101 protein-coding genes and 4 pseudogenes (2 of these 105 only partly in view) are annotated in these 115,343 nt (G+C 59.1%); 42 read left to right on the top strand and 63 right to left on the bottom strand.

The features are described from left to right. From AAE027_RS10295 to AAE027_RS10285, 3 genes are all read left to right on the top strand, one after another. On the top strand, positions 1-1,938 hold the 3' portion of the coding sequence (locus tag AAE027_RS10295) for a PqqD family peptide modification chaperone (protein ID WP_370987666.1). It extends 216 nt beyond the left edge of the window; the window shows 1,938 of its 2,154 coding nt (coding positions 217-2,154); its start codon lies beyond the left edge, outside the window; it ends in the stop codon at positions 1,936-1,938. 10 nt (positions 1,939-1,948) lie between these two features. Further along, the gene (locus AAE027_RS10290) at positions 1,949-3,967 is read left to right on the top strand and encodes a preprotein translocase subunit SecA (protein WP_370987665.1); all 2,019 of its coding nucleotides are present in this window, start codon (positions 1,949-1,951) and stop codon (positions 3,965-3,967) included. Positions 3,968-4,169: 202 nt separating this feature from the next. Next, on the top strand, positions 4,170-9,863 hold the full coding sequence (locus AAE027_RS10285) for a LamG-like jellyroll fold domain-containing protein (protein ID WP_370987664.1): 5,694 nt from the start codon (positions 4,170-4,172) through the stop codon (positions 9,861-9,863). Between the two features lie 280 nt (positions 9,864-10,143). Here AAE027_RS10285 and AAE027_RS10280 read toward each other — a convergent pair whose 3' ends face one another. The 11 genes from AAE027_RS10280 to AAE027_RS10230 form a co-directional block, all read right to left on the bottom strand. Next, positions 10,144-10,383, bottom strand: coding sequence for a hypothetical protein (locus tag AAE027_RS10280; protein ID WP_370987663.1), 240 nt, complete (start codon positions 10,381-10,383; stop codon positions 10,144-10,146). A 173-nt stretch (positions 10,384-10,556) separates the two neighbouring features. Then, positions 10,557-11,498 (bottom strand): alpha/beta hydrolase family protein, encoded by a 942-nt coding sequence (locus AAE027_RS10275; protein ID WP_370987662.1) that lies wholly within the window; start codon positions 11,496-11,498, stop codon positions 10,557-10,559. Between the two features lie 78 nt (positions 11,499-11,576). Next, on the bottom strand, positions 11,577-12,821 hold the full coding sequence (locus tag AAE027_RS10270) for an ATP-grasp domain-containing protein (protein WP_370987661.1): 1,245 nt from the start codon (positions 12,819-12,821) through the stop codon (positions 11,577-11,579). Beyond that, positions 12,818-14,059 carry an NAD(P)-binding domain-containing protein gene (locus AAE027_RS10265; RefSeq protein ID WP_370987660.1) on the bottom strand — a complete coding sequence of 414 codons (1,242 nt, stop codon included), beginning with the start codon at positions 14,057-14,059 and terminating at the stop codon, positions 12,818-12,820. The genes AAE027_RS10270 and AAE027_RS10265 overlap by 4 nt, the downstream gene beginning before the upstream one ends. Continuing rightward, positions 14,059-14,598: a hypothetical protein gene (locus AAE027_RS10260; protein ID WP_370987659.1), complete on the bottom strand. Its 540-nt coding sequence runs from the start codon at positions 14,596-14,598 to the stop codon at positions 14,059-14,061. Before AAE027_RS10260 ends, AAE027_RS10265 begins: the two co-directional genes overlap by 1 nt. A gap of 42 nt (positions 14,599-14,640) precedes the next feature. Continuing rightward, positions 14,641-14,877 (bottom strand): hypothetical protein, encoded by a 237-nt coding sequence (locus AAE027_RS10255; protein WP_370987658.1) that lies wholly within the window; start codon positions 14,875-14,877, stop codon positions 14,641-14,643. A gap of 74 nt (positions 14,878-14,951) precedes the next feature. Further along, positions 14,952-15,413: a hypothetical protein gene (locus tag AAE027_RS10250; protein WP_370987657.1), complete on the bottom strand. Its 462-nt coding sequence runs from the start codon at positions 15,411-15,413 to the stop codon at positions 14,952-14,954. Continuing rightward, positions 15,391-16,194, bottom strand: coding sequence for a hypothetical protein (locus tag AAE027_RS10245; protein WP_370987655.1), 804 nt, complete (start codon positions 16,192-16,194; stop codon positions 15,391-15,393). The genes AAE027_RS10250 and AAE027_RS10245 overlap by 23 nt, the downstream gene beginning before the upstream one ends. Positions 16,195-16,651: 457 nt before the next feature. Beyond that, positions 16,652-17,965: an HlyD family type I secretion periplasmic adaptor subunit gene (locus tag AAE027_RS10240; RefSeq protein ID WP_370987654.1), complete on the bottom strand. Its 1,314-nt coding sequence runs from the start codon at positions 17,963-17,965 to the stop codon at positions 16,652-16,654. Further along, positions 17,962-19,896, bottom strand: a complete 1,935-nt coding sequence (locus AAE027_RS10235; protein ID WP_370987653.1) for a type I secretion system permease/ATPase — start codon at positions 19,894-19,896, stop codon at positions 17,962-17,964. The genes AAE027_RS10240 and AAE027_RS10235 overlap by 4 nt, the downstream gene beginning before the upstream one ends. 892 nt (positions 19,897-20,788) lie before the next feature. Then, positions 20,789-23,650, bottom strand: a complete 2,862-nt coding sequence (locus AAE027_RS10230) for an Ig-like domain-containing protein (RefSeq protein WP_370987652.1) — start codon at positions 23,648-23,650, stop codon at positions 20,789-20,791. Between the two features lie 665 nt (positions 23,651-24,315). Here AAE027_RS10230 and AAE027_RS10225 point away from each other — a divergent pair. Further along, complete coding sequence (locus AAE027_RS10225; RefSeq protein WP_370987650.1) at positions 24,316-24,969, top strand: class I SAM-dependent methyltransferase; 654 nt, start codon at positions 24,316-24,318, stop codon at positions 24,967-24,969. A 209-nt stretch (positions 24,970-25,178) separates the two neighbouring features. Here AAE027_RS10225 and AAE027_RS10220 read toward each other — a convergent pair. Both AAE027_RS10220 and AAE027_RS10215 read right to left on the bottom strand, forming a co-directional pair. After that, positions 25,179-25,307 (bottom strand): annotated as a pseudogene (locus AAE027_RS10220) (IS5/IS1182 family transposase); the annotation flags it as partial. Between the two features lie 78 nt (positions 25,308-25,385). After that, a pseudogene (locus AAE027_RS10215) lies at positions 25,386-25,511 on the bottom strand (IS5/IS1182 family transposase); the annotation flags it as partial. 369 nt (positions 25,512-25,880) lie between these two features. Here AAE027_RS10215 and AAE027_RS10210 point away from each other — a divergent pair. The 3 genes from AAE027_RS10210 to asnB are packed head-to-tail and all read left to right on the top strand — an operon-like array spanning position 25,881 to position 29,859. Next, positions 25,881-26,528: an acyltransferase gene (locus AAE027_RS10210; RefSeq protein ID WP_370987649.1), complete on the top strand. Its 648-nt coding sequence runs from the start codon at positions 25,881-25,883 to the stop codon at positions 26,526-26,528. Further along, positions 26,521-27,882: a glycosyltransferase gene (locus AAE027_RS10205; protein WP_370987647.1), complete on the top strand. Its 1,362-nt coding sequence runs from the start codon at positions 26,521-26,523 to the stop codon at positions 27,880-27,882. Before AAE027_RS10210 ends, AAE027_RS10205 begins: the two co-directional genes overlap by 8 nt. A 33-nt stretch (positions 27,883-27,915) precedes the next feature. Further along, entirely contained in the window at positions 27,916-29,859 is a 1,944-nt protein-coding gene (asnB, locus tag AAE027_RS10200) for an asparagine synthase (glutamine-hydrolyzing) (protein ID WP_370987646.1), read from the top strand. 19 nt (positions 29,860-29,878) lie between these two features. Here asnB and AAE027_RS10195 read toward each other — a convergent pair whose 3' ends face one another. Further along, entirely contained in the window at positions 29,879-30,832 is a 954-nt protein-coding gene (locus tag AAE027_RS10195) for a glycosyltransferase family 2 protein (protein ID WP_370987645.1), read from the bottom strand. A gap of 841 nt (positions 30,833-31,673) precedes the next feature. Between AAE027_RS10195 and AAE027_RS10190 the strand changes: the two genes are divergently transcribed. Both AAE027_RS10190 and AAE027_RS10185 read left to right on the top strand, forming a co-directional pair. Further along, positions 31,674-32,987, top strand: a complete 1,314-nt coding sequence (locus AAE027_RS10190) for an O-antigen ligase family protein (RefSeq protein ID WP_370987644.1) — start codon at positions 31,674-31,676, stop codon at positions 32,985-32,987. Between the two features lie 98 nt (positions 32,988-33,085). Then, entirely contained in the window at positions 33,086-34,246 is a 1,161-nt protein-coding gene (locus AAE027_RS10185) for a GNAT family N-acetyltransferase (RefSeq protein WP_370987643.1), read from the top strand. A gap of 101 nt (positions 34,247-34,347) precedes the next feature. On the opposite strand, the gene AAE027_RS10180 is transcribed toward AAE027_RS10185, so the two are convergent. After that, positions 34,348-34,806: a class I SAM-dependent methyltransferase gene (locus AAE027_RS10180; RefSeq protein ID WP_370987642.1), complete on the bottom strand. Its 459-nt coding sequence runs from the start codon at positions 34,804-34,806 to the stop codon at positions 34,348-34,350. A 697-nt stretch (positions 34,807-35,503) separates the two neighbouring features. Between AAE027_RS10180 and AAE027_RS10175 the strand changes: the two genes are divergently transcribed. Next, the gene (locus AAE027_RS10175; protein ID WP_370987641.1) at positions 35,504-36,481 is read left to right on the top strand and encodes a right-handed parallel beta-helix repeat-containing protein; all 978 of its coding nucleotides are present in this window, start codon (positions 35,504-35,506) and stop codon (positions 36,479-36,481) included. Between the two features lie 101 nt (positions 36,482-36,582). Here AAE027_RS10175 and AAE027_RS10170 read toward each other — a convergent pair whose 3' ends face one another. Further along, positions 36,583-37,671: a glycosyltransferase family 2 protein gene (locus AAE027_RS10170; RefSeq protein WP_370987639.1), complete on the bottom strand. Its 1,089-nt coding sequence runs from the start codon at positions 37,669-37,671 to the stop codon at positions 36,583-36,585. Positions 37,672-38,032: 361 nt separating this feature from the next. Between AAE027_RS10170 and AAE027_RS10165 the strand changes: the two genes are divergently transcribed. Further along, a complete protein-coding gene (locus tag AAE027_RS10165; RefSeq protein ID WP_370987638.1) occupies positions 38,033-38,743 on the top strand; it encodes a class I SAM-dependent methyltransferase in 711 nt (236 codons plus the stop codon). A gap of 82 nt (positions 38,744-38,825) precedes the next feature. Here the strand turns inward: AAE027_RS10165 and AAE027_RS10160 are convergent, their stop codons facing one another. Genes AAE027_RS10160 through AAE027_RS10145 form a run of 4 tightly spaced genes read right to left on the bottom strand, consistent with a single transcriptional unit; the run spans position 38,826 to position 42,890 of the window. Beyond that, a complete protein-coding gene (locus tag AAE027_RS10160; RefSeq protein WP_479714214.1) occupies positions 38,826-39,893 on the bottom strand; it encodes a hypothetical protein in 1,068 nt (355 codons plus the stop codon). Positions 39,894-39,902: 9 nt separating this feature from the next. Then, positions 39,903-41,387: a lipopolysaccharide biosynthesis protein gene (locus tag AAE027_RS10155; protein WP_370987636.1), complete on the bottom strand. Its 1,485-nt coding sequence runs from the start codon at positions 41,385-41,387 to the stop codon at positions 39,903-39,905. Between the two features lie 55 nt (positions 41,388-41,442). Beyond that, a complete protein-coding gene (locus AAE027_RS10150) occupies positions 41,443-42,096 on the bottom strand; it encodes a PIG-L deacetylase family protein (protein ID WP_370987635.1) in 654 nt (217 codons plus the stop codon). Further along, the gene (locus AAE027_RS10145) at positions 42,093-42,890 is read right to left on the bottom strand and encodes a sugar phosphate nucleotidyltransferase (protein WP_370987634.1); all 798 of its coding nucleotides are present in this window, start codon (positions 42,888-42,890) and stop codon (positions 42,093-42,095) included. The genes AAE027_RS10150 and AAE027_RS10145 overlap by 4 nt, the downstream gene beginning before the upstream one ends. Before the next feature lie 237 nt (positions 42,891-43,127). Here AAE027_RS10145 and rfbC (AAE027_RS10140) point away from each other — a divergent pair, with 237 nt between their 5' ends. Further along, the gene (gene rfbC / locus AAE027_RS10140) at positions 43,128-43,706 is read left to right on the top strand and encodes a dTDP-4-dehydrorhamnose 3,5-epimerase (protein ID WP_370987633.1); all 579 of its coding nucleotides are present in this window, start codon (positions 43,128-43,130) and stop codon (positions 43,704-43,706) included. 58 nt (positions 43,707-43,764) lie between these two features. Next, a complete protein-coding gene (locus AAE027_RS10135) occupies positions 43,765-45,108 on the top strand; it encodes an NAD(P)H-dependent oxidoreductase (RefSeq protein WP_370987632.1) in 1,344 nt (447 codons plus the stop codon). A gap of 121 nt (positions 45,109-45,229) precedes the next feature. On the opposite strand, the gene AAE027_RS10130 is transcribed toward AAE027_RS10135, so the two are convergent. The 7 genes from AAE027_RS10130 to AAE027_RS10100 all read right to left on the bottom strand — a co-directional run bounded on the left by AAE027_RS10130 (position 45,230) and on the right by AAE027_RS10100 (position 53,446). Then, positions 45,230-46,321 (bottom strand): acyltransferase family protein, encoded by a 1,092-nt coding sequence (locus tag AAE027_RS10130; RefSeq protein ID WP_370987772.1) that lies wholly within the window; start codon positions 46,319-46,321, stop codon positions 45,230-45,232. Between the two features lie 497 nt (positions 46,322-46,818). After that, positions 46,819-47,871 (bottom strand): NAD-dependent epimerase/dehydratase family protein, encoded by a 1,053-nt coding sequence (locus AAE027_RS10125; RefSeq protein ID WP_370987631.1) that lies wholly within the window; start codon positions 47,869-47,871, stop codon positions 46,819-46,821. A 181-nt stretch (positions 47,872-48,052) separates the two neighbouring features. Continuing rightward, entirely contained in the window at positions 48,053-49,051 is a 999-nt protein-coding gene (locus AAE027_RS10120) for an NAD-dependent epimerase/dehydratase family protein (RefSeq protein WP_370987630.1), read from the bottom strand. Between the two features lie 19 nt (positions 49,052-49,070). Continuing rightward, entirely contained in the window at positions 49,071-50,234 is a 1,164-nt protein-coding gene (locus tag AAE027_RS10115) for a DegT/DnrJ/EryC1/StrS family aminotransferase (RefSeq protein ID WP_370987629.1), read from the bottom strand. Positions 50,235-50,268: 34 nt separating this feature from the next. Then, positions 50,269-51,531 carry a UDP-N-acetyl-D-mannosamine dehydrogenase gene (gene wecC / locus AAE027_RS10110; protein ID WP_370987628.1) on the bottom strand — a complete coding sequence of 421 codons (1,263 nt, stop codon included), beginning with the start codon at positions 51,529-51,531 and terminating at the stop codon, positions 50,269-50,271. After that, positions 51,524-52,648, bottom strand: coding sequence for a non-hydrolyzing UDP-N-acetylglucosamine 2-epimerase (wecB, locus tag AAE027_RS10105; protein ID WP_370987627.1), 1,125 nt, complete (start codon positions 52,646-52,648; stop codon positions 51,524-51,526). Before wecB ends, wecC begins: the two co-directional genes overlap by 8 nt. 3 nt (positions 52,649-52,651) lie before the next feature. Continuing rightward, positions 52,652-53,446 carry a WecB/TagA/CpsF family glycosyltransferase gene (locus tag AAE027_RS10100; protein WP_370987626.1) on the bottom strand — a complete coding sequence of 265 codons (795 nt, stop codon included), beginning with the start codon at positions 53,444-53,446 and terminating at the stop codon, positions 52,652-52,654. 189 nt (positions 53,447-53,635) lie between these two features. Between AAE027_RS10100 and AAE027_RS10095 the strand changes: the two genes are divergently transcribed. Then, entirely contained in the window at positions 53,636-54,541 is a 906-nt protein-coding gene (locus tag AAE027_RS10095; protein WP_370987625.1) for a glycosyltransferase family 2 protein, read from the top strand. A 28-nt stretch (positions 54,542-54,569) separates the two neighbouring features. Here the strand turns inward: AAE027_RS10095 and AAE027_RS10090 are convergent, their stop codons facing one another. From AAE027_RS10090 to rfbC (AAE027_RS10070), 5 genes are read right to left on the bottom strand one after another with little or no spacing between them, the layout of a single operon-like run. Continuing rightward, on the bottom strand, positions 54,570-55,739 hold the full coding sequence (locus AAE027_RS10090; RefSeq protein ID WP_370987624.1) for a hypothetical protein: 1,170 nt from the start codon (positions 55,737-55,739) through the stop codon (positions 54,570-54,572). A 54-nt stretch (positions 55,740-55,793) separates the two neighbouring features. Next, on the bottom strand, positions 55,794-56,669 hold the full coding sequence (gene rfbA / locus AAE027_RS10085) for a glucose-1-phosphate thymidylyltransferase RfbA (RefSeq protein ID WP_370987623.1): 876 nt from the start codon (positions 56,667-56,669) through the stop codon (positions 55,794-55,796). Next, positions 56,578-57,564 carry a dTDP-4-dehydrorhamnose reductase gene (gene rfbD / locus AAE027_RS10080; protein ID WP_370987622.1) on the bottom strand — a complete coding sequence of 329 codons (987 nt, stop codon included), beginning with the start codon at positions 57,562-57,564 and terminating at the stop codon, positions 56,578-56,580. Before rfbD ends, rfbA begins: the two co-directional genes overlap by 92 nt. Before the next feature lie 8 nt (positions 57,565-57,572). Next, positions 57,573-58,631, bottom strand: a complete 1,059-nt coding sequence (gene rfbB, locus AAE027_RS10075; RefSeq protein WP_370987621.1) for a dTDP-glucose 4,6-dehydratase — start codon at positions 58,629-58,631, stop codon at positions 57,573-57,575. Positions 58,632-58,645: 14 nt separating this feature from the next. Continuing rightward, complete coding sequence (gene rfbC / locus AAE027_RS10070; RefSeq protein ID WP_370987620.1) at positions 58,646-59,203, bottom strand: dTDP-4-dehydrorhamnose 3,5-epimerase; 558 nt, start codon at positions 59,201-59,203, stop codon at positions 58,646-58,648. A gap of 404 nt (positions 59,204-59,607) precedes the next feature. On the opposite strand from rfbC (AAE027_RS10070), the gene AAE027_RS10065 reads away from it, so the two are divergent. The 3 genes from AAE027_RS10065 to AAE027_RS10055 all read left to right on the top strand — a co-directional run bounded on the left by AAE027_RS10065 (position 59,608) and on the right by AAE027_RS10055 (position 65,656). Beyond that, positions 59,608-61,932 carry a polysaccharide biosynthesis tyrosine autokinase gene (locus AAE027_RS10065; RefSeq protein WP_370987619.1) on the top strand — a complete coding sequence of 775 codons (2,325 nt, stop codon included), beginning with the start codon at positions 59,608-59,610 and terminating at the stop codon, positions 61,930-61,932. Positions 61,933-62,049: 117 nt separating this feature from the next. Next, positions 62,050-64,017 (top strand): hypothetical protein, encoded by a 1,968-nt coding sequence (locus AAE027_RS10060; protein ID WP_370987618.1) that lies wholly within the window; start codon positions 62,050-62,052, stop codon positions 64,015-64,017. 172 nt (positions 64,018-64,189) lie between these two features. Continuing rightward, entirely contained in the window at positions 64,190-65,656 is a 1,467-nt protein-coding gene (locus AAE027_RS10055) for an exopolysaccharide biosynthesis polyprenyl glycosylphosphotransferase (protein WP_370987617.1), read from the top strand. A gap of 75 nt (positions 65,657-65,731) precedes the next feature. On the opposite strand, the gene AAE027_RS10050 is transcribed toward AAE027_RS10055, so the two are convergent. Beyond that, the gene (locus AAE027_RS10050; protein WP_091878358.1) at positions 65,732-66,103 is read right to left on the bottom strand and encodes an H-NS histone family protein; all 372 of its coding nucleotides are present in this window, start codon (positions 66,101-66,103) and stop codon (positions 65,732-65,734) included. Between the two features lie 730 nt (positions 66,104-66,833). Between AAE027_RS10050 and AAE027_RS10045 the strand changes: the two genes are divergently transcribed. Beyond that, positions 66,834-67,223, top strand: coding sequence for an H-NS histone family protein (locus tag AAE027_RS10045; protein ID WP_370987616.1), 390 nt, complete (start codon positions 66,834-66,836; stop codon positions 67,221-67,223). Between the two features lie 164 nt (positions 67,224-67,387). Here the strand turns inward: AAE027_RS10045 and AAE027_RS10040 are convergent, their stop codons facing one another. The 4 genes from AAE027_RS10040 to AAE027_RS10025 all read right to left on the bottom strand — a co-directional run bounded on the left by AAE027_RS10040 (position 67,388) and on the right by AAE027_RS10025 (position 70,667). Then, on the bottom strand, positions 67,388-68,416 hold the full coding sequence (locus AAE027_RS10040) for a nucleotidyltransferase family protein (protein WP_370987614.1): 1,029 nt from the start codon (positions 68,414-68,416) through the stop codon (positions 67,388-67,390). A 37-nt stretch (positions 68,417-68,453) separates the two neighbouring features. Next, positions 68,454-69,569, bottom strand: coding sequence for a serine/threonine protein kinase (locus AAE027_RS10035; RefSeq protein ID WP_370987613.1), 1,116 nt, complete (start codon positions 69,567-69,569; stop codon positions 68,454-68,456). 199 nt (positions 69,570-69,768) lie between these two features. Continuing rightward, positions 69,769-70,011, bottom strand: a complete 243-nt coding sequence (locus AAE027_RS10030; RefSeq protein ID WP_370987612.1) for a hypothetical protein — start codon at positions 70,009-70,011, stop codon at positions 69,769-69,771. A 428-nt stretch (positions 70,012-70,439) separates the two neighbouring features. Then, on the bottom strand, positions 70,440-70,667 hold the full coding sequence (locus AAE027_RS10025) for a hypothetical protein (RefSeq protein WP_370987611.1): 228 nt from the start codon (positions 70,665-70,667) through the stop codon (positions 70,440-70,442). A gap of 52 nt (positions 70,668-70,719) precedes the next feature. Between AAE027_RS10025 and AAE027_RS10020 the strand changes: the two genes are divergently transcribed. The 3 genes from AAE027_RS10020 to AAE027_RS10010 all read left to right on the top strand — a co-directional run bounded on the left by AAE027_RS10020 (position 70,720) and on the right by AAE027_RS10010 (position 73,611). Continuing rightward, complete coding sequence (locus AAE027_RS10020) at positions 70,720-70,941, top strand: hypothetical protein (protein ID WP_370987610.1); 222 nt, start codon at positions 70,720-70,722, stop codon at positions 70,939-70,941. Positions 70,942-71,820: 879 nt separating this feature from the next. Continuing rightward, on the top strand, positions 71,821-72,045 hold the full coding sequence (locus tag AAE027_RS10015) for a hypothetical protein (protein WP_370987609.1): 225 nt from the start codon (positions 71,821-71,823) through the stop codon (positions 72,043-72,045). A 1,407-nt stretch (positions 72,046-73,452) separates the two neighbouring features. Continuing rightward, positions 73,453-73,611: a hypothetical protein gene (locus AAE027_RS10010; RefSeq protein ID WP_370987608.1), complete on the top strand. Its 159-nt coding sequence runs from the start codon at positions 73,453-73,455 to the stop codon at positions 73,609-73,611. A gap of 603 nt (positions 73,612-74,214) precedes the next feature. Here AAE027_RS10010 and AAE027_RS10005 read toward each other — a convergent pair. Then, positions 74,215-75,540, bottom strand: coding sequence for an erythromycin esterase family protein (locus AAE027_RS10005; protein WP_370987607.1), 1,326 nt, complete (start codon positions 75,538-75,540; stop codon positions 74,215-74,217). 125 nt (positions 75,541-75,665) lie between these two features. Here AAE027_RS10005 and AAE027_RS10000 point away from each other — a divergent pair, with 125 nt between their 5' ends. From AAE027_RS10000 to AAE027_RS09970, 7 genes and pseudogenes are all read left to right on the top strand, one after another. Further along, complete coding sequence (locus tag AAE027_RS10000; RefSeq protein ID WP_370987606.1) at positions 75,666-77,183, top strand: S1C family serine protease; 1,518 nt, start codon at positions 75,666-75,668, stop codon at positions 77,181-77,183. Positions 77,184-77,365: 182 nt separating this feature from the next. Then, positions 77,366-78,310: an alpha/beta hydrolase gene (locus tag AAE027_RS09995; protein WP_370987605.1), complete on the top strand. Its 945-nt coding sequence runs from the start codon at positions 77,366-77,368 to the stop codon at positions 78,308-78,310. A 43-nt stretch (positions 78,311-78,353) separates the two neighbouring features. Further along, positions 78,354-78,797, top strand: a complete 444-nt coding sequence (locus AAE027_RS09990) for a CBS domain-containing protein (RefSeq protein ID WP_479714213.1) — start codon at positions 78,354-78,356, stop codon at positions 78,795-78,797. A gap of 17 nt (positions 78,798-78,814) precedes the next feature. Next, positions 78,815-79,294, top strand: coding sequence for a YbhB/YbcL family Raf kinase inhibitor-like protein (locus AAE027_RS09985; RefSeq protein ID WP_370987603.1), 480 nt, complete (start codon positions 78,815-78,817; stop codon positions 79,292-79,294). 432 nt (positions 79,295-79,726) lie between these two features. Beyond that, positions 79,727-80,188: pseudogene (locus AAE027_RS09980) on the top strand (NuoB/complex I 20 kDa subunit family protein); the annotation flags it as partial. A gap of 236 nt (positions 80,189-80,424) precedes the next feature. Continuing rightward, entirely contained in the window at positions 80,425-80,604 is a 180-nt protein-coding gene (locus tag AAE027_RS09975; RefSeq protein ID WP_370987602.1) for a hypothetical protein, read from the top strand. 295 nt (positions 80,605-80,899) lie between these two features. After that, a complete protein-coding gene (locus AAE027_RS09970) occupies positions 80,900-81,343 on the top strand; it encodes a DUF2267 domain-containing protein (RefSeq protein ID WP_370987601.1) in 444 nt (147 codons plus the stop codon). On the opposite strand, the gene AAE027_RS09965 is transcribed toward AAE027_RS09970, so the two are convergent. The 5 genes from AAE027_RS09965 to AAE027_RS09945 form a co-directional block, all read right to left on the bottom strand. Then, complete coding sequence (locus tag AAE027_RS09965) at positions 81,332-81,550, bottom strand: hypothetical protein (protein WP_370987600.1); 219 nt, start codon at positions 81,548-81,550, stop codon at positions 81,332-81,334. The two genes, AAE027_RS09970 and AAE027_RS09965, sit on opposite strands and share 12 nt — an antisense overlap. Before the next feature lie 121 nt (positions 81,551-81,671). Continuing rightward, on the bottom strand, positions 81,672-82,799 hold the full coding sequence (locus AAE027_RS09960) for an MFS transporter (RefSeq protein ID WP_370987771.1): 1,128 nt from the start codon (positions 82,797-82,799) through the stop codon (positions 81,672-81,674). 394 nt (positions 82,800-83,193) lie between these two features. Further along, positions 83,194-83,832, bottom strand: a complete 639-nt coding sequence (locus AAE027_RS09955; protein ID WP_370987599.1) for a TetR/AcrR family transcriptional regulator — start codon at positions 83,830-83,832, stop codon at positions 83,194-83,196. A gap of 15 nt (positions 83,833-83,847) precedes the next feature. Further along, entirely contained in the window at positions 83,848-86,958 is a 3,111-nt protein-coding gene (locus tag AAE027_RS09950) for an efflux RND transporter permease subunit (protein WP_370987597.1), read from the bottom strand. Beyond that, a complete protein-coding gene (locus tag AAE027_RS09945) occupies positions 86,958-88,064 on the bottom strand; it encodes an efflux RND transporter periplasmic adaptor subunit (protein ID WP_370987596.1) in 1,107 nt (368 codons plus the stop codon). The genes AAE027_RS09950 and AAE027_RS09945 overlap by 1 nt, the downstream gene beginning before the upstream one ends. Positions 88,065-88,285: 221 nt before the next feature. Between AAE027_RS09945 and AAE027_RS09940 the strand changes: the two genes are divergently transcribed. The 6 genes from AAE027_RS09940 (at position 88,286) to AAE027_RS09915 (ending at position 91,805) form a co-directional block, all read left to right on the top strand. After that, the gene (locus tag AAE027_RS09940; RefSeq protein WP_370987595.1) at positions 88,286-88,864 is read left to right on the top strand and encodes a TetR/AcrR family transcriptional regulator; all 579 of its coding nucleotides are present in this window, start codon (positions 88,286-88,288) and stop codon (positions 88,862-88,864) included. 32 nt (positions 88,865-88,896) lie between these two features. Continuing rightward, the gene (locus AAE027_RS09935) at positions 88,897-89,586 is read left to right on the top strand and encodes an alpha/beta hydrolase (protein WP_370987594.1); all 690 of its coding nucleotides are present in this window, start codon (positions 88,897-88,899) and stop codon (positions 89,584-89,586) included. Further along, positions 89,583-89,768 (top strand): alpha/beta fold hydrolase, encoded by a 186-nt coding sequence (locus AAE027_RS09930; RefSeq protein ID WP_370987593.1) that lies wholly within the window; start codon positions 89,583-89,585, stop codon positions 89,766-89,768. Before AAE027_RS09935 ends, AAE027_RS09930 begins: the two co-directional genes overlap by 4 nt. Before the next feature lie 263 nt (positions 89,769-90,031). Next, entirely contained in the window at positions 90,032-90,679 is a 648-nt protein-coding gene (locus tag AAE027_RS09925; RefSeq protein ID WP_091878398.1) for a CoA transferase subunit A, read from the top strand. 4 nt (positions 90,680-90,683) lie between these two features. Then, a complete protein-coding gene (locus AAE027_RS09920; protein ID WP_370987592.1) occupies positions 90,684-91,334 on the top strand; it encodes a 3-oxoacid CoA-transferase subunit B in 651 nt (216 codons plus the stop codon). Between the two features lie 12 nt (positions 91,335-91,346). Further along, positions 91,347-91,805: a MaoC family dehydratase gene (locus AAE027_RS09915; RefSeq protein ID WP_370987591.1), complete on the top strand. Its 459-nt coding sequence runs from the start codon at positions 91,347-91,349 to the stop codon at positions 91,803-91,805. Between the two features lie 167 nt (positions 91,806-91,972). On the opposite strand, the gene fabI is transcribed toward AAE027_RS09915, so the two are convergent. From fabI to AAE027_RS09895, 4 genes are read right to left on the bottom strand one after another with little or no spacing between them, the layout of a single operon-like run. Further along, positions 91,973-92,761 carry an enoyl-ACP reductase FabI gene (gene fabI / locus AAE027_RS09910; protein ID WP_130215645.1) on the bottom strand — a complete coding sequence of 263 codons (789 nt, stop codon included), beginning with the start codon at positions 92,759-92,761 and terminating at the stop codon, positions 91,973-91,975. Beyond that, entirely contained in the window at positions 92,758-93,972 is a 1,215-nt protein-coding gene (locus AAE027_RS09905; protein ID WP_370987590.1) for an acetate/propionate family kinase, read from the bottom strand. Before AAE027_RS09905 ends, fabI begins: the two co-directional genes overlap by 4 nt. 5 nt (positions 93,973-93,977) lie before the next feature. Then, positions 93,978-94,955, bottom strand: a complete 978-nt coding sequence (locus AAE027_RS09900; protein WP_370987770.1) for a phosphate acetyltransferase — start codon at positions 94,953-94,955, stop codon at positions 93,978-93,980. A 14-nt stretch (positions 94,956-94,969) separates the two neighbouring features. Then, complete coding sequence (locus AAE027_RS09895; RefSeq protein WP_370987589.1) at positions 94,970-97,198, bottom strand: DUF3141 domain-containing protein; 2,229 nt, start codon at positions 97,196-97,198, stop codon at positions 94,970-94,972. Positions 97,199-97,311: 113 nt separating this feature from the next. On the opposite strand from AAE027_RS09895, the gene AAE027_RS09890 reads away from it, so the two are divergent. Beyond that, positions 97,312-97,896, top strand: coding sequence for a GNAT family N-acetyltransferase (locus AAE027_RS09890; protein ID WP_370987588.1), 585 nt, complete (start codon positions 97,312-97,314; stop codon positions 97,894-97,896). 3 nt (positions 97,897-97,899) lie between these two features. Here the strand turns inward: AAE027_RS09890 and AAE027_RS09885 are convergent, their stop codons facing one another. From AAE027_RS09885 to AAE027_RS09845, 9 genes are all read right to left on the bottom strand, one after another. Next, positions 97,900-98,364 (bottom strand): hypothetical protein, encoded by a 465-nt coding sequence (locus AAE027_RS09885; RefSeq protein ID WP_370987587.1) that lies wholly within the window; start codon positions 98,362-98,364, stop codon positions 97,900-97,902. Next, positions 98,348-99,265, bottom strand: coding sequence for a DUF2950 domain-containing protein (locus AAE027_RS09880; RefSeq protein ID WP_370987586.1), 918 nt, complete (start codon positions 99,263-99,265; stop codon positions 98,348-98,350). The genes AAE027_RS09885 and AAE027_RS09880 overlap by 17 nt, the downstream gene beginning before the upstream one ends. Beyond that, entirely contained in the window at positions 99,262-100,938 is a 1,677-nt protein-coding gene (locus tag AAE027_RS09875; protein WP_370987585.1) for a DUF3300 domain-containing protein, read from the bottom strand. The genes AAE027_RS09880 and AAE027_RS09875 overlap by 4 nt, the downstream gene beginning before the upstream one ends. Positions 100,939-101,126: 188 nt before the next feature. Then, entirely contained in the window at positions 101,127-103,019 is a 1,893-nt protein-coding gene (locus AAE027_RS09870; RefSeq protein WP_370987584.1) for an ATP-binding protein, read from the bottom strand. A gap of 83 nt (positions 103,020-103,102) precedes the next feature. After that, positions 103,103-103,387 carry a hypothetical protein gene (locus tag AAE027_RS09865; protein WP_128956318.1) on the bottom strand — a complete coding sequence of 95 codons (285 nt, stop codon included), beginning with the start codon at positions 103,385-103,387 and terminating at the stop codon, positions 103,103-103,105. Beyond that, positions 103,384-104,169, bottom strand: a complete 786-nt coding sequence (locus tag AAE027_RS09860; RefSeq protein ID WP_370987583.1) for a DUF2092 domain-containing protein — start codon at positions 104,167-104,169, stop codon at positions 103,384-103,386. The genes AAE027_RS09865 and AAE027_RS09860 overlap by 4 nt, the downstream gene beginning before the upstream one ends. An 84-nt stretch (positions 104,170-104,253) precedes the next feature. Continuing rightward, a complete protein-coding gene (locus AAE027_RS09855; RefSeq protein ID WP_370987582.1) occupies positions 104,254-104,652 on the bottom strand; it encodes a hypothetical protein in 399 nt (132 codons plus the stop codon). Between the two features lie 38 nt (positions 104,653-104,690). Further along, positions 104,691-105,923, bottom strand: a complete 1,233-nt coding sequence (locus AAE027_RS09850) for an HlyD family secretion protein (protein WP_091878428.1) — start codon at positions 105,921-105,923, stop codon at positions 104,691-104,693. Next, on the bottom strand, positions 105,916-106,341 hold the full coding sequence (locus tag AAE027_RS09845) for a hypothetical protein (protein WP_370987769.1): 426 nt from the start codon (positions 106,339-106,341) through the stop codon (positions 105,916-105,918). The genes AAE027_RS09850 and AAE027_RS09845 overlap by 8 nt, the downstream gene beginning before the upstream one ends. A 162-nt stretch (positions 106,342-106,503) precedes the next feature. Between AAE027_RS09845 and AAE027_RS09840 the strand changes: the two genes are divergently transcribed. Continuing rightward, a complete protein-coding gene (locus AAE027_RS09840; RefSeq protein ID WP_128932322.1) occupies positions 106,504-106,956 on the top strand; it encodes a hypothetical protein in 453 nt (150 codons plus the stop codon). A 21-nt stretch (positions 106,957-106,977) separates the two neighbouring features. Next, a complete protein-coding gene (ppk2, locus tag AAE027_RS09835; protein WP_370987581.1) occupies positions 106,978-107,778 on the top strand; it encodes a polyphosphate kinase 2 in 801 nt (266 codons plus the stop codon). 43 nt (positions 107,779-107,821) lie between these two features. On the opposite strand, the gene AAE027_RS09830 is transcribed toward ppk2, so the two are convergent. From AAE027_RS09830 to AAE027_RS09820, 3 genes are all read right to left on the bottom strand, one after another. Continuing rightward, complete coding sequence (locus AAE027_RS09830) at positions 107,822-108,256, bottom strand: hypothetical protein (RefSeq protein WP_370987768.1); 435 nt, start codon at positions 108,254-108,256, stop codon at positions 107,822-107,824. Positions 108,257-108,550: 294 nt separating this feature from the next. Beyond that, positions 108,551-110,254: a SulP family inorganic anion transporter gene (locus AAE027_RS09825; RefSeq protein WP_370987580.1), complete on the bottom strand. Its 1,704-nt coding sequence runs from the start codon at positions 110,252-110,254 to the stop codon at positions 108,551-108,553. Then, positions 110,251-110,424, bottom strand: a complete 174-nt coding sequence (locus tag AAE027_RS09820; RefSeq protein ID WP_370987579.1) for a hypothetical protein — start codon at positions 110,422-110,424, stop codon at positions 110,251-110,253. Before AAE027_RS09820 ends, AAE027_RS09825 begins: the two co-directional genes overlap by 4 nt. Before the next feature lie 109 nt (positions 110,425-110,533). Between AAE027_RS09820 and AAE027_RS09815 the strand changes: the two are divergent. The 4 genes and pseudogenes from AAE027_RS09815 to AAE027_RS09800 all read left to right on the top strand — a co-directional run. Further along, positions 110,534-110,765: pseudogene (locus tag AAE027_RS09815) on the top strand (aspartate-alanine antiporter-like transporter); the annotation flags it as partial. A gap of 26 nt (positions 110,766-110,791) precedes the next feature. Further along, on the top strand, positions 110,792-110,938 hold the full coding sequence (locus AAE027_RS09810; protein WP_370987578.1) for a hypothetical protein: 147 nt from the start codon (positions 110,792-110,794) through the stop codon (positions 110,936-110,938). Positions 110,939-110,958: 20 nt separating this feature from the next. Next, positions 110,959-111,834 (top strand): alpha/beta hydrolase family protein, encoded by an 876-nt coding sequence (locus tag AAE027_RS09805; RefSeq protein ID WP_370987767.1) that lies wholly within the window; start codon positions 110,959-110,961, stop codon positions 111,832-111,834. A 23-nt stretch (positions 111,835-111,857) separates the two neighbouring features. Continuing rightward, positions 111,858-112,442, top strand: coding sequence for an invasion associated locus B family protein (locus AAE027_RS09800; protein WP_370987577.1), 585 nt, complete (start codon positions 111,858-111,860; stop codon positions 112,440-112,442). A gap of 11 nt (positions 112,443-112,453) precedes the next feature. On the opposite strand, the gene AAE027_RS09795 is transcribed toward AAE027_RS09800, so the two are convergent. Together AAE027_RS09795 and AAE027_RS09790 are read right to left on the bottom strand one after the other, a co-directional pair. Further along, positions 112,454-112,822 (bottom strand): response regulator transcription factor, encoded by a 369-nt coding sequence (locus tag AAE027_RS09795; protein ID WP_370987576.1) that lies wholly within the window; start codon positions 112,820-112,822, stop codon positions 112,454-112,456. A 182-nt stretch (positions 112,823-113,004) separates the two neighbouring features. Further along, positions 113,005-113,628 carry a response regulator transcription factor gene (locus AAE027_RS09790; protein ID WP_370987575.1) on the bottom strand — a complete coding sequence of 208 codons (624 nt, stop codon included), beginning with the start codon at positions 113,626-113,628 and terminating at the stop codon, positions 113,005-113,007. Positions 113,629-113,934: 306 nt separating this feature from the next. Here AAE027_RS09790 and AAE027_RS09785 point away from each other — a divergent pair, with 306 nt between their 5' ends. Next, positions 113,935-114,618, top strand: a complete 684-nt coding sequence (locus AAE027_RS09785; protein WP_370987574.1) for a helix-turn-helix domain-containing protein — start codon at positions 113,935-113,937, stop codon at positions 114,616-114,618. Positions 114,619-114,651: 33 nt separating this feature from the next. Here the strand turns inward: AAE027_RS09785 and AAE027_RS09780 are convergent, their stop codons facing one another. Both AAE027_RS09780 and AAE027_RS09775 read right to left on the bottom strand, forming a co-directional pair. Continuing rightward, entirely contained in the window at positions 114,652-115,131 is a 480-nt protein-coding gene (locus AAE027_RS09780) for a potassium channel family protein (protein WP_370987573.1), read from the bottom strand. A gap of 108 nt (positions 115,132-115,239) precedes the next feature. Further along, positions 115,240-115,343, bottom strand: the 3' portion of a protein-coding gene (locus AAE027_RS09775) for an AI-2E family transporter (protein ID WP_370987572.1). Its footprint extends 1,021 nt past the window's final position; only the last 104 of its 1,125 coding nucleotides appear in the window; the start codon falls outside the window, past its right edge; the stop codon is at positions 115,240-115,242.

Genomic DNA, 115,343 nt, shown 5'->3' with positions numbered 1-115,343 from the left:
CAAGAGATCGGATCCGTTCTTGCAGAGGAGGCGCCGAGCCAAAGCGACGCCATCCAATTGTTGGCCGAACTCAGCGCTTACGACCTGTTACAAACCGACGTGACTCCGGATGCAAGCGCGCTGGTCGCACGTGCAGCGAAAGCAAAACGATCCAGGTGGCTCGGCAACGTGCTCTACCCGCTGGCCCTGCGGATTCCGCTCTGGCATCCGATCAGGTTTTTCGAGCGTACGCGGCCGCTTGCAGAATGGTTATTCGGTTTGCCGGGTGCCGTGCTGTGGCTACTGGTGGTGTTGCCGGCGCCTCTACTCGCCGCACAACACTGGCAGGAACTAACAGCCGACGCCTCCGACCGAATCTTAGCCACCGACAACCTTCTGTCGCTCGTGCTGGTGTATCTCCTGCTCAAGACGTTGCATGAATTTGGACACGGATTTGCGGTCACGGCGTTCGGGGGAACAGTACCCGAATTCGGAATCATGATCCTGGTGTTCGCCCCGTTGCCCTATGTCGACGCTTCTGCCGCATCGGCATTCCGCAGCAAGTGGAGGCGCGCTCTTGTCGGCGCGGCCGGAATGATTGTCGAAGTATTCTTCGCTGCGCTCGCGCTCTACGTATGGCTTACCGTGGAGGCTGGACTTGTCCGCGCGCTCGCATTCGACGCGCTGGCCGTGGCCGGTGTCTCGACCCTTGTATACAACGGCAATCCACTCCTGCGATATGACGGCTACTACATTCTCGCGGATCTGCTGGAAATCCCGAACCTGGCGCTGCGCGCTACCCGGTACTGGACCTACCTTGTCAATCGCTACGCGTTTCGCGCGGATGGATCGAAGGATTTCGTAGCCACGACTGGCGAACGAATCTGGTTCGTTCTTTACGCACCGGCTGCTTTCCTTTACCGCCAGGTCGTGATGCTCGCGATCGCCGTGTTCGTCGCCTCGCAGTATCTCGCCCTCGGCGTCTCGATCGCGGTCTGGAGCCTCCTGACAGGTGTTGCGCTTCCGATCGGCAAGGCACTGTGGTTCGTGCTCGCGAGCCCGAGCCTTCACCGCAATCGCGCCCGCGTCGTGACGGCGACCTTCGGCACGATCCTGGCCACTGGGTTGATGCTTTTCCTAATTCCGATCCCTTCTTACACCACGACGGAAGGCGTCGTCTGGTTGCCGGAGAATGCAATCGTGCGCGCGAGAACCGACGGCTTCGCGCGCGCACTTCTGGTCCAACCGGGCATGAACGTCACAGCCGGAGAAGCGCTGGTCGAAAGCGAGGAATCAACACTCCAGGCCGAACTCTCAATTCTCCGCGCACGCGTCGCCGAACTCGAGACGAGGCTTGCCACCGAGCGCTTTACCGACCGCGCGAGCGCGGAGATCACCACGATGGAATTGGGGCAGGCACGCGCCGAGCTCGCGACCGCGATCGATCGCGCCGAGCGCCTCATCGTGCACAGCCGCAGCGATGGCACCTTTGCCGTTATGAAACCACAGGATCTGCCTGGACGCTTCCTGCGCGAAGGGCAACAGATCGGCTACGTACTTACTCCCGGTTCACGCATCGTTCGCGCAACAATCCGTCAGGACGACATCGACCTTGTTCGCCATCGGCTGCAGAGCGCCGAAGTTAAACTCGCAGAGCGCCCTGACGAGACGTTGCCCGTTGAGTCCATTCGCGAAATACCGGCAGGCCGTGACGTCCTCCCCAGCAGGGCTTTGGGGGGTGCCGGCGGCGGCGCTTTCTCCGTCGATCCTGGCGATCCCGAAGGCGTAAAGACGCTGCAACGCGTCTTCCAAATCGATCTTGTGCTGCCCGAAAATGCACCGGCAGCCACCGCGTTCGGCGGTCGCGCCTACATCCGCTTCAACTTCGACTGGGAGCCGCCGGGCCGGCAGATCTGGCGCCGTCTACGACAATTATTGCTGTCTCAGCTGCAGGTCTGAGGGCATCCGTATGCTCAAGCGCAAACGAAACTTCGCCAGTTTGACCTCGGTGGCGGTGGACGCACCCTATGCGGAGCAAGCCGCTCGCCGAGAGATTGCACTCGATGCTACCCTGCTCGACGCTTGGGGCCGGGTCTTGCCCTTCCTGCAGCCGGCCCTCGCGCGTGACCGCCTCGGCCGCTTTGTCCGGTTGGTCGGTGATCTGGAACCGCAGTTCGCTGTCCTGACGAACCGACGTTTGCGCGAAACCGCGGAGGAGCTGCGCGCATCATTGCTGTCGACTCCCCCCTACTCGCATCAAATGGCGCGTTCGTTTGCGCTTGTGCGCGAGGCGACGCGTCGTTACGTCGGGATGCGTCTCTTTCCGGTACAATTGCTCGGCGGCGCCGCCATGATGGGAGGCGCGGTCGCCGAAATGGAAACCGGTGAAGGCAAGACTTTGACGGCGCTGCTGCCGGCGATCACCGCCGCACTCATGGGACGTCCGGTTCATATCATCACGGTCAACGATTATCTCGCGCGCCGCGACGCCGAGCAGCTCGCACCTATCTACAATGCGCTCGATCTCACGGTCGGGCTCGTCGAGCACGGGCAGTCGCGGCAAGAGCGGCAAAGAGCCTACGCAAGTGACGTCACCTATTGTACCAACAAGGAGCTTGTGTTCGACTATCTCCGCGATCGGCTCGCGCTCGGCTCGCGCCGTGCCCGTTCTCGGCTTTCTCTCGACACAATATTCAACAGCAGACTTGCTAGCCACCATCAATCACCGCTCTTGCGCGGTCTGCATTTCGCGATCGTGGACGAGGCTGACAGCGTTCTAATCGATGAGGCCCGCGTGCCATTGATCCTCTCCGGAACGCAAGAAGGACCCGAGAACGCCGGGGGCCTGCACGAGACCGCACTAGATCTCGCTCGACGCCTGGTGCCCGGCGACGACTTTCATGTGCGCGCAAACGAGAAGTCGGTGCGGCTGACCACCCGCGGCGAGAGCCGGATCGCTCAGCTCGCTGCAGGACTACCAGGACTATGGGCAATCCGGCGCGCCCGCGAAGAACTCGTGCAGCATGCGCTTGCCGCCCTTCGTCTCTACCGACGCGATGTCCAGTATATCGTCGCTGATGACAAGGTACAGATCGTCGACGAGTATACCGGACGCATCATGCCGGACCGCTCGTGGGAAGGCGGCATTCACCAGCTCATCGAAGCCAAGGAACATTGCACCATCACGGAGCGACGCACGACCCTTGCGCAAATAACCTATCAGCGCTTCTTTCGGCGCTACATGCATCTTTGTGGCATGTCCGGGACTGCGGTCGAGCCGGCAGGGGAACTGTACAGCACCTATGGCCTCCGCGTTGTACGCATCCCAACAAACCGGCCATTGCGACGAACGAATGCCGGCACACGCTTGTTTCCGACGGCCAACCTCAAATGGGACGCCGTGGTCGATTCAGTTCACGACATCGTTCGCAAAGGTCGCGCCGTGCTCGTCGGGACCCGCTCGGTTGAAGCATCTGAACAAATTTCGCAGTTGCTTGGCAGATCGGGACTCGAGGCCGTGGTTCTTAACGCGCGACAGGATCACGCAGAGGCCGAGATCATTGCGGGCGCCGGTCAACCGGGCCGCATTACCGTCGCTACCAACATGGCCGGCCGCGGCACCGACATACAACTTCATCCTGCGGTCCGGAGCCGAGGCGGCTTGCATGTCATCCTGACCGAATATCACGAGTCCCGCCGCATCGACCGCCAACTCTTTGGGCGCGCCGGCCGCCAGGGTGATCCCGGTAGCTACGAAACGATCGTCGCGCTCGATGATGAGCTTTTCAGACGCTTTATGAACCCGAAGCTTCTTCGGTTGCTGGGTAAACGATCGAAACGGACACAGCCAATTCAAGGAACATTAGGACGCGCATTACGCAGCTATGGCCAACACGCGGCCGAGCGCCTTCACGGGCAAGCCAGACGAACCGCCCTCGCCGAAGATCTTCGTGTCAACAGAATTCTCAGCTTCGCCGGGACTGAATAATGGTTCGCTTTATGCGAACTACTTCCCCAGGAAATTCCCGCAATTTCACCCACCCGACGCATACACAAATATATTATTTATATTTTGATTAATAAATCCGTAGCCAGGCCGTCGCGTTGTGCTATTAATCGGCAAATTAATTTACCCATTATCCGGCTCCATTATCCAGCAGCGATTTCGGTTCTGGCATTCGGAGACAACGATGTCGGGTTCCCGGGGCCTTTTCAGCCATCTGGCGCGACGGATTGCTCACGGCAGCGCAAGGAGCGATCGCAAGACGATCGTCGATGGCAAACGCGATGCTAGCCATTCGCCGCTGATCTTCGAGACGCTCGAACCGCGCCTGCTGCTGGCCGCAGACCCGCTGGGCATCACGGCCGGCTACGCCTTCAACGAGGCCTCGGGCACCACGACGGCAGATGCGTCGGGTCACGGTATCGTCGGCACGCTCACGAACGGTCCGACTTTCACAACCGGACGATACGGCAATGCGGTCGCACTCGATGGCGTGAATGACTTCGTCAATCTCGGCAATCCGACTGCGCTGCAATTCACGGGCAGCATGACCGTCGGTGCGTGGGTTTACGTCAGTGCGTTCCCCTCCGATGATGCCGCGGTCGTGTCCAAGCGCACCTCGGGCGAGTCCGGATATCAGCTCGATATCACCGCCGATACCGGTCCCCGCACCATCGGATTCAAGCTCACCAACAGTGCCGGCCAGCCGATGTTCCGCTATGGCGCGACGCCGCTGCAACTCAACACATGGTACCACATCGCCGGCGTCTACGACGCTGCGAACCAGACCATGGACGTGTACCTCAATGGCACGCTCGACAACGGTCAGTTGGTCGGCACCGTCACGAATTCCCAGCAGAATTCGACCGCCAATGTGAACATCGGCCGCCGGGCCGGCGGTACCGGCTTCGAATTCCCCGGCCGCATCGATGACGTGCGCATCGCCGACCACGCGCTTACGCAGGCGCAGATCCAGACCGACATGGCAACGCCTCTCGCCGGAACAGCGGACACGACGCCTCCAACCGTGTCCCTCACGCCTCCGGCCCCGATCGTATCCGGAACGGTGAGTCTTGCAGCGAGCGCGTCGGACAATGTTGGCGTTATCGGCGTCAAGTTCCTGCTGGACGGCAACACCCTGATCGGTACGGAGGATACCACCTCGCCGTACGGTGTCTCATGGACCACGACCACGGCATCGAACGGCTCTCATGTGCTGACCGCGCAGGCACGCGATGCCGCCAACAACGTAACCACTTCGACGGCGGTCAACGTTACGGTCGACAATCAAGCACCGACGGGCACGGTGACGATCAACGGCGGTGCCGCTGCGACCAATAGCACTTCGGTCACACTGACGCTCACCGCGACCGATGCCGTGACCTCCGTCAAGCAAATGCGCTTCTCCAACAATGGGAATTCGTATTCGACGGCGGAAGCTTTCGCCCCGACCAAGGCATGGACATTGTCGAACGCAGCGGGCACCAAAACGGTCTATGTCCAGTTCATGGACGCCGCGGGCAACTGGTCGGCGGTGGCGACCGACACCATCGTGCTCGACACAACCGCACCAACGATCTCCGGGCAGACAGCAACGAACATTACCAGCAGCACCGCACGAGTCACGTGGACGACGAATGAGGCCGCCACTTCGCGGGTCGAGTATGGGCTCACGACCAGTTACGGATCGTCGACGACGCTTGATGCGACCCTGGTGACGGCACACAGCGTTGCGCTAACCGGTCTTGCTCCCAACACCACTTACAATTACCGCGTCCGTTCGATCGACGCCGCCGGGAACGAAAGGATCGGCTCAAACGCCACCTTCACGACGACTGCCACCCAGGACACCACGCCGCCATCGACTCCTACGGGCCTAGTGGCGACCGCGGCTTCGACAACGCAGATCAATCTTTCGTGGAACGCCTCGACCGACAACGTTGCGGTCACCGGCTATCAGGTCTTCCGCAATGGTGCGCAAGTCGGCACCCCGACGACGACCACGTTCAGCGATACCGGCTTGTCGCCGGGCACATCCTACACTTATACCGTGCAGGCGAGGGACGCCGCGGCGAACCTCTCCGGACAATCCGCGCCGGCCAGCGCCACAACGCTGACGCCTGACACGACATTACCCACGGCCACGATCACAGGGCCGACGGGATCAACGACCGTTTCAGGTACGATCACGATCAGTGCCAATGCGTCCGACAATGCCGGGGTGGCGGGCGTGACCTTCCTGGTGGACAATATCGCGGTCGGCGGGGGCGAAGACCTGACATCACCCTACAGCGTCAGCTGGGACACGACGACGGTCGCGAATGGTGTCCACACGATCACGGCGCGCGCACGGGATACCTCCGGGAACACCGGCGATTCGCTGCCCGTCAGCATCACGGTGTCAAACACTCAAACACCGGGTCTGGTCGCTGCCTATTCCTTCGATGAAGGATCCGGAACGACTGCGGGCGATTCCTCAGGACAGTCGAACCTAGCGACACTCAACAACGGCGTTGCCTGGGTGGCCGGCAAGCATGGCCAGGCCGCGAGCTTTGACGGAGTGAATGACTACATTTCTATTCCAAACTCTGCTTCAACCAACATCTCCGGTAGTGCCCTTACATTATCGATGTGGATCAATCCCCAGCCGCTCGCGAGCGGCGATTCCGTCGTTATCGGGAAGTTCTGGAATACGACTATGTCGTCGCCCTACTACCAGTATGGGCTGGAACTGCACGGCGGCAATCAGACCGATTTCTATATTGGAACATCCAGTGGCGCGCTCGTCGCCGCCGGAGGAACCACTTTGCCATTCAACCAGTGGTCCTACCTCGCCATCACTTTTGATGGTGCGCAAGTCAACACCTATATCAACGGAACCCTCGTCAACACGCAAGCGTTGTCAGCAACTATCACGGCGCGCGGAAATCCCATGCGCATCGGCGCGGATGCCTCGACCGCGCAATTCTACAAGGGAGCGCTCGACGATCTGCGGATATACAACCGCGCGCTGACTTCTGCCCAAGTGCAATCGGACATGACGACGCCTGTCGGCAACCCGACCGCTGGATCACCGCAGGTCTTGATAAATTCTCCAATCAATGGAGCGCAAGTTAGCGGCATCGTCAACGTGACTGCAGATGCAACGGACGATACCGGCATCGCCAATGTGCAGTTCTATATCGACAATGTGGCAACCGGCTCTCCCGATACGACCAATCCTTACGCTCTTGCGTGGGATACGCGCACGGCAAGCAATGGCGCGCACACCGTCACTGCGATGGCGACCGACATAGACGGCCATGCGACATTGTCTGCACCGATAACAGTCAACGTGGCGAACAGCAGCTTTTTCCAGAACGACGTCCTGGCGACGGGATTCAATCTGCCAACCGCGATCAAATTCCTGCCCGACGGCCGCATGCTGGTGGTGGAACTTGCGGGCACGATCAAGATATTGCCGCCGCCCTATACCACGCCCGATCCAACGCCTTTCCTGCAGCTCACCAACATCGGCTCGGCGGGCGTACAGCAAGGCATCTATGACATTGCACTCGACCCCAACTTCAACACCAATCATTACTACTACATCTTCTATACGCTGGGCACACCGAACGTGGATCGCTTCTCGCGCTTCACGGCGAACGCAACGCTGACGGGCACCGTCGCCGGCAGCGAGTTCGTCATCTATCAGGATACCGAAATTGCCAATGCCGAGCACCACGGCGGCGCAATCAACTTTAGCAACGACGGCAAGATCCTGCTCACGACTGGGGAGCATTTCCAGGCCGGCGAAGCGCAAGACCTCACGAAGCCGCGCGGCAAGATCCTTCGGTACAATATGGACGGCACCGTTCCCACGGACAATCCGTTCTATGACGGCAACGGACCGAACTACGATGCGGTATGGGCGCTTGGTCTGCGCAATCCCTTCCGCGCCTACTACGACGCGCCCACAGGAAGGTTAATTATTGGCGATGTTGGCGGGAACGTCTACTCAACTGCGATCGAAGAAATCGACATCGGAGCGAAAGGCGCCAATTACGGCTGGCCGAATGTAGAAACTCCGAACGGCGATCCCGCGTACACTGCACCGGCTTACTACTATCCGCACAATGGCCGCGACGCGGCAGTCGTGGCCGGGTTTGTCTATCACGGCACGCAATTCCCAAGCAGCTATCAGGGCAGCTTCTTTTTCGCGGACTACACCCAGAACTGGATCAAACGATTGACGTTCGACGCCAACGGAAACGTCACCGGCGTCTTCAATTTCGAGCCACCCGACGGCTCGGCAGATGGCCCCTACGGCGACATTGTCTATTTGACCGAAGGCCCCGATGGCGCGCTCTACTATGTCGATCTCGGCTATTCCGATATCAGTGCTACATTCGGCGTAAGCAAAATCCGCCGCATCGAGTTCATTCAATCGGATCTGCCCCCGGTAGCGACGGCTTCGGCATCACCAACGAACGGACCCAGCCCGCTCACCGTCAACTTCTCCAGCAACGGTTCATCCGATCCGGAAGGAAAGCCTCTCACCTATTCGTGGAACTTCGGTGACGGCGTGACTTCCACCGCGGCCAACCCGTCACACACATATACGGTCGCGGGCCCGTATCAGGCCCGGCTGACGGTCTCCGACGGAGTCAATTCCACGCTATCGACCCCAATCGCAATCAGCGTCGGCAACAGTCCCGTTGTCAGCCTCCTTGCGCCAACCGATGGCGCGATCTTCAGGGCGGGCGACGTGATCACGTTCAGCGGCACCGCGACCGATGCCGAAGACGGTACACTCCCCGCAAGTGCTTACACCTGGAATATCGACTTCCTCCATGAAGGCCATGTTCATCCCGGGACTCCCATCACCGGCGTGACGAGCGGCACGTTCACGATTCCGACCAGCGGTCACGACTTCAGCGGATTCACGCGGTATCGAATAACGCTGACCGTAACCGATTCCAGCGGGCTGCAATCGAGCCAATCCGTCACCATTTTCCCCGACAAGGTCAATCTAAACTTCGCCACGGCGCCGAGCGGACTCACGTTGTATCTGGACGGCATCGCGCACGCGACACCTTTCACTTACGATACGCTCATCGGCTTCAATCACGAAATCGAAGCCCGCAACACGACGGTCGGAACGACTACCTACAACTTCGCCTCGTGGTCGGATGGCGGCACTCAGGACCACATTATCGTCGTTCCCGTTGGCGGTGCTACCTACACTGCCACGTACAATGCAGTCACGGCGCCGGCACCATTGGCATTCGTCCAGGCGATTTCCGCCACCCCGCAAACCAACCAGACCCAGGTATCTGTCTCCTACACGAACGCGCAGACGACAGGGAATACGAACATCCTCGTGATCGGATGGAATAACACGACATCGAATATCACGTCCGTCACGGACTCGGCCGGCAATGTCTATCAGCTCGCCGTTCCGACAGCGCGAGGCAGCGGCATCAGCCAGGCCATCTACTACGCCCCGAACATCAAGCAAGCCGCCGCCGGCGCCAACACCGTGACAGTGACCTTCAACACTGCGACTCAGTACGTGGACATTCGCGCTCTGGAGTACAGCGGTCTCTCTCTCATCAATCCGTTCGATATCGGGGCCTCGGCGGCCGGCACCAGCAGCTCAGCCAGCACCGGGGCCGTTACGATCTCCACCGCGCATGAGCTCATTTTTGCCGCCGGCACGACGACGGGTGGTTTTACTGCGGCAGGCACCGGGTTTACCACGCGTGTCATTACCACGCCCGATCTGGATATTGCCGAGGACCGGTTCGTAACCGCGACGGGTAGCTACAGTGCGACCGCATCTCTCCAGGGCTCTGCGGCATGGGTGATGCAGGTCGCGACCTTCAAGGCCGCGGGTTAGCCTGGATGCCGCGGTCCCAAGACCTTGTGTGCAGCTAGCCGACGCGCCAACGCTATAGCCCAGTCGGCAGCTCTGGAATTTGCATTCGTTGGGCGTCGGATGAGTGACGAACAATATCGGTCAGCTGGCGATTGCTCGGGAGCTGGCGGCGCCGAGAGATGCATCCGTTCGCGGATCATCCTTGCCGACTGAGCGCACAAGACTGCTTACCGACCAGGCACGTAGATCGCGCCTGCATTGCGCGCCGTCGTACGGCGCTCCCAGTTCGGAATGACTTCGATCATAGGTAGAGACCTAATCGTAAGCCTTTGGCCGCGACCTTCCATCGGCGAAGGATGGAACGGTGAAATTCCTGGGCACCGGCCCACGTCCGTATCCAGATCGGCCGCAGCTTACCGGTGGAGCCGCGCTCGAAAAACCGCCCGCTCAGCACGTCCATTCGTTTTGCACGCAAAGTCATTATGGCGATAACGATAAGCATCGTGACTTCGGCTCCCAGGATGACCGTTAGCTCTGCCATAGCAACCTCGCCCAACATGAGCGCGCGCAGGTCATCATGTCGCCGGTCATCGGCGGTTCCTCTAGTCAGGTGGGTGTCTCAATCTACACTTTATCGACAGATAATTGGCGATCACCCGCTAAGCCGCTCGCTAGCTACTGCGCCACGCGGAGCGCGCGTCGCGAGCGGCTTTGCTAATCAGCACGCCTTGCGACAGGCGGTTCTGCCCGTAAGTCAAGTGGCACAAGAAATTGCTGTATCGTAGATCCCCAAACCGATGTGTTACCGTTGGGAAACAACATGTGCCCTTGTCCCGTCTCTGGAAGCGCGACGAAGAGGATTTCTGCGCGCGAGTTGGTGCTATATGCCGACCACATCTCTCTCGCCAACGGCGGACCAAACGTTTCATCGTCAAGTGCGTACAGCCAGACCTGCGGCAATTTGTTTTCCGCCCCGAGCCGGCTTAAAGCGGCAATGAGCTTGTCACGCCCGTTGCAGAAATGCTCGTGTTTCCACGAGCCGGTACCCCCGGCAAAGTTAATGATACCCACAACTCCATTCGGCGCATCCGACGCAACGCCGAGCGCCCCAAAACCCCCGTGTGAATGTCCAACGATGATGACGCTCCTTGGGTCAATGAAGCTTTGCTGTTGCATGAAAGAAATCACGCTCTCAGCGTCCCGCGCTGCTGCTCTTGCAGTTGCCAAATAGTCCATCGTCTCGCAAGATCCTACCATATCGTTCGCAGTTCCTTGCGAGCGGCCGTAGCCTTGCCTTAACGGGACAGCGACCGCGAAGCCATGATCGACGAACCATTGCGCGGCGGTCTCGAAACCCGGCCTGACAGCCTGAAAGTTCCTGGCCGGCTTGCCGTGATAGATGACCACAAGCGCAAAGGGACCCACTCCGGCCGGCCGATAGACTATTGTCTCGAGCAACCGCAAGGAGGCTTCCCCGCGCGAGTGTGCTGGAATCCACCAAAGCTGTTGGTTATAGATGCCATGCGGCAGCCCAATCGGCCCGGTACGACGCTCGATGGTCGCCGGCGCAATCTTCACGACAGAAATCCACCATAGGCTAAACGCGGCCAGCCCCACTATCGTGGCGATCCCCAGCCGCCATGCATCAATACGCAATCCTGCACCTCCTGCGTTGATATCGATGCGAAGTCGCCATCCAACACTGGTGATGTCGTTTCCACGACGTCCTATCTACTAGTGTCCCAGATCGCCTGCAGGTCGCGGCTTGTGCTCGGGTGCGGTCCAATGAGAGTGGTACGGCGATCTCTCACTGCTACTGTACCCAAAGAACCGAAGTAGCTCCGGCTCCTCAAACGGCACATCGTGAAAGGCTCTTGCGAGCCACTGGCTGCCCGGGTCTCTCTTCCACTCTTGCGGGAATAATGCCACCTCGTCGGGCGACTGCCGAACACTGAAATTCTCCAGAGGTTCGTTGCGGATCGCGCTAGACAAAGCCGCCGGCAAGTCGGGGCCGTCGTAGCCTGGAAAATGATTGATCTGAGTAGCCCGTGGATTGATCTCTATCAGCTTCGCTTCCTGACTGTCCTCATCCAGCACGAAATCCAACCCAAATACGCCCGACAACTCAAGATGCCGCGCAATAGAGCGCGCAGCGGCGATCATCGGTTCTCCCCTCACACGCCGAACGACGCTTGCCACCCCGAACGCGCGACCGCATTGAAGGACCTCGACCGAAGCCCAACCCACAACATTGCCGCGCCAGCACGCGACGGCGCAATTGGCAAGGCACCCCTTAACGTAGGACTGCACGGAAACTTGGGCTGCCGAAAAATTCCTGGCCGTGAAGAACGGTTCAACGTCGCCGTCGTACAGCAGCCATTTCATGCGACGAAGCCAGCTCTTTCGAAGTCTCATCCTAAGAAACCCGGGCACCACTTCGCCCCTGTTCCGGATCAAGAGAACGTCGCTGCCGCCGGAGCTTCCGTCGAGCTTCAGAACTGCCGGAAGCCCGTGCTGACGGACCCAATCCTGTAGGTCACGTAAGCTATCGATTGCTGCCGTTGGAGGTACGTGAACGTGAGGCAATTGCGCGAGGCTGGTCAGGAAGGAACGTTGGCGAACCAGCTCATAAAAGTTGGGCGACCCAAGAGAGGTTTCAATGAGTGACATGATGCCGCGACCTGCGACGCCATCGCAAGCTGAGGCCGCCTCTCTGTAGATGCCATGCAGGTGTGCGACGATGCGATCATCGCAGGGCACTATAAGATCAGGTCCGGACGCGGCGATACTGTCCTTTATCGATTTATACGGCGAAGTTGGTCTATATTCGAATGTACGGTTCGGGGATTGCATCCGATGAATCGGATGTCCCTTCGGCGCAACGGCATCCACCGCAAATCCCGCTCTTCGAAACGCAATCGCAAGCCGGGCGACATTCGGCCAAAACATGCTGTGCGCAAGCAGGACCTGTGGGATCATTTCCCCGCCCATGCGTCGACCCGCAACTTCTTGCCGGTTCGCAATTCGATGCGAGACGGTCGGCGCAACATTGGCGCAAGGCGCCGCGCGGCAAAGCCCGCGCCAAACGCAAAGCGCATCATTGGCCCGAAGCTATTCGCCGAGATCGGTCCGATAAGAAACAACCCCTTTACCGACGACTCAAAACGCATCGAGAGCACCGGAGATTGGTTTACGTGCGCCAGCTGCGCAACCAACGTTCTATCCATGTAATCGAGGCGCCGGATGTCGACGCGATAGCCCGTCGCGGCGATGACGTGGTCCGCATGCACCCAGGCTGTTTCGCCATTCGGCCTTCTCAGCTCGAGACGTACCCCCTGGTCGACGGCTGATGCTCCCACAACTTCGCAACCGCAAAGTGCCGGAACGTGGTTAACGAACATCTGCCTCATTGACCATCCAGCGGCAGGACCGAGATGACGACGCACGACCTCCTCGCGGAACGCATCGGGCATTAAATGAAAGAGCAGCGGCGCGTCGGTGCACAACCGGGATTTCAGCCCCGGTCCGATTCCGGAGCGAGGATGCCTCATGCGTTGCCAGAGCGATCGCTTGCTCGGGGGCGGATTTGCGAACACCAGCTTTTCGCGGCGGCAGATCAACGTAACATCGCATTCCTGCCGTTTCAGCAGCGCCGCCATATCGATGGCCGACGCTCCACCCCCAACCACTGCAACACGCCGCCCCGCGAAGCGGCCGAGATCACGATGATCGTAACTGTGCGAAACGAGCTTGGCCGTAAGCGCGCTGAGCGAAGGCGGTACATAGCGGAAATGTCCGATGCCGGTTGCGGCAACGATGCGACGGGCTCGCACGTTAGTTCCATTCTCGAGGCAAAATGCAAAGCCCTCGGCGTGCCGCCGAAGTGAGTGGATAGTCGTTTCCTCCAGGTTCGGGGAGAAGCGATCCCCAAACGCGCGGCCATAGTCGATGAACGTCTCCAGCCGAACCGGCGTTTGATCATCGCTATATTTGATCGAATACTCTCTGCAAAAACGTGACAGCGGATACTCACCCGCCGGATCGTAGAGGTTGGAAGCGAAGCCATCCGACTTCAGCAGCATACCCTCTGGCATGTGATGACGCCACGTTTCCATCGGGCGGCCGAAAATTCGATGATCAACACCCGCCGCTCTGAGATGAGCTGCCAATGAGAGGCCATACGGACCCGCGCCAATGATTGCGACATCAACTTCCATTACGTATCCAATTCGCTCGAGGCGTTGGAAGCCTCAGTCGCTTTCGGCACTGATCGCCGATCGAAAATATCGGAGGGAAGCAATTCAACCCACTCGCTCGATCCCGCGACAGTCAGTTTTGCGCGCAGAGCCGGAGTGAGCCTTTGCAAAATCGAGTGCCGCTCGGAGCGGATCTCGCGTTCGATTGCGTCCGAATAGAACGGAATCGCGTGAATTGTGTCGCGCGGAATTCTACAAAGCACCTGCCCCACGCCGGTAGACGCGTGGACCAGGAGACCCGCGCCATCCCATTCAACGCCAATGAACTCGATCGACACGACAACCTCGCAAATGTGACGCATCGGCCATTGCAATTTGCGCAATTTGACGATGCCTATTTCAAACAAGCACCGAATTGCCTCGTTTAGTTGTCCCATTCTTCCACCTGAGAGCGGCAGCTTTCTTCCAGGGCCACAGGACACGAAGATGGGGCATGTTCGCTCGTTGATGTGCCATTGATCTGTGCAGGCGAGCCCATCCGCTAAAGCAGCGGCGGTCATTCTCATGCTCAAATACTGAAGGACTCGCTTGCTAGGCTGGGACTATTCCGGCTTGCGCCGGCGGCGCCTGATTACCCGGTAGACGCCGTAAGCTACCGCCGCGAAGGCGATTCCAGCGCCGGCCGCGGGCCCCGGTGCCCCTTGAGCCGTTCCTTGCCCGACGTAGGTGTAGCTTTGATCGGGAGGGAAGAAGAGCGTTGCGGTGAAATATACGCCGGCGGGCACCGCCGCAGCCATTACGAGGAAAATCGCAAGGACCCATCCTGGCAACGTCATCATTCTACTCCTCTTTAAAAACTACCAATATATATATAAATTAAATACCATTCTTTTAAATTGCGGTCAATATGGGTTTAAAGAGTCCCCCACGGAAGTCGCTCTGCAGTGCACGATGAGCTTTGCGCCACATGGAGAATGGGAGAAAGGTGCGTGGCCAACCCGAGTTCGCGCAAAAACCTCGACCAGAGATAGTCCAGGACTGTCCAGAACACCGGTTGTTCGACATAGACCCCACCGCGAAAGACCACAAACGTGCGGTCGGCGCCTGCGGCAACATGGCGGATGAGGTCCCGATTCGACCCGTCCGGCGTCAATCTTGCCACCTGCATCTGGCAGGTCGCCGTGGTCGCTCGAATAACCGGCGTGTAGTTCACGAATTCCTCGCTCACAACGACATTGAAGTGGTTGCGTTCAAGAAACTTAACCAGCTCCTCTCTGAGATAGCTCGGATTATCGGCCGGAATCGCGACCTTCCAGCCAAGGCTGAGCAAGAGCACAATGGCGATGCACCACCTAAATGCGACGCAGGAGGTCACGTCTGACACCCAGCACACAGAATCCGACGATCAAGCTCAGTATCAATGTGCTGATGACGGCTTCGCCCAATGCGCCGTGGAACGTGGCGTAGTGCCACTGGCTCAATCCCATGAAGCTCATGCGGGCAACATTCACGGCTATTACTGAAATGCACGCCATTAGACACCAAAGTGGATCATAAACAGACCTCTTGTGGCAGACCAATTGGCTCACGAGAACCCAGCACAGCAACGCAAGCGATATGTTCGCAAGCGAAGAGCAGGCCGGCAGAATCACCAGAACCCCGGAGCCATCAGCAAACTGAACGATATCACCAGTCCGGGGGGTGCGTAACATCCAGCCTACAAGTGATGCATCTATCTGCAAGATTGCGCTTGCGAAGAACTGAAACAGCATTCTGCTCCAGAGCATTGGCACCGTGGTCGCCAGCAATATTAGAGCGCCGCGTCGTGACGACGGAACGTTCGTACAAATGATCATGTAGAAGCTGAGAAAAGTTACCGCGAGCCAGCTCAACGGGCCTATTGGCAGAACGACCAGAATTAGAAAACATGCCCCGAGCGCGAGCTCACGCGGACGAATTCCAATCGTGCGGTCCCGGAGAACAAGATACACCCCTGCGGCGCACGATATCCAAATGATGACGCTAATCTCGAAAGTACCGAAAAATGCATCGGTCCATCCAAGCCGATTGACCGATTGAAGCATCCGTGATGCGAGGCCATTTGCACAGCCGAGGACGAACAGGCCTGCGAAGAATTCGCCGCGCGGCAGTTCCATTAAGACTCGCGTTGTATAGCTGCAGTTAATTAATTCTTTTGAAAATGCAGTCACGATTTAATGCCTCACGTTGCGTTCAGCTTAACCGCCGGACGCTCGTACGACAACGTAGTAATTTAATGAGGGCAGAATATTGGAACAACTGACTTCCAAATAAACTCAGCGGAAAGGTCAGCTTTTCTGACGCACTGGCAATTTTGAATAGCGGGAGCCTCGGCGACCCGGCCTGGCAGCCGTCGCAATACCTGGCTCAAGCCTGAAACGCCACCTATCCGCCCGCCCGGTTGAACAACGTGTGCTGTTACGCCGGATCGGTGGTGCGCTGAGGACTGCCGTCTCCTGTGCAGCGGGCTTTGAAGCCCGCTGCTTGCGAGTTGCTAAAATGCCGGACAGCCCACGGGGGCGGCAACGGCAACGAGCCGAACAGAGGCATCCAATAAGAGCTGCAATCGATGCCCTACCGCTCTTTGAATGCACGCTCCGCCTGATCGTGCAGCGGCTTGAGCAGGTAGGACAGCGCGGTCCGCCCCGCCGTCTTGATGAAGACCTCCACCGGCATGCCGGGCAGCAGCTTGGCCGACCCGAGTTTCGCCAGCTCTTCGGGCTTCAGCAGGACGCGTCCCGTGTAGTAGCTCGTGCCGGCACGCTGATCCTGCGTAATGTCCGCCGAGACCATGCTGACCTCCCCATCGATTTCGGGCGTGGTCTTCTGGTTGAACGCTGCGAAGCGCATCGTTGCGGTCTGCCCCACATAGACCTGATCGATATCGCGCGGTGCGATCTTGACCTCGATTGCAAGCGAATCCGCGTCAGGTACGATCAGCATGATTTGCTCGCCGGGAGAGATGACGCCCCCAACCGTGTGGACGCTGAGCTCGTGGACGCGGCCGGATTGCGGTGCCCTGATATCGACCCGATTTAATTGATCGACCGCCGCAGTTTTGCGCTCGCCCAGCTCGGAGAGCTTCGAGCGCGTTTCGATCAGGTCCTTGCCGACCTCCGTCCGCAGGTCCTGGTCGACCTGAATGATCTGGAGTCCGATTTCGGAGATCTTGCCCTTCGACTGAGCGATCATGCCAGCCAACTGACTGCGCTCACCTTCGAGGCGGGCAGCGTCGCGCTCAAGGGAATTGAGCCGCGTGATCGGCACCAGATTTTTTTGCCAAAGGCTGCGCACGCCTTCCAGCTCCTGGCGAATAAAATCGACCTCCTTCTGCTTGGCCTCGGTCTGCCCCGTATAGCCCTTGATCTCGTTTTCCAGCTGCACGCTTTTCTCCTGCAGCTGTGCCTTTTGGCCGCTCCTCGCCTGGCGACGCAGCTCAAACAGCTTCCGCTCCGCGGTAACTGCCCGGCTCGCCTCGGAGTTGTTCTCCTTGGCCCGGTCGAGCAGCACCTTGGGAAACTTGAGCTCCTCTGCGCCATCGCGCTCGGCCTCGAGACGAGCCTGCCGCGCGAGCAGCTCATCGATGCTGTTGGTGACAATCGTCGCATTTGCGAGCGTCTGAGTCTCGTCGAGGCGGATCAAGACGTCGCCTGCATTGACCCGGTCGCCCTCCCGCACGCGCAACTCTCCCACGATCCCGCCAGTGGCGTGCTGGACCTTCTTCACGCTCGAATCCACTACGACAACGCCTTGGGCGATCACCGCGCCCGACAATTGGGTCGTTGTCGCCCAGCCGCCGACCCCAAAGGTCACCAGAGCGAACATGATCATTCCGACGATCATGTAACGCTGGATGGATTGCAGTGCCGGCGCTACCTGACCGCTCATCGACCTCCTCCTTGAGCTTCCGCGACGACCTTGAGCGGTACCGGATTTCGCAACACTTTCCTGAGAACCTCCTCTCTCTTGCCGAAGGACTGAACCCTGCCTTCCCCGAGGCACAAGACATGGTCCACACCTTCCAGCGCCTTCGGGCGATGCGCGACAACGGCGACAATCCCTCCCCGGCGGCGCACGTTCAGGATCGCCTCGGTCAAGGCCTCCTCACCCTCCGCATCGAGATTGGAAGACGGCTCATCGAGAACGACCAGGAAGGGTTTGCCGTAGAAGGCACGTGCGAGACCGATCCGCTGCCGCTGCCCGGCGGACAACGCCAGTCCCCCTTCGCCGATTTTCGTGCTGTAGCCGTCCGGAAGCGAAAGGATGAGATCGTGCGCGCCCGCGGCATGCGAGGCTTCCAGAACAGCGGCGGCGGTTGCCTGCGGGTCGAACCGTGCGATGTTCATTGCGATGCTGCCGTCGAACAATTCGACATCCTGGGGCAGATAACCGATGTGCTTGCCCAGGGCGTCCGAAGACCAGTGATCGAGCGCGGCGTTGTCAAGCCGGATCCTGCCCCGCATGCTCGGCCATACCCCCACCAGTGCACGTGCCAGCGTTGATTTGCCGGATCCGCTCGGTCCAATGATTCCAACGGCCTGTCCGCTCCGCAGTTGGAACGACACTTCGCTGATGGTGGGCCTCTCCGAGTTTGGCGCGCCGATATAGAGATGCTCGACGGTGAGAGTCTCAGCAGGAGGAGGCAATGCCAGCCGCTCCTCCTCGTGTGGCAGAAGCTTCAGCAGATGATCGAGCCGTTGCCCCGATTGCCGCGCGGCGACGAATCCTTTCCAGTTCGCAATGGCCATTTCGACGGGCGCCAGTGCCCGCGCGGTGAGGATTGATCCGGCAATGATGATGCCGGCCGTCGATTCCTGGTTGATGACGAGGACTGCGCCAACGGCAAGGACCAGCGATTGCAGGATCGCTCGAAAAAGCTTGGACGCACCACCGAGTCCGTTCGCGACATCGCTGGCCCGCTCATGGGCCGCGAGATACTTCGCGTTCACATCCTGCCAACGCAAGGCCGCCTGTTGCCGCATGCCCATGGCCTGCAGAACTTCGGCGTTTCGCCGCCCCTCGAGCGCCAGTGCGGTTCGCGAAACGGCGAGGCGCGAGGTCGCCTTTGCCGGGCCTCGCGTGCGTGTTTCCGTGAGCATCGTAATCCCGACCAGCACCAGCGCGCCGGCTAGCGCAGTGACGCCAATCCAGAAGTGGAAGAGGAAGCAGACGCCGAGATAGATCGGCATCCAGGGCAGATCGAACAGCGCCGTCGGCCCTCCGCTCGACAGGAAGCTGCGGACCTGATCAAGGTCCCGCACCGGCTGCAAGCCGTCGCCATCGGCTCTGGTCTTCAAAGGCAGGCGAACAAGCGCATCGAATATGCGAACGCCGAGCCTTTCATCGAAATACCGGCCGACCCGGGCACTGATCCTGCTCCTGACGAGGTCGAGCCCGCCCTGAAACAGATAAAGCACCGTGGCCAGAACCATCAAGGCGATCAGCGTCGGTATGCTGCGCCCGGGCAGCACCCGATCGTAGACCTGCAGCATGAAAAACGAGCCGGTGAGCATGAGGAGATTGCTCATCCCGCTGAAGGCCGCGAGAGCCCAGAATATCCGGCGGCAGGACCGCAAGAAAGCCGACAGCTCCGACTGCGACTCATCATAGTCGCTAGCCGGCCGCGGAAGACCGGAGAACAGTCGTCGACGCAAGACCTCGACGAGGTGCTTTGCCCAGATGATCGGCCCCTGCGTCCGCAGTTCGGCATCTTCCGCCCACTGGCGTGCGACGGCCCCAAGTCTCGTCAACTGCGAAAGTTGGATCCGGTAACGTCCTGCTGGCAGGGGGATCACCCCCCACCGTTCGAAGTTTGTCATGACTCCCGCCCTTGAAAACGTGCCTTATGTGACGATCCCCAAGAAGATCACCAAGGCAGTCCTGAGTTTGATTTCCCTGTCGTCGAGCTACTGTTACGCGAAGTAGAAGTCAGATCGATTTTGCGCACCAAGCCTGGCCAACTTGAGCGTGTCGCCTGCCGGTACCAGCGTGACATAATGGCCATCCCGCCATTTAATCTGCTCTCCCAGCCTTTTCGACGCGTACTCCACTACGCAGTCGTTCGCAGAGCGCGATGTCGTGGCGATCTGTATCCACCACCTCATGGTTAATCAGCTTGGCCTCACGTGCCGGTCGCCATGGGCTTTTTTGGGACCAGATGGGGGCCGGGCTGAGGTTTTTTTAACCAGCACGTCAACTCACGGTACTGAAATAATCGCGCGATTTTCCTCCATTAAAAACCGTCGCGAATTTCTCTGATGTCATGCCAGACAGCGAGACTCAATACGCTTCTATTGCGGCACGGCCTCAGCCCACAGAAATCGCTTGCTTAAAACGCCCGGCGAGCCCATCTGAGTACGAGAGGCTGACTCTTACACCATATTTAATTCCATTTATTTTCACGTGCTCGCGGTCTTTCTTAATGCGATGGGAGCCGAGCAAGACAGTCGGATCTGAGCGAAGAAAGCGTAGCGACACGAGGCGCTCGGTTGCTTGTTGCGACCGGTCCGAGAATGGCCATCGCGCGAAACGGCACCGGCTAAAGTTGCGCGTATCAATCCTGTCCGGGCGCTGCATCCCGCGAACGCCGCGAAGCCGCTCACGCGCAGATCAATAGAGGCAGCCAGAATAAAAAGAAGGCGGGGGACCATCCCCCGCCTTCCATGATCTGCACCGCAGATTGGTGGCTACACCGTGTCGCTGAACGCGTGACTACGCGAAATGGAAGTCATGGCTGTTCAGCTTGTCGAGCTGCGTGTTCTTTAGCGTGAGCGTGTCGCTCCCCGTCGCGATGACGACGTCGTGACCCGACTGGGCCGCATGGGAGAGAACGCTCGCAAAGCTGTCGAACACGCCCTTGCTGAACTCGATCGTGTCGTGAGCAGGTCCGCGGGCAGCGAAATCCTTGATGACGTCGTGGCCGAAGTTCGACGCAAACTCGAAGGTATCCGCCCCCCTTTTTCCGACCATGATGTCATTGCCCGTGGTGCCGGTCAGCGTATTGCTGCGGCCGGTGCCGATGATCGCCTCGCCCGAGCTGGTCCCGACCACGTGGCCGGTCGTGTCGACCTGCTCCGCGGTAAAGGCGTGGGTCTTGCCCGACAGATCGGAGGTGTGGAAGCTCCACTTGCCGGTGTCGCCCGCTGTGACCGAACCGACCGAGGTCGTACCGTCAAACAGCTTGATCTGGCTGTTGGGATCGGCCGTGCCCTTGATCGTCGCGGTGTGATCCCAGTGCGGACGCACGTTGGTGACTTCCACCGCCGAGGTGCCGTTGCCGCTGTGCGAGCCAATTGGCGGATCGATCGGCTGCGACAAGGCGCTGGTGTTGCCGGCTGCGTCGGTGGCCGAGGCGACGAACGTGTGAGATCCGGTTTTGAGGCCAGAGGTCGTCACGCTGAAATGTCCATCGGCGCCTGTCGCCCCCGTGCCAAGCAGGGTCGTCCCCTCGTAGACCTTGATCGTGCTGCCCGCCTCGGCCGTTCCGGTCACCGTCGCACGATGATGACTGGTCACATCGCTGAGCAGAACCGGAGCATCAGGGGCAGCAGTATCCACCGTGACATCCAGCACAGTCGATGCCTTGCTGGTGACGCCAGAGACCGTGTCCGTCGCAGTGAGGCTATGCTTGCCATCGGGCAACGCGACAGTCGTGTAGTGCCAGGATCCATTGGCGTCCGCTGTAGCGGTGCCGAGCTGGGTCGTGCCGTCAAACACTTTGACCGTGCTGTTGGCAGCCGCGGTCCCCGCCAGGGTCAGCGTCTTGTCGTTGGTGATGTGATCACCGGCGACACCGCTGTCTGTCGAGAAGGAGGCGATCTTCGGCGCGGCCGGCGCTGTGGTGCCCGCGCCCGACGTGCCCGAGCCGGAGGTGCCCGTACCCGAGGTGCCAGTACCGGACGTACCAGTACCCGAGGTACCTGAACCGGACGTGCCTGTACCCGAGGTGCCTGAACCGGACGTGCCCGTACCCGAGGTACCCGAACCGGACGTGCCCGAGCCGGTGGAGCCCGACGATCCAGAACCAATGACCGGATCCACGACCGTCGACGCAGCACTGACGTTGCCCGCAACGTCAGTGGCCTTCGCCGTCAGCGCATGTGAACCGGCCGACAACGCAGACGTCGTGACGCTCCACGCGCCGCTCGAGTTGGTTGTCGCCGTCCCGACCTGCGTCGTTCCGTCATACACCTTGATCGCGCTGTTCGCTTCGGCAGTCCCCGTCACCACCACCTGATTGGCAGAGTTGACGGTGTCGCTCGCGATCGTCGGCGCAGCTGGTGCCTTCGTGTCGACGGTGACAGCCACCGCAGCCGAGGCCGCGCTGGTCTGGCCCGACGCGTTGGTCGCGGTCGCGGTAAGCGTATGCTTGGCGTCGGTCAGGACCTTGGTGATGTAGTCCCAGGTGCCGGTCGAAGTCGCAGTCGTCGAACCGATCTGGGTCGAACCGTCGTAGATCTTGACGGTGCTACCAGCGGCAGCCGCGCCCTTGAGCTCGAGGGCATTGTCGTTCGTCACACCATCGCCCGCCACACCGCTATCAGTCGAGAACGAAGCGATGGTGGGCGCAGCCGGAGACGTCGCTGTGGACGTCGCAGGCGGAGTCGTAGTCGCTGTGCCCGACAAGGTGTTGTCGGCGCTTATGACCTTGCCGCTGCGCATATCCACGTTGTTGGAGAGCGACCAGCCATCCATCGACCCGGTGTAGAACGCCCCATAGGCGCCCGACGTATCGAAAAAATTGTCGTGCGCCAACGCAGTTCCGCTAATGGGCGTGACGGCGGGATTCGAGGACGCATACATGCTGCTGCCATGGACCATGTATGACATGGCCGTGTCGCCCGTCGAAATCATCGTATTGTAAGCAAAGATCGGATCTACCAGCGTGCCGGAATTGGATCCATCGTTGATATCGAACTGGTAACCCTCGCCGCTCGCCGCTGAAGGCGTTTCGTAACTGGTATTGAATTCGATATCAATCTTGTTCGTGACGCCGCTACCGGTCTGTTGCAAGTAGTTCAGATGCGAACCGGCAACCGTACCGCCGTTCTCGATTAGATTGTACTTATAGGTGAGGTCAGTGCTGCCACCGATCTCGACCGCATGCTGCGGGAAATCCTTCATCCAATTATATTGGACAACGACGTTGCCACTGCCCGAGATGAGTGCGCTGCCATCCGCACCTCCGATCAGCGTGCAGTGCTCAACTGTCAGATTTGGCGAACCAGGACCAGCATCGATCAAGCTCGTTGGCGTCGTCGCCTGGAATTTGCAATTGGTTATGACGGCATCGGGAGAATTCGTCAGGTAGACGAACGCACCGCCGTTCGTTGAGAAATCGATGCCATCAAGATGCACGCCGGCTTGACCGTCAATGCGAACCATATTGCCGCTGATCGTGATCCCAGGACCACTAAGAGTCTGCCAGTCTTTCAGCTGCGTATCAGCGGGTACGCCCACAGCGTAATCAACGCCGGCGACCTCCCAAGAGGGCCGCACGGCGTAGCCGTCCAACAGATTGGGAAGTTGCGCTGCGCCGGTGGACGCATTTAGAGAGCCGTCATTCAGGGCCATGATTACCTCTTGGCTTGTGTTCCGATTGGAAGATGATCAGCCCACAGGGCTGATAGAGCATTGCAGTCTCCGAATTCACTGACGCGAAAGACAACACACGATCACTTATTGCGCCGTGGTGCCGTCGGGCCGATTGAAAGCAGCTGTCCGCAAACGGCCGCCGAAGCTCGCATCACGTCGATGCGCATCGAATCGTTTCATATCTGTGAGTCCCTAGTCGACGCCCCCAACGGCTCGCGTTTTGGTACTCGACGCAAGGCGATTTTTTGACCATTTATGGGCTCCGATGCGATCCTTCTTTGATTTCATCCCCAAGATTCTCACGAGCAATATTGTCGTTAAATCTCGCATCTAATCCGCAGCGCGAATGCACTCTCAACGCAGTAAATGGCACGAATTAAATATTACCCCGCGCGAAATAGCGCGCCCGCATTCCGCGTTGATTCGATCACTTTTAGATCACGCAAAGCCACTTTACCGCTGCAGGTAAAGCGAGCCGCGTTCGAGCATATGCTTTGCGGAAACGGACAGGCGATGCCTTCTCGTTGCAAGTCCGCATCCTTTTTGACCGGGAACGATCTAGCGCCGGAGATCCGAGATGGACCTCTGTCCCAACAAGAATTATAATCAGTGCAGTTTTAATGTCTGTCGTATATTGGAATTTCATGGGCTACGCCGAACCAAACGACCTCAGCAATCGATTTCGCGTTCAACGATTTCGATTATTCGCGCCTATCGTCACTCAAGTTCTTGCCAATAAGAGAACTTGCCGGATTCTGGATATGGGCGGCACCGCAGCCTACTGGGAGCAATTCGGCAGTGATTTGGACTGGGATCGGGTTGAGGTTTGCACATTGAATCTGGATGAGTCTGAGATTGAGACAACACATCCAAAGATAACCTCGGTTGTTGGAGACGCGCGCGACGCCGCGGAATTTCACGATCTCAGTTTCGACATTGTTCATTCCAACTCGGTCATTGAGCATGTTGGACGCTGGGATGACATGGCGGCAATGGCAAAGGAGATACGCCGACTCGCCCCCCGTTATTTCGTCCAGACCCCTTACTTCTGGTTCCCATTTGAACCTCACGCTCGTTTTGCATTCTTCCATTGGATGCCTGAGTCAGTGCGATATCGAATCTTGTTAAGTCGCACTTGCGGCTTCTGGAAACAGCACTCGGATGTGGGCCAAGCCACGAAGGCGGTTCAGAGTGCACTGTTGCTTGACAAACGGCAGTTCCAGCATCTCTTCCCCGATGCTAGAATTGTCAGCGAACGATTCTTTGGATTTGTGAAATCGCTGATCGCCATTCGCTGAAGACACACGGATGCTCTCCGTTTTGGGCGACCTACTGTTGCCGGCAACGCTGCGCGCTCGACGTTGGTTAGGTCCAAGCCGGCTTCGCCTCGCGCACATTCTCGACAGTTCTAGACGTTTCATCGACAGCATTGCTGTCTTCGGCGGATATTCTGATCTGCCAGGACTTCTTACCCCCCGAACTCAGCAGGCCCGGATAGTTGCCTCCATCAGCGTCGAGTTGCAGCGACGACAGCGAAGTAATTTCGCACCGTCCTTTCGTAACGCGTTGCAACGCGTCTGAACCAATTCAGTTTTGAGAAGCAGCATTCGACCAGACCACGCTCGGCATAGAGCGTATGTTGAACCAATGTTGATTGCGCGCGGTGACACCTTGGGCGCCATTTGAGCGTTCGCGGTTCGGAATGCATCGGAGCGTAGACCGTATCGGCCATCACGACCTCGGCAGAGAGCTCCCAGACGAGTAGCTGGGCTTGCGGCGGGCTGCTGGTCTGGCCTGCATCAGAAAGAAACGGACCAGGACAGCCCAAGCCGGGGACAGCCAGACGGGTTCCTGTCATCAGACAAGCCGTGACCTGCCCTCCGGCCGGATGGTTAAAGCTATATACCCACGCTCGGCGTCCATTTTCGCCAGCTCCAAACATTTTATTGACAGCATCGTCATGTCCAGCAATTATTTCGGGCAAATAGCAGATTTAATATTTTTAGTTTTATGGGCCATTGTTCCGCGAAAACGATCTCCCGCCGGTCTCTGGCTTCGGCATTGTTTCAGCCCAGCCTGCGACCTTCGGTCGCGCCAACGGTGTACACGGTCTTCTGGTTGCGGGGCCGACTGCGGAATGCTCCCGTAGATGCCAACCGGCGCCTGGAAGTTCAATGGCGCCCCCCCGGGACAGCCAGAGGCTGCCACGGTGCGTGAAGCTGTCCGATTGCGTCAGCAACACAGCATCGCGCGCAAGATCGCAGGCGCATGCCGTGCACTCTCGTACGCCGTCCACTATGTACGTTGGCGGTTTCGTTTCGCAGAATTCGGTTGGCGCTCCCGGCTGGAAGCCCCCGATGTGCTCACCCACCCGAAGCACATCCGGATCGGCCATCATGTTCACATCCGCAAGGGCGCCAGGCTGGAAGCGATAACCAGCACAGACGCCTGCGAAGTCCCGAAGATCGAAATCGGAGATGGGACATCGGTGCACCTATACTCTCACATCGGCGCTGTCTCGCGGGTGCAGATCGGTCGAGACGTGCTCATCGCCGGTCATGTTTACATTACGGACCATGACCATGCTCTTCCCGAGCCCCGCTTGTCGACCACTCGAAACGCAGTCCTCATTGCCGCGCCAACCTGCATCGACGACCATTGCTGGTTGGGTGAAGGCTGCATGATCCTCAAAGGAGTCCATTTGGGCCAAGGATGCGTCGTCGGCGCGAACGCCGTGGTAACCAAAAGTTTCCCTCCCTATTCCGCGGTTGTGGGCATTCCGGCGCGTCTGGTAAGCCGGTATGACCAGGCCAGGAAGGAGTGGGTCGCCGTTGGTAGCGAGCAGATGCATGAGTGACGATGTGGTCGGCCTGGCAAAGACGGTCTTGGTCTTGGCCTATCATTTCCCTCCTATCGGCGGCGCTGGTGTCCAACGAACCGTCAAGTTCGTGAAGTATCTTCCCGAGTTCGGCTTCCGCCCCGTAGTCGTGACGACCGGCGACGCCAGCACCGCCCCTTCGTCGCCGCGCGACCCTTCCCTTCACCGAGAAATACCAGCTGGCACCCCCGTATACCGGACCCAAAACACTCCGCCCGCGCCCTTCGGTCACCGGATCGCTAGCATCGAGGACCGCTTGCTGGGGCTGGTGGGGCGCAGCGGCCGAAACTCAAGAGCTTGGATCGAAGCATGCACGAATGTGGGGCTGCAAGCCGGGCGCGAGAATCCGCCCGACTTGGTATATGCCTCACTCTCGCCGTTTGAGAGTTGTCCGGCGGCAGCTTTCATCGCGCAAGCCTTTGGAGTGCCATGGGTCGCCGACCTCCGCGATCCGTGGGCTCTCGACGAGATGATGGTATATTCAAGCCGCTGGCATCGCGCGGCTGAAATTCGGCGCATGCGGAGAGAATTGAGTACCGCTCGGCTCATCATCATGAACACCCCGGAGGCAACCCGCGCCTTAAAGCAAGCGATGCCGGAATTCTCGAAGAGAGCTGTCACAATTACGAACGGCTTCGATGCCGACGACTTTGCTCGTCCCCCGTCCCCCAAACTGCAGGGCCAATTCCGAATTGTTCACACTGGCCATCTGCATTCCGAGCTCGGCGCCCGCCACCGCCGCAATCGATTGGTTCGCCGATTGCTCGGCGGGCATCGACTACCCGTGGATGTGGAGACTCGCTCGCACATATACTTATTGGCTGCGCTGGCACGGTGGCGAAGCGAAACGCCAGACATGAGCCGACACGTTCGGCTGGTGCTGGCCGGCCCGATGACGCCTTCAGACCGATTGATTGTCGAAAGGTCCGGCGTTTCGGACCTGGTCGAGATGCCGGGCTACGTGGATCATCAGCGTTCCATCGACTTCATTCGTTCGGCGGAGATCCTGTTCCTGCCGATGCACAATCTTCCGGTGGAAGAGAAGGCACGTCTGGTTCCCGGCAAGACCTATGAATATCTCGCCGCCGGCCCCCCCATTCTCGCCGCAGTGCCGGACGGAGATGCGAGTGATCTGGTGAAGCAATCGCGCAATGGCGACGTATGCCGGCCGGATGATGTAGACGGCATGCTAGCCAGTTTGCGTGCGCGCTACGAGTCCTGGCTCGCCGGCAAGCAGCAGCTGCCGACGAATTCCGATTTTTGCAGTCGTTTCGAACGCCGTGAATTGACGCGCGCGCTTGCAGCGAATTTTGAGTACATTCTACCCCGCTGATATCTCCAATTATAAATTGCTGGAGCGCTGAGCATGTGCGGAATCGCTGGAGTATATTGGCGGAGGCCTCGACCTTCAGGCAGCCCGAACGTGGCTTCCCGTATGGCCGAGGCGCTGTACCACAGGGGGCCCGACTCGGCAGGCAGTTATGAGGCGCCGTTCGCAGAGATCGGATTCCGTCGCCTCGCCATCATTGACCTATCCACCGGAGATCAGCCGCTCTCCAACGAGGACGGCTCCATACAGTGCTTCCTCAATGGCGAAATCTACAATTATAAGGACTTGCGCGACAGGCTAGGAAAACTAGGTCATACGTTTTGGACCACCTCTGATACTGAAGTTCTCCCGCATCTCTACGAAGAGTATGGCACCGACATGTTCTCGATGCTCAATGGCATGTTTGCCGTTTGCATCGTCGATCGCCGGCAACAACAAATCATACTGGCCCGCGACCAGATCGGCGTTAAGCAGATGTACTATGCAGCATCCAACGATTGTGTGGTCTTCGCCAGCGAAGTCAAAGGAATCCTTGCGTCAGGCTTCGTCACGCCCGATGTCGATCGATCCGCAGTGATGAGCTATCTCGCACTGTTCTACGTGCCGGAGCCTCGTACCCTGCTTCGTGGTATCCTCAAGATTCCGCCCGGCAGCTTCCTGCGCCTCGCGCCGGGAGTGATCCCAGAACCGGTGAATTACTATCAGCCGCCAGCTCCCATCTCCCCTGACGATCGTGATCCCGAACAGGCCATAGCTGAAACGCGGAATCTCCTCGAGGACGCCGTAAGACTTCAACTGCAGGCCGACGTTCCGGTCGGGATAAGCCTGTCCGGCGGCGTTGATTCCAGCGCCCTCGCATATTTTGCATCGCTGACGAGCAGTTCACCCCCTACAGCCTTTACTGTCGATTGGCCGGGGACATTCGAGGGCGAAGTTGCCGGGGCCAGAGATCTGTGCCGGCACCTCGGTCTGCCGCACCGCATCCTTCGGCCGAAGCTTTCCGACCTGATTGAGGAGCTTCCGCTGCTGGCTTGGATGTGCGACGAGCCGATTGCCGATCCCGCGATGTATTCGCAGTTCGTGATCGCGCGTGCAGCCAGAGAACATGTCAAAGTCCTGCTTACTGGCGCGGGCGGCGACGAGCTCTTCGGCGGATATTCCTCGTACGGGCTTTCGACCAGACGCAGATGGTACGTTCGCATGCCAAGACCGATACGACACGCCATGCGTCCACTTGCGCAGCTAGGCGGTCTGTCTCGCGACGAGATTGAGGCGCTGGATTTGTACTCACATTCACGGCTTCCGTGGCACACCCGCGCAATGACGAGCATTGACTCTCCGACGCGGTCGCTTCTCGCCAATCACCTAGGTGCGTCCGCCGATGCGTTCGTGAACTTTCGACATTGGTTCAGCGAGTACCGCGAGCTCGATGCGACCTGCCAGCAAATGCTGGTCGACTTGAAAACCTACCTCCCGGACCAAGTACTTCCCATGGTCGATCGCGCGACGATGGCTGCGTCTATCGAGGCTCGTGTGCCGCTATTGGACGTGCGGCTGGTCAACCATGTGTTCTCCCTCTCGACGAGGACAAAGCTCGGTCATCCTACGGTACCGAAGCGGCTCCTGAAATTGGCAATCGAGTCGGGGGTGCCAGCCGATACCCTGACCCGAAGGAAAGTTGGACTTCCTTCGCCTATGGCAACACTCGTCCAGAACGAATGGAACCGTACGTTGCCCGCCGCGCTACTTCGGCCGTCGAGCTTTGTCAGAACGCTCCTTCCAACGGAATGGCTGAAAGGATTGCTTGCGACCAGAGAAATCGCGCTTTCGAACTCAAGGGTTCTGTACTCGCTACTGGTACTTGAACTTTGGCATAGATTATTTGTCGTCGAGCGGTCGGTCGGTCGCCCAGCCGTTCGTACCGAAGAACTTCTGGACATCCCTGCACAACGATCCAGGACTCTGTCGGCGGCGTCCTGATCAATCCATCGGGCGCCGGTCAGGACGTGCGATTGGCAGCCCTGCTAATCGTCAATCCACTCGCCCCAGATCCAATGCGAGCATCGCCGCGAGCAACATCGATAACGAGCCGCTTCCACTCGCCTCCCACCACTCGCCAGAATCGCGGCCCCCATACCCGCATGAGAGAGGCATAGCATTGCAGGCGATCGGAACGATCAAGCTCGACGCGAGAAATCGCTCGCAGAACTTCCAAGAATTGTTTGGTGCGAGGCATCACGTAGCGACCTCGGTTTGTTGCATCCATCTTCTCGTCGAATTGCTCCTTCGACTGATACTGACTAAAGCTAGTTCCAACATGCACCCTGGCCTGGTAGAGGTCGCGCGGAATCCGCCAGAACTGGCCGATCATCGCGAGTTCTGCGAGTAGGACCACATCCGAGGATTCAAAGCTTCCGATGAGCCCCGTTTTCGCCAACACACTCGATCGAAGAAGCCCGAGAGCCGGATAGCACAGACCGGAATGCCTCAGCACCCGCTCAAGTCTTCCGCTTGGCGCCTCCTCGCGGGTGTCCAGATGGTCTTCGTAGCATCCCAGAAGATGGCCGTGCTCATCGATTTGAACCGCACTCGGATAGACGAGCACGACCGAACTTGGTGCCCTATGGAGCCAATCAACACACTCCCGCAAGAAGCCAGGGCTGCACACGTCATCATGTACCAGCCATTTGAAATAGTCGCCTTCGGAGAGATGGAACACCCGCCGGAAATTCGGCGCAATACCGATATTGGCTTCATTCCGAAAGTAGCGAACCCTTGAGTCATGCCGAGCATATTTCTGGCAGATATCCGACGTACCATCGGTCGAAGCGTTATCGGAGATCACCAGTTGGAAGTTCTCGAAATCCTGGCTGAGGACGCTATCGAGCGCCTCGCGCAGGTATCGCTCACCGTTGAATACAGGCAATCCCAAAGCTACGCGTGGCTTTCGCACTCATACCCTCCATGTGCCCGATGACTCCCCATAAGCATACTACCGATACCACTTAGGACGAGTATTCAAGAGCTGAGCGGTGGGGCCTTAGCTCTCGCCCACCGTCCTCGGGCGGATATTCTCCGCCCCCATGTGTCGCCCCCGGCTTCGAGTAGATCGACGCCGGCAATCCCGCGATAGGACGGCCCAAGACGGGATCCCGCTCAGCAGCCAGACATCGTATGCAGCAAATGCCTTACTTTCAACGGCACCGGCGGTCCGATCTATCCTGTCCTCGGCCTCGGCGCTCGGCTGCCGCTCATGGCGAGACACAATTACTACCGTGGGCGCGCCGATCGCGACCCGAGATCGAATTCGCAAACGCTTGACCCCGGCGACTCCAATGTCGCGCGGGACCTGAGGACGCTGTTGCTGGCGCGCATTCCCGCGCAGTCCTTGAACTCGGCGGTACCAAGCACGCCAGAGTATGGTACCTGCCGGCACCTGGGCGGGGGCAGCCCCGTCCCAAAACGCTCCGTGAGTCTCAAGGAATGCCCATGTTATTGACTTGGCTCATATCCATTTTATTTGGTTAATAATATTAATGTTTGATATATAATAAAGGAAAATATATATTGCGAACGCCGCCCTATGTTTAGACCGAATGTTTGAGCATGTCCGCCCGGAGTCTGGAAAACCGTTCTGGAACGGGCGCATGCCCCCTCGTCATTTGCATTGAGCGCTAAAGGCAATGGCTACCAGACACCCGCAATCAAAATCTCTCCTTGAGTCTTTCAATCCTCACGCTCAGCTACTGGAACTGAGCCGCGCCGACGCGACCGAAAGGCATTTCGGAGACGAGATGCTTCTGAAGGTACTGATCATCGCCATTTTCCTGCCAGAGGGCCTGTCATTCTTCATTGGGGATTACCGCTTCTCGCCCGCGCGGGCCTTCCTAATCATTGTCAGCCTTGTAGTGTTGGCACGGGTTTCCAGGCGGGCAAGCATGGCACGCTCAGTGTGCGTACCGTCGGACATCATGGCGCCTCTCGCAGGACTGTGGATGGTTGTTGCTGCGATAGCAACCGGCGGGATCACTTCGGGTTTCAAAGGTGGAATCGCGCAGGCGCTTGAATTTTCCGGCACCTATTATGCCTTTCGATATCTGCTTGGTCCTATCGATAGCTCGGTACGGCTGGTGGCATTTCTGAGTAAGATAATCTTGCTTGTTGTCTTGATTGCGCTCTTAGACCCCCTTAGCGGCCAATTGTTCACGTACGAGTTTGTCAAAGGGCTCACTGGCTACGTGAAAATGGCTTACGAGACAGCCAAGGCTAGCCACAGCGAGGCGATTTACAGGGATGGCCTCGTCCGCGCGATGGGTCCACTGGAGCACTCGATATTGTTCGGGACCGTTTGCGCTTGGTTTGGTGCTCTGGCGCTGTTTACATTTCCGGGTCGGCTGCTCCGTTGGGCCGTCGCAACTGTCGCGATTGTCGGCCTCTGGTTTTCGCAGTCACGAGGGCCGCTGCTAGGTTTCGTCATCGCATGCGCTCTGGCGGCCCTCTATGCCGCCACAAGGCAGTTTGGCGCTAGGTGGAAAGTTCTCGGTCTGCTCGTCGCTTTCGCGGTCACCACAATCTTCCTCTTCTCCGGAAGTCCGATTGCCACGCTTATGACAGTCGGAGGACTGAGTCCCGAGGCCGCCTGGTACCGACAGGCAGTCTGGAATGCCGCATTACCATTGGTATGGGGCTCTCCGCTTTTCGGCATCGGTTTGACCGAAGATTGGGATTGGCAGGTCAATGGTGCGTTGATCGGAACGAGCGTGGACGCTTTTTGGCTCAGGACCGCGATGATGTTCGGGATTCCTGGCAGCTTATTCATCTTCCTGACAATGGCAGGCGCATTTTGGTTAGGTCCAATTGATAACGCTGATAGCCTTTCCCGCGAAGAGCGGTTGTTGTCCGTCGCACTTGGCGTCGTCGTGACAGTTGCCACGTTTCTGGGTTTCACAGTGCACTTTTGGGGAGTTTGTTGGATTTTGCTTGGCGCTTTTCCCGGTATTCGAGCGAACCTCGCCGAATGCGCGATCGTACGTCACAGACATGCCTTCGATGAAATTGGGAAGGCTGCTCCGAACAGCTACGTCAGATCAGCACTTGTTCGCCAATGAGGTGATCTCCAGAGGGCTTTCAAGAACCGAGGACTTCGCGCGTGTGAGATCGCAAAAGCAACGCCATTCACCATCTGGCATCCCGAAACGCAAGCGTCATGCATCAGTATCAATATCGTGTCCAAATCCTCAGGACCCCCGAGGAAATCGAAACAGTTCGCGAATTTTGGAATGATTGCAACCCTGGTCGAGACGCAGATCTCGATTTCTACCTGTTCTTCGCGGCTCTCCGCTCGGAAGCACGACGACCACATGTCGTGGTGCTCTATGATGCAGATACTCCAAAGGCTCTTCTTGCTGGCAGACTTGAGGACGCCCGGTTATCCATCAAGCTCGGTTATTTGAGCCTTCCGGCGCCGTCAATGCGACTCCTGCAGTTCGTGCACGGTGGATGGCTGGGAGATACATCCAATACCAACGCCAAACTCCTTATCGGCAGCGTCCTCGATTCACTGAAGACGGGCGAGGCCGAGGGGGCGGTCTTCCATTACGCCGAGGTCGATTCGGCTCTGTTCCGATCGGCCAAGACACTTCCGCGCTGGTATTGCTCGGACTATGCCGTCAGCCATCAAATTCATCGATTTCGCGATGTTTCAAACCGAACTGAAGTCCTGTCTAGTCTGACAAAAAAGCATCGATACAATTTCAGAAGTCTCGCCCGAAAGCTGACGGATACCTTTCCCAATAGTAGGATCGACAAACTTTCGAAGCTCGACGAACTCGATCGGCTCGTCGCCGACGCAGAGAAGGTCGTAAGTAAATCGTATCAGCGTGGTCTCGGAGTCGGCTTTTCCGCAACACCGATCGTCCGATCACGCCTTGAGTTTGAGGCGCGTAAGGGATGGCTGCGGGCATACATCCTTTATCTCGACGAGCGGCCCGGTGCCTTCTGGATCGGCTCGCTTCGCCATGGAGTGTTCGTCAGCGATTATCTCGCCTTTGACCCTGCCTACGCCAAATACGGCCCAGGTCTATATCTGATCGTACAGGTGATCGAGGAGCTCGGTCGAGATCCGATTGGCGCTCCGATCGAGCAAATTGATTTCGGCATCGGCGACGCACTTTACAAAGCGAGGCTTTCGAATCGCGAGCGCCAGGAGGCTGTCATCTGCATCTTTGCACCGACGGCAAAGGCCGTGGCGATCAACGCGCTCCGCTCAGGACTTGGGACGATGATCCAGGCAACCAAGACGGCGATGGGGCCACTAGCTGACAGAATCAAACGGCTTTGGCGGATGAAAGTGACCGAGAAGAGTTAATTCTTACGGCGAGTACAGCACCAACCGCGAAATCATACGAACCATGGCAATGCCGCCAAATCGGCGCGCGAGGACGACGTCGAAATCTGGCGCCGACCATGCTAGCAACGTTCCGAACAACTTTCACGCGCTCTCGCAACGCCCTGCCAGACACAGAATCCGGGAGCGGTAGGTATTTGGCCGATTTTCGCGAGAAAATCGGTTCGCTCGTCGACAACCGCGCTTTGCTCAGGACGGTAATATAGCAGATACAGCTTTCCCTGGTGTCGCGCCAGATTGCACAAAACCTGCCGCATGACGGTTTCTCGAAAAGGATTGAACATGAACACGACTATATCGCCTTCTGGAAACTCGAATTGAGCGGCATCTTCATTCCTGACTTCGACCCTCACTCCCGCAATCTTGCCGTTCTTGATCGCAATATCGACCAGCGACTTCGCGAACTCGACACCAATCACGCGTGCAAACCCGTGCTGAGAAGCCGCAATCAATGCACGTCCCTTCCCGCACCCTAGATCCACGAATGTGAAGGCGGACCAATCCTTGTGCAAGAACGACAAGGCCGTATCCAGCTCATCCGCAGGAATGGCCTGATATCTTTCACCGTATCGCGCGTTTGCGGAGTCCGTGTCCAAATCCCATACGGGTGATATCCCACCGGTGTCAGTGCCGTATGTTGCATCAAACAAATCTTGGTTTGACCTCACTGGACCCACCCCACTGAGAAAATACCGACCGGCGCGTCGGCAAGTCTCACGAACTCCATGAGTGCGCAGGGAATTGAGCGCCCTATACCCCAGAAGGCCGATTCTCCGAGTCATTGTCGGGTCTCTCCCCTTCCAACTAGTAATCCTATAAAAGTTGGATGCGGAACGGGTGTCAACGATCTTTGCACTCGCTCCGTTTTTCTGATTTCAGGACCCGACACTCGACTCTAGTCTCGATCAGGTGGCAGATTCTGTCGCCCCCAAGACAATTTGAACACCTTCGGCGATTTTGCAGGCGGCTGGCACGGATTGCCGACCACTCGGCGCAAGCTATCATGTTCGACAACATCGGCTCGGCCACGTCACGCCGGCAGAATAACAACTATCGCCAACGAAATCGCGTGACAGCATCGAAACCGACGCATATCGTACACGTGCCAACTGCGATCAGATCCATTGACCGGCGTCCGCATTGGCGACCAAGTATTGAGGTTCTGCCTTGTTGGTTGCAATGATCTCGAGATCGTGCACCGCACTCCTGTTGTCTTGCTTGCCGTTCGCATTGCGTGACGGTACTGCATCAGAACTCGATCTGCTGGACGATGGACATGCGAACGCACCGCACGCGCCCATTCAGAAGCCAGAACTGTTGACAAGCTATATCAAGAGGCCACCTTGGAAAGTGGCTGGTGTTGATTACGGCGTTGGTGTTCCGGCCGATACCGTGCTTACCGACTGGCGCGATTTGCGCGGTCCAGGCATTTCGATCGTCGACAATCTTGTTCGCGTCGACAACACCAGCGGCGTCCATATCGACAGCGTCGATTTTTCCCTTCACGGAGGTGCGATCCTCCTGTTCGTCAACTCTCCCATGGGCGTCGTAACCAACAGCAAATTTCAAAGCACTAGCAGCGCCGGAGAGATAAACGCCGATGAGCAGTCGCCCGATCTTACAGTACAATTCTGCACGATAGCAGGAGGAGCTGACGGCAGCTCGCTCATCTCTGCTCATGGCAATGTCGTTGTTCAGTACAACTGGATGAGGGATTTCCCGCAGCACGCGGTCGAGATAGGTGGCACCACCAATCTCATTTACCGTTACAATCTTATCGAGAATGGCGGAACGGTTGCCGGTGCTCATCTCAATTATTTGCAAATGATGGGATCGAACGTAACGAACGCGGTGGTGATTGCGTACAACACGACGTATCAAACGCGCCAGGCAGCGAGCGGTGAAGGCTTTCAACTCTATATCAGCGATGGGACCAACTCCGGCGTATTGGTAAACCCTACATTTGCCTACAATACGATGATCGCGAAAGGCCGCCTTGCGATGTCCTACATGCTGCACGGCTCCAGCAGGTACGCAACGAGCAAGCCTCATAGTACTCCTATCGAGGGGATTGCGACTGCTCATCACAATTATTTCGACACGACTGGGGCGTATGGTGCGTTTTATCCAGGCTCTGTTTTGAAATGGTCTCTGGTTGAAAACTGGAACATGATCACAGGGAGAGATATTCGATAGACCGGCGGCGTTCGATGGACATCAGTCCCGAAAGTCGCTCGACTGCTGCCAGACCGTGGCCTCAACGCGAAAGCAGCTGTACGACGCTAAAGCGGCCTTTGTTAGGGAAGAACTCCGCCGCGGGACTCTGCCAGTTCGGAGATCTCGGGATAGCAGATCGGCGGACCCATTTCGCCCCTCAGTCCTGCGAATGTACCGTGGAGGCCCGCGATGCAGTTCTGCCATGCTCCCTTAACAAAATACCTGACAGCATACAGAACCATGACCACGGCGCAGAACGGCAACGCCATAGGGAAATGCTTACGCACGAAACGAACGGCGTTGCGGTGCTGAAGATACACGGAGAATCGTGGCACTGCGGAAATATCCCTAGCAGATCCGGTCGTCGTCCCACGCTTGTGCCGAACGATGGAGGCAGCCGCATAGCCCAAACCACACGGTTTGGCGCGGACGCCCCAGTCTAGGTCCTCGGAGAAGAGGAAATAGCTTTCGTCCATAGGTCCGATTTTCTCAATACAATCGCGCGTCACATACATGGATGCGCCTGAGGGACAGTCCATGGCGGCTTCAATTGCACGCACGTCGTGAGGCGAATTCAACTGTTCACCGCGGCCGATCGCAACTGGTCTCGTAAGCCATTTTTGCCAATGGAGTCCGCCCCGGCAACGTACGGTTGCCGTTCCGTCGACATCTACGATCGTACTGCCCACCATCCCCTTGTTGCCACTCGCAGCTCGCTCGACCAAGGCAGCGAGGGCTCCTGTTTCCGGCAGGGTGTCAGGGTTTAAGACCCAGATTCCGTTCCATCCGGAAACATCCTGCAATCGGTCGAGCCAGAGGTTGATGCCGCCTGCGTATCCGAGATTTCCGGCCGCACATGCAACCCACACATTGGAGGGGCTTGTCCGCAATCTCAATCGCTGAACCTCCGAACATCGACCAAGGCCGACGTCGGCCTGAACATCGACCTTGGTGGCGTCGGTGCATGGGCCCTCGGTGTCGCAGAGCCGCTCAACCAGCCGATGGAAAGCGCTCCTCCCGCCATTCTCGCAAATGAATACGTTAAACTCCGGATGTCCCGTCGCGCCCGACAGAGCCACGAGACAATCTCTAATGTCCTCGGCATTGCGAAATCCAACGATAAGGATCGCAACGTCGGCCATCGACTCAAGGATCACGGCTTTTTCCATCTCCTGGTTAATGTATCCCGATGACCAAAAGCACGGGTCGTGCGCGACGCCATAATGCGCAACCCTCTGCTCGAGCTGGCGGCCCTCCATTGAGACGCCGGAGAGGGTTCGATTCCGACCAATTCTCTGCCAACCGGCCACAGCGCAGACGACACATGACGGAGGCGACTCTCGACTCTAAGGACCGGGTTAACAAAAGGGCTCGACCAGCGCCGATCTAAGCGACGCGCACATTATAACTTTCCCCATTATATCATGGTTGATCAATTTATAAAGTTCAGGCAAATTACCAAGCATAATTAAATCGACAAATTGCGCCGCCGCGGCCCAATCGTCGACGTCTGCGAGAGGTTATGTAGCAGTGGCAAACCATAAAATGGCGGTTGGTAGAGCCGATGAATTCAGTGGTTACGAGAAAGCAGCCTCAAGCCGTTATCGGCTCGCAAGATTCTCCATCTTTCTGGATTTAATTGCATCGATTCCGGCAATGGGCCGCCCCTTGCGCATTCTCGACGTCGGCGGTGTCGAAGCTTATTGGCACGATAAGCGACGATTGATCTCCCGGCCAGTGGAAATAACACTGATTAATCTGGACGGTGAGGGACTTGCAAAGCCGGGGCTTGTGTTTCTCAAGGGCAACGCCTGCCACATGCCCGAACTCGCCGACAATAGCTTCGATGTAATCCATTCGAATTCTGTCATCGAACATGTAGGCCAGTGGTCGAGCATGATGTCGATGGCGAATGAGATACGTCGCATAGCTCCAAGCTATTTCGTTCAAACGCCCTATTACTGGTTTCCAATCGAACCGCATGCGAGAACGCCGCTTCTGCACTGGCTTCCCGAGTCTCTGAAGTTCCGGCTGGTCATGTCTCGAAAATGCGGGCCGTACTGGTCCAAAGCCGAGACCGTCGACGACGCTATGAGAACGATTCAGAGTTCAACATTGCTCGATCGATCCATGTTCTCGGCACTGTTCCCCGACGCAACCATCGTTCCAGAGAAGGTCTTCGGCTTGACCAAGTCGCTCATGGCCGTCCGCAACAAATATGCAGCTGCGCCGAAGACATGAACTGGTGTTGGCTAAGGGGACGCAGTCGAGGACTTGCGGCAGGCGGTGCCGATTGGTCTAGGGTAAAGGCCACCGCGACGCGTCAGCGGGCGGTCTCCTCCGAAACTCTTTCGAGCCAAGCCTCACGCCACCACGAATATATGCTTCGTGGGCAAAACATTCGGTTGTGACTATAGCGCGATTGACAACACACTCCCTCGAGCAGCACTGCCGGAGTTTTCATTCTTCTCATTTTTCCGGTGCTTTCGTCGATGAAATTATTCACTCTCGCTTTGACGCGATAAGTTCCTCCGCAAAACGGCACCAGCTCCGCATCGAAGGCCATTCCTCGATTTTGGCCTGCCGTGTCGAGCGAGGCGAGGATCTCATCGTACGACTTCACCCGAACCAGTTCTCCGGGTTGCAGGTTCAACTCACATGTAGGAGTAGGTTTTCCGAGCGGTATATTGCCCCGTCTTCGCGGGAATGGAAATCCGTTCCTGATCGCTTGAAAGCGATCGTACAGCCAACGGCCGGGAATCCCAAGCCTGCCGCGAAAGGCCAACGAACCGAAGAAGTATCCCACGTAGATAAAACCGCTAAATATGCGGCCCAAAGTAGCATTGCCGGACGTATAATCCTCAATGTACTGCCTAACGTCCCACCACGGCAGGGGCGTGGTGTATTCGAGCAGTCGGGTTGCCTGGCAAATGTATATCGGCTCGCCATCGGCTCCGCGGATGTGTGTTGCTTTGCCGACGTCTTCCTCTGTGCAAACGACCGGAGCGATCTTGCCGCCAGGCGGCGCTCCGCACTCTGGCGACGATATCGTCGAAGTCGACGCTTCCGCGACAGGCTTGAGCCAGGCTTCCTTCCAGAAGAGCAAGCACGACGCTTGGCAGCCACCGTGTGCCTTGCCATCGCAGCGGAGATCCAGGTGAATCCCATCCGCAAGTTTTCTTCCGAGCGATTTTCCCGAGACGGTATCACAGGTCTTGTGCGCCCGTTTGTAGACGCGAAAGCGCTGGCCACAGTACTGGAACATCTGCGGCATAAATGGCAACCCATCCAACCGACCGGCTTTATCCAGCGTACTTAGGATCTCGTCCTTCGTTCTTACTTCCATCCAATCGCCTGATCGTATGCTCATGCTCGCCAGTTCCTTGAACAAAAATCCAGGTCACCCAACTGAAGCCGTGCGGTCCGGCAATTCAGGCAATCGCGGCTTCCTCAGCGCCGTAAGGAGATCCAGATAGAACGCCCTTTGGCCCATTATGAGCAGCAGCATCGAGTAGTAGACCCCAAGCATGATGCTACCCTCAATCATCAATCTAACATAAGGCGGCCCCCACTCTCCGAACTCTAGCTGGACACCAAACGCAACCAGAGCAGCTACGACACCTGAGAGAAACGGGCCCCTCACCGCCAGGAACAGGTCCGACAGCGAAATCGCCGTTCCGTGCAGACACCAGACAATATGGGGAAGCACCCACAGCGTCATCGCAGTAGAATAGGCAATTGCAACGCCCTTCGGTCCATACGGCAGCCCGATGAGATAGGCCGAAATAACCAGCGGAGCGATGACGCAAGCTATCGTCAGGCTTCGTCTTGTGAGACCGACAGAAAAGAGGAGCCATGCCAGGGGATTGATCATCCCGAATACCAGGACCGTTGGTGCCAGCAGGCGGAAGATGATTGCTGCCTCGATCCATTTTGGTCCAAGAACGACCAGAACGATGTCTTTGCTGAACATGGCACAGAAAATCGTCGTGGGCATTGTCAACGAGACAACCAGCGAATAGCCCTTCAAAAAGTAATTCCTCAAACGGACGGGATCGTGCTGGAGCCGCGACAATGCCGAGAACGCGACGCCTCCCACCGCAGAATTGAAGTTGGATGTGGGAATCGTGACAAGTTGATATGCTCTTCCATAAATTCCCAGGGCGTCGGCGCCCCAAAACCGACCGATGACTACCTTGTCGAAATTGTAGGCGACATAAACGATCAGGCCATTCAGCGTAATTGTCCCGCCAAATCGCAGCATTGGAAAGGTTGCTCTTCCCCAACGGGGGGCACTCGGTATCCAAGCCGTCGCCAGCCACATGCAGACAGTATTCATCGCTGGCGAGACGATCGCCGCGGCGACCAGCGCCCAATAGCCGAAGCCGGCTACCGCCATCCAAAGCGCAACGCCGATACCTACAATCTGCGACACCAAATCAATTATCGTCAACGCTACATAGCGCAACTGGCGTTCAAGAAGCGCGGAGTGCTGTACACCCGCCCCGTTGAGAACGAACCCGAAGCCGATGGCGATCGTCACCCAGAAAAGCCGAGGCTGATGATAAAGAGCAACGAGGGCGGGCGCACTGGCCGCGGTCATGAGGGCAAGCAGTAGCCCCACCCCAAGATTGATCCAAAATAGCGTCGAGATCTGCTCATTGGTTATCGTTGCCTGCTGAACGGTGGCCGATGAAAGACCCGCAGTGCTGAAGAGGCCATATATTCCCGTAACGACGGTCGCCATCGCGATCAACCCAAAGTCCTCCGGATCCAGCAAGCGGGCTAGAATCGCTAGGGAGCCGATTCGAAGGGCGAAATTCGCGGCCTGACCACAAAGCTTTGCAAAGCCGCCGCGGACCGCCCTCGCCTTCAGATCATCCATAGATCGCTCCAAAACGAGCCCCTACAGCAAGCCAACATGTACATGGCGAACCTCTTCAACCTAGGGCGAGCTTGCGCGCAAGAAATGCCTCGGCGTACCTTTCTGGAGCCCGACATTCCATGCCCCGGATCCGTGCCAATCCGCGGAAGGTTTCAGGATCGAACCATTGCTTGGAACGCTGGCTTCCAAAATGCGACATCAGGAGGTCGATCTTGCGCTGCAATGCTCGAGCTGAAACGGGCGCATACAAATTTGGTCGCCCGACGTCCCCGTCCCACTTGGGAATCTCATATTCTAGAATCAAATTATCTCTGAATGTATTCCACGTTAAACGTGACACCTGACGATGATCCTGATGGGCATCATCTCCGCGGTGCGTCAGGATCAGATCCGGCTCAACCCGTCGCTTCAACGACTCAAACCACTTCTTGATCCCGTCACCCTGCTCTGGAAAGAAGCCGTCTCGAAATGCCATTGCTTCAATCTGAGAACGAGCAGCTTCGGATACAAATTCGGCAGCAGACGCCCTCGCCTCACTCTCGCGTTCGCCCGCCGCGCTAAGCACACACCAATGCACGTCAAGCCGGACGCCACGCGCAAGCAAATCTAGAATTGTCGCACCGGCACCTATTTCGATGTCATCCGAGTGCGCACCGAGACAGAGGATCGAGAGACGCTCTCCAGGCGCGGCAAGTTGAAATGCCTTCATGAAGCCGCCTGCGTGCGCGCTTCCGGAAGAATCTTCCAGGGCATTTCGCCCCGCTCAATCATCTCCTCAAGAACCTGCCGGTCCCGCAGCGTATCCATCGCGCGCCAGAAACCTTCGTACTTGTAGGCCATGAGCTTTCCAGCCTCGATCAGCCGATTAAATGGTTCGAGCACAAGCTCTTCGCCCTCACGTATGTAGTCGAAGATCTCCTTCCGGAAGATGAAGTAGCCCCCGTTGATCCAGATCTCGGACTGCTGACTGGAGCGGAAACGCTTGACGGTGTCTCCACCGTTGAATTCAGCGAGGTGAAAATTGAACGGAGGATGCACGGCGACAAAACATCCAACCATTCCACTCTTCTTGAATCGCTCGACTATTTCGGGCAACGGTGCGTCGGTCAGGCCATCGCTGTAGTTTGCGAGAAAGATATCCTCGTTCTCAACGAGGGAGCGCACCGCCATCAAGCGCTGACCGATGTTTCGCCAAATGCCGGTGTCAACTAGCGAAACCTGCCAATCCGGTGGCTGCTCGCCGATTACCTCAACCTTCCTGCCGAAGTTGGAAACAACGCAATCGCTGTGAGCCCAGCGATCCGAGTTGAGGAAGTACTCCTTGATCACATTGGCTTTGTAACCCAGGCACAATATGAAATCGCGATGACCATACTGGCTATAGTATTGCATAACATGCCACAGCATCGGGTGCTGGCCGACGGGCACCATGGGCTTCGGAATGCTTTCAGAATATTCCCGGATGCGGGTTCCGAGCCCCCCACAGAACAGTACAACTTTCATGGCCTGCCCTTCCCATGTTTGTGCCGATCGTTTCGGGCGTCACAGATTTGCCTGAAGCGGAAGCAGGCATCGATTTAAAATATATCAATCGCGCTATTTAATGTGGTATTTTATCTATTGGATCGAATTAATCAATATATTTTTAAAACTGTTTTGAAATTTCGCCCTTAAGCATTATCATCATTGACATTTCGATGCATTTGAACGCCGGGCAGGGCCAATACGGAGGAAATTGGAGTGATTATAACCGAAACCAAGCTTAAAGGGGCCTACATTATCGATATTGAACGCCGCGAGGATCCACGCGGCTTTTTTGCGCGAGCCTTTTGCCAGAGAGAGTTTAGGACCGTAGGCCTCAATCCGGTCATCGCGCAGGCGAATATCGCGTCAAATATCCGGCGAGGTACCCTGCGCGGCATGCACTTTCAATTTCCGCCGGCGTCGGAGACGAAACTGGTTCGTTGCACGCGTGGCGCCATCCTCGACATCATCGTCGACCTGCGCCCCGAAAGCCCGACCTACCTGCAGCATGTCGCCGTCGAGCTGAACGAGAGCAACCAGCGGGCGCTCTACGTGCCGGAACGTTTTGCCCACGGTTATCAGACTCTCGTCGACAACACGGATACCAGTTACCAGGTGGGAGAGTTCTATACCCCCGAGGCGGAGAGTGGGCTGATGTATAACGATCCTCGGCTCGGACTGACGTGGCCGCTTCCTGTTTCCGTGATCTCGGATAAGGATCAGAAATTTGGCTTACTCAACGAGGTCGAATCCGAACTGAAAGCGCGGATGGAACTCGCCGGCGTCGAAGGTTGACGCAAAAAGCACGTTGCTCACAGCCCTCACCGATCCCTTCCAGTTGAAAGAAACTACGATGATACTGATCGATCACGCCCTAAATGCCCGTCATGCGGAGGGAAAGCCAATTCGCGTCGGCCTGCTCGGCGCAGGTTTCATGGTTCAGGGAATTACCAATCAAATAAACAACAGTGTTCCCGGAATGCGGGTTGTTGCCATATACAGCCGAAAGCCACAGCGTGGCCGTGACGTGTTCAACTATTCCGGCCTAACCGATGTAGTTTACGCGGACAGCCAAGGGCAACTGGACAGAGCCATTGCCGCTGGTATTCCGGCGGTCACTGAGGACGCGCTCCTTCTCGCCAGATCGGACTTGGTCGACGTGATCGTCGACGTAACCGGATCGGTTGAATTCGGGGCCCACGTCGCGCTGGAAGCCTTCAAGCATCAAAAGACCATGGTGCTCATGAACGCGGAGATCGACGCGACTATCGGGCCGATCTTGCAGGTCTATGCAAAGAAGTATGGGGGCACCCTGTCTGCATGCGATGGCGACGAACCGGGGGTGCAAATGAACCTGGTTCGATGGGTCAAGGGGCTCGGCTTGATCCCGCGCGTCGTCGGCAACATCAAAGGACTTCAGGATCCGTATCGCAACCCCACCACGCAGAAGGGATTTGCCGAGCAATGGGGACAAAACCCAGCCATGGTCACCAGCTTCGCCGACGGATCCAAGATCAGCTTCGAGCAAACGATCGTGGCCAATGCGACTGGCTTCAAGGTCAGATCACGCGGCATGTCGCGCGGACTGGAATATCGCGGCGACGTCATGAAGATAGGCACCCTCTACGACATAGACGAGATCCGCGCCCTGGGCGGAATCATCGACTATGTCGTCGGCACACCTCTGACCAAGGTCTACGTGCTAGCCGAGCACACCGATCCTAAGCAACAGAAGTATTTGAGCTTGTACAAAATGGGTGAAGGTCCCTTGTACTCGTTCTTCACACCATATCACCTCGTTCATTTCGAAGTACCGAACTCGATTGCCCGTGCGTTTCTTTTCAAAGATTTGGTCGCCCCTCCCATCGCCGGTCCGGTTGTCGAGGTCTGTGCCGTCGCCAAGCGTGATTTGGCGGCGGGCGAGGTCCTCGACGACTATGGGATGTACATGACCTATGGCGAAGCCGTGAACTCCGAGGAAATGAGTCAAATGCAATACCTTCCCGAAGGTCTCGTAGAGGGCTGCAAGTTGCGGCACGCAGTCAAAAAGGATGAAGTCCTGACCTATGCGGATGTTGATCTGCCGCCGGGTCGCCTGGCCGACAAGCTGCGTGCAGAACAATACAAGCACTTCAATGGACACACTTGGCTTGAGCGACGGATTACCGCGGATGCTTCATTCGCCCTCACGGCGTGAAAGGGCTGGAAGATGACCGCGTTTGCCGAGCCATTTGACGCAGGCTTGCGAATGCGTCGCGAGGAGTCCACTCGCCCGCCTTACTCGTTGATCCTGAGCGAGCGGATCTTCGCATGAATATTCATTGGGAAGCCACACCCGACGTTATCGGCGGCTGCATCCAAGCCGCGGCGCGTCTTCCCATCTTGATCCCCGGCAGTTCAATGTATCGATACGTGAGTTCTGAAACGGCTATCGTGGCGGGTATGCTCAGGCACGAAAGCAGCAACATCCCAGGACCAGCCCCAGAGTAGCTGAAGACGAACCAAACGATCGCTGAAACGACAGGGTAGTGACACAGAAATATCGAGTAGGAGCGCGAACCAAAATACTGTGCCACGGGATTCGTGAGCGCGCAGGAGTATATATTGCCAGCAAGTCCCGGCCGCTCATGGCACTCCTGCGGAAGACCGAAAAATACAATAAACCAGATCAGGAACGGTCGCAGTTCACTGCGCAACGGAAAAAGGACGATCGCCAAAGCCACTGCCGGGAGCAGCCAATTGTGACCTTCCACATACGGGTAGGTCAATCGGCTCACAATTCCCACCAGGAAGTAGCTAGCTGCGAGCGGCAGCGCTCCGGGCTGAAAAGTGCCGACGATACTCCTGAACCACAATTCAAAAATTGCAACTGTAATGGCGAGTAGCGGGACGAATAATTCATTTCGGATGAGGCAGATTATCAGCGGCGCTACAAGATAGAATTGCCATTCCAGCGAAATGCTCCAGGCTGGCATGTTGAATGCGTATTCCGAGTACGGCAACGCTGCATTGGAAATGGCACCGTGCAGCATTGTGACATGCGCGAGAAGGTGTGACCAGAAGTACTTATGATTGCTTGCGGCGACACCATTCGCAACCTTTGCGAATTCGGAATCGTTAAAGCCAGGAGCGGATAGCGAAATGGCGAGCAGATCGTTGGTAAAGAAGCCAAAAATGCAGGTGGCGGCAAACAACGGAAATAATCGTGCGAAACGCTGGACGAGATAGACTGGATATGCTTCCGATTTTTCAACAATAACGTGCGTGATCACGAAGCCGCTGACTATAAGGAACACGAGGACAGCGGGTAGGCCTAGTGATCTGAACTGTCCCGCCAACGCTCCCATATTGAAGCCCGAACAATATGCGAGGTGCGCCAAGACCACGGTCCACGCCAGCCAACCTCGCAGTCCCTCGATCGCTCGGAACTTCTTCAGCGCGGCGCCCTTTCCCTATTTCGGTGGAATCGAAAAGGATGGCACTTGTCGCCAACATTAGCTCGGAGAATGTTATTTTCATTTGTCCGTATTTTGGCGGCGGGTCATTAACAAATCTAAATTTCTCGGCTTTGGCTCAAAATAAGGTGACGACTATCGCGGCTCCTCCCAACGCCAGAGCGCTTCTCGGCTAATAGTCCTAATGAAGCTCGGCTGGCCGCTACTCGAGAGCTTTCGCTATTTGGTGATTTTCAAGAGAATGCGACCTTGCAATGCCTCACCCGCGACATTGTCGGCAAATTCGGCGATGGCGCCCTCTGCACGACGATCGCCAAAGCGTCGTGCAGGGCCGAAGCAACGCCCGAATCCAGCCAATCAGCGCGGGCCTGCGCTAGCGGAACCACGGGCGCGACAGCAGTTACCCGCTGGCTTCCTGCTCACCCGGCTTTCGTCTACAGCGAGCTGAGCATTCACGACACCGCTGCGAGCTGCAGTCTCGTGCGGCGCAAGTCGCTACTAAGAATTCTCTCCGCCAGCAACTTCCGAATATGGCCGATGCGTTGATATTGCGGCCCCTCGAACTCCTCCAAAGTCAACTTTGACGAACGGTAGACCCTGTAGAGCTGTTCGGCGCCCATCCGAGCATCCCAGCGCGGCTGGAACCCTGGCAACTTGCGGCGGATCTTTTCGAAGCTCACTCGGTAGGACCGCTCATCTGGACTCGCATCTTCGGCAAACTCCACCGTGGAATTCGGCACCACACTCGCGACGATCTCGGCTAGATCCCGAATTCGATAATTGTGAGCAGTCTGACCGACATTGAATGCCTCATTGAAAACGGATTCGGCAGGCGCCTCCAATGCGGCTATGAAAGCTCGAGAAATATCCTCGATGTGGACGATCGGCCGCCAGGGCGAGCCATCCGATTTCAGGTGAATTTTTCCTGTCGTAAACGCCCATGCAACAAGGTTATTCAGGACAATATCGAAGCGCAGTCGCGGTGAGACTCCGTACGCTGTCGCTGGCCTCAGATACACCGGGCAAAACCCGTCGCCGGCCAACGCCGAAATATCACGTTCGGAGGCTACCTTGGATTCTCCGTAGGCCGTCACCGGATTGAGCGCGGCTGTCTCATCGATCATTTCCTCGCCGGCTTTTCCATAGTTGCTGCAGGAAGAGGCGAACACGAAACGACGCACGCCGGCATGTTTCGCAATCTCGGCCATGCGAACGCTTGCGCGATGATTGATCTGGTCAGTCAGTTCAGGCCTAAGATTACCGAGCGGATCGTTGGAGAGCGCGGCTAGATGCAGCACAGCGTCGAAGCCAACGAGATCCGCAACCTCCGCGTCTCTGACGTCCTTCCAAATCGTCGGGACCTCGAGAATGCTACCGCCGGCGGCGTATGTACACCGGGAGTAGATGTCGCTGTCCATTCCAGCCACCTCGTGTCCGGCGCCGACCAGCATTGGCGTCAAGACCGTGCCGATGTAGCCAAGATGACCTGTTACAAGAACTCGCATTGCCATTCTCCATCGCACTCAATTTTATGAATCAAATTCTGCCCGGCTTCGGTGTTTCGGCTTGCGCCCTGTCAAGCGCCGGCCCTCCTATCGGGAAGATCGTCTCGAGCACGCAAAGTGCAGCGCCAGGATGGCTGCATGCACGGCTTCTTCACTGGATGTTGTGGCACAGCAAGGGGACTCATGAAGCCAGAGCCTGCCGTTGCCGCGCGGTCGCAAGTCCTCGTTCGGAGCGCCACCACTTCACAAACTCCGTCAGTCCGAGTTCGAGCGGCACCGTGGCTTGGAAGCCTAGCAGACGTTCCATTTTGCCTGTCGACGCCACGCGGCGCGGTACAGGATTGATCGAGTGCTCGGGTGCGATTTGCGGGAGCACGCCGTCATGGCCCATAACGGAGGCCAAGACCGAAGCGAGCTGCACCAGACTTGTTTCGATGCCGCTCCCCACGTTGAACACCTCGTCGCTGACCTTTGCCCTCGCCGCAAGGATGGTTGCGCGTGCTGCGTCACGGACATGCACTAAGTCCAAGGTCTGCTGATCGTGCCCGACTATCACCGGCGGCGTTCCAGCCTCCACTTCCTCCATCCAGCGGATCAGCATCTCGGCATATCGACCGTGCACGTCCATTCGGCTGCCATACACGTCAAAATATCGCAAAGCGATATAGTCGAGACCGTGCATATCGTTATAAGCGCGGAGCAGGCCTTCATTGCAGACCTTCGCTGTTCCACAGACGGTACGGTTTCCATACGGGTTCTGATGCTCCGTCGTCGGAAATTCCTCCGCCGCGCCGTACACCGAAGCGGAGGACGCGGCGATGAACTTCTCGACGTCATACCTGACGCAAAGTTCAAGCAGGTCGAAGGTAGCGTTCACCATGACCTCCATGGCAAGACGCGGTTCGGCCATGCAATGGGCGCTGCATGGTGCAGCTTGGTGAAAGATGATGTTGGCTCCCTTTACAAGAGCTTCTACCAACTTGGTGTCGCGTAAATCGCCGCGGACCAATCGCACGGGTCCTCGATTAAACGACTTCCTAAGATTCTCCGGTCGGCCGGTCGTCATATTGTCGAGCGCGACGATCTCGACGCAGCCTTCGTCGCACAACAAATCTACGATATGCGAACCGATGAATCCGGCACCTCCGGTAACGAGAACGCGTTTGCCCTTGAGATCCATCCCGACCGCTCTCCTGGTTCTAGGCTAATCGGCCATATCGAGGCATTTTGTCCTGAAATGCCCAGTTGCTTCGGAATATTCCCGTCTCTCGTGTCGCGGCCTTTCTCACTTCGGCGGCAACAGTGCCGGGTCGCTCCGGCAACAGCTCGGGATAAATGGGAAGCGATAGAAACTCACGCGCAAGCCTCTCACTTACAGGCAGATCGCCGACGCGATATCCAAGTTCTACGTAGCTCCGTTGTAAATGGACCGGAACGGAGTAATGAATGCCAACGTCGATTCCCGCGCGGTCCAGCATGGCAAGAGTCTGATCGCGATGCCGAAGCCTAAGGGCGTAGATATGATAGACATGCCTGCTGTGGCTGGGTGGCCGCGGGCGCGCAAGTGCCAGATTGGACAGTTCCTGATCATACTGCGCGGCGATCGATCGACGTGCCTCGGTCCAGGCTTCGATGTGCTCGATCTTTACGTTTAGTACTGCTGCCTGAACTTCGTCTATTCGATCATCGCATCTTGCGAAAACATGACTGCGGTCCTCCTGCGTTCGATCGAGGAGCAAGGACACGCGTCGCGCAAGTTCCGGCTGATCGGTAACAACTGCTCCGGCCTCGCCATGAGCTCCGAGATTCTTGTCGGGATAGAAGCTGAAGCAGCCGAAATCCCCGATCGAGCCGGCACGCCTGCTCTTGTACACAGCACCATGCGCCTGCGCAGCGTCCTCGATTACAAAGAGACCATGGCGGCGGGCAATCGACATGATTGGATCCATGTCCGCCATGAGCCCATGCAGATGGGCCGGCAGGATCGCCCTCGTTCTGTTCGTAATCGCAGCCTCGATCAGAGCAGGGTTCATCGTCCAGGTAACTGGATCAACGTCCACAAAGACAGGTGTTGCACCGCAGCTGACAATGGCGGCCGTCGCCGCGACGAAGTTCATCGAGACCGTGATCACCTCATTGCCCGGCCCCACGCCAGCGGCCAGCAACGCGAGACGGAGCGCCGATGTGCCACTGTTAACGGCGCAGCAGCAGGCGACATTGCAGTAATCCGCGAAGCGTTTCTCGAAAGAGCTCGCTTCATGTCTCCATCTAGACCGTTCGTCTCGAATAGCGCGCGCGACCGCAACGTCAATTTGCGACCCGACCGTCTGAGCTTGTGCTTTCAAGTCAAAGAAGGGTATCAAATCGGTGGTCTCGCCTCTGGAGGGTTCGGCAGCTTCACGTTCGCGCAGGCATATCTTGCCATATGCCCCGAGTGTCGATGACGTCGAGATGTCGGCGTTCGGCTAGTGGAACCATTTTGAATTCGTCGTGATCGACCAGGAGAAGGGCGATCTCACACGTGCGCAATGCTTCGTCGATGCTCAAGAATCCGGACTGATAGTCGGCAAGTTCGGGCGGTAACCGCCGGAGATTCGGTTCGACAAGCTTGATGCGCTCCCCGTACTTCTTCGCGAGGTGTACTGCGATTTCCATCGCCGGGCTTTCGCGCAAATCATCGACATTTGCCTTGAACGTCAGCCCGCAGCAAGCCACGTTTGCATACGGATGATCGTCGATCAGAGCCTCGGCTCGCTCGATAATGCTTTCCGTCTTGGCAATGTTGACCTCGCGGCTCGCCCGCATGAGGCGCGCGAGGTCCGGCGCAGAGTCGATGATGAACCATGGATCGACGGCAATGCAATGACCGCCCACACCTGGTCCCGGTCGCAACACCGTCACGCGCGGATGACGGTTGGCAATATCGATAACCTCCCAAACATTAATGTCGAACCTGTCGCAGATCAATGAGAGCTCATTGGCAAATGCAATGTTCGTGTCGCGGAACGCATTCTCCGTGAGCTTGACCAACTCGGCTGCGCGCGCGGTGGTTGCAACGCACGCACCCCGAACGAACATCTTATAGAAGCGCTGAGCCCGCCGAGTGCAGGCGGGGGTCACTCCCCCGATGCATCGGTCATTGTTGATGAGTTCACTCAAGATCCTCCCGGGCAATACGCGCTCCGGACAATAAGCGACGTAGATTGCACCATCCTCATGACCGTTGACACTAACTCTCAGGTCGGGCCTGCGTTCGCTAATCCGCTTCGCGATTCCTTCAGTCGTTCCGATGGGCGAGGTCGATTCGAGAATGACGAGATTACCCGGCCGAAGCAGATCGAGTATGGACTCGACCGCGGTATTCACGTTGGACAAATCCGGCCGATTGTTTCCGTCGATAGGTGTGGGTACCGCGATGATGAAGACGTCGGCGGCTTGCGGTTCGCTTGATGTCGTCAACGCACCGCTCGACACCACTTTGGAAACGAGACCATCAAGATCGGGCTCCGAAATGTGAATGGATCCGGAACCAACCGTCCTGACCACATATTCCTTTGTGTCCACCCCGACCACCTGCAGGCCGCGACTGGCTATCAGCGCGGCTGTCGGCAAGCCGATATAGCCAAGTCCGATGACAGCGACTTTATGGAATTCAGGCATCAAGAAGCACCTTCACGATCCGCTCGCTCGCCCGCCCGTCACCGAATGGATTATGGGAGCGAGCCATAGCCGAGTAAGTCCCATCGTCGTCAAGAAGACGGAATGTTTCGTGGACGATCCTATCGTAGTTCGCGCCGACCAGTCGTGCGGTGCCGGCCTCGACGCCCTCCGGACGTTCCGTCGTCTCGCGCATGACAAGGACAGGCTTTCCAAACGTCGGCGCCTCTTCTTGCACGCCTCCTGAGTCAGTGAGCACCAAATACGACAGCGACAGAAGGCTGACAAAATCGGTGTACTCTTGGGGAGAAATGAGTACGACACGTGGATGATCGGCGAGCCGGCTCGCGAACACGTCGCGAACATTCGGGTTCGGGTGAACCGGAAGTACGACGGCAACGTCCTCCCTGCTCAGGATTGTCTCCAGTGCATTGACGACGTTGAAAACGCCCCCGCCGAAATTCTCGCGGCGATGGCAAGTGACTAGGATAATGCGGCGGTTGCCGTGACGCTTTTTGATTCCGTCCCAGCGGGATGAGAGCTGCGGATCGGCCTCTACCATGGCTTTCGCGAGGATCAGCGCGTCAACGACCGTATTTCCAGTAACATGAATGCGATCTTTGGAGACGTTCTCCGCCCGCAGCGCTCGCGCGGCACGCTCCGTCGGCGCGAAATGCTGATCGGCGATCGAGCCGACAATCTTGCGGTTCACCTCCTCGGGCCAGGGTGCGAAGATATCTCCACTTCGCAGTCCCGCCTCGACATGTGAGACCGGAACGCGGTGATAGTACGACGCCAACGCACCTGCCATGGCAGTCGCAGTGTCGCCCTGGACGATCACTCTGGTGGGCTTCACCCTCTCCAGCACGTCTCCGATCTGCGCCAATAGCCGGCCGGTTAGACTATCGAGCGTCTGATTCACTGTCATGACGTCGAGATCGAAATCCGGGACCACGTTGGCCACCTTGAGAACCTGGTCGAGCAATTCCCTGTGCTGCGCTGTCGCGCAGACCGTGAGGGCGATGTCTTTGTTCTTTTCGGCCTTGAGCCGGTTGATGACGGGAAATAGCTTGATCGCTTCCGGCCTGGTTCCCAACAGGATGAGAAAATGCTTTCGCACGTCTCACCCTCCGATCCGACCTGCCCCGGGGGGCAGCACACTGTACATGCCAGGCGACCGTCTAAGTGCCTGCCACATGAAGGCTTGCGTCAAGATTCCCGCAAATAGCGTGTTCGTCCTGGCATACCGCCACCACATCCGCCTGGGCTCCTGATAGATGCGATACAACCATTCGAGGCCGAATTGCTGCATGCGAGTGGGAGCTCGCAGAACTGAGCCCGCGAGAACGTCGAACCCGCCGCCCACGCCCATGATGAACGGCACGCTGAGCTCGTCGCGGTGGGCCGCAAGAAAACGTTCCTTGCGAGGTGTGGGCATGCCGATGAACAAGCAATCAGCGCCACTGGACCGAATATCGCGGACGACCTCGTTCTCCTGCTCGCTGGAAAAATAACCGTGCCTCACCCCAGCAAAGACAAGCGAAGGATGCTCGTCCCGAACACGCTGCGCCGCCTGTTGCACGACGGCGGGTGAGGCTCCCAGAAAATACGGTCGCAGGCCCTCTTGCGCGCACACTTTCAGCAACTCGCTGAGTAAGTCTACGCCGGTGACTCGCGACGTTGCCGGCAGACCAAGCACCCGCGCACCCCAAAGGATTCCCATGCCGTCGATTCCGACAATGTCGCTGTTGGCGACATCAGCGGCAAGCACTGGATCGGAGCGCATGTTGACGAACTTCGCTACGTTGAGCGCCACATGCTGCAGACGCTGACGGTTTCGCATGGCCTTACGAGCAAGGTCGACAGTCTCTGCCATGGTCAAGATATCGATGGGGCACCCCAGAAAGTAAGCACGCATGGGTTCCTCCCCGGCCAAGATTCGCTTTGAGCGAAAGACCGATTTCCAATTGAACTTAAATAATATCGAGATAATAATGGCGGCGATTTTATTTGCAAGTTATATTGCGATTATATTTTGAACTTAAATACGAGGCCGAAAGTGCCCGTCAACGACCAAGTCGCAGTCGTCGGCGGCGGAGGAAATTAAATGCACATTAAATGTCGGACGATTTCGGTGATTGTTCCTCATTTGAATCAACCAGGCGCGCTGAAAACATGCCTGGCCACTCTCGAGGCGCAGAGCATTCCCCGAGGTTCGTTCGAGATCATTGTCGTTGACAACGGCTCCGCAACCTTGCCGACCGACGTCATTGCTCAATACCCGGGCGTACGACTGTTGCGCGAGGCGCAGCCAGGGCCTGGCCCGGCGCGCAACACCGGGGTTGCTGCTGCGAGCGGCGAGGTGCTTGCCTTCATCGACGCCGATTGCAGGGCACATCCGGATTGGCTGAGCAGCGTTTGGCGCTCACTGCATTCGTTCCCTCGTGGGACAGTGCTCGGAGGCGATGTCCGCATCTGGCAGGGCGAGAAGCCACACCTGGATGCCATCGCGGCCTACGAGAGCGTCTTCGCTTATCGATTCAAACTCTATATCGAGCGCGATGGCTATTGCGGCACTGGCAACATGGCGATGTTTCGCCGGGATTTCCATTCCGTCGGTCCGTTCGCAGGGATCGACGTAGCGGAGGACATGGAGTGGGGACAACGCGCGCAGCGTGCCGGGCTTCGATTTCGGTACGTCCCGGAAATGATCGTCTTTCACCCGGCTAGGAGCTCTCTCCGGGAGCTCTACCTCAAGTGGGACCGACACATTCTGCACTACCGCAACATGACCGCCGATAGGCCGGCATGGAGACTGCGGTGGATTGCACAGGCTCTGCTTGTTCTGGCATCGCCCGCAGCAGGCGTCATAACCGTTCTAACGAGCGACCGGCTCTATGGCATCGGAGCTTGCACCAAGGCAATTGCCGTCATGTGTGCCGTACGAATCCATCGGACCATCACGATGCTGTCGCTGTTGCGCAATCGACGGACAGTCGCGTGGAACCGTTAGCCGGTCGCACGAACATCATGCCCGCGCTTCAGGCTGGTACAGCAACCTTGCCAAAGGCCGAGTTGTGAGTCAGCTCCAGCAAGTCACCACGCTGGCCAAACGACCACAATATCCACCCCAGTTCATAGCTGCGGCATTCCAGCCGAAGTCCGACCCTGGAACTTTCAATTAGCCCGGCCTCCCGTCCGACGTAGGCGTTCTTGACCGAGCGCAGCATTCTGGGCACTCGCGTCGTCAGCTCCTGCTTTCGAATCTGCGACCGGATGGTCAGCCCGAGGTCGGGTACCAACATCGAGCGGCGAAGCTGGTTCTCGCCGAACACCCAATTGAATCCCTTGATCAAGGCATTCCGCGCTCCGGGAACCCGATAGCGCTCTGCCCACTCCAGCAGCGCCGGCGCCATGCCATACTGATGCACCGAGTAGACTTCATAGAAATCAAGCACGCGGCCACTAACCGCATCGAAAAACCATGGCCATTCGCCGTTGGGGCCTTGAAGCGTAATCAGTTTGCGGACGCAGGCGTCCGCCATGGCCAGTGCGGATGACTCGCCCGCGAACTCGCCGTAGTGATAGCACGCAATTGAGAGATAGATCTGGGTAGCAAACGACGCGAAGCGCCGCCGAAACCCCGATGGCACGTCGAAGAATATACCCGATCCGGTACGGAAGCGCTCCTCGAGAAAGCGATAGAGCGGAGCAGCGAAATGCGCCCACTCCTTGTCGCCGCGCTTGGCCTGAGCCACAACTCCCGTCAACAGCATACCCAGATCCTGGGCGCGGAGCACCTTCCATCCCGCCTGATCACTGAAGAGCACCTTCACTTCGCGCCTCACCTGCTCGGGTACCTCAAAGCCGAGCTCTGCGGAAACCCAAAGAGCCATACCTAGTGCATACTTTGGCACGGGAAGGACGGTGAGTTGGATCGCATTTCGATAGAATATCTCCGATAGACTGATGCTGCCGGGAACCTCCTTTATCCTCGACATTCCGAGCAGAACGTTAAGCGTGTAGAACACATCGCTGCGCCGTAGGGACTCATTCGGCGAAGCGCGCCCGTCAAGATGATAGATGTGAGACCAGCAGCCGTGTTCAGGTAGCCAACAGCGCTCCAATCCTCTGAGCGCATAGCGCACCAGTGGGGAATTTTGCGAAAAATCGGGCATCAAAGTCCCACTCTTGATCGGGCTGATGTTCATCGAAGAACCATGAGTTAACTCGTTCCAATGTCTGCGGATGATTCAGCCCGAGACTCAAGTCAGGAGAGACCCGATCTCGCGCAAATACTGACCGTAACCACTCTTCTCCAATGGTCGCGCCAACTCTTCGATCTGGTCGCGCTCGATGAAGCCCTGCCTCAGCGCAATTTCCTCAAGACAGGCAACCTTCATTCCCTGGCGCTTTTCGAGCGTCTGCACGAACATAGCCGCATCGATTAGCGACTCCACTGTTCCGGTATCTAGCCAAGCGAACCCCCGTCCCATCCGCTCGACATGGAGCGCCTTGGCCGAAAGATACCGCATCTGCAGATCGGTGATCTCGAGCTCGCCGCGCGACGACGGCTCGATGCGCCGTGCGTAGCGCACGACGTTGTTGTCGAAGAAATAGAGACCCGTGATCGCCCAGTTCGAGCTCGGCTGCTTCGGCTTCTCCTCGATTCGCAGCGGGCGATCGCCCTCATCGAACGTAACGACGCCATACCTCTCCGGATCTCGTACATGATAGGCGAAAACGGTTGCACCTTCCTCACGCTCGGCAGCCCTTGCGAGCATTTCGCTCAGGCCGTCGCCAAAGAAGATGTTATCTCCAAGCACCATCGCAACGCGATCGCTCCCGATGAAGTCAGCGCCAATAATGAACGCATCCGCAAGTCCAGCGGGTCGGGGCTGCTCCGCGTAACTGAGCCTAACTCCCCATTGACTGCCGTCCCCCAGCAAGCGCTCGAACTGACACCGATCTGATGGCGTGGTAATGATAAGAATCTCGCGCACGCCTGCCAGCATCAGCGTCGACAAGGGATAGTAGATCATCGGCTTGTCATAGATGGGCAGTAGCTGCTTGCTGACTGCCCTCGTGATTGGATAGAGTCGAGTTCCGCTGCCCCCGGCCAGCACAATTCCTTTCAGCATCGATGCTACCTTCCACGAGTTGGTCGAGACAAGTTTCGAGAGAACAAAGCCATAGCGGCAATCGAATGCCTAAGACGCGTTCGGCCTTGGATGAATCGAGGCGCGAATTCCGGGGCCGGCGCGCGGCCATCTGGTACTGTTCGCTCGTGATAGCCTCAAGCTGCGGCACTCGGATTCCGCGATGAGCGAGCAAGTCGAAGATCGCTTGGGCAAACCCATGCCAAGTCGTCTCACCTTGTCCGGCAAGATGAAAGATGCCGGCCATGGCTCTACGATCGTGGGTTAGTAGCCGCGCCGGGAGCTGAAGGATCGCCGACGCAAGGTCGAGCGCGGAAGTCGGATTTCCGCATTGATCCTGAACGACTCTGACGACTCGTTGCGATTCACAGAGCCGCAGCATCGTCCGAACAAAGTTGTTGCCATGGGGACTATATAGCCATGAAGTGCGAATTACCGTTGCGAGCGGATGAGCCGCTAGAACGGCAGCTTCGCCAGCGAGCTTCGATGCGCCGTACACATTCATTGGCGCAGGAACATCGCTTTCCTCGTAAGCATCCAGCTTTGTGCCGTCAAAGACATAGTCGGTTGAGATGTGTATGAATGGTATATTCATTTGCCATGCGACATCGGCCAACGCGGCCGCTGCGTCGCGATTAATGCTGAATGCTCTTGCTACTTCCGATTCTGCTAGGTCCACCGCCGTGTAAGCGGCAGCGTTGATGATCATGGACGGTGCGAATGGATCGATGGCTCGACGGAGTTCCCCATGAGCCTCCAGATTGAATTCGCTGCGTCCAAGGGAGACCACGGGCATGCTGTGCAGCACCGCGAGGTCATGAAGACACCTTGCCAACTGACCGTTGCGACCAGCAATCAAAATGGGCTTTTCCGTCATTTGCCGCCTCAATGTTGTGTAGCCAAGAGCCCTAGACGTGAGCCGTCATAAACCCCGCTGCGGGCACGCTCCCACCACGCGCGGCTCTTGAGATACCATGCGACTGTTTCGGTCAGCCCTTGCTCGAACGTCCTTGTGGGTCGCCAGCCGAGCTCACGGTGAGCTTTCGATGCGTCAATCGCGTAGCGGACATCGTGTCCCGGACGATCCGGCACGAAAGTAATCATCGATCGTCTCGTTGCCGGACCGGGATAAAGTCTGTCGACGACGTCGCAGATCTGGGTCACCACGTCGAGGTTGGAGCGTTCACTATCGCCGCCGAAATTGTACTTCTCGCCGGGCTTGCCTTCCAACAGAAGCGCGATCAAGCCTGCTGCATGATCTTCAACATGCAGCCAGTCGCGGACGTTTCGGCCGTTGCCATACACCGGTAGCGGCTTGCGCTCGATCGCATTGAGAATCGTCAAAGGGATGAGTTTTTCTGGAAATTGAAACGGCCCGTAGTTGTTCGAGCAATTCGACACAATGACCGGTAGGCCATAGGTCTTGAACCACGCAAGCGCGAGATGATCCGAGGCTGCCTTGCTCGCAGAATAGGGCGAGCTCGGCCGGTAAGGCGTTTCCTCCCGGAAGTAGTCAGCGGGTCCGAGTGAACCGTAAACCTCGTCTGTCGAGACGTGAACGAAACGAAACCGCTTTCGTCGTGGTACCGAGAGACCCTCATAATATTTTCTGGCTGCTTCCAACAACGTGTAGGCGCCCACGATATTCGTGGCAATGAAAGCCGCCGAGCCGGTGATCGAGCGGTCGACGTGACTCTCGGCCGCGAGGTGAATGATCGCGTCAGGCTGGTAGCTGCTGAACACGAAATCCATGGCCTCGCGGTCGCAGATGTCCTGCTGCTCGAACAAATATGACTGTAGCCCCTGGATGGGCGCTAACGAGGCTAAGTTGGCCGCATAGGTCAGCTTATCGACATTGATCACTTCGGCGCCCCTCTGCAGCACCAAGCTACGGCACACCGCAGAGCCGATAAATCCCGCTCCCCCAGTCACCAAAACGCGCATCTGACCGCTCTCCCTCACTCGAAAACGGCCGTAAGCTGGTCCAGCTTGGGCAGGGACCTGTCCTTTGGCGACACTTGGGCGTCGGCTGTTGTCACCGGCCACTCGATCGCCAGTGCCGGATCGGCCCAATAGAGCCCTCCGTCATGGCTCGGAGCGTAGACCTGGTCGACCTTGTAGAACACGACGGTCTCAGGTTGCAGCGTGCAGAAACCGTGTGCAAAGCCTTTCGGGACAAGCAGTTGTTCCCCCGTTTGGCTATCCAGCTTGACAGCTATATGCTTTCCGAAGCTCGCCGACGAACGCCGAAGATCAACCACGACATCGAGAATGGCGCCGCTTAGCACTCGTATGAGCTTGGCCTGGGCGAACGGCGGTCGCTGGAAGTGCAAACCCCGGACTGTCCCGACCTTGTCTGAGCTGGATTGATTGTCTTGAACGAAATCGACGAGAATCCCTTTCTCTGCGAACGCCGATCGCCGAAACGTCTCACAGAAGTAACCCCGACTGTCGGATACTCGATCCGTGTGAATCATCTTAATATCTGGGATCCCTAAAGACCGTACTTCCAGCATAGAAACGTCCTCCGGTACGTGGTGCTCAGACCTGCCAGAAGGCCTCGAGCCGGACTCGCAACGCCTCGCCACGCCAGCAAAAAAGCGGCCCATTCGAACGTTCGGCCGTCGTTGAATAATGAGCGAGGCCCGACAAGCTTTGCACCTTCATGATGGGTCCCGTCGAGCCATCCTTTAACAATCAGAATTTACATCTGATTTAATTTCAATCGCCGGCTACCGCTGGGCAACCACGGCAAATCGCGAAGAAATGCTCTCCCGCAACAATCGTCCAATTAATATCAGAATAACATTTAATTTGGCAATCATATTCTTTTGCGGTATATTCAATTAATAAATCACATAACCCGCGCTCGTATGCGCGCGTGCCAATTCGACATGCGCCCGATCCAGACAGGTACCCGATGCTCCAGAGCAATCTTCTACAGACCGACAGAACGCGCTTGCCTCTAGGCGAGCAGGCCCAGTCGAGCCAAATCAACGGCGGAGGAATCGGCGATCTCGTCAAGTTCGCGGTCGGCTTTGTAAGGCGTCGATATCTTATGATCGTCGTCACTGCGGCTCTCGCATTCGCTGCCGCGATGTTCTACCTGCGGTTCGCTCCCCCCACCTACACAGCTCAAGTACAAATCCTGCTGTCCAATCCTCGAGCTCAATTCGTTCAGCAGCAGTCGCTTGTTCCGGAGCCCGTCGTCGACGCGGCGCAGATCGAAACGCAACTACAAATGATAAGGTCGCGGGGAATTGCAGCGGCGGTCATAGCGCAGCTGGAACTCGCCAACGATCCAGACTTTACCGGTTCGCGGTGGTCCTTTAGCTCGCTGCTGCATCGCATTCGAAACCCCGGCCAGCAGCCGGAGCACGCTTCGAAGACTGATACGCCTAAGGAAGGCGCGATCGATGCGTTGTTGGATAGGCTCTCCGCCTACAGGATCGGATTTAGCAAGATCATCGAGATCAGCTACAGTTCGAGCAATCCGGAACGCGCGGCGGAGATCGCTAACGCCGTGGCTAATGCCTACATCAACGACCAGATGAATGCGAAGTTCGAGGCCACGCGAACGGCAGCCAGTTGGTTGCAGGAACGTCTCCATAACCTCAATGAGCAAGCACTGACGGCCGAACGCGCCGTGAGCGCATATAAGTCCCAGAACAACATCGTCTCGACCGGCGGAAAATCGATTGACGAACAGCCCGTCAACGACCTCAACGCCCGACTGGTAGCCGCCCGAACCCAGACCTCCGATGCACAGGTCAAGTTCAATCGCTTCGAAGCGGTCCTGCGCGCCAATGCGGCTGGCTCATCCACCATCAGCGCTCCCGACGCGGCGAGCGCCGATGTCCTCCAGAGTTCGATTATCAATACGCTTCGGCAGCAATATCTCGAGTTGTCACGTCGCGAAGCCGATTGGTCAGTCCGGTTCGGCCGCGACCATTTGGCGGTTGTCAACCTGCGGACTCGGATACGTGACATTCGCACATCCATCCTCGAAGAGGTCAAGAGGCTCGCCGAGACCAGCAGAAACGAATTGGAAGCTGCTCAGCAGCGCCAGCAAGAACTCGAGAAGCAACTTGCTCGAGCCGTCTCGCAATCGCGCCTGACCAACTCCGCAGAACTAACGATTCGGGAGTTGGAGAGCCGAGCGAAAAGTCTGCGCGCTATGCATGAAGCGTTCCTGCAGCACTCCATGGGGGCGACTCAGCAGGAGACATTTCCGATTTCGGAAACACGGGTGATCTTTCCCGCCACCCCGCCAGAGCGCAAAAGCAAGCCGAAGGCAAAGTTGGTGCTGGGCTTCGGCCTAGCCGCCGGACTCGCACTCGGAATCGGCTTGGCTCTTCTGAGAGATGTTGTGGACAGAGTTTTTCGTACGTCGTCACAGATAGAGGCCGCACTGGAGCTACCGTGCTTGTCGCTGGTCCCCTTGCTGTCATCTCCGAAGGCGCAGAAGTCGACCGTCCGATCCCAGCAACTGGATGAAGATCTGCGATCACGCACGATGTCAAACCTGCCGACGCTTCACCGAGCCGTTATCGGCATGCCGCTCTCGCGCTTCACGGAAGCCATCCGTTCGATCAAGCTTGCTATAGACCATACCCCCGCGAAGGCCTCCAACCAGGTGATCGGTATCACGTCGGCTCTGCCAAATGAGGGCAAGACGACGATTGCAGCCTCTCTGGCTCACCTCATCGCACATAGCGGCAAGCGGGCTATTGTAGTCGACTGCGACCTTAGAAACCCCTCACTTTCTGCTGCTATGGCTCCGAACGCCTCTTTCGGCTTACTCGAAGTCGTAAACGGCAAGCGTTCCCTCGAAGAGGCGCTCTGGCACGATCCCAGAACTAATCTCGCATTCTTGCCCGCCGTCCGCCGTGGGCCCCTGCTTCACACGAGCGAGATCCTTTCTGCCGAAAACATAAGCAAGCTATTCGAGCGTTTGCGGCAGACCTATGACTACATCATTGTGGACTTCCCTCCACTCTCGCCTCTGGTGGATGTGCGCGTCACCGCGCCTCTGATCGACTGCTACGTTCTCGTTGTCGAATGGGGGCGGACGAAAATCGATGTGGTTCAGCATGCCCTGCATACTGCGCCGACCATCTGCGATTCCTTGATCGGCGTGGTCCTCAACAAGACCGACATAAGGGCAATGGCACGGTATGACGCTCACCGAAGTGATTACTACGATGACAGCCACTACGTTAGATATGGCTTGTCAGACTCTTAGGATGATTTTCTCTGACATACGTCGGACCTAACGATGGAGACAGCGCCTTCTGCAATATGCTCTCCGATTTAAGAGGGTCAGAGTCAGAGATGGTGTAAAATGGTTGTCCAGTCTACAATGCTCGCTGTGCCTGCGGCCATTGCTGCGGCCGAGAACCTAAGAGCTTCAGGTGTGCTATCGGGCATTCTTGCGGCAGCTATACTGGCCGTCGGACTCTTCTCCACCTCGTCGACCCTCGCCTGCTTCGCGAAGCTTCTGCGGCCCCTGTTCATTCTGGCTCTCGCCGCACCCGTGCTTTGGATCGTCTTGCAGTTGATTCCGATCCCGCTTCGCGGCCTCGGAAATCAGATCTGGGCGACAGCGTCGGCAGCCCTAGACCAACCTCTCGCAGAGAGGTTCTCGGTTGATGTCCGCGAGACGATACTGGCGCTTTCACATTACAACCTTGTCATCGCTGCGGCCCTCGTCACCGCACTCGTTACTCTGGACAAACATCGGGCGGCGCAGGTCCTCTATATCCTTGTATCGATCACCGCCGTCAGCTGCGTATTTTCGATATGGAGAAACAACAACCTGAGTGGCTCCTGGCCCGCCGAACAAGTTTGGACCGGCTCGACCGCGGCGGCACTTGGTGTTCTTCTCTCCACTGCAATGGCTATCCGTGCGGTCGATCAGTTGCGGCGACCTAGACGGTCCCCTCGCTCGCCGACAGGACCGCTCGCCATTCTTAGCTGCGCAATTCTATCGTTGATCGTCTCCGTTGCAGCGATCGCGCTATGTAGCGGTTCGACCGCGCTGATTGCCGTTCTGCTTGGAGTGACAACCATCCTCACGGTGGTCGCTATTCGCAAATGGTTCTTTGGCCTGTGGGGCAGAGCTGGTGTTCTCGCGACTGCCGCCATGTTGTTCGTCGCCGGCTTCACTTTCGTTCCGGTTAATCGGAATGCTGACCTGACGATTGCCTTGTCGACGCAGGCTCGGGCAGCGACTGAGCGGATGCTACAGGACACTCACCCGATCGGGACCGGTGCAGGCACGTTTGTTGCGCTTCTGCCGGTTTATGGGGACGTAGGCATGCTCGCAATGCGCGAACGGCCGACCGCCGCCGCCGCGGTCGCGGTCGAGATGGGACGCACGTTCCTCTGCGGCCTGTTGATAGTCGCCGTCATCAGCGTCTGCATCTTGTTCGGGCGCGCCCTGTCTCGCAATCACGCTTACTTATACCCGGCGGTCGGCGCAGGCGCTTCCGTATCGTTGACAATACTGGCGTTTGCCGAAAATAGTTTTTTCGATTTATGGGCATCGCTGTTGGTGGCGGCGGTTTACGGCCTGGCTTTTGCTCAGAGCCTGTCCGGCACAGCCCGCGACGTGGAGTCCATCGAGTTGCGGCAGCTTACGCAGGAAGCCAGCGACCGAACCACGGCAGCACGACGAATTCCTTCAACCACCCTCGCTTCGCCATGGCCTCTGGCACGCGTTGCTCTGACAGTGATCGGATTGCTGTTAGCTGCTCAAGCAGCTTGGATGGTCTCGCCAAGCTCGCCTTTTGGCGATCGCCTCTCAGTTACATCGGTTGCCGGCTCGAACGAAGTCTGGTCCTCAGCACTGCAATCCTCGCGCGAGAATGGATTCACTGCAACTGTGCGCCTTAAGTCTGACAAGGCTGCGGACCCGCAGAACACCGGGCGGTCCGCGGACTTGAATGCTTTCTCTGCAGTGCTGGAATACTCACCCCTGCGAGGCGACGTTTGGCTCATGCTTGCGGCGCTTTCAAAGCAGCACGCGGCGACTTATGACACGACAAGCTTACTTAAGATGTCCTACTATACTGCGCCAAACGCGCTGGATCTTATTCCACTACGGCTATCCGTCGCTCTCAGCACTGATGCTGCGATCAAGGAGCCTGAGCTTCGAGATCTTATCCGACGCGACCTTAAAGTTGCCATTACCGGCCGGGCCGCACTCCGGCCAGCCATCGCCACCGCATACCAGTCGGCATCAGCAGACGGCAGGGCCTTTGCCGAGAGCTCGATTTCGGAGCTCGACCCAGGTTACGTTCAAAAGTTGCGCTCGCGAGGCCCATAGCCGTTTTTCAGCAGTATGCTCGACCGCACCCAGATCGGCCCTGATTAATATCGCGGGGCGTTCAGCGGACTCCGATTAAATTTATCGAATCTGCGACGAATTCAGGTTGATTAATATATTTAAATTTATAGTATATTAATTATTAACCGCCTGCATTCCTTGTTGATTAGCCATGAATTTTATCAACCGGCATATCGGCGACCATGAGAGCGATCTAACTCTCGTCAGCTCACAATCGTCCATTGCTGATGAAGGCAAATGGCCCGTCCGATACGACTCTGTCGAATTTGTAGCGATCTGCGCCGATATCGCGACCATTCTATTCGCCGGCTTCCTTTCCGCGCTTCTTTCACCCGGCAGCCCGGCACCAGTTGGCCTAGCCCAGACATGCGCCTACGCGGCAGCAGCATCAGTATCTTTTGTCTACATTCTGAAAGGCAGGGGACTGTATCGGCCGACCGAACTCCTCATACTCCGAGGCCAAGTTCGCGCCATTTGCCTCACCTGGATCTTGTTGCATGTCCTGGTCGCCGCTGTGGAGATGCTCGATGACAATCCACAGTTCTTCCGAGGTACCGGCCTCCTGTTTGCGGCACTCGGCCTGGCATCTTTGATTGCGCAACGGTGCGTTGCCAGGATACTGCTGATAAAATGCTTCAGTGGCAGGAGGTTCGCTCGGACGAATCTCGTCCTGATCACCGATCAGCCGCCCTCGGCTCATGCTGGCCTGTCGGAGACTCTCGCGGTCCTCGGCTATCGCGTTAAGGGCCGCTTTGGTTTGCCCGCGATGGGCTCGGACCCTGGTTCCAGAAAGCGGCTCAGCTCCTGCGTGATCGAACATATTCGTAACTCCGAAGTCGATAAAATCGTGCTGGAGGCCAATCCCGAACGATGGGCCGACCTTCGTGCCTTCATCTCCGACCTGAGGGTGCTACCTTTCCCTATCGTGTTCGTCCCGGTTGGTGCTGCATCCGAACTGCTTCGACATCCGACGAGGAGCCTGGGAAGTGCCGCTTGCGTAGAGATCCAGCCCGGCCCCCTCACCGCAATCGAGCGCGCCAGCAAGCGAATAGTTGATATTATCGGTGCGGGACTTGCTTTGACAGTCTTTGCACCATTGCTCGCGATAGCTGCGGTCGCGATCAGACTAGATTCTCCCGGTCCGATCCTCTTCAAGCAACAAAGATGCGGCTTCAATGGCCGAATATTTTCCATCCGAAAGTTTCGGACGATGCATGTGCTTGAGAATGGGCCTGTCGTCGTTCAGGCAACGCCTCTTGACCCTCGCATCACCAGGGTCGGCAGATGGCTACGGCGAACGAGCTTCGACGAGCTGCCGCAGTTGTTGAATGTCCTCGACGGCAGCATGTCACTAGTAGGCCCACGCCCCCATGCCGTGGCTCACGACGGACAGTTCGACAAGCTCGTCCGGAAGTACGCCTTCCGGCGCCGAGTGAGACCCGGATTGACCGGATGGGCTCAAATCCATGGCTGCCGTGGACCAACGCCTACAGCGACCATGGTTGAGAGACGTGTGGAGTACGATCTCTGGTACATCGACAATTGGAGTCTTCGGCTTGATCTCGAGATCCTGCTTCGGACTCCTCTTGAGGTTTTGCGGGGTCGCAATGCCTGTTGAGTTGCATTGCTCTTGGCGGCCGCCCGGCAAATCCCTTTTCAGCCGCGCGAGACCGGATGGTGCGATCGGATCAAATCACGCCCGCTGCCGCACCCTCGAATTTGTTTCGCCTAAACGAAACTCCTCGATTTTGCGGCCCGACTTTATAGCTGCAACCAGCCATCGTGGCCGCTTTCCCCGACCCGACCAGGTTTCTGACGTCTGAGGATTGCGGTATTTCGGGAGCACGCGCGGATATTTGCGTCTGGGCTTTCCGGTAGGCGAAATTTCGGGTCCCGTCGAGGAATTGGCAAAAGTGCCCATACCGCCCCCGAGCACCGCCAGCCGCTTCTCTAGTTCCTGCTTTTCAGCCTTAATCCGGGCTGATAAAATCCCGCTAATTTCCTCATGAAGCGACCAAAGATCGTCGAGGGACATTGCTTCTAGTTCAAGCTTCTTAGTCGTCATGCGAGCATCCTGTAGTTGCGCCCATTTGATACCGCCCCGGTTGATTAATCAAGTCCGAGTGTCAGCTTTCCATAAAAAATGCATGGAACCGAACCGAAATTCGCGTTCCACTTAACTAAGTAATCGGCGCTAATCAAGGCGGAAAAATAAGCTATCCGCAGAATTTAATTGCGGGGAAGCGAACATCGCGTCGCCGTACGTGGAGCCGCATCCGCAGGCAAGCGACGATTCCAAAAATGAAGGAATAAATTAGGCGGGCCGCAAGCCCAATCTGCCACGCCGCACTCTCAGCGAATGTGCGCGGCGGGCGAGGCGGCCTCTCCCCCTTCTGGGGAAACTTCTTATGATGCGCCCTTCCGTCAGCTGCAATTGGAAGCGAATCGCCTCGATGTCGCTGAGCGCGCGCCGTCGAAGCTCAATTTGCTCCTTCAGAGCCCGGACGTCCGTCAATGCAGCCGAGGGAACGATAAATCGGCTGATCGAATTCTCAAGACGTCTGAGAGGGTAATCGACAATATCCATTTTGCTCTTGTGCCTACCGCCACTTTTTGCTCACTCGTCGAGCCAATTAATAAAATAATCCTCGCAATAATTATTAAATAATATACTATTTATTTATTGTTGCGTCAATTGAAGCGCCGACTTTGGTCCATCGTTTCATTCGCCGCTCGAACAACGATACTCGAAAGGTGAGGATGATGGACCAGGGGTCAGGCAAACGGTGACGAGAATGCTGCATCGGCAAGATCTCGAAGCCATGGACTTTGAAGAACTTTGGCTCCTCCACGAGGAGCTAACAAAGATACTTGCCGAAAAGATCACGGCCGAGAAGCGGGAACTCGAAAAACGGCTTGCGCAGCTCAACCAGCCGGAGCAATTCGCCGCAGCTGAAAGCGGTGCTGCCGAAACGGGAACGGGCCAGCCGCCGCGCCGCAAATACCCGAAGGTCGTGCCTAAATACTTCAATCCACTTCAGCCGACGGAGACTTGGTCGGGACGCGGTAAACAGCCTCGCTGGCTGGTTGCGGCGCTCCAATCAGGGCACACGCTCGAAGAGTTCAGGATTCGCGAGAACAGCGAATCGTCCGATCGGAATGCTGGTGGTCGAGGGCATTCCTAGCTCCGCACAACTGCGCAGATTTAGGCTGCCTGAAACGTTTTGGCCCCTGCGGATTTCGGAAGCCATATGCCGACCTGGTTAGGGACCGCAGCTGATTGAAAACCGTTCCGTGCATGAAATCTGCCGCCAATCCCTCGAAAGCCCTCGTCTGACCGTCGCTGGCTTTAGACCTTTCCCACACGAACCGCGGTGGCCGCCCTCAACAAAAACTGTAAGGTGTTCGCTCTTGGCATGGACCACAATCCAGGCCGGTGCACGCTGGTTTGCGTATAGCGGGTGACCGCCTCCCTCCGGTAATTTCTGAGGTCCAGGAACGTCATTGCGAGGAAGGGCACACGTGTGGCCGGGAAGCGTGCTTGCATCAATTGTCGCATGAGCTGCAGACGAGGAATCAGTCGGGAGCGCATCGAGTACGGGACTTCGACCCCGAGCAGCACAGCGAGAGCGAGCAACTGGGTTTCAAACGCGTTCTTCATCAATTCGCCTGAGACATGAGAAGCAAGCTCCTTCCAGTCCAGGCCATCGACGGAATTGTTCAGGTCGCGCAACTCAACAAGATGCCGCAGATCGAGGTCGCCAAGCCAATAACCGTAGTCTTGAAACTGATCATGGATGATCAACATGAGCGCTCGGTAAGTTGGGGTTGGGATATATACGCTTGCCCGACCCAGCAGCGCAGGGACACAATGATTTAGCGCATGTCCGGAGCTATGGTAGAGGTACGCCGGGCCGGGAGCGGCCCCCTGCAGATCGATAGTTCCGACATCGCGCGACCGGTTCAGGTCGACGTGCCATCTCTCGCCTTCGGGAGGAGCCTGGTGACGTATTCCATAGCCAATCGCGCCTAGCGCGGCGACTGCACGTTCAGTTTCGTCCGGCATGACCATAATATCCAGATCGCACATCAGCCGAACGCCTCGTCGCTCCTTGGGCGTGGTAGCCAGTGTCGCTGCCCCCTTGAGCAACACCGGCGTAACTCCCTGGCCGTTCATCGCAACGACTGCTTCTTCCAATTGACCTGCCAACCGATCGTTGCGCAGCGAATTTCGCCGATGGATCTGGCGGATATACGTGCAGACGTCTTCCGGCAACTCCGGTTCGAATTGGTCAACGAAGTCGATAAGCGCCGGCGTCGTCAACGTCTGATTTGCGAGCCCGATTACGGACGTCCAATCTACATCGACTGGCGGCATGCCTCGCAAGCAATTGCAAAGGCTCGTCAGTGCCGCACTATGCCTTGCCATTGCACAAGTCCATCAGCAGCCCCCGAGCCTCCGCGGACTCGGAATAGGTAAGTTGGAACGATCGCGCGCCCGCAACAATACGCTTCAAAGCAAAAAAGCCGGCCTGTGACAGTCTCCCGTCCGCGGCAAATGCACCGTCAATGAGCCGCTTCATCGAACCAAGCTGATCCAACGGGGTCAGCTCGACGGGGCCGCTTGCAACCCGGTTCAGAAAGACGATCCAGCTGGCGGAAAGGCATCCGTTGTGCGCATCCGGAATTGGCAAATACCGCACCTGAGCGCCATCGGGCCGGCAATGCGTCACGTCGTTCCAATCGCCATATAGTCGCGACAGCGCCTCCCACGACCCCTCCTTGAGGGTGAGGGCAAATGGGATTCCACAGATCGTTCCGTCAGCCCCGATCAGCGCAACATCATCACCGGCATACTGAAATCCAGCGTTCACCAGCCGCAGTGTAAGAGTCGATTTTCCGGCTCCCGGTTGGCCGCACAGCAGCAAGCCCGTACCGCACTTCGCGAGAGAAGCGGCGTGGAGCGCGAAAACCCAACGATCGCTTCGGATAAGTCGCTCGGTGATGTGAGCCTTGATTGTAGGTGCCAGGGCACCAGCTTCGCACCTGTGGACCCGAGCATCATTCCCACGGAAGAATACCTGATCGTCCAGCACCATTGCCTCGATCACGATATCCTCTTCGCCGCCGTTGTCGTCCAGAGCGCAAAACAGCGGGATCAACTGTTGCAAGAGGTCCCAGTTTGCGGCCCGGACATTGATCCTGCGCCGCCCCAGATCCGCTGAGAAGGTACAATTGGCCGGCATTCGCCAGTCGATGTCGAGCAACCCCCGATCGATCCAGATGTTCATGGCCTGCCGCGTGAACTGGCGCGCTGCGTGCTCATCAATGCCTAGCCGGCCGAGTTCCCGATGGACGTCTTCCAAAGAAGCGCCCTGCGCCAACTTGCACCAAATGAATGCCCCCACCTGGTCCAGCTCATAGATCTTCTGACTTGTCTCGCTGAAAAGCACTGATCGACCGTCCAGCAGCGCGAAGACTGCACCCACGGCCGGTTTCAACGCCATCTCTACCGATGATTTTTCCAGCACGGCTCCGACCAATATGAACGATATCTGTCTCGCCGTGGTCTCGACGCGGCGGCGACAACTTCCTGAGATGCATTGTTCACCGCGATCAAACGAACTGCTGTTGCCCAGAAATTCAGCCTGACCACTACGCGATGCAAGTCCTCGGCGCGGGTGCACGTCCCCGGCTGCGCTTCGTTTCAAAATGACAATCTGACCCCAGTCATGCCGCCAGCTGACTGCCCTCGCCCGCCGCAGGTGGAGGAATATTCAACACTTGTTCTTCGAGAAAGCTCGTCCGCGCGATCAACCGGTGAGCTTCCAGCAAATACCGGTAAACTTCTCGAGCAGCACTCCGCTCTCTTAGAACGCGCTCCTTTTCGCCGATGCTCGCTAATTCCTCGTGCATTTGGGCCAATTGCTGCGCAGCCGAGGCGGAATCGTGCTTATGAATTGATTCCCACATCGTCACCTCCGACCGAAAAATCTGAAGAAATCAGCTTACGCCATTGGCGGCAATTAACAACGCAATTATATCTTTACCATATAATAAAAATTTGTTTCATCTTCGAACCGGACGCGACCATTCAAAGACAAAGAAGCACATTGCATCGAAGCGATAGAGGGGACGGAAGCCGTCGATCAAGGGCCTGGCGCTGTTGAGCCCGACGCCTTCAGTTGCCTTCCTCGCCGCACGAACAACGGCACAAAATAAATCTGAACAAGAGTCGCAAACCAGACCGACAGCGCCGATTTTAGTTTGCACATTAAAATCCGACAACAAATATTTGCCTGGTAGACGAGCGTGGGAGCGAAGCCAGTGATCGAGTTAGCCGATTGGCCCATCACGGGCGACATGATCGTTTTCGTCGCGAGACACAATTCCGCATCCGCTCAGTTAGGCCAGTTTTCAATGGCGCCCAAGGAGTTCTCGGGCGCGGCCGCATAATCGATCCTCACGCGCTGCCGAGCCAGATTCCGGCAGCATCCAAGGAATCGCTCAAGCAGCGATCCGGCCGGTTGGAGAAGCACCGTCACGAGCACGCCGCCCTTTGCTCGAACAAACGACCCCCAGTGCGCGATGCCCCCCAAGTAACCCGCACTGATGACGACGCTCTCCATCCGGCCGGTCCTCTTCGCTTCAACAACGAATAAATTTCCAAGGGAGGCTCACATGGGTATGGTCATGGTCAAATGCCCGCAAACCGGTCGTGTGATTCCAACTGGTATCAAGTCCGACCGTGAGACTTTCCTGCGGAGCGTTGTGTTTTATGGCAATACTCATTGCCCGGACTGTCGTACCAATCACAACTGGTTCGCTCGCGAAGCCTGGGTCGAGGAGCCGGTCGTCCGGCCCGTGGAAATGTTCGGTGCCGCGCGTTGTGCCGACGCGTAGCGTGTTTCGACTCGGACGCAGAGCCGAACTATGTGGCATCCCGCCAATTCGGGCGGACGGTCTCATCTCGCACCACGCTTACTGAATTCAGCCGGACCGGCGTTGCCGCTGGCATGCACCGGCTCAACTGCGAGCCGGGCTTCAGGAGATTCTTGACCATCGAGCGCTCAATCCTCACCCGCGTCATGTCGCATGCATTCATCAATGCTCTTATATTGTAGAAGGTTTTTGAAGAGACGTTCGAAATATTTCGACGCATTGTCATAAAGCGAACTGACGATCTGACGATCCCTCGGCTAGACGTCACGCTGGCACGTCATCAAAAGGTCCCGTCGCTGATCCAGCAAAGACGTGTTTGGGGGTACTGTAGTGAGTAGTGGGGTTTGCAGCCGCTTGGCCGTTCTGCGACACACGGCCATCACACTCGCTAGCATGCTTGCTCAATTGGAGAGGCTTCGAGAGAAAGTACGAAGGGCGGAAGCGCGAAGCTCCGGAGAAAGACGGAGATCGGGCTCGGCGTCGCGGATGCGACGGCCCCGGTCTGGGACGAGTTACCGCACGCGGCTCCAATCCTAGCGAGAGCTTCCAAGTGGCTTTGCTCGACCGAGCCACGCGAGCGCCGACGACACACCGCCACTGATCATGTGCTCCACCTGAGTTGGACTTATCCCTTCTGATGTCTGCCTAGCTCGTTCTATTAAGGCGTCGCTTCAACTGAGTCCGGCAGTTGCGCGCTCGAGAGGCGATTCGAAAGCAAAGCGTAAGTTGCTTGCCTCCGAATCGTATCGCCTTGAAAGTTAAAATTGATTATTCTGCATAATAATAATTGCTCCTACGCAAAACGGAAAATAAGGTGGGGAAAACTAATGGGAGGAGTGGATGGAGACCGTACGCCGCTTGCGCGCGATGGCGTTGCTGTGCCGACAGACTTCTGCGCATTATCCTGATCGAAGCTGGAAGCTTCTCGCCGAGGCTGAGTTCTGGGAGCACTTGGCTAATGACACCCTTCGTCAGCATGTCGAACAATGCACGGCCGGCTCCTCGCTCCCGCCAATGGGAGATAATCCGAATACCGCCGCATCGAGCGCGCCCGTCACTGCGTAGCGCTCCGCTGATCTCGATGCGCCGCTCTCCCTTTGCCGGGTGACAGCCCAACAAGGCTTCTTATGGAGAATCAGGCGTCGCCGGCGTCTTGCCGATTTGCTCTCCTCGACCTTCGACACCCGGCCCCACAGGTTCTTGAGCGCTGCAAGCTCGGAGGCGAGGGCCGAAACGCGATAATGCACGACAACCGAACGGTGGCATATCCCACCATCGCTGCTCCCCCTCAGAGTCCAGCCTGTCGGCTGGTCGCCGTTGAGGCTTTTGGCGGAGCACCTGCCTTTGATCGTCCTATAAAATGTGAACGAAGGTAAGCCAGGCCGCGACTGCGAGACAAACTGCAAGGCCGGTATAAGGCAGAGCTAGCCTCATCGGAATCCCCCTCGAAAAGAGGTCAGTGAGAATTGACGCTCGTTGCGACGCTCGTATCCATGACGAGCCTGAGGTTGTTCCTTTTTGTGGGCCGGCCGTTCTGCTGTCTGCTTCTCACTTCGGCCTCTGCCAGGTTGACAAGCCTGCGTAGCCGCTGGATCTCCAGCATTATATCTTTCAGCTTTTGGCCTTCCGAAGAAACACGCTGGAGACGCGCACTATAAGCATCCATTGGCCCCTCATAATATACAATAACAACATGACTTTACCAATTAATGCCGCCACATTAGCCTCATTTTGTGGTTGTGGAAATAACCTATTTCACACTGCGCGGTCAGCAGATCCTTATTAAAAAATGTCCCCGAACGTCCCTCTGGGACGGGCGTGGGACAGACAATGCCCGGTGTTTTGGATTGAAGGCTCGCTGTGCTCCCATCGCCAACCTCCCGATACCTTCGCAGATAACGGATTGGTGAACGAAATCATTTACGGCCTCCCCCGAAGCAGTCCGGAAACCGTGCGGGTCTAGCTTCCTCTCTGTTGGCGAGGGAGTTTCAAAATGATCACGCTCAAAGCAATTGCAGTTGTGCTTGGCGCCGAGTTGCTCTTGTCGATGTATTCGGGTGACCTCGCCGCCGATGTAGTTCTCGCGATCGTCGCTTGTCTTCCATAAAGCGAGGCTCTCCAACGTGAAGCGGCTCTGGTTTCCGCCTCGTCGGACGGCGGCATGTGCCGCCAACAATTGTTCTGTGCAATCGATCTTTCGTTGTTTTTGTGGGTCAGATCCAAAAAGCAGCTCTTAGGCTATCTCAGGGGGCGCTCGGGGCATGGGGTATCTTCATACTAGTTCTGTCGTCCCAACTTACCCGCTTGGCGGACAGTCATTGCGCACGCCCCAATCACGATCGCGATCGTGAGCGCTCTTAGCTGGTGTCGGGATGGGGGAAAACGGCCGATGGGTCAGATCGCCTGCATTTTCCGAATCGCGCCTCTGTGCTCGTTCTTGCTGTTAGTTTCAGACCTTGCGGGTACACGCGCGTGAGCCATTTCCTCTCCATGCTTCTGCTCGCCCTCGCCCTGACCCTGACCTTGTGCTTCGGGGTGGCAGCCTGGCGCCTGTCGACCGGCAAAGATGTCGATATCGCCACAACGATCCAGCATCAGGAATACGGCTGGAGAACTAGGCCCAACAACTGAAGGTCGTTGCGTTTGCCCTCAGTAGGCCACCGCTGAGCGAACTTGAAACTTGGATTGTTTCCGTGCTCGCACGTCTATGGGCGCTACGGAATTCGCGGCCTGAGACGATCGCCGCAAATATGAAAGCCAGCACGCATGCGGCGGCCAACGACCAAAGGGCAATTGCGATCTGCTTCTGCATGGCCAGCGGCAATCGAGGAGATAGCCTCGCCTCTTTTCCAGTTAGGTTCAAAGTCTGGGCGATAAAGCCCGGTGACGCTCAGTGTTCACCAGCTTCCAAAGAATCTTGTCTTCGCAACTTGTCCAGCGCCTGAGGCACGCTCAATCCAATACTCCTCAGGCGAGTACTCGGAGAAACGGCTCCTGCATCCTGGGGCTTAAGCGGGATGCTGGAGTCGTCTCTTCCGAGGTCCTTGTGCGTCCGTCCGGCACAATTGGCTTATCGTAACCCAAATTAAATGTTTATTCTATATTAATTTTAGTTTTATTGAGCATTTAATTAGTTAATTTTCGCCGCCTCCGTTCGGATTCGGCGATTTTCATATCGACCATGCTACGGTGCGAAACTTCCGACGAGCGCGGCGCCGTTGTCGAGGCGCCGATCTAAACCGATCTTGCGGCGGCTCCCGATACCGGGGCTTCTAGCGGCGTCACAGCGTGCGTCTCTTCGAACCAGACCATGGCATCGAACTGGTCCGGCAGTGCCGCCTCAAAATAGTGACTGAACAGCTCGGTCTCCGGCCGGTAGACCACGCCGATGGCTCGTTCCAGGCGCGGTCCGGTCAGTGCTTCCCGCAGGCCGCGTCGGGTGCCCGGTCGGAGGTCAGTCAGGGAGCGCGCAACGCCGGTGTGCCGAAACAGATACTCGTAGGAATCCTCACGCGCCGGCCGCACTGATTTGATCTCCATCGCCCCGCCCCAGTCGCTGGCAGCGGCAACGGTCCCGCGATCGGTTCCGAAACCGATCAGGGCCGCGTCTTCGCCATGGGCGTTGCGCACGAGCTCTCCAATGTTGAACTCGCCCGCCCAGCCCATCGCGGTGGCCGACGCATTACCGACATGGGAGTTGTGCGCCCACACCACCGCCTTGGCGCCGCACCCACGCCGTTGCATCACATATTGCAGCGTGTCGAACATGTGCCGATCACGCAAATTCCAGGACTCCGTCGAGCCACGGTACATGATGCGATAATAACGCTCCGCCGCGCGTACGATGCGCGCATTCTGCGTCGCATTGAAGAATGCCTCCCCTTCCCCTGCACCATCGGCAAGCCGCCTCTCCAGGAGCTCGCGCAATTGCTCGGCAACGGCATTCTCGCAATCGTCGCGACCGGCGAGAACGGCGGCCCCGTAGGCGGCCGGGTCGGACTGCCAGGGAGTGAGACAGCCGTAGCGTTGCCGCGCCGCGCGGGCGCGTTCAGGATCGACCTTCTCAAGATAATCGATCACGGCGGCGATGGACCGACCGAGACTGTAGACGTCGAGCCCGCGGAACTCGACCCGCTTGTCCGGTGCACTCGCTTGATTATGCACATGCAGATAATTGGCGAATTCGCGCACCTCGACGTTGCGCCACATCCAGGTCGGAAAGCGCTGGAATGGGAGCTCGGCATCGGGCGCGGCGGGTAACTGACGGACGTGACGGTCGATCGCGGCTGCGTCGGGCCAGTCGGCCTCGACCGCCACGATGTTGAAACCGTGCCGCTCGATCAAGTGCCGCGTGATGGTCGCGCGCGCCTGATAAAATTCCGACGTGCCGTGGGTGGATTCGCCTAGCAACACGATCTTGGAGTCGGCGAAGCGCGCGAAGAAGGCGCCGAATTCATCTCGCTCCGGCGGGGGCAAGTGCTCGCCGGCATCGCGCAGCCGGGAGATGAGTTCGCGATTGAACTCATGGTGAACGCGCTCGGCTTCGCGTGAGAGGGCCATGGGAATCCCCTCTATTGGGTGGCTGGCCACATCGTCGATGTGGATCGCATACCGCAGGCAAAGACGACGGCGAGCCGCTCGGTCCAGCGGAAACTCGGGCCGCGATGGACTGTTCCCAACGGTCCATGGAAACCTTTGCGCCGACCTTTTGTTGGGGATACGACGGTTCGCGTGGTCATGTCGGAAGGAGCTGGCTTTTGCTTGAAGACGCTCAAGCAGCGCAGATCATGACCAAGCACCTCTTGCGACGTTCTGCCGTCCTCGATCGCAACAAGCCGCTGGCCGGGCTGTGGCCCCTCGACATTTGGACGTTCGCCCGCGCCAGCATCCTAGTGGCAAGCTTCGAAGCGCGGCCGGCGAGACAGGTGCCACACACAATGGGAACACGAATGAAAATCGAAATAGCGTTTCGAGCACTGACCTTGCGTTACCATCGAGCATCGGCCAATTGCGGCGCAGCCGTGGCGGCACTAGCGACAATCAGCGCGGCCGTTGCCCAGCCGATCTCCACGCACCACGGCTCCAATCCCGCAGTCAGCTCCGAGGGCGCGCTTCACTTAATTCGAGATGCCGCACCGCCCAACGGGCCAAATAGCCTTGCCGACGTCGCTGAGAGAGTTCAACCCGCTGTTATCGGCGTCATCTCTCGATCTGCCGGATCCAAGCAACTGATGCCAGGCCCACCGTTCGACGATGTACCCGACGAGGACGCTCCCGAAGACCGTCCCGGCAAGGGATCTCCTGGACCGAATGGCCTGGACCCGAGAAATGGCTCGAATGCGCGCCAATCGATCGCGATGGGATCAGGATTTTTCATCTCTCCGGACGGTTACGCCGTGACCAACAGCCACGTCGTGGGGGACAACGACACGGCTGCGATCCTCACGAGCGACAAGAAGACCTACCCAGCAAAGGTGGTAGGACGGGATTCACTCAGCGACCTTGCCTTGATCAAGGTCGACGGACGAACGGACTTTGGCTACGTGAAAATGGCGGAACAATCGCCACGCGTCGGCGACTGGGTACTCACCGTTGGCAATCCATTCGGGCTTGGAGGTACGGTCACGGCGGGGATTGTCTCGGCTCGCGAACGCGAAATCGAAAATGGTCCGAGCGAGGGTTTCATTCAGATTGATGCACCGATCAACAGCGGAGATTCCGGCGGACCAAGCCTTAACACCAACGGCGATGTCATCGGTGTGAACAGCATGATCTTTTCGCTGTCCGGTGGATGGTCCGGGGTTGCCTTCGCGATCCCTGCCGACACCGTCCGATCAGTGATCCCCCAATTGAGGGAAAAAGGCACCGTAACGCGGGGGTCGATGGGTGCCGAAGTCCAATCAGTGACTCCCGAGATTGCCGATAGTCTCGGTGCCGACAACCTTCATGGTGCGATCATCGCCAACGTTCAACAGAATGGTCCCGCGGCGAAGGCCGGTTTGCGAAGCGGCGACGTAGTTACGTCCGTGGACGGAGAGTCGATCAAGAGCGCCACTGAATTGACGAAGAAAGTTCACGCAATGGCGCCCGGCTCTACAATTCAGCTCGCGATGGTTCGCGCCGGGAACCAAAGCTCATTGAACGTGACGCTGGGTCAGCTCCCGCATGAGCCTCAGCAGCCCCAGTCGGGCAAGGCGAAGTAGTCCAACATCGTGTCTTCGGAGGTGGAAAGACTTACCTCGTTGGCAGATCATGTGACAGGAACCGGCTGCGGCAGTCGAGGTTCACAACGAATGCCGCGTCGAGCATCACAGCCACTCAGCGTATTCCAAACGGAACGAGCTTGCGCGCATGAAATCGGCGGCCCATCCGAGGGGTTTACCCAATGAGCATGAGGCGCAAAGAACTAAGGTTTTCCTCCAGCAGCGATACATGCGCAGCCTGGCTATACCCGGGCGCCGTTGACGAGGGTGCAAGGCCAATCATCGTGATGGCTCACGGACTGACCGGTACACGCCGAGACCGTCTCGGCGCGTTCGCGAACCGGTTCGCGGCCGCAGGTATTGCGGCGCTCGTCTTTGACTACCGCGGCTTTGGCGACAGCACGGGTGAGCCGGACCTATACAAACCTTCTCGTCAATTGGACGACTGGCGCGCTGCCATCGCATTTGCCCGTTCTCTGCCCGGTGTCGATGCCGAACGCGTGGCGACGCTCGGCTCCTCGTCCGGCGGGGGTCACGCGCTTGCCGCGGCAGCGGCGGATCGCAAGGTGGCCGCGGCCATCAGTCAGGTCCCGATGCTCGGCAGAGAAACCCAAGCCTACGTCAGGCCTCAGCACGTCCTCGAGGAGATAAAGGCAGCGGCGGCCGAAGGGCGCTATTTGCCTGCCGTTGGTCAGCCCAATGAGGCGGCGCTGATTTACGCGCCGGGAGCCGAGGTCGGCTGGCGTCGTGTCGTTGCAATCGGCGACGAATCCCGATGGCGGAACCGCGTTTCGGCAGCGTGGCTGCTGGGTCCACCATATAGGCCGGTCCAACACAGCGCCTCGCTTCATTGCCCCTGGCTGGTTTGCGTCGCCGCAGACGATCAGGTTGCCAAGCCGGGGCCTGCAATCGAGGCGGCGCGCGGGGCTCCGAAAGGTGAACTCCGCATTTATCCGGGCATCGATCATTTCGATATTTACGATGGGCCGCCTCACGAGGCGGTGGTCGCTGACGAGGTCGAATTTCTTCAACGCCACCTTCTGGGCCGGAACCTGAGCGGAAACACCTACGCCGATGCGGAGTTTTCGCGGATCGGTCTACCGGAACGGCAGAAACCTTTGCCTTGACCTGTCGTTGGAAGACGGCAATCCCTTGTTCAGGAGAACGCCTATGCAAGTCCAGCAGATCATGCAGCGAAACGTAGCAATCGCAGATCCCAACATGACGGTTCGAGACATCGCACGCCGGATGCGCGCCGACAACATTGGTTCATTGCCGGTCGGCGAGCATGATCGCCTGACCGGGATGGTGACGGACCGTGACATCGTCATGCGCGGCGTCGCAACCGATCGTGCGCCCGGGAACATCGCAGTGCGCGAGGTGATGTCGGAGGGAATCAGCTACTGCTTCGAAGATGATGACGCCCAAGCTGCCGCGCAAATCATGGCAAAGCATCAGGTGAGGCGGCTTCCTGTCCTCAATCGCGACAAGCGGCTGGTCGGAGTGGTCGCACTTGCCGATCTCGGCCGCTGCGAAGTTGGCGCCGCACGGGATGCTCTGCAAGGTATCTCGGAGGCGACCGACCAGGAACGTCGCCAGATGCACAACAACTAGCAAAGCAGGAGGCCGCAATGGCATTCAGCTTGACGAGCCCTGCGTTCCGCGATGGCGAGCGCATACCGGCCAGATATACTGCGGATGGCGAGAACTTCTCCCCGCCGCTGCAATGGTCAGACCCACCGCCGGGCACCAAGAGCTTCGCACTCGTCGTTGAAGATCCGGATGCACCGTCGGGTACTTTCCGCCATTGGGGACTTTATAACATCATGGGCGAGCGTACCGTCCTGCCGGAAGGTGTTGGCGGCGGTAGGGCGAAAACGGAAGACATCGGCAAAAACATCGGCAAGGGTGTCAACGATTTCGGCGAGCCAAACTACCAGGGACCTGCACCTCCCAGAGGTCACGGGACGCATCACTATCATTTCAAGCTTGCCGCGCTTGACGTTGAAGCGCTCTCGCAAGCACCCAAGCTCGCGGTCGGCGATATCTGGAAGGCGGCCCAGACGCACCTGCTCGGACAGACCGAGCTCGTCGGCACCTACAGCCGCTGAGCCTTGGCCAGTCTCACGCCAATGCAGGAACCTGAAACATTAAAAATAGCCGCCGTCCGGAACGTCCACGGAAGTCATCAGTTGGTAATTCGGTGAGCGATCGATGGAATGGCGAGGCCAGAGCGAGAGCTACGGATAGACCAAACCAAAGATTCGTTCACAAGCCCCGTCAGGTCACTTCGGTAACCGGCGGGGTCTTTTTTTGATCGGCGGCTCTCATGCAGCGACCAAAGCGAAGTTCCAGTCAGGCCGCAAGAGCGTCGGTTCCTCCGGCCGAGCCGCCAAAAACATTTGAGCTTGAAGTCGACGAAGACGGAGGAGAATTAGGAACACCCGAGACGGAGCAGCGCTTGCAGCATCGGGCGGGGCTTGCGAGGCGATATCGCCATGAACTATCTCGAAAACGTTCCCTTCGACAATGTCCAGGACCATCTCGGTGACCGTGGCTACTTCGTGGCTCCGCTCGACGACCTCATCACATGGGCGCGATCGGGTTCTCTGATGTGGATGACATTTGGGCTTGCGTGCTGTGCGATCGAGCAGATGCAGGTGTCGATGCCGCGGTACGACATTGAACGATTTGGTGCCGCTCCGCGCGCATCGCCAAGGCAGTCTGACGTCATGATCGTCTCGGGCACGCTCTGCAACAAAATGGCGCCAGCCCTGCGCAAAGTCTATGACCAGATGCCGGAGCCGCGCTACGTCATCTCAATGGGATCGTGCGCCAACGGGGGCGGCTACTATCACTATTCGTACTCGGTCGTGCGCGGCTGCGACCGTATCGTGCCCGTTGACATCTATGTGCCCGGCTGCCCTCCGACGGCTGAAGCCCTGCTCTACGGACTCGTGCTCCTTCAGAAGAAGATTCGGCGAACCGGAACGATCGAGCGATGACTCGACGAGTTTTGGACCGAACCGGATGAGTCCGGCACGCCACTTCAGCAGGCGCGTCCGCACATGCAGAAAATATTCCTTGCAGCCTCCATCTAGCCCCGACGCCGGAAGGATAGCTCGCGAGATGCGTTCGAGGCACAGCACAACCAAATGTGAATCGCTGAATGTCTGTTCCCTTGCGAACCATGCTGGAGTGGTGGTGTTGGCGGAGAAGATCCTGAAAGGCGGAGCCAATCATGAAGCATGCCACACGGATTTATCGCCTCGACCATTCGAAGCGCGGGGATGCCGAACAGCTCGCTCGCATGCACGAAATGGCCAGGGAAGCCGCCGAGGTGCTGCGTCGACCCATCCCGGACACATTTCTGGGCCGACGAACGTTCGAACCATTCCCGAATGAAGAGAAACGCGCTTGACGCGTGGACACACTCTGGCGTCGTGCATCGCCTGGAGCTCGCTGACACATTTTGGAGCCACCGACCTGCCCGAATTGCAGGATCGAGATCAGGTGGTACGTGTCAAGATTGGTTTGACGGACGGCCGGTCGCAATGATCGTCCATTGCTCCACGGGCAGCTTGACGACAGGTTGGCAGGGCCCTCAGAACCTTGCGAAGAACCGCAGGCTTCACATCTTCGACTCTGGCTGAGCCTTTTTGGAACGTATCCGCGGACGCTCTATTGCCTTCGCAAACCAGCGATGGAGTGATCCCATGAGCGCCACAGGTCTCGATGTATTCGACAGAACGATCCACCTGACGAACGTCTGGCTGGATGAGATCATGACGACACTGCCGCGCGACAGACAATTGGCGTGGCACGCCTTGGGGGCGGTACTACGGACCGTGCGTGATCGCGTTCCGCTCAACCTCGCCGTTCATCTTGGCGCGCAACTACCGCTCTTGGTGCGCGGCAGTTATTTCGAACAGTGGCGTCCGAGCGACACGCCACAGACCTGGAGGTCGGCGGATGAATTTATTGCGCTCGTATCGGCACAGATGAAGTCGGCGAAACCGGTCGATACCGTCGAAGCGGCGCGTGCAGTGTTCCGCGTGCTAAGTCACCATGTCGATCCCAATCAGATAGAGAAGGTGCGACACTCGCTGCCCGAGGAGATCCGATCATTGTGGCCGACGCAAAGGTCGTCAGCAGCCTGAACGAGGAAACTCCGCCACCTCCCCTGCGATCCACTCGATTGCGGAGAGCAGCATGCGCGTCGCATCGTAGGAATTGAGTGCGTAGTTGCCGATCGGCCCATAGTGTTGCTGATAGCGATCGGCGACGCTTTGCGAACCGTGAATTCGTCCGATCTCGGACGTCGCGGACAGCACCAGGAGCGTCACTTGCTTCCTGGTGTCGGTCACTTCGTCCCTCGCGAAGCACTGAAGGCGTTCGTGGATGCGATCCAGAACATCGTCTACGGAAGCAGCACCGCCTAGGAGACACCGTCCTCGATAACGGAGCACGAGCCCTTTCGGAGAAGCATCAGCTTGGGCGCCACTGCCGTTCCGCCACTATAAACACCGGTACAGAGGCGAGCTGCATCACGATCGAGAACGTGATCAATCCGGCTCGCGAGTTTTCGTACAACAGGCCGGTCGCGATACTGCCGAGGAGCCACCCAACGCCGTAGCCCGCATAGTACAGCCCGAACGCGAAGTTTCGCTTTCCTTCGGGAAGCACCTCGGCAACGATCGCCTTGAGCAGCGTGTCCTGAATCGCATAGCCGGCGCCCCAGAGCAGCATGCCGAACAGCACCAACCAGAAGCCACCCAAGAACACGAATGGCGAGAACGCGGCCGCGATGCACACCGCGACGATCACGATGGGAAGCCCGATGCGGTCGTAGATCTTTCCGAAGGCCAGGTTCGCAAGAACGCCGAATGCCGTCGAGATCGCAAGCATCACGGGGATCCACTGCTCGGAGGCAATCTTCGCCTTGGCTAGATGGTAGGAGATCAGTTCGAAGCTCATCAGCCCGGACGCAAACAGCGCGCCGGCCAGCATGTACAGCCAATAGGCCTTGGAGAAGTCCCTAGCCGGTGCCGTGCGGCCCTGTTCCAGATGCGACGGTGTCGGGAAATTCACCCGGGCGACCACCAGCGTGATGAGCGCCGCCGCCGCCGAGATCGTCAGGAAGGCGTACCCCGTCCTGAAATCCCCCTTCAGCAGGAGCACCAGCGCAACGATAAGCGGCCCCAAGGTCGCGCCGATCTCGTCGAGCGCGGTGTTCAGCGCGTAGACCCAGCCTTTGCCGAGCTCACCCGTCGTGTAGGAGAGCATGGCTTCGATCGTCGGCTTCCGCAGTGCTCGCCCTATCCGCTCGGCGAGAACCAGAGCGGCGGCCAACTGCCAGCTCCCGGCGAGGGCCATTGCCGGCACCGCGAAGAGGTTGATCACGTAGCCAACGAAGGTGATCAGCCAATAGCGGCCGGTGCGGTCCGCTGCGTAGCCGGCGGGCAGACGCAAGGCATAGCCGAGAAACTCACCCAGCCCCGCCGTGCCGCTGACGACGGCTGCACTCGCACCCAGCGTCGCCATGAAGGGCCCGTTGATGCTGGCGCCGCCTTCGTAGGTGATGTCCCCAAACAGGTTGACAACACCCGTCGTCATCACGAAGAGAAACGCGGGCGAGCTGCCACCAGCCTTTCGGGACTGCGCCATCCGCTACTCTCCGCCGATCTCGGTACCTAGCGGGCCAAAACGAAGAAGAATGCCGCCAGCACCAGGGCACCGATAAGCCCGGCCAAGAAGATCGCTCTTCTCGCCGGCGTGCGAAGAATGATCTCGCCGCCCCTTGCCTTCTCTGCCGAATAGGGTTCCTTGGGCGGAGGGGGCGGCTCTGCTGGGCCTTCACGAACCATACCAAAACAACGCCCAGGCGGGACTTTGTTCCAGAACGGCATCCTCAATCTACGATCGCCGACGGGTCAGGATGAACTCTTGGATCAGAAACGTTTATTCCGGGGAAGAGCGTCCCACCTCTCGCGGCCGGCGCGTGAATGCATCATGCCGGAATACGGCAGGCTGCTTGGTCAGACTTGCCGAGCGCCTTCAGGATAAAGCGAATCTGGCCGCGCATGTCTGCCTCCGTGTCTCCGCGCTGTTGAACACAGTGCTCGATCAGAATCGGATGGAAGAATGGCATGAACGCCAACCTGACCGCTCGTGCGGCTTCCGCGGCATCTTCAACCTGGAATTGGCCGGATTCGATGCCCTCGCGTATGATCGCCTCCACGATCGCTACCATCCGCTCAATATGCGCTTTGGCGATTGCCCAGTTCTCCCGCGTGGCAGTAGCAATCAAATCATGCATGTACCTTTCCTTGACCAGCGTCATCTTGGTATGGCTGTGAATGGCGGTCAGGAGTTGGTCGAGTTTCTCCGTGGCCGGTTCGTTCGTGCGGGCGATCGCAAAGGCAATTTCGGCGATCTCGTTCACAAGCCGGCCGCAGATGGATTCGTTGATCGCATTCCTGGAGGGAAAGAAACGGTAGACATTCGCCGGGCTCATGCCGAGTTTGGCGGCGATGTCGGCCACCGATGTCCTGTGGTAACCGACGCTGCGAAAGCGCTCCTCGGCCACCTCCAGAATGCGTGCGCGCGCCTCGTCTGAATCATTTCCCGTTCGGATCGGACGATTCATGGATCTGACGGAGCCCTACTCGGCAGCCAATGCTGGTCGCAATTCCGGCTTCTCGCGCGAACCCTCGTGGAGGTCATCTACGGTCGGCTTGATCCGAAACCAGGCGGCGTAAAGTGCAGGAAGGAACAACAGAATCAGGACCGTTCCGACCGCCGTGCCGCCGATCAGCGTATAGGCCATCGATCCCCAGAAGACTGAGTGCGTTAGAGGGATGAAGGCCAGCACCGCAGCAAGCGCGGTCAGGATCACCGGCCTCGTACGTTGCACCGTGGCCTCGATGACGGCGTGATAGTCATCAAGGCCGGCAGCGCGGTTCTCCTTGATTTGTTCGGTCAGGATCAGAGTATTGCGCATCAGGATGCCGGCCAGTCCTATCAGGCCCAGAATCGCGTTGAATCCGAACGGCTGATTGAAGGTGAGCAACATCGGCACGACGCCGACCAAGCCCAGCGGGGCCGTTAGCATGACCATCGCCATCGTCGAGAACGATCGCACCTGGAGCATGACGACGATCAACATGGCGGCTATCATGGCGGGAAAGATCGTCGCCAGTGCGTCATTGGCCTTAGTTGCCTCCTCGATCGATCCGCCCAACTCGATACGATAACCGGCCGGAAGGGATGCGATCAGCGGTTGAAGGGCCGTCTTGATCTCCTTGGAGACCTCCGGGGGTTGGGTCGCCTCATTGATGTCCGAGCGGATCGTGACGACTGGTGTGCGATCACGGCGCTTGAGAATCGGCTCTTCAAGTCGGACTTCCGAGTGGCCGACCTGGTCGAGCGGGATCGAGCGGCCGTCCCGGCTCGTCAACGAGAAATCCGCCAGACGCGCCGGATCCAGCCGCTCGCCGCCGGCGCTGCGCGCCACGATGGGGACATTGCGGATATCCTCGCGGACCTGCGTAACCGTGATGCCCGTGAGCAGGAACTGGAGCTGCCGGCCCACCTCGGCTGGCGAAAGACCGATGAGATTCAGTCGATCCTGATCCGGGATGAAGCGGAGCACGGGCGTGCGATTACCCCAGTCGCGATTGGCCTGCCGTACGTCGGGAACGCCACGCATGACACCGAGGGCCTTTTGAGAAATATCGTACAATTGCGCCGGATCAGGCCCCATCACCCGAAACTCCACCGGGAAAGGCGTATATGGTCCGAAAACGAGCTGGGTGACGCGCACATTGGCCTCAGCTGCAAGGCCCTGTGAAACCGCTTCTCGGAGCCGGTGCTTCAAAGCCTCGCGGGCCTCTGCGTCCGGTGTCAGTACGACGATCTTGGCAAAGGCTGGATCGGGCAGCTCCGGCGCCATCGCGAAGAAGAAGCGCGGCGCTCCCTGACCGACATAGCTCGTCACGATCTTGGCCTCCGACTGGTGGTCAAGCCAGTGTTCGAGCTTCTCGACCGTGGCCGTCGTCGTCTCGATGCTGGTACCTTCCGGCAGACGGACCTCCACCAGCACTTCCGGGCGGTCGGAGGTCGGGAAGAACTGCTGTTTGACGGCGCCCATGCCGGCCCCGGCAAGCGCGAAGGCGACCGCGACGATGGCGCTGGTCACGAACTTATGGCGTACCGCGAGGGTGATGAGCGCTCGCAGGCGCCGATAGTTCGGTGTGTCGTAGATCGCTTGGTGACCGCCTGCGACGGGCTCGATCGCGGGCAGCATCCTGACGCCAAGATAGGGCGTGAAGACCACCGCGACGATCCAGGAGACGATGAGGGCAAAGCCCACCACCCAGAAGATGTTGCCGGCGTATTCGCCAGCCGTCGAGCGGGCGAAGCCCACCGGCAGAAACCCGGCGACCGTTACGAGTGTTCCGGACAGCATCGGCGCCGCCGTGTGACTCCACGCATAAGCCGCCGCCGATAGGCGATCCATGCCCTCTTCCATTTTCACCACCATCACCTCGATGGCGATGATGGCATCGTCGACGAGAAGGCCGAGCGCCAGGATGAGAGCGCCGAGCGTGATCCGGTCGAAGAACCGACCGGTCTCCAACATGATGAGAAACACGACGGCAAGCGTCAAAGGGACGGCAGCCGCGACAACGATGCCAACGCGCCAGCCGAGGCTGAGCAGGCTCACCAGCAGCACCACGCCGAGCGCCATCGCGAACTTCATCATGAATTCGTCAACCGCCGAGGTGATGTTGACGGCCTGGTCGCTGACCTTGGCCAGCGTCATCCCGAGTGGGAGCGTGCGAGAGATAGCTGCGGACCTCGCTTCCAGCGCCTTGCCGAGCGCGAGGCCATCCCAGCCCTCTTGCATAACCGCAGCGAGCATCACAGCGGGCTCGCCCTGGTGTCGGATCAGGTAGGTGGGAGGATCCTCGTAACCGCGGCGGACTTCCGCGATGTCGGAGAGTTTCAGCGTCCGCCCCGCAGCGACGATCGGGGTGTCGGCGATCGCCTGAACGCTATCATAAGCGCCATCGACCCGGATGAAGACCTGCGGCCCCTTGGTGTCGATCGAGCCTGCCGGTGTGACCGTGTTCTGCCGCTGCAAGGCGGCAACAATATCCTGTGCCGATATGCCGAGGGTCGTCAGTTTGGCATAGGAAAACTCGATGAATATCTGTTCGGGACGCTCACCGAGGATATTGATCTTCTTCACGCCGGGCACGTGCAGGAGATCCTGACGAATGGTCTCGGCTTGCCTTGCGAGCTCGCGCATCGGCATGCCCTTGGCCTTGAGGGCATAAAGGGCGAAGCTCACGTCCGAATATTCGTCGTTGACGAAGGGGCCAAGCACGCCAGAGGGCAGCTTGCGGGCTTCATCGCCTAGCTTCTTGCGGGCCTGATAAAACTCCTCCTGCACGCTCGATGGCGGCGTGCTGTCCTTCAGCGTCACCGTCATGTACGCATAACCGGGCCGCGTGGTCGTCTCCACCCGGTCGTACCAGGTGAGCTCCTGAATCCGCTTCTCCAGGGGTTCGGCGACCTGGTCCTGCATCTCGCTCGCCGTCGCGCCCGGCCATACCGTGGTCACCGTCAGCGTCTTGATGGTGAAGGACGGGTCCTCGGCCCGCCCGAGCATGACGAAGGCGTAGGCGCCCGCGGCCGCCAGCAGAAGGATGAAAAAGAGGGTTACGGCCCGCTCGCGAACGGCCAGCGCGGAAAGATTGAAGCTCATCAGTTGCTCCTGCTTTCAGAGGCAGTCCTGACGCGCGCGCCCTCGTGCAGGAGGTGAGCACCGAGGGAAACAATTTGGTCACCGGAATTCGATCCAGAAACAACGGCCGTTTCGCTGGTCACACGCAGGAGCTTGATGGGCTGAAAGCGCACGGTCGAGCTGGCGCTGTCGAACACCCAGATGCCTGTCATTCTGCCGTTATCAAGCACGGCTCCCAGCGGGACCTGGACTTCCGGCTTAGCCTCCTGGCTTGCAAGCCGAATAGTGACCGTCGCGCCAAGCGGTGCGGCCGCAGCTTCACCGTCGAGCACATAGCGCGCCTCGTAGGTGCGGGTTTGGGCGTCGGCGGAATCGGACAACTGCCGGAGATGCGCCGCATAGCGTTGCCCATCGTTCCCATACAGGCTTGCCTCGGCCAGCGAGCCGATCGCCGGCCGGATCGTTTCGGGAAGCGTCACCACGGCTTCGCGAGGACCGGCCTGTGCAAGCCGAACCACGGTCTGGCCGGCGGAGACCACTTGTCCGGGCTCGCCAAGCGTTTGGGTGACCGTTCCGTCCGCATCCGCCACCAGGACGGAGTAAGTTGCTTGGTTCTCGGCGACCCCTGCTTCGGCTTCCGCCGATGCGAGCTGCGCTTTGGCCGTATCCGACGCGGCCTTCGCCTGCTCGTATCGCTGCCGGGACGTCCACCCGTCGTTGACGAGGTTGGCGTATCGCCGCTCATCCGCATCCGTCTGAACGACCGTTGCGCGCGCTGCGGCGACTGCGTTGCGCTTCGCCGTAAGCGCAAGGCGCAGGTCGGTTTCGTCGATCCGCATCAGCGGTTGCCCGGACTTGACCTGCTCACCGACATTCACGAGCCGTTCGACAATCTTACCGGCGACGCGAAAGCCCAGATTACTTTCCACCCGCGCGCCGATGGTGCCTGTGAACCCGCGCTCGGATCCGCCCACCCGCGCGGCCGTGATCAGCCTGACCATCGGCGGCTCCTGCCTCGGGTCGCCCACGGCAGAGGCTTCTTTAGCTGGAATGGCGAGAGCAACGAATGTGGCCACCCCTGCCGGGATCAAAATACCGGCCAAGACCGCAAAACCCCGCATCTTCATGTCCGTCTCCCAGAATTAGATTTCATTCGAACTCTATATTCCATTTAGATGTCGTTCGCAATCTAAAAACGGAGGGGGCAACGAAAGTGTGATTTCAGGCCTCCAAGCGAGATTGGAGGGCGGTCTCCCCCCAAAAGAGCGCTCTTGGGCCCTTGATAGATTGCGCTCGGCTTCTATCTGACATATTAGAGTTCGAATGTAATCTAAAATGGAGGATGCCGATGCGAGTAAGTCGCGTTCAGGCCGCGGAGAACCGCCAAACCGTGATCAATGTGGCAAGCCGCCTCTTCAGGGAGCGCGGATTCGATGGGATCGGGCTCAAGGATCTGATGGAGGCGGCCGGGCTAACCCAGGGCGCCTTCTACAAGCAATTCGCGTCAAAAGAGGATTTGGCGATAGAAGCGTCCAGGCGCGCGTTGGAAAGTGCGTCCCATCGATGGTCGGACGCGGCCGAGCAGAATCCGGACGATCCGCTTGGCGCGGTGATCGCGTTCTACCTCAGCGGCGACCATCGCGAAGAAAAGATGGACGGCTGCCCGATCGTGGCGCTCGGCTCAGATGCTGCCCGACAGGGCCCCGACGTGAAGGCGGCCTTCGAAGCGGGAATCAAGGCACATCTCGACGTGCTCGGCCGCTTCATTGCCGAGACCGGCGGCGAGGCGTCCCGCGGCAAGACCATGGCCATTCTCTCAACCATGGTCGGCGCGGTGACGCTATCGCGCGTCGTCAACGACCCTGATCTGGCCCAGGCGCTTTTGGATGCAGCGGGCGAACAGGTTCGCGACGCCGCTGCCGTTTGAAAGATCACCCCCTTAAAGCAAAGAGAGATCGAATGCTTAGCCCGAGTGACATCAAACCAAGTCTGCTCAAGATATCCGACACGCTGAGTGTACGTTTTCAAAAGACCGGCAACGGACCTCCGCTGCTCCTCATACATACGATCCGGACGCAGCTCGAATATTTCCGCAGTCTTGCCCCCCTTCTCGCCGGATCGCACACGGTGTACGCCATTGACCTTCCAGGCCATGGACACTCACCAATAGATTCAACTGCGAGCTTTGACGAACCCTACTTCAGGCGGGCTGTCATTGGCTTCATCGGCGAGCTCGATCTCTCGAACGTCACGATCGTGGGCGAGTCGATCGGCGGGGCACTGGCCCTCACGGTGGCGGCGTCGCTTCCACAGCGCGTGAAGCGGGTCTATGCGATCAACCCTTACGACTACGAGACCCGCTACGGGGACGGGATTCGACGCGGCAACTGGCTCGCGAATTTCATCATCGGAAGTTTGCAGATCCCGGTGCTCGGCGCGGTGAATGCGTCGCTCGAAAACAAGATGATCCTCGGCAAGATCATGGGCGGGGATATCACGATCCCCGCAGGCTGCCGGCCGATCTGCTCGCCGAGTTCGACGAAGTCGCCCACCGCCCGGGATACAAGCGGATCGCACGCAAGGTGCTGGCTGGTTGGCGATCCTGGAGCAAGGCCCGCGACTACTATCGGCAGATCTCGGCTCCGGTGACGCTCATTTATGGCGACAGCGACTGGTCTCAGCCGAATGAGCGCGAACGCACGCGGTCGCTGATCCCTGCTGCGCAGATGGTGGCGCTCAAGAATACCGGCCACTTCTCAGCTGTTGAGAATCCGTCGGAACTGGCTCGCGTAATATTGGGGCAGATTGATCGCGATGATGTGCGTGGTTAACAAGCACAATTTCGCTACTTATCGGCTGGCGGAGCGGGTGCGGACCTGGCGCCGCATCGAAATGCGGTGAGTGCGGCCCTCGAACAGCGTCACGCCGGCGTTCGCAAGCTTTGGCACGAAATACTCGGAAGCATCGGCATCCACGCACCCCGAATCGAATGATTGGAAGCCTTGATGCAGATCAAGGGAGAGCAATCGTCGAGCTCCAACATCCGCGCATTGCCGCCCTTCTACCCATCGTCGGCCGACCGGGAGTTTCAATCATGAAGGCCGTTTCCGTCGAAGAAGCCGTTGCGATGATCCCGGCGGGCGCCAGCGTCATGATTGGCGGATTCATGGGAGTCGGGACTCCGGAGCGGCTGCTCGACGAAGTCGTTCGCCAGAAGAAGGCAGGCCTGACTTTGATCTCGAACGACGCGGCGACGCCCGGCAAGGGCGTCGGCAAGCTGTTCGATCAGGCGTTGGTATCAAAGCTGACGGCAACGCATATCGGCCTCAATCCGAAGGCGCAGCAGCAGATGCTGGCCAACCAGATCGCCGTCGATCTCGTTCCGCAAGGCACGTTCGTCGAACGCATCCGGGCCGGCGGATGCGGCCTCGGCGGCGTGCTGACGCCCACGGGCGTCGGAACGCTGGTTGCCGAAGGCAAGCGTCAGATCGAAGTCGACGGCAAGCCATTCCTGCTGGAAACGGCGCTGCGGGCGCAATTCGCATTGGTGCACGCCTTCCTCGCCGACTATCTCGGCAACCTCGCCTACGCGCTCACTTCGCGCAATTTCAACCCGGTCATGGCGATGGCGGCGGACACCGTCATCGTGACGGCCGAGCACATTGTGCCCGTTGGCGTGATTGCGCCCGATCACGTCGTCACCCCCGCACCGCTCGTCGACTATCTCATCACCAACGGGTGACATCATGGATTCCCAGATCATTATCGCCCGGCGCGTCGCCAAGGAGTTGAGGAGCGGCAACCTCGTCAATCTCGGTATCGGCATTCCGACGCTGGTCGCGAACTACGTGCCGTCCGATCTGAAAGTGTTCTTCCAGTCGGAGAATGGATTGATCGGCACCGGGCCGATTCCAGAGCAGGGCATGGCCCATCCAACACTGACCGATGCCGGCGGGCGCCCGATCAGTGCGCTGCCGGGCGCCTCCACCTTCGATAGCGCAATGTCGTTCGGATTGATCCGCGGCGGCCACGTCGATGTCACCGTGCTCGGTGGCCTTCAGGTCGATGCACAAGGCCATCTGGCCAATTGGATGATCCCTGGCAAGATGGTGCCAGGCATGGGTGGCGCAATGGACCTCGTCAGCGGCGCACGGCGCGTGATCGTCGCCATGCAGCACGCGGCGAAGGGCAAGTCCAAGATCGTGGCAAAATGCTCCTTGCCGCTGACCTCGGCGCGTCCTGTGAGTTTGGTCGTGACCGACATGGCCGTGATTGGTTTCCCGGATGGCAAGGCCACGTTGCTCGAAACCGCGCCCGGCATGAGCGTCGGCGAGGTCTTGGCGCTAACGGAGGCCGAGCTCGCCATCCCCGACAGTGTTCCGGAAATGAGACTCTGAGCAGGTTAACTCATGCGGATATTCAGCGACTTCGACGAGATCAAATCTGCCGTCGGCTCCGAGATCGGTGCCAGCGACTGGATCGAGATCACGCAGGACCGCATCAACCAATTCGCCGAGGCGACCTGCGACGAGCAATGGATCCATGTCGACCAGGAGCGCGCGAAGCAAGAGATTCCCGGCGGCAAGACCATCGCCCACGGCCTGCTGTCACTGGCACTGGCCCCACTCTTCATCCGCTCGGTCATCGGCCTGAAGGGCCTGCGCAACACGCTCAACTACGGCGCCGACCGGATCAGGTATCTTGCGCCGGTGCCGGCGGGCTCGAAACTGCGCGGCCGCGTCACGATTGCCGAAGCCGAGGACGTGCCGCCGGACGGGCTGCGCGTCAACTATCACCTCGTGATCGAGATCGAGGGCGGCAAGAAGCCTGCTTGCGTCGCCGAGTTGATCGCGCTGCACTATCGCTGAATCAAAAAAGTCGAAAAACAACCCCATGCACAGTAGCCATGAGATTGACGGCATTACGATTTCTTTTTTTACGAAAGAGGTTGACCCGTCGGGCAACACAGTGGCAATATGTCATCGTCAGCCCATGGCTCAGACTGCCAGCCCGGCTTGGCAACGCGGCGGCGCGATCAATCGATGATGTGATAGCCGCCGTCGATATAGAGCACACCACCGGTGATCAGCTTGGCGCCGTCGAGCGCCAGGAACGCTGTGGCATTGCCGACATCATCGATGCTGACGAGGCTGCGCGAGGGAGCTTTCGACTGCGCTTTGTCCATCAGCTCGTCGAATTCGGGAATGCCTGACGCTGCGCGCGTGGCGAGCGGTCCTGGCGAGATCGCGTGGACCCGGATGCCTTTCGGGCCTAATTCGGCGGCAGCGTAACGGACGGAGGCCTCGAGGGCTGCCTTCGCGACGCCCATGATGTTGTAGTTCTCCACCACCATCTGGCTGCCGTAATAGGTCATGGTGAACATCGTGCCGCCGTTCTTCATCAAGGGTTCGGCAAGATGTGCCATTCGCAGGAATGACCAGCAGGAGACGTCCATTGTCTTCAGGAAGCCGTCACGGCCGACATCGACGACGCGGCCGTGCAGCGCCTCCTTCGGCGAGAAGGCGATGGAATGAAGCAGGAAATCGAGCTGCCCCCACTCCGACTTGATCCGCTCGAACACCGCTTCAGTCTGGCCTTCAACCATGACGTCGAGCGGCAGGAAGATCGGCGCCCCCAGTGCCTGCGCGAGCGGCTCGACGTGCTTCTTGGCGCGGTCGTTCAGGTAAGTGACGGCGAGATCGGCGCCGAGTGCGCGAAACGCCCTGGCGCAGCCCCAGGCGATCGACTGGTCGTTGGCGATGCCGACGACGAGGCCTTTCTTCCCCTTCAGGGCGACCTTGCTGTCCGGATATACTGGAATCATGACACCCTCTCATGTCTGGCGTTGGGCGACTGGCCATTCATCAGCAGCGACAACGTATGCTGCGCGATCATCAGCTCCTCGTCGGTCGGGATGACGTAGACCGGGATGCGACTGCTCTTCGTCGATATCAGCCGTGCGTGACGGGCATTCGCGGTTGCATCAAGCGCTGCGCCGAGCCAGCCGAGGTGTGCCGCAACGCGGGCCCGAATGCCGCTCGAGTTCTCTCCGATGCCGGCGGTAAAGACGAACGCGTCAACACCTTGCAGCGCAGCGGCGAGCATCCCGGCGTTGAGGCCAATGCGATAGACGAAATAATCGACTGCCAGCTTCGCTTGCGGATCGGTGCTTGCCTCCAGCGCGCGCATGTCGTTGCTGACGCCGGACAGACCTTTCAATCCGCAATCGCGATAGAGGAAATCCTGCACCTTCGAGGCTGTCATGCCCTTCTCGGACATTAGATACAGCACGACGCCCGGATCGAGCTGGCCGGGGCGCGTGCCCATCGGCAGCCCGTCAAGCGCGGTGAATCCCATGGTGCTCTCGACGCTTTGTCCGCCCTTCATGGCGCACATCGATGCGCCGCTGCCGAGATGGGCGACGATCACGCGCCGTTCTGCGATCTCCGGTGCAGTCTGGGGTAGCGTTCTGGATATGTATTCATAGGAAAGCCCGTGGAAGCCATAGCGCCGCACGCCTTCGGCATGGAGCTGGTGCGGAATGGCGTAATGATCGGCCAGCGGGCCGTGCGTGCGGTGAAACGCGGTATCGAAGCAAGCGACCTGCGGCACGGTCGGGAAATTGGCCAGGATCGAGCGGATCGGCGCCAGATTGTGTGGCTGGTGCAGCGGCGCCAGGGCGACGAAGCGCTCCAGCCGCGCCACCACGCCATGATCGACCAGAACCGGCCGCTCATAGTCCGGTCCACCGTGCACCACGCGATGCCCGACCGCCATGGGATGGATACGAACTTCGTTCCGCAGCCATTCGCCTGCCAGGTTCATCGCCGCCGGAACGTCCGGAATGGCCTCGATCGGATAGGCCCGGTCGGCCATGGGATCGCTGCCCGCGCCGCTCGCCCGCAGGCGCGGGCGGCTGCCGATGCCGTCCACCTGCCCCTTGATCAACCGGCGAAGCGTGCCTTCCCCCTCGATCACGAAGACCTGGAACTTGACGCTCGAGGAGCCGGCGTTGACGACGAGGATGCTGTCCATGGCGGTCACGCCGCAATGGTCGGCGCCTTCTGGCGCCGGGCGTGAGCATAAAGTGCCGCGACCGCACAGGACGCCATCCGCGCCCGCGGACTGTCCGCACGCGAGGTCAGGACAACCGGCACGCGCGCGCCGAGCACAATGCCGGCTCCGTCGGCCTTGGCGAAATAGGCGAGATTCTTAGCGAGCATGTTGCCCGATTCAAGGTCAGGCACGACCAGGATCTGTGCCCGGCCGGCGACCTCGGATTTGATGCCCTTGATCCGCGCGGACTCCAGGTCGATCGCATTGTCGAACGCCAGCGGCCCGTCGAGCACGCCGCCGGTGATCTGTCCGCGGTCCGCCATCTTGCAGAGCGCCGCGGCCTCGATCGTGGATGGGATTTTCGATGTGACTGTTTCGACCGCAGAGAGGATGGCGACCCGCGGCGACTGGCCGAAGCCGGCCTGGTTGTAGAGGTCGATCGCATTCTGGATGATGTCCCGCTTGGCATCCAGATCGGGAAAGATGTTGATGGCGGCGTCAGTGACAAAGATGGTCTCGGCATAGGCCGGCACGTCCATGACGAAAACGTGGCTTATACGCCGATCCGTCCGCAAGCCTCCGGCCTTCGCGGTGACGGCCCGCATTAACTCATCGGTGTGCAGGCTGCCCTTCATCAGCAGTTCGCCGCGGGCGGCGTGGATCAATTCGACGCCCTTCGCCGCGGCATCGTCGCTGTGAGCGGCATCGACGATTTCATAGCCGGAAATGTCCAGTGCGAACCTGGCGGCCGTATCCCTGATCTTCCGTTCCGGCCCGACCAGCAGGGGCCGGATGATGCCGGCCGCCGCGCTGTCGACCGCGCCCCGCATCGATGTCTCGTCGCAGGGATGCACGACGACGGTCGGCGCCGGCGGGATCGCCTTGGCCGCGGCGATCAGGCGATCATACTTGCTGGGAGAGTGCGTGGCCGTCGCATCTAGTGGCATGATGTCGCTCCCGATCTGTGCAACTCGCGCTACGAGGCCCTCGCTTTCGGATCGAAAGGGGCAACGTTCGACGCCTTGTCGGCATCTTCCATTGTGTCGATGCCAAACAGGCCGGCGACCTGCCGCAGGCGGATTGCGCGCTCGCCCGTGACATCCTCACTGGCCGAAAGCACCTGCTCGATCGCCTCGAAAGCCCCGCGGCGACGATTCATGTCGTCAGGCAGCAGCTTCGGAATAGCGCCGAGCGCCCCGTCACGATCGAGCAGCAGCATGAAGAACTGCTCCCGCACCAGCATTTTGAATTCGGCAAGGCTCATGCGTGCGCCACCATGTTTGCGGCGAATCTGGCGCAAAGCCTCGATACTTCGTTCGTCGACCATCCCCCGCGCCGAGCCGACATAGAGCAAGGCGCGCAGCGCCGCTTCACGAAGGCCGCCCTCGCCGATCCGCGACTTCAGATCGTCGATGCGCTTTTCGAGCATGGCGCGATGCTCGACGGACATTTCACGCCGCCGGGATGGCACGGAAGTGGGATCAATTCCGACTGCGGCCTGCAGCGCCGGCGACCCGTAGACGCTGAGGAAGATCGCTTCGCTGAGCGCCTCCTGTGAATCGCGCCAGCTGTCCAGGGCATGCACGATCTGCTTCGACATCTGCTCCTGGAACGCCAGGAATGGATTGTCCCTCGCGACCGGCTTGCGCTCCTCGACGGCCTTCTCGGCCAACGATTTCACCATCGCCATATAGGGATTCCGGTTGCTGAAGAGCTCGTATTGCAGCCGCAGCGGGTGCATGTTGTGGGCCCATTCGGCCATCTGGGGCGTCACCATGGCCTTGATCCATGGCTGAAGAAATTTCTGGTACGCCGCCAGATTGATCTCCGAGACGCGTTTGGCAGTGGCAAAGCGCCGCTCGTCTTCGGGCGAGTTGCCCCCCATGGCTCGGATGTCATCGAGGGTCCGCGCCTCGCAGCGCATTACCCACTGGCCGACCACCAGATCCGAACTCGCGGTGTCCTCGCCTTTCGCCTCGAAGGTGGCTTCATAGAGCCCGGGTGGAAGAACGTCGATCAGGTCGATGTTGCTGGAAAACTCCGCATGTTCCTTCTTGGCAACGCCACCGGAGACGAAAATACCGAGATGACCGATGCTCTTGTGCACGGTGTAGACGATGGTCTGCCCATAGGCCCTGATCTCGTCGACGTCGGCGTAGCAATCCAAGATCCAATGCAGCGCCTGTTGCGGTGGCGTGATGTTGTCGCCCTCCGAGCAGAACACCACGATCGGCGACCTGATGTTGCGGAGATCGACCTTGCGGCCGTCGGGCAATTCGATGTTGCCTGCCGCAAGATTGTTGCCGACGAACAGCTCGTCGACGATGAACTGGATCTCCGCGGCGTTCAGATTGACGTGGCCGCCCCACCAACGCTCGAATTCGAGATAACGCTCTGCCTCTGTGTCGACCTTCGAATAGACGTTGTACTGCTTGGTCCACAGCGTGTTTGACGGGTTCTGGCTCTCAAAATTCTGCACTAGCCAAGCGCCGTCGAATTTGCCGGCGCCGAGATCGCTGGTGAGCGCCGTGAGCCAACTCCCGCCCAAGAGGCCTCCGGAGTAGCGCATTGGATATTTTCCGCGCACGCCGGCCCAATAGCTGAGCGGCGCGCCGGCGATGATCAGCGGCCCGAACAGTTCAGGACGCAGCGAGGCCAGGATCATGATGGCCCAACCGGCCTGGCAATTGCCGATCACACAGGGCTTGCCGTCGGCATCCGGGTGAAGGTTCATGACCTTTTCGATGAATATGGCTTCTGCACGCGCGATACGCTCAATGGTCTGACCGGGCATCGGATCCGGCAGAAATCCGATGAAATAGCAGGGATGGCCTGCTTTCATTGCCACGCCGATCTCGCTGTCCGCCTTGAAGCCACCGATGCCGGGGCCGTGGCCCGCGCGCGGATCGACCACAATGAAAGGCCGACGGTTCAGGTCGATCTCGACATTGTCCGGCGGAACGATGCGCACCAGCGCGTAATTGACCGGCTCGACGAGTTTGCGGCCGTCCGTGATCAGTTCGGCCGCATATTGGAGAACATGCGGCGCAGTTTGCGCGAGGTGTTCCCTGTACTGATCACCGCGCCGGCGCATGATATCCAGGAATAGGACACTGCGTTGTCCAGCATCGACCAAGTATTCGATCGCCGAGGCGAACAGCCCCGACATTGGACCGCCCGGAACTTGCACCTTGTCTATTGACATGTTGTCGACCTCTTTGTCGGGTTCGACAATTGACGGCGCCGGGCAGGACGAACGTTGATCTAGGTCAAGGTGATCTGCACGCTTGAAAGGACTCTTATCCTGCAATCGAGTTCATGAGACGCGGCTCACTTGACGAGCTGATTTCGCCGGACGACATCGGCATGTCACAAATCGCAAGTTACAGCGCGCAAGCCGTACTGAAGGACGGCACTCCGGTCCAGATCCGCGCGCTTCGAGCGAGCGACGAGGCGGACATGCTCGCTGCCATCGAGCGCACCGGGCCGAGCTCGCTCCAGAGCCGGTTCTTCGTCATGAAGCGGCACTTCTCGGAGAAGGAGCGCGCCTTCTTCATGAACGTGGATTTCAGCAATCACGTTGCGCTGGCCGCCCTCGTCGAGGAACAGGGTCGTCTCACCATCATCGGCGGTGGCCGCTACGTGGTCACAGATCCCGGTCGGGCCGAGATGGCCTTCGTCGTGGTGGATGCCTGGCAAAGCCGCGGGATCGGCTCCCTGCTGCTACGGCACCTCATCGACATCGCGCGGGCGCATGGGATGCAGGAGCTCACGGCCGAGGTTCTGTCCGACAACGCGCCCATGCGCAGCGTGTTCGCGAAGTCAGGTTTCAAGCCTGCGAGAAGCGATGATCCGAGGACAGTACGCCTGACTCTCACTCTTGGGTCCGCGCGCCCCGCTTGAGCCTCATCTCAAGGCGATCGTGATCTGACTGATATTGGCCGCCAGCTCGAGTCCCGCTTTCGGGCCCTGCAGCACCATCGTCACGCCCTTTTCGTTGCGAAGGTGAACGCCGCTGACGCCGCCGACCAGCGCAAAACCGCCGCCGACGGAGCTGTAGGTGCCGGCGAAGTCACTGATCTCGCGGATGCCCGAGGCCCAGCCGTCGAGACGGCCGACCGTGGCGCCGACCGTGATGCCGAAACTCAGGCCGCTGATCTTGAACGGATAGGTCTTACCGCGGTACGTCAGCACGCCGTTGCCGGCGCCACCGCCGACCAAGAGGCCGGCCTTGACGATCTTGACTCTGACATGACCGGCCGCTTGCGCGAAGGACGGCGTCGCCGGCATGGTTAGCCCGAGTGCCAGCAGCAGGAGCGCGATCAGGCGAAATGCACGCCGCCGCGCGCGCCGTTCACGGTTTTTCGGCATCGACCTTCTTCCAAGTCTCGTCGGGATCGAACAGCGTGGTCCGCTCGGCGATGAAGGCCGTGCGCTTGCCGAGATCCTTCTGGTAAACGATGCCGGCATGGTTGACCAGAAACGTCATCACGCCCGAATTGCCGTACTCCGCTGGCCAGGCGATCAAGGCGAAGCCGCCGATCATCTTGCCCTTGACGACGTAGTTGAGCGCGCCGCCGGGTGCATCCCGCCCCTGTCCTTTGAGGATGCGGAAGTAGTAGCCGTGATAGGGCTCAGGTCCGACATCGCCCGCGCGATAGCCCTCCTTCGAGGCTTCGGCTGCCAGCGCGCCAAGCGGGCTCGGGTCGCTGTCGTCGCGCCAGAACAGGCCGTCCTTCTTGCCGGGCGAGGAAACGATGCGCTGCGCATAGACGCCGGCGCCTTCGCCGCGGTCCTTGTCGGCATATTCGTTCTGCGCGTCGACAAAGGCGAGCGCGGTCTGGATTGCGTCGAGCTCGTTGCGGCCGATGCGACGCCGCAGCACCTCGATCCGTCCCTCGTCGGTGTCGAACTCCCAACCGCTCCTCGTGTTGACCAGCGGAATCGGGAACGGGAAATTGTCCGGCCCCAGCATCAGGGTCGCAGTCTTGTTGCCCTCGGCCTTGATGCCGTGCTTGGCTTCATACATCGACGAGAAGCGCTGGCGGATGTCGTTGTCGGCGATCTCGTCGCCGGAGGAGACGATGTCTTCAGCAGCGCGCCCAAGCACCTTCAGAATGTCGCTTGGTCCGCTCTTGACCGCGGCCGCAAGCGTAGCCGCCGCGTCCTCCGGCGTCTTGTAGGATTGCTGTGCCTGTGACGCAGAGCCAAGAAGCGCCAGCGCCATGATGCCCGGCAACACCGCGCGGCGGAACGATTTCAGGCCCGTCATGGCGTCACCTCCGCAGGAATCTTCGCGCCGCCGGCGAGCCATTCACCATAGCTGCGGAATGTCAGCCCGAGTTTTTCGTAATGGACACGCAGATATCCATCGCTGCCACGGGTCACGGCGGCAGGCATCACCTGCTCGACCTCCTGCGCCATCACGCCGACATAGGCCTTATTGCTGCCGATGTAGCTGAAGCGATAGTAGCCGAGGCCGTTGGGAAGATGGCCGAGTAGGACAACGTCGTGTTTCAGCGCGATATCGGAGCGCCGGCCGCCGCCACCGCCGCGGAAGCCGCCCCCTCCGCCGCCACCACGGAAACCGCCGCCACCATGCATGGCCATTCCGCCACCACCGCCCCGCCCGGCAAAGCCGCCGCCACCGCGCGGCATGCTTGCCATGCTCGAACGCCCGCGCGCCGATGCCGCGGCCGCCGATCGGCCCGACGAGACGTTCATCGCGCCGCCGCGGTTGCCGCTACGATTGCCGCCACCACGATTGGCGGCAGCACCGCCGCCGGCTCGATTGGCAGCCTTGGCGCGATCGCCGCCGCCTTTGCTTGCGCCCTTGGCCCGGTCGCCACCGCCCTTGGCACGATCCGCGGCCCCAGCGCGATCGCCACCGCCGGGCCGATCGCCGCGGTTGCCCGCACGGTCACCTGCGCGATCACCCGGACCGCCACGATCACCGGCACGGTCGCCCGCCCGATCTCCCGCACCTTGATTGGGTCGCAGGACCTGATTGCCGTCACGACCGCGGAAATCCATCCGGTCCGACACGCCGGCCTTCAGATTGTTGTTGCCGAAGCGCTGCTGAACATTGGTGTTATTGTAGCGAACGCCCTGGCGATGCGCCGGATTGTGCTGCCAGCCATTGCCAATGTTGGTGGTGCGATGGTTGACGTAGACGTTGCGATTGCCCCAGTTGCAGCCGCCGCCCCAGTAATTGCCCCAGCGTCCGATCGCCCAAGCGGTGCCGAAGGCGATTCCCGCCGCAACCATGCCGGCGCCGATATAGGACGGATAGCCCCAATAGTACGGCGGATACTCCGCATAGGGCCAGCTGCCGTAGACCGTCGCCGGATCGTAATACGGCACGTACATCGCTGAAGGATCGGCCTGCTGGATCACGACGACCTGCTTGCCTTCCTGGGACTGGACACTGACCTTCTGCTGCTTGGTCGTGACCAGCTTCTTGTTGTCATAGGCCTTGGTGCGCAGGCGCTGGATCGCATCCATCACATCGGGTTGCTGGGCGAGAAAGGCGTCGCCGAGCTTCTTGGTCCAGTCGAGCTGGTCGCTCATCATGGTCAACACATCGGCGGTACTGGCCAGCGCCTTGACGCTGTCGTCCCAGCCCTGCTTGTCCACCTCCGTCTTGAGCGCATCACCCTTGAGCTGCTTGCGCTGCTTCAGCCAGCGGTCGGCTTGCACCACCTCCAGCGGATAAGTTGAGGCCGCCAGCACATTGGCCAGCAGCTCGTCGGGATAGAGCGCGATCGGCGCAACCAAGGCTTCAAGCTGCTCAGGCCTAAGGAGCTCGGCCGACGGCGCGGGCTGGCTCGCCGGCTGCGCCTGCGGATTTGGGGCTGCAGGTGTCGTTGTGGTCTGCGCCGTTGCAGCGACCGAAGTCGCCATTAGGAGCGCAAGCGCCATCAGGGTCTTGCCGCAGCGAAACATCACATCCTCCCTCAGACTTCCAACGTGGGAAGATCAAGCCGGAGCGCAGGCGTTTGTTGATCGAGATCAACGAAACGAGTTCGTCGCGGCTGCTGCAGCGAGAGGACGCACGATCATGCACCCCAGATTTTAGGCCAAGACGACTTTCCCCCACCGATCCAGAGGCATGATCATCAAAATACCGCTTGTCAGCGGGTGATCGGAAGCCGGATCGTGAACAGGGCTCCTCCGGAGAGCTGGTTCGCCGCGACAATTGCGCCGTGGTGCGCCTCGATGATGGTTCGGGCGATCGCGAGTCCCATGCCCATGCCTTGCGGCTTGGTCGTGAAGAATGGATCGAAGACGTTTGCGAGATCGGAGGCGGCTATTCCGGGTCCCGTATCGGTGATCCTGATCTCGGCCTGGTTGCCGGCACGGAGGGTTGAAACGCTGACCTCGCGCTTTCCGGTGTCCGCATCGGAGATCGCATCCATCGCGTTGATGATCAGGTTGAGGATGACCTGCTGAAGCTGGACCGGATCTCCCTTGACGTGCAGATCGACAAGCACAGGCATGTAGATCAGCGTGATCCGGCGTCCGTCGGCGACGGCCTTCACAAGGCCGATCGCTTCGCGGACCGTATCGTTGAGCTCGATGTCCTTGACCTCAAACGGCGTCTTTCTCAGAACGCTGCGCAGCCTGCGGATCACCTCGCTTGCGCGTTGATCGTCACGCCTGATGTCGGCAAGAATCTGACGAATTTCGTTAATGTCCGGCGAACTGGCCTTGAGCATGAGCTCCGCCGTCTCCGCATTAGTCAGGATAGAGCCGAGCGGCTGGTTTAATTCGTGCGCGATCGAGGTCGTGAGCTCGCCGACAGTCGAATAGCGATTGACGTGGGCCAGCTCTGTGAGCCGCTGGCGCGATTCCACTTCGGCGACGCGGCGGCGGCGACGCTCGTGCAGCAACCCGCTGATAAGACCTGCCTGCACCAGGAATACCGCCGCGATCATCAACATCTGCCAACGATAGCGCACCCAGATGTTCGGCTCGCGAAACAGGATCTCGCTGCCGGGAGGCAAACGACTCTCGCTGATGCCCCAGCGCTGCAATTCCCGCCAATCATATCTCGGCGCAGCGAAGCCGATCGGCTCATAATGGATGCTCGCCGGTTTCGCACCGCCGAGAACGCCGAGCGCGGCGGTGACGGTCCTCGAACTCGTGTCCGCAATCAAATGCATCGGCCCACCGACCGTGCTGTTACCGAAGAACGGCTCCTGGTAGGAGAAGATCGGAGCATTCGCGACTGCGTGCAGGCTGCGCAAGGCGATGTCGCTCTCGTGGACGACCCCAGCCGCATCGACCGACATCAGGCCCCAAAACAGCACAGTGTGCGGCGGGAGTTTTGATGCGCGTTTCAGTATTTCCTCGAACGACAAATCCGAATACCAGACGAGCTCTACCCGCTCGCCGAAAGATTTCAGCTCCCGCTTCACCTCCTCTACCCAAAACTTCTCGAGCGGCGAGGCACCGATGACGACCGCAACCGACCTGGTGTCGGGCAGAACCCGAAGGATGTTGTCGAATGCCGCCACGAAATCGTTCCGGATCGCCACGACGACATCGTTGTCGCCGAGATCGGCGCGATTGATCAGTCGATGCTCGACTGCAGAGAGAATCAAAGGCGTGTGGGGGAACAGTCTGGCGCGGTATTTCTGCGCAAACCGGGCGGCAGGCGCGCCGATGCTCAACACGATGTCGGGCATCGCGCCCTGGTACAGCGAGTGCAGATACTCGACGAAAGGCGCCTCGGGACCAGGATTGTTGAAGCGCGCGGTGAGCAGCGCGTGCTCCTGGATATCGAGCGGCCAGGGCGATTGCCGCTCCAGTTCGGCCTTGATGTCACGCGCATACTCACTCCACGGCCGAAACTCGCGACCGAAGGAATGCAACACCAGCACGCGCTTGAGCTCGCCGCGCAGACTTCGCTCGACGGCCCCGGCGCGCTCGGGCGGCAGGCACAGGGCGACGAACAGGCCGAGACAAAGTAACGCGGCCACGAGCCGCGGCCTCACCCCGTTAATGGACGCGCCCCCGCTCATGCTACACCCTCGCAGCTTCCGGCAGCTGCTTTCCAGGCAATTTTAGCGGGGATTGCACCGCACGGACAGCCCCGAGGCGGGCCTCAGCACCGCGTGACGACCCGCCCATAAGCGTCCACGACCTGCGCGCAGGAGGGCGCATAATAGGCCCCGGCGGCTCCCGCCGCGGCGCCAACCGCAACCGCCCGGCGCGTCGTTCGACGCGCGACGCCGGCATAGCTCATGGGCGTGAGGGGGCGTCCCACCCTCGCCTGCGCCTCCGAAAGGAAGCCGCTCTCGTCGATACGCGGCGCACCGTTCCAGGACAGTCCGGCGGCAAAAGCGACCATTGCAGCCGCGCCGATCAAGGTTTTCCGCAGCATGATCATTTCTTGGCTCCTGTCGGTGTGCCCGGAGGAAGTTCGTCGAAATCCGCCATCGCGACCGAGTTGATGTCGACCTTGGTGGCGCCGGCTGGCGCCTTGAATACAAACGTATCCTCGGCAAAGGCGTCGGTCTTCCAGTCTCTGGTCCGCAACGTGTATTGCGGTGCGCCCGTGACCGTTTTGCTGGTGATCACGTATTTGCGCGGCACCGGCTTTGCACCCGTTTCGATCCAGATCTGCCAGTCCGTGTCGGCCGTGCGAAATGCGAGATGCTCGCATTCGACGCCGTCGATCACGCCCTGCCCGACATGCTTGCCGTCGGCGGCCGTGGCCATCAGCTCCTCGAATGCGTTGGTGAGCAGCAAATCGGTACCGGGCATGCCGAGTCCGGAATGGGTCTGCATCTCGGTGATCATCTGATCCACCGTGCCTGCCATCTCGGCCTGCATGTAGGATTTGGCGTCGTTGCCGTAGAGCGAGACGGTCTTTCCGTCATAGACCAGCTCGACATCGGCATAGCCGCCGGTGCGCCTGACGCGCAGCTTGTCGGGCCGCCCCAGCTTGAACTGGCCGGAGCTTGCGAACTGGATCTTCTGGAGCTCGGGGGTGATGATCTCGATGTCGCTGTCGAATGACGCGGACAGTGTCTTCTGGCTGCCGAGATAGTCCGTCATCGACTTGAGGATCTTGGCCGGGTCATCCGCACGTGCCGGCGAGGTCGCAGCAAGCAGCAACGCTGCGCCGGTAGCGAACAATGTCCTTCCAAAGCCTGTTATTGGTTTCATTGCGAGTCCTCCTAGAATGAAGGACATTGAAATGCGCTGGCGGTCCGCTTGTTTGACTTGAGTCAAAGCTGGCACAACTTGTCGCTAGGGCGCCGGGCAACGGTGATAGCGAATCTCCATATCCTCCATGCCCGGGAACAGCCGGATGAGGCTGTTTGCATCCAGCTCTTTCAGGCTGAATTGAACGCTGGAGAGCATCATGTCGGTCGCGCAGGCCGCAACCAGATTGACGGTCGGACCGTCGTCCTTCCGCGCCTTGATCCGGCAGCGGGCGAACTTGCCGATGATCTGTTCGCCATCGACAATGAAGCCGCCGCCATAAACATCGGACATGTCGGTGAAGCCGAGCTGCATCCCCTTGCGCGCGAACACCTTGGGGCAATTGCTGGAATCGGTCACCCATGCACCGTTGAGGTCGAGAGCAACGGCACGGCCACCCATGACAAGCAGCGGGACCAGCAACGCCGTGCCGAGCGCGACCACCTTCCGTGAACACATATCGTCTTTCCTTCCTGGGCCGTTCAATGACCGCTCAGCACAAGTGTCTGGATCGGCAGCAACAGCGCCTGGATACGCAGCAGCAGCGCGTGTACGAGGCCGACGCCGTCCACGACGTGCAGCGCGATCTTCCGGCTGGTCGGAGTGTCCTTGGCCGAGATTTCCTCGTGATTGCTGGTGTAGGCATTGACGATGCAGCTGCTGCCGGGTGTGACCCCATCCAGGCCGCCTTTGTAAAGCGGCTCCAGAAATACCAGGATGGTGCCGGGACGGACGGCGTTCTGTGGATCGATCAGCTGCTCGCCGGATCGGAACTGTCCGGCAGCGATGTAGTCCTGCACCGTGGTGATCACCATCGGGATGATCACCCATGGCTTCGAGATGCAGGTCGCTTCCGCCACCATGCCTTCCTTCATCACCTGCGCCTCGATCTGGCCGAAACCGGCCTGAAGCGCCTTGCGGCCAGCACCTTCGGGAACGAGAACGCCTGCGGGGCGCATCAGCTGATTGACAACGTCGCCGGGGCGAACCAGGAACTGCTCGACGCGCCCGTCGACGCCGGCGCGCACGAGGGTCTTGTCGAGATCGACCTGGGCCTGGTCGAGCGCGGCCTCCGCACTGGCCTTCTGTGCCGGCAGCAGGATGGAGACCTGCAAGGATGCCGATTGCTTCGCGGCCGTCGCCGCATCGATGCCGGACTGGCGCTGGTCAACCAGGACCTGGAGCTTGTCGATATCACGTTGCGGGACGATGCCTGGATTGCGACGCTGGAGTTCGCTCTTGACCTCGAGCTCGTCCTTGGCCTGCTGGTAGTTGGCTTTCGCTTCCCCGATCTGCGCCTCGGCCTTGACCACGTCGGCCTGCGCCGTCTGCATGGCGGCGTCGACCTCCGCGACCTTTCGCTTCGCCGTCTCGTAGGCGGCCCGCTGCTTCGAGGCGTCCAGCGTGAACAGCACATCGCCCTTCTTCACCGGCGCAGTGAAGCCGACCTTGACCTCAGCCACACGGCCTGAGCCCTCGGGCAGGATCGGCACGGTACGGAAGTAGAGCGTCGCCGACGACGTGGACGGATGGAAATAGAAGATCATCGTGATCAGCGACACCGTCAGCATCAGGCAGGCGGTGATGCCCCAGCGCAGCTCGTACCAGATCGAGAAGAAGGTGATCTCCTTGCCGAAGCGCTTGCCCTGGGCGTAGCGACGGTAGAGGTAGTCCGGCAGGATCGTGACAAGGGAGCAGATCAGCAGCTCAAGCATGGCTGGGCTCCTTCTCCTTGGCAGACCCGGGCTTTTCCGCTGGAGGCGGCGCAGCCGCAGCGTCTGTCGGGATTTCCTCGCCATTGCCGGCCGGCGTTGCCTCTGCAATCTTCTCGACCGACCCGGCAATGCTGCGCAGCGGAGTGCCGAAATCGGGGAGATCGATCAACGCCAGCAGGAGCCCCGCAATCCAGAAGATGTGCATGTGCGTAAACAGCGAGATCAGGCCGAGCACCGCAACGAACTCGAACTGCAATTTTTGCGATTTGTGCGCCATCCGCTCCGGCAGGCTGTGCAGCTTCCAATAGAGCGTGCCGATCCAGAGCACAGTCCCGATCAGAAATATGCCCATCACCACCATCAGCGTATCGGTCCCGCTGCCCGGCGCGAGATAGAATGGCAGATGGTGCGGGGCCATCGGATGAAGCTGGTCGCTCAAACGTCTCTCCCGGTCAAATGCGCATTTGTGCCACTGTGTTCGGATAGGCTTCCGGTTTGCTTGATTTGAATCAAGGGAACGCCCTCCGCCGGACTTAGCGTTCCCCGGATGCTGATTGGATAACCATCAGGAGCCGCAGCCATGCCCGGCCTCGACGATCTCATCCCCAACGCCGCCCAGATTCGAAAGGAAGCCGCCCTCAAGGAGGCCGAAAAGGCGGAGGAATATGTCCGCCTCGCAACCGCTGCCGAGGCCGAGAAGCGCGCGCTGATCGAGCGCTTGCGCAAGCCCTCCGGCAAGACCGAAGAGGAGAAGATCAAGCTCGCCTCGACCATCATCCAGCGTGCGGTGCGAAATGGCCTGACGGAGGTGCTGGTCTATCGTTTCCCCAACTCCCTCTGCACCGACAAGGGACGCGCTATCAATCAGATGGAAAAAGGTTGGGAGAACACCCTGACCGGCATCCCCAAAGAGATCTTCCAGCTCTGGACCGATTATCTGAAACCGCGCGGCTATCGCATCTCCTATCAGATCATCGAGTTCCCTGGCGGTGTGCCCGGCGACATCGGCGTGACCATTTCCTGGGACGATTGACGAGCAACAGGAAGGATCGGCATGGCCAAGGACGTATCTGCGGAGCGGATGAAGCGTAAGGACTACGAGAAGGAGCTTGAAAAGCTCCAGGTCGAGCTGTGCCACCTCCAGGATTATGTGCGGGAGAACAAGCTGCGGGTCATCGTCTTGTTCGAAGGCCGGGACGCCGCCGGCAAGGGCGGGACGATCAAGGCCATCACCGAGAAGGTCAGCCCGCGCGTGTTCCGCGTCGTTGCCCTGCCCGCGCCGTCCGACCGCGAGAAGACGCAGCTCTTCTTCCAGCGCTACATGGAGAGATTTCCGGCCGGCGGCGAGATCGTGATCTTCGACCGAAGCTGGTACAATCGCGCCGGCGTGGAATACGTCATGGGCTTCTGCACCCCCGCCGAGCACGAGCGCTTCCTCACGCTCTGCCCGCAGATGGAGAGATACGTCATCGATGGCGGCATCATCCTGATCAAGATCTGGCTCGAAGTGGGCATGGACGAGCAGGAACGCCGCTTCCACGCGCGCATCGACGACCCTGTCCGGCAATGGAAGCTGAGCCCGATGGATCTAGAGTCCTACCGGCGCTGGTACGACTATTCGCGAGCTCGCGATCTGATGCTCAAGCAGACCAGCACGAAGGAAGCGCCGTGGTACATCATCCGCTCCGATGACAAGCGAAAGGCACGGCTGAACTGCATCGCGCATCTCCTCGGCGCGATCCCCTACAAGCGCATCAAGAAGGACACGATCAAGCTGCCGAAGCGCTCCGAGAAGGGACGCTACAACGACCAAGCCAGCCTAAAGGGAATGAATTTCGTCGCCGAGCGATATTGAAACGCGAACGGGCTGCGGTGGCGCAGCCCGTTGCATGTTCGGATCACTTCAAGCGGATTGTGACGCCGCCGACGGCAGCCGATACTTCCGCGCCGACTCGCGGGCCGCTGAGCTGGAGGATCACGCCATTGCTGTTCTGCAACTGAACGGCACCAGCGCCTGCGGCGACTGCCCCACCCGCTCCACCCACGGCATAAGAGCCTTCGATGGACGCCGGCCCCTTCAGATTGAGGGCGCGGCCGACGAACTTCGTGGTCGACGCTCCGACCGTCAAGCCGACGCTCATGCCGGACACCGTGAAGGGATATTTCTTGCCCCGGTATAGCAGGACGCCTTCGCCGCCCCCGACACCGACGATAAATCCACCCTTGGTGAACACGACGGCAACCTGGCCGGTGTCAGCACGCGACTGCGTGCTGACACCGGTAGCGGCTGCGATCGATGCAATCAGGACGGCGCCGATGGTAACTTTCCTCATGATGTTTCCTTCATTGATCTTGAAGACGTGGAATCCGATCGCCCAGACGATGAACGACTTGATGGTGCAGGCAATGAAACCAACGATAAGGATCTTCAGGGCGAGCGGACCGGTGAGCTGCGCCAAGAGCAGTGCGCGGCCTTGGTCTCTTTGGACATCTGTCTCTCCCGATCCTTTGGGGCGAAGGTGATGCGGGATCGTGAGTGCGCCGCCGGTCGCTCCATTGATCCAAGTCAACGGTCGTGTCCATTCTGATCGGCAATGCCATGCAGTTCGCAACGCAATAGGAAGGCGTCAGACCGTTCGCGGCGCGGTGCTCGCCTGATCATCGCTCAGCAGGCTATCGAGCGACCGCAGCCACTGACCGCTGTCGGTCTTGGCCGCGAGTCCTTCGGCGCGCAGGAGGTCGCGGAGCTGCGCATGAGCGCCGACGATGCAGAAGGTCACCCTGCGTGACGCAAGTTCGTCATGGAGATCGTGCAGCATGCGCGCGCCTGCCAGATCGATATAGGGCGACGCCGACAAGTCGCAGGCCACCAGCCGGACGGCCGGCGCCTCCCGGAGGGCGATCAGGACGGTTTCCAGGATCGTCTCGGCATTGATGTAGAGCAGCGACGCTTCGGGCCGGAAGGCGATGATTCCAACCAGCGGCTCGACGCCCTCATGCCTCGCACTGTCCGAATACCGGCCGCTGCCGGGCAAGCGTCCGAGGAATGCGACGTTTGGCCGCGAGGCCCGCGCCAGCAGCAGGAAGATCGACGCGATCGATGCCAGCAGAATGCCCTGGAGGATGCCGAGCAGCAGCACGGAGATCAGGGCAATCGCCGCGGCGTAGAAATCGATCCGACTGACCTGCCACATTCGTAGCAGTGCACGAACGTCGACCAGCCTGTAGACGGCGGCGAAGACGATCGCCCCGAGCACCGCCTTGGGGAGATTGGTCAGCAGCCCCGTGAAGAACAGCAGGCACAGCCCGAGCGCCACCGAGCAGATCACCAGCGCCAACGGTGTCCGCGCGCCGGCACTGTCGTTGACGGCCGATTGCGACAGGCCGCCGGCGACGGGATAGCCATGGCCTAAGGCAGCGGCGAGGTTCGCCGCGCCAAGTCCCAGGAACTCCTGACGGACATCGAGCGGATAGCCGTGCTTGGCAGCAAAGCTGCGGGCTGCCGATACGCCTTCGATATAGGCCAGCAGCACGCAACCTGCCGCCAGCGGAAACAGATCGTCGAACTCCAGCAGGCCGAATGTCGGGATCCCCAGCGCCGGCAGCCCTTCCGGTATCTTCCCGGTGACGGGCACACCGAGGGCCGGGAGGCCCAGAAGTGTTGCCAGAATGATCGCGAGCGCAACGATGGTGATGCCGACGGGCTTGCCCGGCAGAAGCCGCTCGCCAAGCAGGAGCAACAGGAGCGCGACGGCGCCGATGGCGAGCACAAGCGGATCGATGCCGCCGAGTTGACCGCCCAGTTTGATGGCGCGATCGAAGAAATTGTGGCCGCCACCGGCAACACCGAGCAGGCTCGGCAGCTGGCTCATGATGATGGTGAGCCCGGCACCGGCCTTGAAGCCGACCAGAATGCTGTCGCTGACGAGGCGGACCAGCACACTGAGCTTGAACAGCCAGGCGATGAAGCACAACACGGCCACCGCAAAGGCTGCAAGGCTCGCGATCTGGGCATAACGCAGTGCATCGCCGCCGGCCAGCGCGCCGACGGTGCCGGCGATCATCAGGGAGATCGCCGAGGTCGGGCCGATCGCGAGCTGCCGCGATGACCCCAGCAACGCGTAGCCGATGCCGCCGAGCATGTAGCCATAGACGCCGACCTGCGGCGGCAAGCCGGCGAGCGCGGCATAGGCGAGCGAGACCGGGATGGCGTAAGCGGCGAGCGTGATGCCGGCGATCGCGTCGGATGGCAGCCATTCGCGCTTGTAAGCGCCAAGCCAGCCGGCCGGCGGAAAGAACCGCATCCACGTCGGATCGGACGGTGTGTTCATCGACCCTCCTCCGAACGAGACGCTTCGCAGCGCGACAGCACAATCAACAGCGCGACCACCGGCAGGCCCCAGCGCGAGCGGCGCAACGTCCCCAGCGGCGCGCCCCCGGATGCGACCGCGAAGATGTTCTCGCCCTCGACCTTGACGAACATCGCGGCTGTCGCAAACATTTCATGAGGTCATAGGGCATCGCCTCGTCTCTGCCGAGCCTTGATCTGGATCAAGCAATGTCCCCGCACCGCCAATCAAATCGCACCAACGCGCCGGGGGAACGCGACCATGGAAACCGTCAGGTGGATCATCACCGCCGCACCGGAAATCTTCCTGCTGCTGGCGATTGCGATCGGCACCATCCTCGGCTGCATCAGGGCCCGCGGTTTCTCGATCGGCACCACCGCCTGCATCCTGATCGTCGCCGTCTTGATCGGACAACTCGGCAGCTTTCACCTTCCCGCCGGTCCTGCGGGCGATCCTGTTCAGCCTCTTCGTCTTCACGATCGGCTACCGGTCGTGACCTGCGGAGCGCTCGCGGGCGCCATGACTGTCGATGCCGCCGTCACCGGCGCCTGCGACGTCGCCGAGAGTCAGACGCCGGTGCTCGGCGTCGCCGTGCCCTACGCGGTCGGCAACGTCGTGCTGACGGTGCTCGGTCCGATCGTGGTGGCCGCAACGTTTTCGGGATGACGGAGGTCGCGATGCATCGCATGCCTGCATTGCTCCAGGCTCTTGCGATTACCCTCCTCGTCCTTCTCGTCGTCGCATCGCCCGTGCGCGCCGAGGACGAGGTCCGCATCCAGGAAGAAGTCTGGGCACTCCCGCTGCCGCTGCCGATGTTCGCCTATCTGGTGCGTCCGGTCGGCGACCGCCCCTTCCCGCTGGTGATCATGAACCATGGCGTCTCGCTCAACCCGACTGATCGCAGCTTCTTTCCATTGGTGGAATTCCGTGATGCCGCCAAATGGTTTGCAAAGCGCGGCTATCTCGTGGTGGCGCCGGTCGGCAGCGGTTATGGCGCACAGGCGATCGACATTCCCGAGCGCGCACTGTTTGGCCCGTTCTTCTCCAAGGTCGGCAGGTGCACCAATCCCAACTTTCATGATGCGGGCCTTGCTGTCGCCCAGGTCGATCTCTGGATCATCGACTACCTCGCCACCGAGAAGCGGATCATCCCGAAGGACGTGATCGTGGTCGGGCAGTCCGCCGGCGGCTGGGCTTCGATCGCCTTGTCGAGCGTGAACCCGCCGCAGGTGAAGGCGATCATCACCTTCGCCGCCGGCCGCGGCGGCCGGGTCGGCGGCAAGCCCAACAACAATTGCGCGCCCGACAAGCTGGTCGCGGCCACCGCGGATTTCGGCCGCACCTCGCGCGTGCCGATGCTGTGGATCTACATCGAGAACGACACGTTCTTCGGACCCGATCTGTCCAAGCGCATGCATGCCGCCTTCACCGCCGCCGGCGGCCGCGCCGAATATCATCTGATACCGCCGTTCGGCAATGAAGGCCATTTCTTCATCGGCTCGCCGGACGCGATCCCGCTCTGGTCGCCGCTGGTGACGAAGTTCTTGGATGCGCAGAAATGAGCTCATATCTCGGAGACGCGACGATGCCCCGCCCTCTTGATTGTCTCTCCGGTCTCTTGATGGTTGCAGTCCTCGGGACCGCCACAAGCGCAACCATCGCCGCGCCGGAGGCCACGAAAGCCGACAAGCCCGCCGAGGTCGCAACGCGCGGCCAGCGCGAAGCAAAGGACATCAGCTATGGAGCCTGGCAGAAACTCTGCTTCAAGGCCGGCGGTGCGCCGATGCTGTGCCGGACTTCGATAACAGGCAAATTCCCGACCGGTCAGACGGCCGTGCGCATCGACCTGATCGAGCGCGAGGACGCTTCCACAGCCCGGCTGCAGTTGTTCGTGCCCGTCGGCATGTACCTGCAACAAGCCCCCAAATTGACGGTCGACCACGGCACTCCCTTCCGCGTCCCCTATACCTGGTGTGTCACCAACCTCTGCATCGCAGCCGACGTGGCATTGCCAAAGACCCTCAAGGAGATGGCATCAGGCAAGGCGCTGACGCTCGAGCTCGTCGATTCGAATCTCCTGGCCCTCACGACCTCGGTTCCGCTGGCTCAGTTCGCGTCCGTGCGCAACGGTGCGCCCGCGAAGACGCTGGAGCAGTATGTCGAGGAGTGAGCGCTCGCGGCCTATGCGACAGTGGCGCGCGTCACCGATTCGATCAGCGATTCTGCGGAAAATGGCTTTGTCAGATAAGCGATGCAGCCCGACGCGATCGCCGCGGTACGGTTCGCGGGGCAATCATTACCGGTTACATAGATCACCGGCGCCATGACGCCGTTCTCAGCCAGCCTTCGCCGCACGTCGATGCCGGACTTTGCGCCAAGATTGATGTCGAGGATGATGCAAATCGCGGTGTAGAACTTGCCATGATCGAGCAAGGCACCCGCGGTGTCGAACAGCGTAGTGTCGAACCCGTGTCGGCGCAGCAGTCTGTCCATGCTGGCACGCATGGACGCATCGTCGTCGACGACAAAGACGGACTCGCGTAGGGGCAAGGCGATCTGCCTTTCCGGGAGATGACGAACTGCTACGATGGTGGGATACTGGATACGATTGCGCCGCGTTTACGAGCGGACATGCACTATTGCATACGGCTCGCCGTGCACTGTCAACACGCCTCAGCATTGTCCTTTGGGGCAGTCACAGCGGGGAGAACCGTACCGCTGTGACGATGCGGCTAATGCTCGTTCGAATCGAGTATTCCGAGCCGCTCTGCGATCGAAACGAGTTCCGCCAGCGAATGAACCTGCATCTTCTCCATCACTTGATGGCGGTGCGCCTTCACTGTGCGTTCGGTGGTTCCGAGCTCATGCGCGATCTGCTTGTTGATCCGGCCGCGCACGATGTGATCAAACACCTGTCGCTCGCGCTGCGTCAGCGTGGCCAGATGACCACGAAAAGCATCAAGCCTGCTGCGCTGGGTGCGCGCCGTTTGCTGACTGGCCAACGCGCGCTCGATCGCGTCGAGCAACTGCTCGGAGGATATAGGTTTGGTCAGGAAGTCTTCCGCACCAGCCTTGATCGCGCGCACGGTGGTTGGCGTGTCGGCATGACCGGTCAGGAAGATAATGGGCAGCACGGAACCGGACGCGATCAACCGGGCCTGCAGATCTGGACCGCTCAGTCCCGGGATCCGTACGTCAAGCAGGATACACCCCACTTGCTCGTCATCCGGCGCCGAATCCAGCAGCTCCAGTGCTGAGGCATAGGTCGCGACCTCATATCCCGCGAGCTTCAGCCGGCGCTCGATCGCGGTCCGAAAGGACTCGTCGTCGTCAACAACGTGAACGAGGCCTGGCACCTTTTACCTCTCGACCAATTTAATGAGGACGGCTCGACGTCCCTCTTATTCTTCAAAGTCACATCTTCACGTCTGGAAGTCCGAATATCTGCTTCGCAATATGTCGCATCTCCACCGCAGGAAGCTTCTCATCCTGCGCAGCAATCGCCAGTGCTGTCCTTTGGTACAATGAACCTTGGGACAATGGATTGAACTACCACCTTGGTCGAAAATCAACTGCGGCGGGAGTGGGATAGCGCGGCGCATTTCCAGCTGAAAATATTTCATCCGACCGACCAATTCGGCGACAAGCTGAGGAGTTGGCCCATGTTCGTTCGCATCACAACGGGTTCCACCCTGCGTCCCAATACCCTCCGCGACCTCGGCATGACAAATCATTCAAATGCGCTGGTCAATTTAAGCGAATTCTCCTACCGAAAAGGATCCGAGATCTACGGCGAGAAAGAGCCGGCCGAGTATGTTTACCAGGTCAAGTCGGGAGCGGTACGAAGTTACAAGCTGCTGTCGGATGGCCGCAGGCAGATCGGCGCATTTCACCTCATTGGCGACATCTTCGGGCTCGAGAACGGCAGCGAGCACCGGTTCACGACGGAAGCCATCGTCGACACCACGGTTCGCCTGATCAGACGGCAAAGTCTCGAAACCGTGGCCGAGAGCGATGTCATGGTAACCAGAAACCTGCTCAGCATGACGACAGACAACCTGCAGCATGCGGAAGACCACATGCTGCTTCTCGGCCGCAAGACCTCCCTGGAGCGCGTCGCGGCGTTCCTGCTTGAAATGGACAAGCGCCTGACGGCCGCCGGCGTCATGGCACTTCCGATGTCGCGGCGCGATATCGCCGACTATCTCGGCCTGACGCTGGAGACTGTCTCGCGCGCTCTGTCGCGACTCCATGAGCTTGGCGTTCTCGGCTTCGTCGGCAACACTCAGCGTCAGATCGTGCTGCTCGACCGGCACCAGCTCGCCAGTCTCGATCTGCAGCCCTGAACCGGCGGAGTGCTGGTCCACAATCCACGGCCATCAAGATGGATCCACGCGACTGCGTTGGGTCCGTGGTAAACTTGTGCCGGGCGCTTCCGTCAGCCCGAGATGTTCGAGTGTCTTGCGCAAGACTTCGAACAGAATGGCGGCGGACCAGCCGAACAGCAGAACACCATTCATGGCGGTCAACGGGCCGATCAGCCGCCATTCGCGCACCGGCGTGATGTCGCCGTAGCCCAGCGTGGTGTAGTTGACGAAAGCAAAGTAGAGCAAGTCCGTGTCGGCGGCAGCGGCCTGGACGACATTGTAGGTCGCGGCCCACATCAGGATTTCGAGCATGTGGGCGATCTTCAACACGACGGCGGCCGCGATCATGACGCCCATGAGATGCAACCTCGGCCGACTGGTATGACGCAGGCCTGCACTGCGGGCGATGGCGACCGCGACCACCGTCACCAGCGCGTGGAGCCCGATATTGATCACACTGACCAGGATGCCGACAAGGAATTGTAGCATCATAGCGTCGAACCCGACCTCAATTCGGCAGACCCAATTCGTTATGATCGACGACGAGAATCGTATCTATGGCGACCATGCTCGCGCCCATCGACGAAGGGGACGATTGATCTAGGTCAACGGTGCGTCGACGGTTTCCGTTTCGGCAACGGCAGCCTGGTCCACCTGAATCGGCGTAGCCCGGTCGATCCCGATCCATGCAGCCGCCAACTCCC

The sequence above is a fragment of the Bradyrhizobium sp. DN3 genome (genome assembly GCF_041357655.1).
Taxonomy (GTDB): Bacteria; Pseudomonadota; Alphaproteobacteria; order Rhizobiales; family Xanthobacteraceae; genus Bradyrhizobium.
Note: the sequence above shows the minus strand (reverse complement) of the source record. Positions and strands in the feature narration are given on the sequence as shown.

Excerpts from the sequence above, each read along its gene's own strand:
- AAE027_RS10290 (WP_370987665.1), top strand. The coding sequence starts at position 1,949 with ATGCTCAAGCGCAAACGAAACTTCGCCAGTTTGACCTCGGTGGCGGTG.
- AAE027_RS10285 (WP_370987664.1), top strand. The coding sequence starts at position 4,170 with ATGTCGGGTTCCCGGGGCCTTTTCAGCCATCTGGCGCGACGGATTGCT.
- AAE027_RS10280 (WP_370987663.1), bottom strand. The coding sequence starts at position 10,383 with ATGGCAGAGCTAACGGTCATCCTGGGAGCCGAAGTCACGATGCTTATC.
- AAE027_RS10270 (WP_370987661.1), bottom strand. The coding sequence starts at position 12,821 with ATGATCCCACAGGTCCTGCTTGCGCACAGCATGTTTTGGCCGAATGTC.
- AAE027_RS10265 (WP_370987660.1), bottom strand. The coding sequence starts at position 14,059 with ATGGAAGTTGATGTCGCAATCATTGGCGCGGGTCCGTATGGCCTCTCA.
- AAE027_RS10260 (WP_370987659.1), bottom strand. The coding sequence starts at position 14,598 with ATGACCGCCGCTGCTTTAGCGGATGGGCTCGCCTGCACAGATCAATGG.
- AAE027_RS10255 (WP_370987658.1), bottom strand. The coding sequence starts at position 14,877 with ATGATGACGTTGCCAGGATGGGTCCTTGCGATTTTCCTCGTAATGGCT.
- AAE027_RS10245 (WP_370987655.1), bottom strand. The coding sequence starts at position 16,194 with ATGGAACTGCCGCGCGGCGAATTCTTCGCAGGCCTGTTCGTCCTCGGC.
- AAE027_RS10240 (WP_370987654.1), bottom strand. The coding sequence starts at position 17,965 with ATGAGCGGTCAGGTAGCGCCGGCACTGCAATCCATCCAGCGTTACATG.
- AAE027_RS10235 (WP_370987653.1), bottom strand. The coding sequence starts at position 19,896 with ATGACAAACTTCGAACGGTGGGGGGTGATCCCCCTGCCAGCAGGACGT.
- AAE027_RS10230 (WP_370987652.1), bottom strand. The coding sequence starts at position 23,650 with ATGGCCCTGAATGACGGCTCTCTAAATGCGTCCACCGGCGCAGCGCAA.
- AAE027_RS10225 (WP_370987650.1), top strand. The coding sequence starts at position 24,316 with ATGGGCTACGCCGAACCAAACGACCTCAGCAATCGATTTCGCGTTCAA.
- AAE027_RS10205 (WP_370987647.1), top strand. The coding sequence starts at position 26,521 with ATGAGTGACGATGTGGTCGGCCTGGCAAAGACGGTCTTGGTCTTGGCC.
- asnB (WP_370987646.1), top strand. The coding sequence starts at position 27,916 with ATGTGCGGAATCGCTGGAGTATATTGGCGGAGGCCTCGACCTTCAGGC.
- AAE027_RS10190 (WP_370987644.1), top strand. The coding sequence starts at position 31,674 with ATGCTTCTGAAGGTACTGATCATCGCCATTTTCCTGCCAGAGGGCCTG.
- AAE027_RS10185 (WP_370987643.1), top strand. The coding sequence starts at position 33,086 with ATGCATCAGTATCAATATCGTGTCCAAATCCTCAGGACCCCCGAGGAA.
- AAE027_RS10170 (WP_370987639.1), bottom strand. The coding sequence starts at position 37,671 with ATGGAAAAAGCCGTGATCCTTGAGTCGATGGCCGACGTTGCGATCCTT.
- AAE027_RS10155 (WP_370987636.1), bottom strand. The coding sequence starts at position 41,387 with ATGGATGATCTGAAGGCGAGGGCGGTCCGCGGCGGCTTTGCAAAGCTT.
- AAE027_RS10150 (WP_370987635.1), bottom strand. The coding sequence starts at position 42,096 with ATGAAGGCATTTCAACTTGCCGCGCCTGGAGAGCGTCTCTCGATCCTC.
- AAE027_RS10145 (WP_370987634.1), bottom strand. The coding sequence starts at position 42,890 with ATGAAAGTTGTACTGTTCTGTGGGGGGCTCGGAACCCGCATCCGGGAA.
- AAE027_RS10135 (WP_370987632.1), top strand. The coding sequence starts at position 43,765 with ATGATACTGATCGATCACGCCCTAAATGCCCGTCATGCGGAGGGAAAG.
- AAE027_RS10125 (WP_370987631.1), bottom strand. The coding sequence starts at position 47,871 with ATGCGAGTTCTTGTAACAGGTCATCTTGGCTACATCGGCACGGTCTTG.
- AAE027_RS10120 (WP_370987630.1), bottom strand. The coding sequence starts at position 49,051 with ATGGATCTCAAGGGCAAACGCGTTCTCGTTACCGGAGGTGCCGGATTC.
- wecC (WP_370987628.1), bottom strand. The coding sequence starts at position 51,531 with ATGCCTGAATTCCATAAAGTCGCTGTCATCGGACTTGGCTATATCGGC.
- AAE027_RS10100 (WP_370987626.1), bottom strand. The coding sequence starts at position 53,446 with ATGCGTGCTTACTTTCTGGGGTGCCCCATCGATATCTTGACCATGGCA.
- AAE027_RS10095 (WP_370987625.1), top strand. The coding sequence starts at position 53,636 with ATGCACATTAAATGTCGGACGATTTCGGTGATTGTTCCTCATTTGAAT.
- AAE027_RS10090 (WP_370987624.1), bottom strand. The coding sequence starts at position 55,739 with ATGAACATCAGCCCGATCAAGAGTGGGACTTTGATGCCCGATTTTTCG.
- rfbA (WP_370987623.1), bottom strand. The coding sequence starts at position 56,669 with ATGCTGAAAGGAATTGTGCTGGCCGGGGGCAGCGGAACTCGACTCTAT.
- rfbD (WP_370987622.1), bottom strand. The coding sequence starts at position 57,564 with ATGACGGAAAAGCCCATTTTGATTGCTGGTCGCAACGGTCAGTTGGCA.
- rfbB (WP_370987621.1), bottom strand. The coding sequence starts at position 58,631 with ATGCGCGTTTTGGTGACTGGGGGAGCGGGATTTATCGGCTCTGCGGTG.
- rfbC (WP_370987620.1), bottom strand. The coding sequence starts at position 59,203 with ATGCTGGAAGTACGGTCTTTAGGGATCCCAGATATTAAGATGATTCAC.
- AAE027_RS10065 (WP_370987619.1), top strand. The coding sequence starts at position 59,608 with ATGCTCCAGAGCAATCTTCTACAGACCGACAGAACGCGCTTGCCTCTA.
- AAE027_RS10060 (WP_370987618.1), top strand. The coding sequence starts at position 62,050 with ATGCTCGCTGTGCCTGCGGCCATTGCTGCGGCCGAGAACCTAAGAGCT.
- AAE027_RS10055 (WP_370987617.1), top strand. The coding sequence starts at position 64,190 with ATGAATTTTATCAACCGGCATATCGGCGACCATGAGAGCGATCTAACT.
- AAE027_RS10050 (WP_091878358.1), bottom strand. The coding sequence starts at position 66,103 with ATGACGACTAAGAAGCTTGAACTAGAAGCAATGTCCCTCGACGATCTT.
- AAE027_RS10045 (WP_370987616.1), top strand. The coding sequence starts at position 66,834 with ATGCTGCATCGGCAAGATCTCGAAGCCATGGACTTTGAAGAACTTTGG.
- AAE027_RS10040 (WP_370987614.1), bottom strand. The coding sequence starts at position 68,416 with ATGCCGCCAGTCGATGTAGATTGGACGTCCGTAATCGGGCTCGCAAAT.
- AAE027_RS10030 (WP_370987612.1), bottom strand. The coding sequence starts at position 70,011 with ATGTGGGAATCAATTCATAAGCACGATTCCGCCTCGGCTGCGCAGCAA.
- AAE027_RS10025 (WP_370987611.1), bottom strand. The coding sequence starts at position 70,667 with ATGGAGAGCGTCGTCATCAGTGCGGGTTACTTGGGGGGCATCGCGCAC.
- AAE027_RS10020 (WP_370987610.1), top strand. The coding sequence starts at position 70,720 with ATGGGTATGGTCATGGTCAAATGCCCGCAAACCGGTCGTGTGATTCCA.
- AAE027_RS10015 (WP_370987609.1), top strand. The coding sequence starts at position 71,821 with ATGGAGACCGTACGCCGCTTGCGCGCGATGGCGTTGCTGTGCCGACAG.
- AAE027_RS10005 (WP_370987607.1), bottom strand. The coding sequence starts at position 75,540 with ATGGCCCTCTCACGCGAAGCCGAGCGCGTTCACCATGAGTTCAATCGC.
- AAE027_RS10000 (WP_370987606.1), top strand. The coding sequence starts at position 75,666 with ATGGAAACCTTTGCGCCGACCTTTTGTTGGGGATACGACGGTTCGCGT.
- AAE027_RS09995 (WP_370987605.1), top strand. The coding sequence starts at position 77,366 with ATGAGCATGAGGCGCAAAGAACTAAGGTTTTCCTCCAGCAGCGATACA.
- AAE027_RS09990 (WP_479714213.1), top strand. The coding sequence starts at position 78,354 with ATGCAAGTCCAGCAGATCATGCAGCGAAACGTAGCAATCGCAGATCCC.
- AAE027_RS09985 (WP_370987603.1), top strand. The coding sequence starts at position 78,815 with ATGGCATTCAGCTTGACGAGCCCTGCGTTCCGCGATGGCGAGCGCATA.
- AAE027_RS09975 (WP_370987602.1), top strand. The coding sequence starts at position 80,425 with ATGAAGCATGCCACACGGATTTATCGCCTCGACCATTCGAAGCGCGGG.
- AAE027_RS09970 (WP_370987601.1), top strand. The coding sequence starts at position 80,900 with ATGAGCGCCACAGGTCTCGATGTATTCGACAGAACGATCCACCTGACG.
- AAE027_RS09960 (WP_370987771.1), bottom strand. The coding sequence starts at position 82,799 with ATGACGACGGGTGTTGTCAACCTGTTTGGGGACATCACCTACGAAGGC.
- AAE027_RS09955 (WP_370987599.1), bottom strand. The coding sequence starts at position 83,832 with ATGAATCGTCCGATCCGAACGGGAAATGATTCAGACGAGGCGCGCGCA.
- AAE027_RS09950 (WP_370987597.1), bottom strand. The coding sequence starts at position 86,958 with ATGAGCTTCAATCTTTCCGCGCTGGCCGTTCGCGAGCGGGCCGTAACC.
- AAE027_RS09945 (WP_370987596.1), bottom strand. The coding sequence starts at position 88,064 with ATGAAGATGCGGGGTTTTGCGGTCTTGGCCGGTATTTTGATCCCGGCA.
- AAE027_RS09940 (WP_370987595.1), top strand. The coding sequence starts at position 88,286 with ATGCGAGTAAGTCGCGTTCAGGCCGCGGAGAACCGCCAAACCGTGATC.
- AAE027_RS09935 (WP_370987594.1), top strand. The coding sequence starts at position 88,897 with ATGCTTAGCCCGAGTGACATCAAACCAAGTCTGCTCAAGATATCCGAC.
- AAE027_RS09925 (WP_091878398.1), top strand. The coding sequence starts at position 90,032 with ATGAAGGCCGTTTCCGTCGAAGAAGCCGTTGCGATGATCCCGGCGGGC.
- AAE027_RS09920 (WP_370987592.1), top strand. The coding sequence starts at position 90,684 with ATGGATTCCCAGATCATTATCGCCCGGCGCGTCGCCAAGGAGTTGAGG.
- AAE027_RS09915 (WP_370987591.1), top strand. The coding sequence starts at position 91,347 with ATGCGGATATTCAGCGACTTCGACGAGATCAAATCTGCCGTCGGCTCC.
- fabI (WP_130215645.1), bottom strand. The coding sequence starts at position 92,761 with ATGATTCCAGTATATCCGGACAGCAAGGTCGCCCTGAAGGGGAAGAAA.
- AAE027_RS09905 (WP_370987590.1), bottom strand. The coding sequence starts at position 93,972 with ATGGACAGCATCCTCGTCGTCAACGCCGGCTCCTCGAGCGTCAAGTTC.
- AAE027_RS09895 (WP_370987589.1), bottom strand. The coding sequence starts at position 97,198 with ATGTCAATAGACAAGGTGCAAGTTCCGGGCGGTCCAATGTCGGGGCTG.
- AAE027_RS09890 (WP_370987588.1), top strand. The coding sequence starts at position 97,312 with ATGAGACGCGGCTCACTTGACGAGCTGATTTCGCCGGACGACATCGGC.
- AAE027_RS09885 (WP_370987587.1), bottom strand. The coding sequence starts at position 98,364 with ATGCCGAAAAACCGTGAACGGCGCGCGCGGCGGCGTGCATTTCGCCTG.
- AAE027_RS09880 (WP_370987586.1), bottom strand. The coding sequence starts at position 99,265 with ATGACGGGCCTGAAATCGTTCCGCCGCGCGGTGTTGCCGGGCATCATG.
- AAE027_RS09875 (WP_370987585.1), bottom strand. The coding sequence starts at position 100,938 with ATGTTTCGCTGCGGCAAGACCCTGATGGCGCTTGCGCTCCTAATGGCG.
- AAE027_RS09870 (WP_370987584.1), bottom strand. The coding sequence starts at position 103,019 with ATGAGCGGGGGCGCGTCCATTAACGGGGTGAGGCCGCGGCTCGTGGCC.
- AAE027_RS09865 (WP_128956318.1), bottom strand. The coding sequence starts at position 103,387 with ATGATCATGCTGCGGAAAACCTTGATCGGCGCGGCTGCAATGGTCGCT.
- AAE027_RS09860 (WP_370987583.1), bottom strand. The coding sequence starts at position 104,169 with ATGAAACCAATAACAGGCTTTGGAAGGACATTGTTCGCTACCGGCGCA.
- AAE027_RS09850 (WP_091878428.1), bottom strand. The coding sequence starts at position 105,923 with ATGCTTGAGCTGCTGATCTGCTCCCTTGTCACGATCCTGCCGGACTAC.
- AAE027_RS09845 (WP_370987769.1), bottom strand. The coding sequence starts at position 106,341 with ATGGCCCCGCACCATCTGCCATTCTATCTCGCGCCGGGCAGCGGGACC.
- AAE027_RS09840 (WP_128932322.1), top strand. The coding sequence starts at position 106,504 with ATGCCCGGCCTCGACGATCTCATCCCCAACGCCGCCCAGATTCGAAAG.
- ppk2 (WP_370987581.1), top strand. The coding sequence starts at position 106,978 with ATGGCCAAGGACGTATCTGCGGAGCGGATGAAGCGTAAGGACTACGAG.
- AAE027_RS09830 (WP_370987768.1), bottom strand. The coding sequence starts at position 108,256 with ATGAGGAAAGTTACCATCGGCGCCGTCCTGATTGCATCGATCGCAGCC.
- AAE027_RS09825 (WP_370987580.1), bottom strand. The coding sequence starts at position 110,254 with ATGAACACACCGTCCGATCCGACGTGGATGCGGTTCTTTCCGCCGGCC.
- AAE027_RS09820 (WP_370987579.1), bottom strand. The coding sequence starts at position 110,424 with ATGTTTGCGACAGCCGCGATGTTCGTCAAGGTCGAGGGCGAGAACATC.
- AAE027_RS09810 (WP_370987578.1), top strand. The coding sequence starts at position 110,792 with ATGACTGTCGATGCCGCCGTCACCGGCGCCTGCGACGTCGCCGAGAGT.
- AAE027_RS09805 (WP_370987767.1), top strand. The coding sequence starts at position 110,959 with ATGCCTGCATTGCTCCAGGCTCTTGCGATTACCCTCCTCGTCCTTCTC.
- AAE027_RS09800 (WP_370987577.1), top strand. The coding sequence starts at position 111,858 with ATGCCCCGCCCTCTTGATTGTCTCTCCGGTCTCTTGATGGTTGCAGTC.
- AAE027_RS09785 (WP_370987574.1), top strand. The coding sequence starts at position 113,935 with ATGTTCGTTCGCATCACAACGGGTTCCACCCTGCGTCCCAATACCCTC.
- AAE027_RS09780 (WP_370987573.1), bottom strand. The coding sequence starts at position 115,131 with ATGATGCTACAATTCCTTGTCGGCATCCTGGTCAGTGTGATCAATATC.